104 protein-coding genes and 1 tRNA gene (2 of these 105 running past the window's edge) are annotated in these 115,343 nt (G+C 49.2%); 69 read left to right on the top strand and 36 right to left on the bottom strand.

The features are described 5' to 3' along the window. The 5 genes from OIK42_RS03595 to OIK42_RS03615 form a co-directional block, all read left to right on the top strand. On the top strand, nucleotides 1-680 hold the 3' portion of the coding sequence (locus tag OIK42_RS03595; RefSeq protein ID WP_273638416.1) for a DUF4097 family beta strand repeat-containing protein. 298 nt of this gene lie to the left of the window's left edge; the window shows 680 of its 978 coding nt (coding positions 299-978); its start codon lies off the left edge, out of view; its stop codon occupies nucleotides 678-680. Nucleotides 681-1,076: 396 nt separating this feature from the next. Next, on the top strand, nucleotides 1,077-1,556 hold the full coding sequence (locus tag OIK42_RS03600; protein WP_273638417.1) for a hypothetical protein: 480 nt from the start codon (nucleotides 1,077-1,079) through the stop codon (nucleotides 1,554-1,556). 276 nt (nucleotides 1,557-1,832) lie between these two features. Beyond that, nucleotides 1,833-2,051, top strand: a complete 219-nt coding sequence (locus OIK42_RS03605) for a hypothetical protein (protein ID WP_273638418.1) — start codon at nucleotides 1,833-1,835, stop codon at nucleotides 2,049-2,051. Nucleotides 2,052-2,134: 83 nt separating this feature from the next. Further along, nucleotides 2,135-2,386, top strand: coding sequence for a hypothetical protein (locus tag OIK42_RS03610; protein WP_273638419.1), 252 nt, complete (start codon nucleotides 2,135-2,137; stop codon nucleotides 2,384-2,386). 210 nt (nucleotides 2,387-2,596) lie between these two features. Further along, on the top strand, nucleotides 2,597-3,631 hold the full coding sequence (locus tag OIK42_RS03615) for a trypsin-like serine protease (protein WP_273638420.1): 1,035 nt from the start codon (nucleotides 2,597-2,599) through the stop codon (nucleotides 3,629-3,631). 41 nt (nucleotides 3,632-3,672) lie between these two features. On the opposite strand, the gene OIK42_RS03620 is transcribed toward OIK42_RS03615, so the two are convergent. The 5 genes from OIK42_RS03620 to OIK42_RS03640 all read right to left on the bottom strand — a co-directional run bounded on the left by OIK42_RS03620 (nucleotide 3,673) and on the right by OIK42_RS03640 (nucleotide 7,887). Beyond that, nucleotides 3,673-4,110: a hypothetical protein gene (locus OIK42_RS03620; RefSeq protein WP_273638421.1), complete on the bottom strand. Its 438-nt coding sequence runs from the start codon at nucleotides 4,108-4,110 to the stop codon at nucleotides 3,673-3,675. Nucleotides 4,111-4,196: 86 nt separating this feature from the next. Beyond that, the gene (locus OIK42_RS03625; protein ID WP_273638422.1) at nucleotides 4,197-4,601 is read right to left on the bottom strand and encodes a hypothetical protein; all 405 of its coding nucleotides are present in this window, start codon (nucleotides 4,599-4,601) and stop codon (nucleotides 4,197-4,199) included. Between the two features lie 94 nt (nucleotides 4,602-4,695). Next, on the bottom strand, nucleotides 4,696-5,136 hold the full coding sequence (locus OIK42_RS03630; protein ID WP_273638423.1) for a hypothetical protein: 441 nt from the start codon (nucleotides 5,134-5,136) through the stop codon (nucleotides 4,696-4,698). A gap of 67 nt (nucleotides 5,137-5,203) precedes the next feature. Continuing rightward, on the bottom strand, nucleotides 5,204-6,250 hold the full coding sequence (locus tag OIK42_RS03635) for a hypothetical protein (RefSeq protein ID WP_273638424.1): 1,047 nt from the start codon (nucleotides 6,248-6,250) through the stop codon (nucleotides 5,204-5,206). Between the two features lie 404 nt (nucleotides 6,251-6,654). Then, nucleotides 6,655-7,887 (bottom strand): NHL repeat-containing protein, encoded by a 1,233-nt coding sequence (locus OIK42_RS03640; RefSeq protein ID WP_273638425.1) that lies wholly within the window; start codon nucleotides 7,885-7,887, stop codon nucleotides 6,655-6,657. A 247-nt stretch (nucleotides 7,888-8,134) separates the two neighbouring features. Here OIK42_RS03640 and dnaB point away from each other — a divergent pair, with 247 nt between their 5' ends. The 3 genes from dnaB (at nucleotide 8,135) to kynU (ending at nucleotide 12,006) form a co-directional block, all read left to right on the top strand. Beyond that, nucleotides 8,135-9,523, top strand: coding sequence for a replicative DNA helicase (dnaB, locus tag OIK42_RS03645; protein WP_273638426.1), 1,389 nt, complete (start codon nucleotides 8,135-8,137; stop codon nucleotides 9,521-9,523). Nucleotides 9,524-9,918: 395 nt separating this feature from the next. Continuing rightward, nucleotides 9,919-10,773, top strand: coding sequence for an alpha/beta hydrolase family protein (locus tag OIK42_RS03650; RefSeq protein WP_273638427.1), 855 nt, complete (start codon nucleotides 9,919-9,921; stop codon nucleotides 10,771-10,773). Continuing rightward, nucleotides 10,774-12,006 carry a kynureninase gene (gene kynU, locus OIK42_RS03655; RefSeq protein ID WP_273638428.1) on the top strand — a complete coding sequence of 411 codons (1,233 nt, stop codon included), beginning with the start codon at nucleotides 10,774-10,776 and terminating at the stop codon, nucleotides 12,004-12,006. Nucleotides 12,007-12,099: 93 nt separating this feature from the next. On the opposite strand, the gene OIK42_RS03660 is transcribed toward kynU, so the two are convergent. The 5 genes from OIK42_RS03660 to rsd form a co-directional block, all read right to left on the bottom strand. Further along, a complete protein-coding gene (locus tag OIK42_RS03660) occupies nucleotides 12,100-13,206 on the bottom strand; it encodes an OmpA family protein (RefSeq protein ID WP_273638429.1) in 1,107 nt (368 codons plus the stop codon). Nucleotides 13,207-13,287: 81 nt separating this feature from the next. Then, nucleotides 13,288-13,734, bottom strand: coding sequence for a secondary thiamine-phosphate synthase enzyme YjbQ (locus OIK42_RS03665; protein ID WP_273638430.1), 447 nt, complete (start codon nucleotides 13,732-13,734; stop codon nucleotides 13,288-13,290). After that, nucleotides 13,724-14,188 (bottom strand): chemotaxis protein CheX, encoded by a 465-nt coding sequence (locus OIK42_RS03670; protein ID WP_273638431.1) that lies wholly within the window; start codon nucleotides 14,186-14,188, stop codon nucleotides 13,724-13,726. The genes OIK42_RS03665 and OIK42_RS03670 overlap by 11 nt, the downstream gene beginning before the upstream one ends. Then, a complete protein-coding gene (locus tag OIK42_RS03675) occupies nucleotides 14,178-14,651 on the bottom strand; it encodes a transcriptional repressor (RefSeq protein ID WP_273638432.1) in 474 nt (157 codons plus the stop codon). The genes OIK42_RS03670 and OIK42_RS03675 overlap by 11 nt, the downstream gene beginning before the upstream one ends. Nucleotides 14,652-14,714: 63 nt before the next feature. Further along, nucleotides 14,715-15,179 (bottom strand): sigma D regulator, encoded by a 465-nt coding sequence (gene rsd / locus OIK42_RS03680; RefSeq protein WP_273638433.1) that lies wholly within the window; start codon nucleotides 15,177-15,179, stop codon nucleotides 14,715-14,717. Nucleotides 15,180-15,384: 205 nt separating this feature from the next. Here rsd and nudC point away from each other — a divergent pair, with 205 nt between their 5' ends. Further along, nucleotides 15,385-16,209, top strand: coding sequence for an NAD(+) diphosphatase (nudC, locus tag OIK42_RS03685; protein WP_273638434.1), 825 nt, complete (start codon nucleotides 15,385-15,387; stop codon nucleotides 16,207-16,209). 374 nt (nucleotides 16,210-16,583) lie between these two features. Continuing rightward, nucleotides 16,584-17,675 carry a uroporphyrinogen decarboxylase gene (gene hemE, locus OIK42_RS03690; RefSeq protein ID WP_273638435.1) on the top strand — a complete coding sequence of 364 codons (1,092 nt, stop codon included), beginning with the start codon at nucleotides 16,584-16,586 and terminating at the stop codon, nucleotides 17,673-17,675. 15 nt (nucleotides 17,676-17,690) lie between these two features. Here hemE and queG read toward each other — a convergent pair whose 3' ends face one another. Further along, complete coding sequence (gene queG, locus OIK42_RS03695; RefSeq protein WP_273638436.1) at nucleotides 17,691-18,833, bottom strand: tRNA epoxyqueuosine(34) reductase QueG; 1,143 nt, start codon at nucleotides 18,831-18,833, stop codon at nucleotides 17,691-17,693. A gap of 6 nt (nucleotides 18,834-18,839) precedes the next feature. On the opposite strand from queG, the gene OIK42_RS03700 reads away from it, so the two are divergent. The 14 genes from OIK42_RS03700 to ubiG all read left to right on the top strand — a co-directional run bounded on the left by OIK42_RS03700 (nucleotide 18,840) and on the right by ubiG (nucleotide 34,920). Continuing rightward, complete coding sequence (locus tag OIK42_RS03700; protein ID WP_273638437.1) at nucleotides 18,840-20,339, top strand: NAD(P)H-hydrate dehydratase; 1,500 nt, start codon at nucleotides 18,840-18,842, stop codon at nucleotides 20,337-20,339. 43 nt (nucleotides 20,340-20,382) lie between these two features. Next, a complete protein-coding gene (gene tsaE, locus OIK42_RS03705) occupies nucleotides 20,383-20,865 on the top strand; it encodes a tRNA (adenosine(37)-N6)-threonylcarbamoyltransferase complex ATPase subunit type 1 TsaE (RefSeq protein WP_273638438.1) in 483 nt (160 codons plus the stop codon). 90 nt (nucleotides 20,866-20,955) lie between these two features. Beyond that, on the top strand, nucleotides 20,956-22,275 hold the full coding sequence (locus tag OIK42_RS03710) for an N-acetylmuramoyl-L-alanine amidase (RefSeq protein WP_374211838.1): 1,320 nt from the start codon (nucleotides 20,956-20,958) through the stop codon (nucleotides 22,273-22,275). A gap of 30 nt (nucleotides 22,276-22,305) precedes the next feature. Further along, nucleotides 22,306-24,090, top strand: coding sequence for a DNA mismatch repair endonuclease MutL (gene mutL / locus OIK42_RS03715; RefSeq protein ID WP_273638440.1), 1,785 nt, complete (start codon nucleotides 22,306-22,308; stop codon nucleotides 24,088-24,090). Beyond that, on the top strand, nucleotides 24,083-25,009 hold the full coding sequence (miaA, locus tag OIK42_RS03720) for a tRNA (adenosine(37)-N6)-dimethylallyltransferase MiaA (RefSeq protein WP_273638441.1): 927 nt from the start codon (nucleotides 24,083-24,085) through the stop codon (nucleotides 25,007-25,009). The genes mutL and miaA overlap by 8 nt, the downstream gene beginning before the upstream one ends. Nucleotides 25,010-25,088: 79 nt before the next feature. Next, entirely contained in the window at nucleotides 25,089-25,337 is a 249-nt protein-coding gene (gene hfq, locus OIK42_RS03725) for an RNA chaperone Hfq (protein ID WP_273638442.1), read from the top strand. A 17-nt stretch (nucleotides 25,338-25,354) separates the two neighbouring features. Then, nucleotides 25,355-26,644, top strand: a complete 1,290-nt coding sequence (gene hflX, locus OIK42_RS03730; RefSeq protein ID WP_273638443.1) for a ribosome rescue GTPase HflX — start codon at nucleotides 25,355-25,357, stop codon at nucleotides 26,642-26,644. Between the two features lie 102 nt (nucleotides 26,645-26,746). Beyond that, complete coding sequence (gene hflK, locus OIK42_RS03735; protein ID WP_273638444.1) at nucleotides 26,747-27,922, top strand: FtsH protease activity modulator HflK; 1,176 nt, start codon at nucleotides 26,747-26,749, stop codon at nucleotides 27,920-27,922. A gap of 6 nt (nucleotides 27,923-27,928) precedes the next feature. Then, complete coding sequence (gene hflC, locus OIK42_RS03740) at nucleotides 27,929-28,819, top strand: protease modulator HflC (RefSeq protein ID WP_273638445.1); 891 nt, start codon at nucleotides 27,929-27,931, stop codon at nucleotides 28,817-28,819. A gap of 354 nt (nucleotides 28,820-29,173) precedes the next feature. Next, a complete protein-coding gene (locus OIK42_RS03745) occupies nucleotides 29,174-30,718 on the top strand; it encodes an AbgT family transporter (RefSeq protein ID WP_273641397.1) in 1,545 nt (514 codons plus the stop codon). 64 nt (nucleotides 30,719-30,782) lie between these two features. Then, on the top strand, nucleotides 30,783-31,862 hold the full coding sequence (gene hemH, locus OIK42_RS03750; RefSeq protein WP_273638446.1) for a ferrochelatase: 1,080 nt from the start codon (nucleotides 30,783-30,785) through the stop codon (nucleotides 31,860-31,862). After that, nucleotides 31,859-32,278, top strand: coding sequence for a DUF4112 domain-containing protein (locus tag OIK42_RS03755; RefSeq protein WP_273638447.1), 420 nt, complete (start codon nucleotides 31,859-31,861; stop codon nucleotides 32,276-32,278). Before hemH ends, OIK42_RS03755 begins: the two co-directional genes overlap by 4 nt. Before the next feature lie 114 nt (nucleotides 32,279-32,392). Next, complete coding sequence (locus OIK42_RS03760; RefSeq protein ID WP_273638448.1) at nucleotides 32,393-34,033, top strand: acetolactate synthase large subunit; 1,641 nt, start codon at nucleotides 32,393-32,395, stop codon at nucleotides 34,031-34,033. Between the two features lie 113 nt (nucleotides 34,034-34,146). Then, the gene (ubiG, locus tag OIK42_RS03765; RefSeq protein ID WP_273638449.1) at nucleotides 34,147-34,920 is read left to right on the top strand and encodes a bifunctional 2-polyprenyl-6-hydroxyphenol methylase/3-demethylubiquinol 3-O-methyltransferase UbiG; all 774 of its coding nucleotides are present in this window, start codon (nucleotides 34,147-34,149) and stop codon (nucleotides 34,918-34,920) included. A gap of 195 nt (nucleotides 34,921-35,115) precedes the next feature. Here the strand turns inward: ubiG and OIK42_RS03770 are convergent, their stop codons facing one another. Further along, the gene (locus OIK42_RS03770; RefSeq protein ID WP_273638450.1) at nucleotides 35,116-35,853 is read right to left on the bottom strand and encodes a PEP-CTERM sorting domain-containing protein; all 738 of its coding nucleotides are present in this window, start codon (nucleotides 35,851-35,853) and stop codon (nucleotides 35,116-35,118) included. 463 nt (nucleotides 35,854-36,316) lie between these two features. Between OIK42_RS03770 and OIK42_RS03775 the strand changes: the two genes are divergently transcribed. From OIK42_RS03775 to OIK42_RS03805, 7 genes are all read left to right on the top strand, one after another. Next, nucleotides 36,317-37,537: a permease gene (locus OIK42_RS03775; protein ID WP_273638451.1), complete on the top strand. Its 1,221-nt coding sequence runs from the start codon at nucleotides 36,317-36,319 to the stop codon at nucleotides 37,535-37,537. A gap of 433 nt (nucleotides 37,538-37,970) precedes the next feature. Beyond that, nucleotides 37,971-40,961 carry a diguanylate cyclase gene (locus OIK42_RS03780; protein WP_273638452.1) on the top strand — a complete coding sequence of 997 codons (2,991 nt, stop codon included), beginning with the start codon at nucleotides 37,971-37,973 and terminating at the stop codon, nucleotides 40,959-40,961. Nucleotides 40,962-41,260: 299 nt separating this feature from the next. Then, nucleotides 41,261-41,659: a type IV pilin protein gene (locus OIK42_RS03785; protein ID WP_273638453.1), complete on the top strand. Its 399-nt coding sequence runs from the start codon at nucleotides 41,261-41,263 to the stop codon at nucleotides 41,657-41,659. 7 nt (nucleotides 41,660-41,666) lie between these two features. Continuing rightward, complete coding sequence (locus tag OIK42_RS03790) at nucleotides 41,667-42,128, top strand: GspH/FimT family pseudopilin (RefSeq protein WP_273638454.1); 462 nt, start codon at nucleotides 41,667-41,669, stop codon at nucleotides 42,126-42,128. 17 nt (nucleotides 42,129-42,145) lie between these two features. After that, nucleotides 42,146-42,556: a type IV pilus modification PilV family protein gene (locus OIK42_RS03795; RefSeq protein WP_273638455.1), complete on the top strand. Its 411-nt coding sequence runs from the start codon at nucleotides 42,146-42,148 to the stop codon at nucleotides 42,554-42,556. Continuing rightward, nucleotides 42,550-43,113, top strand: coding sequence for a PilW family protein (locus OIK42_RS03800; RefSeq protein ID WP_273638456.1), 564 nt, complete (start codon nucleotides 42,550-42,552; stop codon nucleotides 43,111-43,113). The genes OIK42_RS03795 and OIK42_RS03800 overlap by 7 nt, the downstream gene beginning before the upstream one ends. Before the next feature lies 1 nt (nucleotide 43,114). Beyond that, nucleotides 43,115-44,797 carry a DUF7305 domain-containing protein gene (locus OIK42_RS03805; protein ID WP_273638457.1) on the top strand — a complete coding sequence of 561 codons (1,683 nt, stop codon included), beginning with the start codon at nucleotides 43,115-43,117 and terminating at the stop codon, nucleotides 44,795-44,797. Between the two features lie 4 nt (nucleotides 44,798-44,801). Here the strand turns inward: OIK42_RS03805 and OIK42_RS03810 are convergent, their stop codons facing one another. The 3 genes from OIK42_RS03810 to OIK42_RS03820 all read right to left on the bottom strand — a co-directional run bounded on the left by OIK42_RS03810 (nucleotide 44,802) and on the right by OIK42_RS03820 (nucleotide 47,813). Beyond that, nucleotides 44,802-46,385: a cisplatin damage response ATP-dependent DNA ligase gene (locus OIK42_RS03810; protein ID WP_273638458.1), complete on the bottom strand. Its 1,584-nt coding sequence runs from the start codon at nucleotides 46,383-46,385 to the stop codon at nucleotides 44,802-44,804. Beyond that, a complete protein-coding gene (locus tag OIK42_RS03815) occupies nucleotides 46,385-47,419 on the bottom strand; it encodes a ligase-associated DNA damage response exonuclease (protein ID WP_273638459.1) in 1,035 nt (344 codons plus the stop codon). The genes OIK42_RS03810 and OIK42_RS03815 overlap by 1 nt, the downstream gene beginning before the upstream one ends. A gap of 70 nt (nucleotides 47,420-47,489) precedes the next feature. Continuing rightward, nucleotides 47,490-47,813, bottom strand: coding sequence for a hypothetical protein (locus OIK42_RS03820; protein ID WP_273638460.1), 324 nt, complete (start codon nucleotides 47,811-47,813; stop codon nucleotides 47,490-47,492). A gap of 166 nt (nucleotides 47,814-47,979) precedes the next feature. On the opposite strand from OIK42_RS03820, the gene OIK42_RS03825 reads away from it, so the two are divergent. Both OIK42_RS03825 and pdeM read left to right on the top strand, forming a co-directional pair. Further along, on the top strand, nucleotides 47,980-50,427 hold the full coding sequence (locus tag OIK42_RS03825; protein ID WP_273638461.1) for a ligase-associated DNA damage response DEXH box helicase: 2,448 nt from the start codon (nucleotides 47,980-47,982) through the stop codon (nucleotides 50,425-50,427). Between the two features lie 39 nt (nucleotides 50,428-50,466). Next, entirely contained in the window at nucleotides 50,467-51,192 is a 726-nt protein-coding gene (gene pdeM / locus OIK42_RS03830) for a ligase-associated DNA damage response endonuclease PdeM (RefSeq protein WP_273638462.1), read from the top strand. A 28-nt stretch (nucleotides 51,193-51,220) separates the two neighbouring features. On the opposite strand, the gene OIK42_RS03835 is transcribed toward pdeM, so the two are convergent. From OIK42_RS03835 to folM, 3 genes are all read right to left on the bottom strand, one after another. Further along, complete coding sequence (locus OIK42_RS03835) at nucleotides 51,221-52,114, bottom strand: carbon-nitrogen hydrolase (protein ID WP_273638463.1); 894 nt, start codon at nucleotides 52,112-52,114, stop codon at nucleotides 51,221-51,223. Next, nucleotides 52,107-53,156 (bottom strand): agmatine deiminase family protein, encoded by a 1,050-nt coding sequence (locus OIK42_RS03840; protein ID WP_273638464.1) that lies wholly within the window; start codon nucleotides 53,154-53,156, stop codon nucleotides 52,107-52,109. Before OIK42_RS03840 ends, OIK42_RS03835 begins: the two co-directional genes overlap by 8 nt. A 73-nt stretch (nucleotides 53,157-53,229) precedes the next feature. Next, a complete protein-coding gene (gene folM, locus OIK42_RS03845) occupies nucleotides 53,230-53,934 on the bottom strand; it encodes a dihydromonapterin reductase (RefSeq protein ID WP_273638465.1) in 705 nt (234 codons plus the stop codon). 144 nt (nucleotides 53,935-54,078) lie between these two features. Here folM and folE point away from each other — a divergent pair, with 144 nt between their 5' ends. Continuing rightward, complete coding sequence (gene folE / locus OIK42_RS03850) at nucleotides 54,079-54,765, top strand: GTP cyclohydrolase I FolE (protein WP_273638466.1); 687 nt, start codon at nucleotides 54,079-54,081, stop codon at nucleotides 54,763-54,765. A 61-nt stretch (nucleotides 54,766-54,826) separates the two neighbouring features. Here folE and OIK42_RS03855 read toward each other — a convergent pair whose 3' ends face one another. After that, entirely contained in the window at nucleotides 54,827-55,030 is a 204-nt protein-coding gene (locus OIK42_RS03855; RefSeq protein WP_273638467.1) for a hypothetical protein, read from the bottom strand. Nucleotides 55,031-55,352: 322 nt separating this feature from the next. Continuing rightward, nucleotides 55,353-57,305 (bottom strand): alpha-amylase family glycosyl hydrolase, encoded by a 1,953-nt coding sequence (locus OIK42_RS03860; protein ID WP_273638468.1) that lies wholly within the window; start codon nucleotides 57,303-57,305, stop codon nucleotides 55,353-55,355. 385 nt (nucleotides 57,306-57,690) lie between these two features. Between OIK42_RS03860 and OIK42_RS03865 the strand changes: the two genes are divergently transcribed. Beyond that, entirely contained in the window at nucleotides 57,691-58,911 is a 1,221-nt protein-coding gene (locus tag OIK42_RS03865; protein ID WP_273641399.1) for an MFS transporter, read from the top strand. 14 nt (nucleotides 58,912-58,925) lie between these two features. Here OIK42_RS03865 and gloA2 read toward each other — a convergent pair whose 3' ends face one another. After that, entirely contained in the window at nucleotides 58,926-59,309 is a 384-nt protein-coding gene (gloA2, locus tag OIK42_RS03870) for an SMU1112c/YaeR family gloxylase I-like metalloprotein (protein ID WP_273638469.1), read from the bottom strand. Beyond that, nucleotides 59,309-60,253 carry an aldo/keto reductase gene (locus tag OIK42_RS03875; protein WP_273638470.1) on the bottom strand — a complete coding sequence of 315 codons (945 nt, stop codon included), beginning with the start codon at nucleotides 60,251-60,253 and terminating at the stop codon, nucleotides 59,309-59,311. The genes gloA2 and OIK42_RS03875 overlap by 1 nt, the downstream gene beginning before the upstream one ends. Nucleotides 60,254-60,449: 196 nt before the next feature. Between OIK42_RS03875 and OIK42_RS03880 the strand changes: the two genes are divergently transcribed. The 3 genes from OIK42_RS03880 to OIK42_RS03890 all read left to right on the top strand — a co-directional run bounded on the left by OIK42_RS03880 (nucleotide 60,450) and on the right by OIK42_RS03890 (nucleotide 62,629). After that, entirely contained in the window at nucleotides 60,450-60,974 is a 525-nt protein-coding gene (locus tag OIK42_RS03880; protein ID WP_273638471.1) for a lipocalin family protein, read from the top strand. Between the two features lie 85 nt (nucleotides 60,975-61,059). After that, nucleotides 61,060-61,617: a PhnA domain-containing protein gene (locus OIK42_RS03885; protein ID WP_273638472.1), complete on the top strand. Its 558-nt coding sequence runs from the start codon at nucleotides 61,060-61,062 to the stop codon at nucleotides 61,615-61,617. Between the two features lie 295 nt (nucleotides 61,618-61,912). Continuing rightward, complete coding sequence (locus OIK42_RS03890) at nucleotides 61,913-62,629, top strand: tetratricopeptide repeat protein (RefSeq protein WP_273638473.1); 717 nt, start codon at nucleotides 61,913-61,915, stop codon at nucleotides 62,627-62,629. Between the two features lie 9 nt (nucleotides 62,630-62,638). On the opposite strand, the gene OIK42_RS03895 is transcribed toward OIK42_RS03890, so the two are convergent. Both OIK42_RS03895 and OIK42_RS03900 read right to left on the bottom strand, forming a co-directional pair. Continuing rightward, entirely contained in the window at nucleotides 62,639-64,162 is a 1,524-nt protein-coding gene (locus tag OIK42_RS03895) for a response regulator (protein ID WP_273638474.1), read from the bottom strand. Nucleotides 64,163-64,388: 226 nt separating this feature from the next. Then, on the bottom strand, nucleotides 64,389-65,555 hold the full coding sequence (locus OIK42_RS03900) for a sialidase family protein (RefSeq protein ID WP_273638475.1): 1,167 nt from the start codon (nucleotides 65,553-65,555) through the stop codon (nucleotides 64,389-64,391). A 193-nt stretch (nucleotides 65,556-65,748) separates the two neighbouring features. On the opposite strand from OIK42_RS03900, the gene OIK42_RS03905 reads away from it, so the two are divergent. From OIK42_RS03905 to OIK42_RS03925, 5 genes are all read left to right on the top strand, one after another. After that, a complete protein-coding gene (locus OIK42_RS03905) occupies nucleotides 65,749-66,303 on the top strand; it encodes a DUF7010 family protein (RefSeq protein WP_273638476.1) in 555 nt (184 codons plus the stop codon). 212 nt (nucleotides 66,304-66,515) lie between these two features. Next, complete coding sequence (gene pyrC / locus OIK42_RS03910) at nucleotides 66,516-67,547, top strand: dihydroorotase (RefSeq protein ID WP_273638477.1); 1,032 nt, start codon at nucleotides 66,516-66,518, stop codon at nucleotides 67,545-67,547. Between the two features lie 7 nt (nucleotides 67,548-67,554). Beyond that, nucleotides 67,555-68,928, top strand: a complete 1,374-nt coding sequence (gene dbpA / locus OIK42_RS03915; RefSeq protein ID WP_273638478.1) for an ATP-dependent RNA helicase DbpA — start codon at nucleotides 67,555-67,557, stop codon at nucleotides 68,926-68,928. 10 nt (nucleotides 68,929-68,938) lie between these two features. Next, nucleotides 68,939-69,346, top strand: coding sequence for an ACT domain-containing protein (locus OIK42_RS03920; RefSeq protein ID WP_273638479.1), 408 nt, complete (start codon nucleotides 68,939-68,941; stop codon nucleotides 69,344-69,346). A gap of 273 nt (nucleotides 69,347-69,619) precedes the next feature. Then, nucleotides 69,620-70,156, top strand: a complete 537-nt coding sequence (locus OIK42_RS03925) for a RidA family protein (protein ID WP_273638480.1) — start codon at nucleotides 69,620-69,622, stop codon at nucleotides 70,154-70,156. A 12-nt stretch (nucleotides 70,157-70,168) separates the two neighbouring features. Here OIK42_RS03925 and OIK42_RS03930 read toward each other — a convergent pair whose 3' ends face one another. Next, nucleotides 70,169-71,041 (bottom strand): CPBP family intramembrane glutamic endopeptidase, encoded by an 873-nt coding sequence (locus OIK42_RS03930; protein ID WP_273638481.1) that lies wholly within the window; start codon nucleotides 71,039-71,041, stop codon nucleotides 70,169-70,171. A gap of 164 nt (nucleotides 71,042-71,205) precedes the next feature. Between OIK42_RS03930 and OIK42_RS03935 the strand changes: the two genes are divergently transcribed. The 20 genes from OIK42_RS03935 (at nucleotide 71,206) to OIK42_RS04030 (ending at nucleotide 97,261) form a co-directional block, all read left to right on the top strand. After that, on the top strand, nucleotides 71,206-71,823 hold the full coding sequence (locus tag OIK42_RS03935; RefSeq protein WP_273638482.1) for an RraA family protein: 618 nt from the start codon (nucleotides 71,206-71,208) through the stop codon (nucleotides 71,821-71,823). A 19-nt stretch (nucleotides 71,824-71,842) separates the two neighbouring features. Further along, entirely contained in the window at nucleotides 71,843-73,684 is a 1,842-nt protein-coding gene (locus tag OIK42_RS03940) for an ABC transporter ATP-binding protein (RefSeq protein WP_273638483.1), read from the top strand. A gap of 123 nt (nucleotides 73,685-73,807) precedes the next feature. Next, the gene (locus OIK42_RS03945; protein ID WP_273638484.1) at nucleotides 73,808-74,818 is read left to right on the top strand and encodes an acyl-CoA dehydrogenase family protein; all 1,011 of its coding nucleotides are present in this window, start codon (nucleotides 73,808-73,810) and stop codon (nucleotides 74,816-74,818) included. Nucleotides 74,819-75,136: 318 nt separating this feature from the next. Further along, nucleotides 75,137-75,213 (top strand) — tRNA-Trp (locus OIK42_RS03950). Between the two features lie 64 nt (nucleotides 75,214-75,277). Beyond that, nucleotides 75,278-75,655 (top strand): preprotein translocase subunit SecE, encoded by a 378-nt coding sequence (gene secE / locus OIK42_RS03955; RefSeq protein WP_273638485.1) that lies wholly within the window; start codon nucleotides 75,278-75,280, stop codon nucleotides 75,653-75,655. Between the two features lie 3 nt (nucleotides 75,656-75,658). Beyond that, complete coding sequence (gene nusG, locus OIK42_RS03960; RefSeq protein ID WP_273638486.1) at nucleotides 75,659-76,210, top strand: transcription termination/antitermination protein NusG; 552 nt, start codon at nucleotides 75,659-75,661, stop codon at nucleotides 76,208-76,210. Nucleotides 76,211-76,416: 206 nt separating this feature from the next. Then, entirely contained in the window at nucleotides 76,417-76,845 is a 429-nt protein-coding gene (gene rplK, locus OIK42_RS03965; RefSeq protein ID WP_273638487.1) for a 50S ribosomal protein L11, read from the top strand. Between the two features lie 4 nt (nucleotides 76,846-76,849). Next, entirely contained in the window at nucleotides 76,850-77,545 is a 696-nt protein-coding gene (gene rplA / locus OIK42_RS03970; protein WP_273638489.1) for a 50S ribosomal protein L1, read from the top strand. A 297-nt stretch (nucleotides 77,546-77,842) separates the two neighbouring features. Then, nucleotides 77,843-78,361: a 50S ribosomal protein L10 gene (gene rplJ / locus OIK42_RS03975; RefSeq protein WP_273638490.1), complete on the top strand. Its 519-nt coding sequence runs from the start codon at nucleotides 77,843-77,845 to the stop codon at nucleotides 78,359-78,361. A gap of 57 nt (nucleotides 78,362-78,418) precedes the next feature. Next, complete coding sequence (gene rplL, locus OIK42_RS03980) at nucleotides 78,419-78,793, top strand: 50S ribosomal protein L7/L12 (protein ID WP_273638491.1); 375 nt, start codon at nucleotides 78,419-78,421, stop codon at nucleotides 78,791-78,793. 282 nt (nucleotides 78,794-79,075) lie between these two features. Beyond that, a complete protein-coding gene (gene rpoB / locus OIK42_RS03985) occupies nucleotides 79,076-83,104 on the top strand; it encodes a DNA-directed RNA polymerase subunit beta (protein WP_273638492.1) in 4,029 nt (1,342 codons plus the stop codon). Between the two features lie 75 nt (nucleotides 83,105-83,179). Continuing rightward, nucleotides 83,180-87,358, top strand: a complete 4,179-nt coding sequence (gene rpoC / locus OIK42_RS03990) for a DNA-directed RNA polymerase subunit beta' (protein WP_273638493.1) — start codon at nucleotides 83,180-83,182, stop codon at nucleotides 87,356-87,358. A 302-nt stretch (nucleotides 87,359-87,660) separates the two neighbouring features. Continuing rightward, nucleotides 87,661-88,035, top strand: coding sequence for a 30S ribosomal protein S12 (rpsL, locus tag OIK42_RS03995; RefSeq protein ID WP_071980814.1), 375 nt, complete (start codon nucleotides 87,661-87,663; stop codon nucleotides 88,033-88,035). Between the two features lie 74 nt (nucleotides 88,036-88,109). After that, complete coding sequence (rpsG, locus tag OIK42_RS04000) at nucleotides 88,110-88,580, top strand: 30S ribosomal protein S7 (protein WP_273638495.1); 471 nt, start codon at nucleotides 88,110-88,112, stop codon at nucleotides 88,578-88,580. Between the two features lie 24 nt (nucleotides 88,581-88,604). Next, nucleotides 88,605-90,701 (top strand): elongation factor G, encoded by a 2,097-nt coding sequence (gene fusA / locus OIK42_RS04005; RefSeq protein ID WP_273638496.1) that lies wholly within the window; start codon nucleotides 88,605-88,607, stop codon nucleotides 90,699-90,701. Nucleotides 90,702-90,762: 61 nt separating this feature from the next. Beyond that, nucleotides 90,763-91,947: an elongation factor Tu gene (gene tuf, locus OIK42_RS04010; RefSeq protein ID WP_273638497.1), complete on the top strand. Its 1,185-nt coding sequence runs from the start codon at nucleotides 90,763-90,765 to the stop codon at nucleotides 91,945-91,947. Nucleotides 91,948-92,276: 329 nt separating this feature from the next. Next, on the top strand, nucleotides 92,277-92,717 hold the full coding sequence (locus OIK42_RS04015; RefSeq protein WP_273638498.1) for a hypothetical protein: 441 nt from the start codon (nucleotides 92,277-92,279) through the stop codon (nucleotides 92,715-92,717). Further along, a complete protein-coding gene (locus OIK42_RS04020; RefSeq protein WP_273638499.1) occupies nucleotides 92,698-93,972 on the top strand; it encodes a hypothetical protein in 1,275 nt (424 codons plus the stop codon). Before OIK42_RS04015 ends, OIK42_RS04020 begins: the two co-directional genes overlap by 20 nt. A gap of 7 nt (nucleotides 93,973-93,979) precedes the next feature. Beyond that, a complete protein-coding gene (locus tag OIK42_RS04025) occupies nucleotides 93,980-95,566 on the top strand; it encodes a sensor domain-containing diguanylate cyclase (protein ID WP_273638500.1) in 1,587 nt (528 codons plus the stop codon). A gap of 90 nt (nucleotides 95,567-95,656) precedes the next feature. Beyond that, the gene (locus tag OIK42_RS04030; RefSeq protein ID WP_273638501.1) at nucleotides 95,657-97,261 is read left to right on the top strand and encodes an L-lactate permease; all 1,605 of its coding nucleotides are present in this window, start codon (nucleotides 95,657-95,659) and stop codon (nucleotides 97,259-97,261) included. Between the two features lie 364 nt (nucleotides 97,262-97,625). Here OIK42_RS04030 and OIK42_RS04035 read toward each other — a convergent pair whose 3' ends face one another. Then, on the bottom strand, nucleotides 97,626-98,792 hold the full coding sequence (locus OIK42_RS04035) for an alpha/beta hydrolase (RefSeq protein WP_273638502.1): 1,167 nt from the start codon (nucleotides 98,790-98,792) through the stop codon (nucleotides 97,626-97,628). Nucleotides 98,793-99,218: 426 nt separating this feature from the next. Between OIK42_RS04035 and OIK42_RS04040 the strand changes: the two genes are divergently transcribed. After that, nucleotides 99,219-100,301, top strand: a complete 1,083-nt coding sequence (locus OIK42_RS04040) for a CNNM domain-containing protein (RefSeq protein WP_273638503.1) — start codon at nucleotides 99,219-99,221, stop codon at nucleotides 100,299-100,301. A gap of 4 nt (nucleotides 100,302-100,305) precedes the next feature. On the opposite strand, the gene OIK42_RS04045 is transcribed toward OIK42_RS04040, so the two are convergent. From OIK42_RS04045 to pdsR, 3 genes are all read right to left on the bottom strand, one after another. After that, complete coding sequence (locus OIK42_RS04045; RefSeq protein WP_273638504.1) at nucleotides 100,306-100,737, bottom strand: hypothetical protein; 432 nt, start codon at nucleotides 100,735-100,737, stop codon at nucleotides 100,306-100,308. 65 nt (nucleotides 100,738-100,802) lie between these two features. Beyond that, nucleotides 100,803-102,971, bottom strand: a complete 2,169-nt coding sequence (gene pdsS, locus OIK42_RS04050; protein WP_273638505.1) for a proteobacterial dedicated sortase system histidine kinase — start codon at nucleotides 102,969-102,971, stop codon at nucleotides 100,803-100,805. A gap of 23 nt (nucleotides 102,972-102,994) precedes the next feature. After that, complete coding sequence (pdsR, locus tag OIK42_RS04055) at nucleotides 102,995-103,684, bottom strand: proteobacterial dedicated sortase system response regulator (RefSeq protein ID WP_273638506.1); 690 nt, start codon at nucleotides 103,682-103,684, stop codon at nucleotides 102,995-102,997. Nucleotides 103,685-103,978: 294 nt separating this feature from the next. Here pdsR and pdsO point away from each other — a divergent pair, with 294 nt between their 5' ends. Then, on the top strand, nucleotides 103,979-104,704 hold the full coding sequence (gene pdsO, locus OIK42_RS04060) for a sortase-associated OmpA-like protein PdsO (RefSeq protein ID WP_273638507.1): 726 nt from the start codon (nucleotides 103,979-103,981) through the stop codon (nucleotides 104,702-104,704). Nucleotides 104,705-104,725: 21 nt separating this feature from the next. On the opposite strand, the gene OIK42_RS04065 is transcribed toward pdsO, so the two are convergent. Then, nucleotides 104,726-105,643 (bottom strand): GGDEF domain-containing response regulator, encoded by a 918-nt coding sequence (locus OIK42_RS04065; RefSeq protein WP_273638508.1) that lies wholly within the window; start codon nucleotides 105,641-105,643, stop codon nucleotides 104,726-104,728. 480 nt (nucleotides 105,644-106,123) lie between these two features. Here OIK42_RS04065 and OIK42_RS04070 point away from each other — a divergent pair, with 480 nt between their 5' ends. The 4 genes from OIK42_RS04070 to panP all read left to right on the top strand — a co-directional run bounded on the left by OIK42_RS04070 (nucleotide 106,124) and on the right by panP (nucleotide 110,460). Beyond that, entirely contained in the window at nucleotides 106,124-107,047 is a 924-nt protein-coding gene (locus OIK42_RS04070) for an ABC transporter ATP-binding protein (RefSeq protein WP_273638509.1), read from the top strand. After that, complete coding sequence (locus OIK42_RS04075; protein ID WP_273638510.1) at nucleotides 107,047-107,820, top strand: ABC transporter permease; 774 nt, start codon at nucleotides 107,047-107,049, stop codon at nucleotides 107,818-107,820. The genes OIK42_RS04070 and OIK42_RS04075 overlap by 1 nt, the downstream gene beginning before the upstream one ends. 3 nt (nucleotides 107,821-107,823) lie before the next feature. Next, nucleotides 107,824-108,492, top strand: a complete 669-nt coding sequence (trmB, locus tag OIK42_RS04080; protein WP_273638511.1) for a tRNA (guanine(46)-N(7))-methyltransferase TrmB — start codon at nucleotides 107,824-107,826, stop codon at nucleotides 108,490-108,492. Nucleotides 108,493-108,825: 333 nt separating this feature from the next. Continuing rightward, entirely contained in the window at nucleotides 108,826-110,460 is a 1,635-nt protein-coding gene (gene panP / locus OIK42_RS04085; protein WP_273638512.1) for a pyridoxal-dependent aspartate 1-decarboxylase PanP, read from the top strand. Here panP and panC read toward each other — a convergent pair. From panC to sfsA, 6 genes are all read right to left on the bottom strand, one after another. Next, nucleotides 110,451-111,308, bottom strand: a complete 858-nt coding sequence (gene panC, locus OIK42_RS04090) for a pantoate--beta-alanine ligase (protein WP_273641401.1) — start codon at nucleotides 111,306-111,308, stop codon at nucleotides 110,451-110,453. The two genes, panP and panC, sit on opposite strands and share 10 nt — an antisense overlap. Continuing rightward, nucleotides 111,308-112,105 (bottom strand): 3-methyl-2-oxobutanoate hydroxymethyltransferase, encoded by a 798-nt coding sequence (panB, locus tag OIK42_RS04095; RefSeq protein ID WP_273638513.1) that lies wholly within the window; start codon nucleotides 112,103-112,105, stop codon nucleotides 111,308-111,310. The genes panC and panB overlap by 1 nt, the downstream gene beginning before the upstream one ends. A 41-nt stretch (nucleotides 112,106-112,146) precedes the next feature. Then, nucleotides 112,147-112,656: a 2-amino-4-hydroxy-6-hydroxymethyldihydropteridine diphosphokinase gene (gene folK / locus OIK42_RS04100; protein ID WP_273638514.1), complete on the bottom strand. Its 510-nt coding sequence runs from the start codon at nucleotides 112,654-112,656 to the stop codon at nucleotides 112,147-112,149. After that, entirely contained in the window at nucleotides 112,649-113,935 is a 1,287-nt protein-coding gene (gene pcnB / locus OIK42_RS04105; protein WP_273641403.1) for a polynucleotide adenylyltransferase PcnB, read from the bottom strand. The genes folK and pcnB overlap by 8 nt, the downstream gene beginning before the upstream one ends. 585 nt (nucleotides 113,936-114,520) lie before the next feature. Next, entirely contained in the window at nucleotides 114,521-114,970 is a 450-nt protein-coding gene (dksA, locus tag OIK42_RS04110) for an RNA polymerase-binding protein DksA (RefSeq protein ID WP_073320848.1), read from the bottom strand. 210 nt (nucleotides 114,971-115,180) lie between these two features. Further along, nucleotides 115,181-115,343: the 3' end of a DNA/RNA nuclease SfsA gene (gene sfsA / locus OIK42_RS04115; protein ID WP_273638515.1), read on the bottom strand. It continues 542 nt past the right edge of the window; only the last 163 of its 705 coding nucleotides appear in the window; the start codon falls outside the window, past its right edge; the stop codon is at nucleotides 115,181-115,183.

The raw sequence follows: 115,343 nt of genomic DNA on the forward strand, positions 1-115,343 counted from the left end.
GGGAAGATAAAGAAGAAGCCAAAGATGATTTGACCGTTTATGTGCCGGCAGGCAGTAAACTGGCTTACGAAACGCTTAACTCCGACGTCAAAGTCGATGGTCTGCAAGGCGGAACCTCCATTGAGGTGGTCAATGGTGATATTGAAGGGGTAAATCTGGCGGGCCGCGTTAATGTGGAGTCGGTTAATGGTAATGTCGAGCTAAGGAACATCACTGGCGCGTTAACTGTCGAATCCGTTAATGGCGATATTGATGCAGAGCATAACAGTGACGCTGCGCTGGCCATTGAAAGTGTCAACGGCAAAATTACGCTGCAAAGTAACAGTAGCGATGTCAGTATTGAGACCGTGAACGGTAACACCAATGTGGTCCTCGGCACTGTTAACAGACTGGCCATGGCATCGGTTAACGGCGATGCGAATGTTTCTCTAGCCCTCAACAGCGGCGCCGATGTGGGCGTTGAAACCGTGGGCGGCAGTATCACGCTGTCATTTACCAATGATGTGTCAGCACGCTTTGATATTGAGGCACATGCTGGTGGTAAAATCGTTAACAAGCTGAACGGCACTGACGTTAATAAGGCTAAGTATGGCCCGGGGCAATGGCTTGAATTTACCGAAGGCAGCGGTGACGCCAGAGTACGCATCTCTACGGTAAATGGCCGGATAACGGTTGAATAGCCTTTTATTAACTGACTGAATTTAACAAGTCAATTTTTACCTCGCCCCTGTAGCACTATGAGTTATGAGGGGCTTCGCCTTATGAAATGGTAAATAAGTAAAGTAATTACGTACCCAAAAATTCAGTGACCAGGTTTCGACCGGCTCAACAGTCTTTAGGGTTCTACCCCGTTTTCACGGACGGTTTAATAAAGACGTAAACTTGATGTCTTGATTAGCAAGTCTCCGTATACCACGATAGACGCATCGCATATGGTGCCTGGAGAGGTGGTTAGTGCTTAGGGCGAGTTTTCGGTTCAAACTAAGGATTTTTTTAGCTAGCCATTTGAAAGCCCTTTGAATGGGTATGATGTTCTCGCAAGCCCGCAACTTCAGAATCAGGTCAGTTGTGAGATTATGAGCACTTGGTTTTCACTCGTTAATGCTGTAATACGCCCGTTGGACGTTGTGGGTGCCGTGTCGAAAATAATTGACTTTAGTACTACTAGTTCTATTAATGTGACTTTTGCCGATAATGTAGTAATGACTTTCAGGCTGAAAAGTTTTGATAAAGTTGCGCTTAATGGTGTCTTTGATCTAGCGATGGAATATGTTCCAGATAGTGCATTTCTTATTTGGGAAGACGGTACACTTTTAAAAATCCCGGATGATTCGTCAGAAAATTTGGTGCCTTTAACGGTTATACTTACTGAGGACGAAGCTTTACCTTTGTATGGTTATCTCGATTTATATATGGGGTATACAAGTGGCAGTGGCGGTGCCCTTGGAGGATTTGGAAATTCAGGCATTAGGTGTAATCCTACACATGTTGAAGAGACAGTAGAACCAGATGGAACGATAAAACGGCCAGTTACCTATCGCTGTTCGGTTCCATAGGAGAACAATATGTACTCTAATGATATTTATTTGGTACTGGTCTTTTTGGTATTAAAATTATCACTCCCGAGAGATGAAAACCGTAGATAAATAATATGAACACAGTAAAGCGTAATTTTTTGTCCTCACTTTGCGTTTTACTGTATTAATGCCTTAAGTGGCATCCATGCCTAATCTCTCCTCTTGAAAATGGATAAGCCAAAGGAGGAGGCAGCACGGTGTCACTAACAAACAGTGACCTATTGCTGATAGCTAAAAAAGGAAATTACTATGTATATGAATGATACATTTATGGTGCTGGCAGGTTTTGTATTTGTAATCGCTGTGTGTAGTGTGCTACCGGTGTACCTGTTCAGAAACAAGTTTTACTCAAAGGCCGAAATGGTTGTATGGGGAATTATTTTTTTGTTCTTCCCATTTTTTTCGGTGCTGCTCTTTTTGGTGATAAAGCTGTCTTTCCCCCGTTGTGAATGCCAGAAAGAAAACTCACAGTAACGCGCAATGAGTTGTCCTCACTTTGCGTTTTACTGTACCAATGCCTATCATGGCGGCAAATGTTTAATATCTTTTTGTTGTAAATGGCTAAGCCAAATAAAAAAGGGCCGGTACGTACGGTTCAAATTTCCTGCTCGCAGTGCAAAGCGCGCATTTTTAAGTACCGAAAAGGGGGAAAGGGCGCGCTGGTAAAATGTTTTATCGAGCGTATCGTCGAAGATTACACCGAACAAGCCTGCTGCTGCCCGGGATGCGGCCAGGAATTTGCCAGAGAAACCCTTATTCGCGGTACCCCTGCATATAAAATGATTGGCGGCAAAGTACACATGAAGTAAGCCGCAGTTTCAACTCCTGTGCAACACGTCGCCTGAATTTAGTGTCCGCTTTTTTTACATCTTTCTTTACTGCAGCGTTTGGCTGATGGTTAAGCATATGAAACGTATATGTAAAAATTTTGGGTGTAGTTATTGCTAGGATGTTCGATGGACGTTTATAACTATAAAAAATCAATCAATAATTGATTAGATATTAACTGAGTAAACAGGATGAAGAAGTTATTAACTGCTGTTTGTTGTGCAGTGTTGCTGATCCCGGTGATGACGCAAGCAGGTGTTATTAGACATGATGTTGCCAATCAAGCCTACCTTAATTTAGCTGCGCAAGATCAGTTTAAACCCGTCGGAGATCTGGTTTACGGAAAGAGCGGTCTGAATAGTTTTCGGCGTCGCTGCTCCGGCACCTTAATTAGTGCCAATTTCGTATTAACTGCCGCCCACTGCGTTGATAACTCAGAAACTAACTACATGGAATTTAATGTAGGTGGCAGCATCTATCAGGGCCAGAGTTGGGTGGCGCACGACAGTTGGACGGGCGGTGATACCTTAGCCAGTTTGTTGGAAGGGTGGGACATTGGTTTGGTTTTACTAGCCGAAGCGGTGCAAAACGTCACGGCGGCGTTGCTCTACGGTGGCAACAACGAAGTGGGTAATGTAGGAACGCATGTCGGCTTTGGTCGCGGTGGTAACGGGCTGTCTGGCGACGTGCAACTATCCGGCACCAAGCGGGCCGGCACCAATGAAATCGACGAGATTAATTTTTTTGGTGAAACCCACGGCCGGTTACTCTGGAACGATTTTGATGCGCCCGCTGGCACAGACCCAGCACAAGGCACCGGTATCAACAGTAACCCCAGCTATTTAGAGAATCCAATGGCGTGGTACGGTGCATCGTCTGGCACTGCGCTTGATTTAGAAATGGGCATTGCTCCTGGTGACAGCGGCGGCGGTTATTTTTTAGAGGATAACGGTGAGTGGTTTTTGGCCGGGGTTCACTCCTTTGGCGTTGCGGTGTCTGGCGATAACGATTTAAATTCGGGTTATGGTGAGTTTTCGGCATCAACCCGGGTCAGCTCGTTTACCTCGTGGATTAGCCAAACACAGGCATTGTTGGCGCCTGAAGTTGTGGTTTCGGCCCCGGGTTCATTGCTGACAATGTGTAGCGCTGGCATGGTAATGTTGGTTATGCGGCGACGCAAACGTGTGCGAGCTAGTAGTGGTTTGTGTATAGCCGCTTGCAAATAGCGGCTAGTTGTATGCCGAGACAATAGCCCGCAGGCGCCGGGCTAACTGAGCTGGTTATAACTCTGCCTGTATTGTGCTTCGGCCGTTGCTGACACAGCCTTTCTGGTTGGGCGTGAATTGCCGTCGGGGTATTCACCGCTTAAGTTCGAACCAAATAGGCTCGCTAATTGTTGCTCAAGTGCTTGAGCATTCACTGGTTTTCCAATGGTATTGCGATAAAGCGTCTGGGCTTGCTCGCGACTCACACCTAAGTTATCCATCATCGTCAGCAGGTTATTGGTATGCAGATTAACCGTATCCTCTGCAGAGCTGGCGATAATGGTGTCATTGACTCTGAATATGGCGTTCACCGGGGCGTTGTCCCAGGCAAGCTGTCGCTGTTGTCGCACCATTCTTTGTTGTTCCTGTGTCGCCTGTGCAGACAGTGTATTGCCAACCTGCTCAGCAACATAGCCATCAAATGATTTGCCGTTAAACAACTCAAAAGCTTCGGCATTAGTGGGCCCTTGTGGTTGGCTAAAGTATTCAACGCTGAGGCGATTGCCGTATTCGGATTTGAGCGCATTCAGGGTTTGCTCGGTATTGTTATTGGCATTGGCGCCGGTATTGGCAAAACGCGAGAATTGATTACGGCTGGTTGTGTGTGTTTACCAAACATCATTGCAGGCTCACCATCAATATAAGCAATGGCTGTAACATCCCGGCTCTGCCCATAGTTTTGCCAGTAGTTGCGCATCTCATCTGCCGACATCAATTGTGTTTTTAACGGGGGGTTATCCCGGTAGCGTTCTTCGATGTTGAATTTGGTGGCGGCTGACATTGTGCTAAGTACCGGGCGCCCGTCGCCTAATGCTATGCCCTGAAAAGGCGTTTGGGCGTTGCCGGGCTGTTTTTCGTTTCTCGATGCGCGTTGTGCAGGGGCGTCATTTTGCAAGAAAATGCGGGTAGCGAATGTAGAGTCAATTTGCATTGTCGGTTCCATATGTGGGGGGGGGGTATAGCAGAGCGCGCTTTGCTCCAACGTAACGGCAACTCAGGCCTTACCATTGTTATCTGAATGAGTGTTATCCAATCCGTTTTAGTATTTCGATGGCTTTTTCAAAGCTTTTTATATATTCGAGTGAGTTCTTCGGGTAGTTTTTGACCATTTCATAGCTTCTCTCCATTTGCGCTAAATGGTTGCGCTTTTCATGAACGGTATCTGCATGGTTCAATCCCGTGGGCCTGTACAAATCAAGCATTTCGCTACCCGAAATCAATCCGTTGTTATAAAGCTCTTTGGCCATATCCGCAATTTCAGGCCCGGTAATATTGGTGACATCATATTTGTCAGCAATGCGTTGCCACGTTACATTGGCATTCTTTGCTGTATCGCTAATAGAGACAGTATCCGTGGTTCGGCTCTGAGCGGATGATTCATTCGACTGAGTGTCCTCAACCTGTTTTTGGGAGACGTGTGTATAAGTTTGCACAAGGCTTGCCTGGGTATTGCTGGTGATAAGCATTTCAATTCCTTATGGTGTTTACTAACAGGCTCTGGGACACTAGCGGCTACTTAAGCTCTTAATGCAGTCAGGTGATTTTTAAACGCTCTTTTTGCATCACGGTTGTCGCTTCCTGCGTTGCTTTGCGCTTTTCTTCTTCCACCGCTCGCTCCCGGGCTTTTTCAATTAGCTGTTCAATTTCTTGTTGCAATGCCTGGAGTTTTTCTGCCTTTTGCTCAGCGCTGAGAGTCGTATCGTTGCGAACCGCCTCCATTTCTTTTTCGAGTTCTTTTATTTTTTGGCGGTCAATACCGAGTCTGGCGGCTAAAATTAACTGGTGTACTTCATTGAGCAGTGAATTGGGGTGGGGCGCCTCTTCATCAGCTTCATTAGCTGTGTTGTCACCTTCGGCGTCAGTGATGTCTGAAGGTATCACTGTCGGTGCATTGTTTACCGCTGGCTGCTCTGTGGTAAAACCGGGTTGTGGAGCACTACTGCCGCCGCCAATGGTGGCAAAAAAACTGTCGTAAACTGTTTTTAACTGCTGGTTGTATGGCGTCCAGCCATCGTAGTTAACTCTGAACTCAAGGTTGGAACGGGCATAGTTTTCCAGCCTCTTAATATTTGTGCCGTTCCACTGTTGTTCAGGCGGTAGAGGCGTTTTTTGCACAGCCCCGGGTATATCAAGGTTAACGCCATAAACCATATGATGCATGGTAAGCTCAAGCGTGACCTTATCGAAGGGCGCTAAGTCTGCAGTGGCTTCTTCCCAGGCAGCTTTTACCGATGCGGGCGCATTGACCGGCGGAAAATGAATCGTTCTGGCCGCGCCTACTTCAACAATTCCGTCGTTATTTAAGTCAACGAGATCAGAGCCATCAGGTTGACTGAGCAGGTTCTGTGCGCCTTCTTTACTCAAGGCGTTAACTTCAATGGGATTGGCTAAACTATTGGCTTTTTGTACCAGTCGCAGCTCCTCTGGTGACAGCGATTGCAGAAAATCTTTCGCCGAGCCATTTTGCTGTGCAGCGTTTGCTAAGATATCAGCGAATCCGGAAATATCCTGTTCGTTGAGCTTACGAACCCGCAAGAGGTCGACCGAAGCGTCACTGAACCGGATTGTCGTGTTGATCATAGTAAGTCCTTTAGGCTGCATATTCGCGTCAGCATGGTAATTCCATTGAGCGATTTTTATGCCAGATACCTCGCGAAGCATCAGCTTTGTACGCTTGGGTAAACAGCCATGCCTGAATATTAGAAGGTTAAGCCAAATACTGGTTACGCAAATAAAAGACATTGCCGCTTAACAGGCGAATGTTCGTGGGGAGGTAAGAGAATGTGTAACTCAGGACGAATGGTGTCAGTTCAGCGGCAAGGCTGACGCTGTGAACGGTATCTGTGTATTTTGCAGGTGCGGCGATGAGGCAAAAGGTTGCCGTAAAAAGCGGAAAAAACGGGCAGTATTTTATGTATGGTACTTGGTATGAGCTTAGCTGAGCCAGTTATTACTGGCTCAGCGTAAACTGTGTGTGTACGCTTTTAGTTGGCTGTTTGTAGCACCAGTTTTTGTGCGCGGCGCCCGGTTGCAACCTCGGACGTGTACAGGTTGCCCTGACTGTCGCTGACCAGGCTATGCAGCCAGGTAAACTGACCCGGGTAACGTCCGGGGCGGCCAAAACTGCCAAGCACTTCATAGGTGTCGTGCCACAGTACCCATATGCGGCCATTCATCATGTCTGCGACATAGAGGTATTTGTTATCCGGCGAAAAGGCGACATCGGTAGCGGTACCAAGCCCCATGGTTTCGCCGGCAATAACCAGATCGCGTACAAACTGTACTTTCCCTTCGCTATCGTGCTTAAACACCTGCAGGCGGTTATTTCGGCGATCGCATACGTAAATGCGGCCATCACTGGCTTTTGTCACGCAGTGTATAATGTCACCAAAGTTTTGCGCATTGGTATTGATATTCTCAGCCCCAGCGGTGGCCTGGGAAACATCAAACGCACCTTCACGCGTGCCGCCACCGGGCTGGTTAGCGTAGGCCCCCCAGTACTGAGAAAAATCATTGGTGTTAGCATTAAAGCCAATAATGCGCTTGTTGATGTAGCCGTCGGCAATAATCACTTCGCCGCTGTCGGTATCATGATGAATATCGGCCGGGTTACCCAGAGTGGTCTTACTGGCATTGCCATCGGTGCTGTTGCGCTCGCCAAACTGGCGAATAAACTTGCCGTCAGCGGTAAAGTTAAGCACCACGTGATCGCCTTCGCCGTTGCCGCCCAGCCAAACGGTATCGTTATCGTCAACGTACAGGCCGTGTACAACTTCGGGCCATTGATTAACGCCCTGTATGCTGGGCGCAATGGCATCACCACCCCAGCTATTGAGCACTTTACCGGCCGGTGATATTTGCAATACATGAGGGGCCGCTTCACAGCAAACGCCGGTGACCGGCGTTTGCTCCAGTGCCAAATCGAGTTGACCAAGAGAATTAGGACGGTGCAGCACCCAAACATTATCGTGTTTATCAACCGCCAGGCCGGGCACCTGACCAATTAACCAGGTGTCAGGCAGGCGTGGCCAGCTGGCGTCTACTTTGAAGGTTGGCATTGGCTTTGACGCCCCCGGCTCCGGATAGCTTTCAAGGTCTACCAACGCTGGCTCGGCGTGCGCTGCTTGCATTCCTGCAACAGTAAGTAACAAGAATGCAGCGAGGCCACGAGCGTGTTGTTGTGGCGACCACAATGCAGTTAACGAAAGTCTCGGCACGGTATAGCTCCTTGCAGTTTAAATAAAGTGGGTAAAGGGACTGGCTAACAAACTATATACTGTATAAACGGTCGTTGGATCATTTCTACAGTCTGGTTGACAGTATCGGCACTAAGTTATTGGCAAAGCGGCAGAAAGTATAAAGTGTTCTAAACAAATACGATAATGAATTAGCGTTGTTCTTAACAGGGCGTTACAAATAAAGCATAATACTCCTTTGATTTTACCCGCTAGGTTTTTAACGTTTGTGAAAGCTGTTCCCACTAATCCCGATCAGAGTGTCGAAAAACTCAAAGTCCCCCCGCACAGTATCGAAGCTGAGCAGGCTGTACTTGGAAGCATGCTCATCGATCCTGAGTCATGGGACAAAGTGTCGGAGCTGGTAACCGACTCTGAATTTTACAACCGCTCCCATCAAATCGTTTTTAAAGCTATTTTAAAACTGCTTGCGAATAGCCAACCGGTTGATTTGATCACGGTTTCTGAGCTTCTCGAGAATAACGACCAGCTCGATGATGCCGGTGGTTTTGCTTATTTAGGGGAACTCGCCCGCAATACCCCCAGTTCTGCCAACGTTACCGCTTATGCCAAAATTATTCGGGAGCGGGCAATAACTCGTGAACTCATTGGGGTTGCCAATGAGATTGCTGAGGTAGGCTATAACCCGGAAGGGCGCAATAGCGCTGATATCCTCGATATGGCCGAGAGCAAGGTATTTGAGATTGCCGAGCGTCGTACCGGTGAGTCCGAGGGGCCGCAGAGTATCGAGTCGGTGCTGGGCAAAACCATTGATCGCCTTGAAGCGCTGATAAAAGATAACCGTGAGGTAACCGGCGTTACCACCGGATTTTCTGATCTCGATAAGAAAACCAGTGGTTTGCAGCCGTCTGATCTGATTATTGTTGCGGCGCGTCCATCCATGGGTAAAACCACCTTTGCTATGAACCTGGCCGAAAATGCCATGCTCGCCGAAGACAAGCCGGTGCTGGTATTTAGTTTAGAGATGCCCTCTGAACAAATCATGATGCGGATGCTGGCCTCACTCAGCCGGGTTGATCAAACCAAAATACGGACCGCCCAACTTGACGATGAAGACTGGGCGCGGATCTCCAACACCATGGCTATGCTCAAGGAAAAAGACAACATCTATGTGGATGACTCATCAGGTCTTACGCCTATGGATGTGCGCAGCCGGGCGCGTAAGCTGGCCCGTGAACGCGGTGGCTTAAGTATGATCATGGTGGATTACCTGCAATTAATGCGGGTACCCTCATTAAGCGAAAACCGGACCCTGGAAATTGCCGAAATTTCCCGCTCACTGAAAGCCCTCGCTAAAGAGCTGAATATTCCGGTTGTGGCACTGTCGCAGCTAAACCGAAGCCTGGAGCAACGTGCCGATAAGCGTCCGGTCAATTCAGATCTGCGTGAATCTGGCTCTATCGAGCAGGATGCCGACCTTATTATGTTTATTTACCGTGATGAGGTGTATCACGAAAACAGTGAAGACAAAGGCGTCGCTGAAATTATCATCGGTAAACAACGTAACGGCCCGATAGGCACCAGTCGCCTGACCTTCCAGGGCCAGTTTTCGCGGTTCGACAATTATGCCGGCCCGGCAGTGCAGGATGAGTACTAAGTACCTTTAGACTCAGCCCATAGCACGCCAGTACGTCGATATTCTTGGTATCAGCAACAGCATAGCCGTTGTCGTTGTGCGCAAGGCTGGCGCAGGTGCTGCGTCGGGTTTTCGCTTATCCCAACGACCTCCCCAAGATAAAGCTGACCCCGCCGCACGGCAATATTCATGTGGGCGGCTGGCAAATAAAATCAGACGCTGTTGAATGAGTTTAGCGCCGGCATTATTGCCCAGGGCTAATTATCCCGGAGTGGTATACAGGGATGACTTACTGCCTTTGGCTCATGTAGACTAACTGGCGAATGCCGCGTGCCAGTGATGTGTTGAGCAGTTATCAGTAACCACCACAAAGTCAATCCTGCCGCAGTCCAATGCTTTAACAATAAGAAGAATCTATGCGAACACTTTATTTGATGACAGTGCTAACGTTGCTGGCCGGATGCCAGACAGCAACCCAGTCTCCTACTCCGGTGACGGAGTCAACGCGCAGCAACGTGCCCTACAGCGATATCATTGCGCAGCCCTTCGAGCCCGCGACATCTTCGCAGTCTTATGGCAGCAGTCCACTGCAAACTATTTACCGCTGGGATGCGAGTTCTGCACCTAAAGCAGTGATGGTGTTTGTGCACGGTGGATGTTGGCTGAACGCTTATGATTACACCCATGCGCAAGGCCTTTTGTCAGCGTTGGCTTCCCAGGGAGTTACCGCCCTGGCAATTGAGTATCGCCGAACCGGCGATGAGGGCGGCGGCTGGCCAGGAACACTGGATGACATTCAAAAGGCTTTAGCCGTTACCCGGCAGTGGCTGGAGCAAGCCGGTCCTGATGGGGTGCCGGTGAGTTTGGTTGGCCATTCTGCGGGAGGGCATTTAGCATTGCTGGCTGCCCAGCACACGACTCAACAACCGAATACAGCATTTTTTCAGCGGGTGATCGGTTTGGCAGCGATTACCGATCCGGTTCGTTATGCGGCGGGTACTAATAGCTGTCAAACGGCGACACCTGGCTTTTTCAACGGCTTTCCGGCTGATGTGCCTCAGGCTTATGAAAAGGCTACGCCGTCGGTGGCCAACATTGCCATGCCAGTGACGTTACTACAAGGGACGGCCGACAGCATTGTTCCGGTTGCCCAGAGTCACTTGCCGGGGGCAAATACCATCATGGTCGAGAACGCCGGGCACTTCGATTATTTACATGCCAATTCACATGCCTTTGGGCGCTTGGTTGAATTGCTTACGCAGGAAAAATAAATGCTAGCTGATGCGCAACACTTAGATACTCAGGATCCCCTCAAATCGATTGGTAGCGCATTTGCGTTACCGCAGGGAGTTATTTATCTCGATGGTAATTCTCTTGGGCCATTACCCATTGCTGCCAGAGAGCGAGCGGTCGAGGTGACGGCCGGGCAGTGGGGCACCGATCTGATCACCAGTTGGAATAAGCATCGCTGGATTGACCTGCCTACCATTTGTGGTGAGCAAATTGCGCCAATAATTGGTGCCGGGTCAGAGCAGGTGGTGTGCTGCGACTCCATATCTGTGAACTTGTTTAAAGTGCTAAGCGCCGCGTTGGCAATGCAGAGCGACAGGCATAAAGTGATTACCACGGAAGATAATTTCCCGACTGATATCTATACGGTCGAAGGCTTACAGGAGCAGTTAGGAACGCAGCGATGCGAGCTGATTAAAGTGGCAGAAACTGACATCGAGCGCAGTCTTGATGAGCACACTGCGGTGTTACTGCTGACGCAGGTTAACTTTCGTTCCGGCAGGCTGCTGGATATGCAGGCACTCACCTCAGCAGCGCACAAGAAAGGCATTCTGGTAGTGTGGGATTTGGCGCACTCGGCGGGTGCGGTGCCGGTAGCTCTGGATGAACATGGCGCTGACTTTGCGGTTGGCTGTACCTATAAGTACCTCAATGGTGGGCCGGGTGCGCCGGCATTTATTTATGTTGCCAAGCGCCATCAACGGCGCTTTCGACAGCCCATCAGTGGCTGGATGGGGCACGCGACGCCTTTTGCATTTGATAACAGTTATGCACCTTCACAGTCAATTAAGCAAAGCCTTTCAGGCACTCCGCCCGTGCTGTCGATGAGCGTACTGAATGCGGCGCTGGCGCTTTGGGCCGACATTGATATGACACACGTCAGGGCAAAGTCAATCGCGCTCAGTGAGTTCTTTCTGGAAGCCCTTAACACGCTTGGGCTGACAAAGGAATTAACCTGCATTTCGCCGCTCATTGCGGAGGAGCGTGGCAGTCAGTTAGCCTTCAGACACGAGCATAGTTATGCGATTTGTCAGGCCTGGATTGATGCTGGTGTTATTGCCGATTTCAGAGCGCCCGATATTTTGCGCATCGGTTTTGCGCCGTTGTACCTGAGCTTTGCCGATCTGTGGCATGCATGTGAAAAGCTAAAAGAGGTGGTTGAAAGCAGAGCCTACCTTGACGAAAAGTACCAAAGAAAGTTAGCGGTGACTTAAGGCAGTATTCATGTGGTTTTAAATACTTAGCCGTAACAATAAAAACGCCTGCAAATGCAGGCGTTTTTTAATTTGGAAACTAACACATTTGTGTTACTTAGGTACTTCAACCGTTTCAGAAATTTTAACTTCAATACGGCGGTTAATTCTGTGTGCGGCAGCGGTATTAGACTTATCCAACAGACGCTCTTCACCGTAACCAACGGTATCTAAACGAGACGATCTGATGTCGTAACGATTCATCAGCAAGTCTTTTAACGCATTGGCGCGACGCAGTGACAAATCTTTGTTATACGCGGCTGTACCTGGCGCTGATGCATGACCTTCGATAAGGGCATCGGTTTGACCATAGCGCTTTAAGAACTCAACCAGATCAAGAATTTCTGATGAGTCCGGATCTTCAATAACGGCGCTATTGTGAGCAAACAGGATGCGGATTTCGATCGATACATCCTTTTCCGTTAGCACAGTACATCCGTTGGCGTTTACTTCATCACCAGCAGGCGTGTTCATACACGCGTCTTTGCTGTTCACTACACCGTCATTGTCAGAATCAAGCTCACAACCATAACTGTCAACTTTTGCACCAGCAGGTGTGTTTGGACATCTGTCGTTTGCGTTTGACACGCCGTCATTGTCTGAATCACTTGAGACTGTTGCGGTTGCCGGTGCTGGTGTTGGTGCAGAAGAACCAGAGCTTCCACCATAGGTGTAAGATACACCTAACTTGAGACCGTAATCGTATAAACTTTCGTCGATGTCGCGATAGGCGGCGAATTCACTGACGAAAGATAAATTTTCGCTGAGAGTCCAGTGTCTACCCAGACCGTAACCCAGCATTTCATAACCTTCACCGATATCCTGGTCGTATACACCACCGAATACGTAAAAGTCATTAAAGAAATACATCAGGTCAACGCCAAGCATCAGGCCGTCATCGCTAACGCCATTGGTGCTTCCGCTGATATCCAGATGAGATGCTGAAATCCGACCTGCCCAGTTTTGGTCAAAACGAAATCCAGCTTCGACACCAAGCCCAAAACCATCATCTAAATGTGCGGTAGGGATTGGTTTGCTTTTATCTGTGCCGTAGTATAGACCGTAAACACCAACCCAATTCTCTTCATTGCTCTGAGCAAATGAGGGGCTAGATACTAATCCGGCAGTGATTAAAGCTAATGTGAGAGTTGATTTTTTCATTATTCACTTCCTGTTGTAAACGATAAAGTGTGCGCATATTTTTTTACAGCAACGTATGTGCCAGTATGCAAATTGTGTAACTTAAGTACAGACAGACTGCCCGTGTAAGGTAGCAATAATACTGCGCGAACCGCCGCTATCCCGGTGTTCCCCAAGGATTATACCTTGCCATGTGCCAAGAGCCAACCTTCCCTTTTGAATAGGAATCGTTAACTGGCAACCGAACAGACTACTCTTGATGTGTGCTGGCATGTCGTCCGGGCCTTCATAGGTATGTATAAAGTACGGAGTGTCTTCAGCAACTGTATGATTTAAATAGGATTCTATATCTCTTCGTACCGATGGATCGGCATTTTCATTGATCGTCAAACTGGCGCTTGTATGCTGTAACATCAGGTGCAATAAGCCCATCTCAACCTCCTCAATTTGCGGTAAGGCCGCAATGAGTTTATCGGTGATAATATGAAAGCCACGCGCATAGGGAGACAGGGTAATTTTTTCACAGTGCCAGTAATTATTATTTGTCAAAACATATTTCCATGTAGGCTTTTCCGAGGTCGTGATTAAATGGCAGTATGATCTTTGGCCCGTCAACCTGGTGACTGATACTGTGATTTTTTCCCGACACAACAACGGGCGTTGCCATGCCAAATTCGTAACCTTTCTCAGCTAAATCCCGCTTTGCATTACCACAAATCATATTGGTGATTTCACCCACCATGTCGGCAACTTCTGCATCTATCTCGTTGGAGGATTCGCCAAGCATATTTTGCATGATATTCAATATCAATGCTTCATCAAAAGTGATCGATAGTGAACCTTTAATACTTGGACCCACCATACCGATTAAACCCGACACGTCACCTCGCGCAACATCATCTTGCTTACGCTTTGGTTTTCCTGGCGACAGTGTCGTTTGCGCCATGGTTTCAAGTACATTCATCAAGCCGGCGATGAATGGGTTTACAAACTCAGCATTCATGTTGTTGTTCTCCCATAGTAGCTGACTCACTTTCCTGGCAGTCTGCACATAATCCGTGTGCTTCGATGGTTTGCTTGGAGACTTTAAAACCGTACTGTTTAGCCTGATTGTCGAGGGTTTCTTTTAACCCTTCCGACTGTATCTCTGAGACGTCGCCACAACTGTCGCAGATAAGAAACTGTACCGGATGGTGACAACCAAAATGATAACAAGCCACAAACGCGTTGGTAGACTCAAGGCGATGAATTAAACCGAAATCCAGTAAAAAGTCGAGGGCACGGTAAACGGTAGCAGGTTTGGCACCGGATTCAGTTTCCTTGAGGTTATCGAGAAGATCGTACGCTCCCATTGGACCATGTCTTTCCAGCATGAGTTGATACACTTTCTCTCGTAAAGGAGTAAAACGGGCGCCACGCTGTTCGCAGTATGCCCTGGCTTTATTAATAATAGTGGTGTTTTTCATGCTGCGGTTATTTTGATCGAGTACGGGTTAATTGCATAACTATTAAATTTACCGGTTGGTTGATTAGCTGGGCACGGCGTCGTTGACAGTGACATGTATATGCTTAATAAGTTGATCTTCAAGTTCAAAACGATCAACTAACGCCTCGCCGAGACGAGTTATATCGGCGTCAAAACTGTGGGCACTGTCAACATCAAACTTTTCGCTAAACTTGTCATTAAAATCGAGCGCAATATTGGTAGTGTCGCTGATTCTCGGGAAAATATGCTGCTTTAATTTGAGTCCTTTGGGGTCATCGGAGACAAGCATTTCGTACACTTCAAAATGCCCGACGGAGAGGTAATCCATCAGAATTGAGCAAAATTCGTCTACTTCAGCCATATCGGGGAGTGCTCCCTGAGTGCGACCGTTTACGCCGGCTAACTGGCAATACTTTATCAGTAGCTCGCGGCGTTCATCCAGCCAGGCATCAATGGTTTTATTGGCACCGCCCCAACGTTGCTTTGCTATTTCGACCTGATTTAACACTCTGTATATCCTCAAGAGTCTGCTACCGAGTTGCTATGAGTATAACACCGCCTTACCGTCTCACAAATGACAGTGCAAAATAAAAAGCACATAACAGTTTACACAGTGGTAGCAAAATTAACACAAACAGCCGTAAGCTACCTCGCAATAAGCGTTTTCAAAGGGCTATGATATGATTAGCAGGTAATTAATCAGGTTGAATTGTATGTTGAAGTTAAGTGGAAATAATATTTGCCAACCAGGGTACTGGCTTATTTTTAGTAATGACGAGGTTATCGTGCCGGCTGACAGTGAGTTGTTGCCGCTATTAAACTGGACTGACGTATCCTTTATTCATCACTATCAGGATCAGGTTAAATCATTACAGGCAGAAGATTTATTGCTTCGGCATCCTTTGTATGTTGTTGATTTAGGGGCCGAAAGCATTACGCCTGATGGCTGGCAATGCATCAGCTTGCGAGAGCTCATGACCAGTGAGCCTCCCTTAACTTTCGAAACACTCGCCCGTGCCTGGCAATTTGTCCATTTTGTCAGAACGCATCGCTTTTGCGGTCGCTGTGGATACCACACCCAACCCGTTGACTGGGAAATGGCAGTACAATGTCATCAATGCGGACATCGCTGCTATCCCCGGGTTTCGCCGTGTACTATTGTTGCTATTCACCGGGGCCAGGAGTTGCTCCTGGCCAGGGGAGTGCGGCACCGCAATCCGCAGATGTATTCCATTCTTGCCGGGTTTGTTGAAAGTGGCGAAAGTCTTGAGCAGGCCACACATCGGGAAGTCTTTGAAGAAGTCGGTATCAAAATTAAAAATTTAGAATATTTTGGCAGTCAGGCGTGGCCCTTTCCCCATTCGCTGATGGTGGGTTATTTTGCCGAGTACGAAAGCGGTGACATTGTGATCGATGAACGGGAAATTGTTGATGCTAACTGGTACCACGTGAATGACTTACCCTTAACAGCACCCAAAATTTCCATTGCGGGTAAAATGATTGCCGCAATTAGCGAGCGACTCAGAGCAACTGGCTAGCCTTTTTACTGACAGGCTTCAGGGGCAATGTTGTTTTAGCATGGCACGCCGTTCAGTTAACGCGTGTTTGCACCCATCAATTTAAGTCTGAAAGTTGAGTATGAAAGTTGAGTATGAAAGGACTTCGTTTCGGCACAAAAATGTGAGTGCTTACCAGCAATAAAAAACCCCGCAAAAGCGGGGTTCGAATTTTTTAGCGTATGGGCCCGTCGACGAGCTCTGTATGTTATGAGTACTAGTATTAGCAGTCCCTATTTGATTAGTCAAGCAAATAAGGCAAATTAATTCAATCGAGTCATAACTACGCACTATCCTATAAATCTTGATATACTCGCCGCCAATTTTTGACAGTAAGCATTTTACCGGGGATTAGCATGGTAGAAACAAGTGGTAGCGTTGAGCGTCCGGCGCTTAAGAATGACCGATACTTAAGAGCGTTGCTCAGGCAGCCGGTCGATGTGACGCCGGTGTGGATGATGCGTCAGGCCGGCCGCTACTTACCTGAATATAAAGCCACCCGGGCAGTTGCTGGTGATTTTATGTCGCTGTGTAAAGATGCTGATCTGGCATGTGAAGTGACGCTGCAACCGTTGCGTCGTTTTCCCTTAGACGCCGCTATTTTGTTTTCTGACATTTTAACGATTCCCGATGCCATGGGCCTGGGGCTGTATTTTGAGACTGGCGAAGGCCCGCGTTTTAAAAACCCCATCACCTGCAAGGCAGACGTAGACCGCATTGGCGTACCTGATCCTGAAGGTGAATTACAGTATGTAATGAATGCGGTCAGAACCATTCGTCGCGAACTTAAAGGCGAAGTGCCGCTTATTGGCTTTTCGGGTAGTCCTTGGACGCTGGCAACCTATATGGTCGAAGGCGGCGGTAGCAAAGCATTTACCAAAATTAAAAAAATGGCCTTTGCAGAGCCTCAGATATTGCACGCACTGTTGGCTAAGCTGGCTGACTCGGTTACCAGCTACCTGAATGCACAAATTGCCGCAGGTGCCCAGTCAGTGATGATTTTTGATACCTGGGGAGGCGTTTTGTCGCCGCGTGATTACAAGGAATTCTCGCTCCAGTACATGCATCGCATCGTTGACGGCTTAACCCGTGAAAACGAGGGGCGTAAAGTACCGGTTACCCTGTTTACAAAGAACGGCGGAATGTGGCTGGAAGCTATCGCTGCAACCGGTTGCGATGGCGTAGGACTGGACTGGACTATCGACATTGCTGAGGCAAAGGCCCGGATAGGCGACAAAGTAGCACTACAGGGCAACATGGACCCCTCTATGCTCTATGCGCAACCTGCCCGCATTGAGCAGGAAGTGGCCCATATACTGGCCGGCTTTGGCGAAGGTTCAGGGCATGTCTTCAATTTAGGTCACGGTATACATCTTGATGTGCCACCAGAGCATGCGGGTGTGTTTGTCGAGGCGGTACATCGCCTGAGTGCTCAGTATCACAAGTAATGCCTGTCGGCAGCGCTAAGCGTCGCGTGGCAGGCCCTTTTCTACGATACGGGTAAGCCGCGCGATTTGCCGGTCAGGGTTATTCTGTTGCTGACTTTTGCTGTGCTGCTGCTCAAGCGCCCAGTCTAAATGGGGCATGACTAACTCGCACGCCGTTTTTCGACTGCTGGTAAGTGCTTCAACATAAGCCTCTGAATAGGGGGCGTTGCCGATTGCCACACAGAGATTTCGACGCCATTTGGCAAAGCCAATGCGACGAATAGGCGAGCCTTCGGTGTTATCTAAAAAGGTCTTTTCATCCCATTCAAATAACGTCAGTAAAGACTGACCATGCAATACCTCGCGTGGGTGAAAGTCGGTTTCTTCGGTGAGGGGCGCATAGCGATTCCAGGGGCATACTAACTGACAATCATCACAGCCGTAGATGCGGTTGCCCATGGCTGGTCTGAGCGCTTCCGGGATGACGCCATCGTACTCTATAGTGAGGTAAGAAATACAGCGCCTTGCGTCAACCTGATAAGGCGCAACGATTGCCTGGGTTGGACAAATCGTTAAACAGGCCGTGCACTGACCGCAGGACTCCTCCGCCGGTTTATCGACGGGCAGCGGTAAATTAATAAACAGCTCGCCAAGGAAAAACCAGGAGCCCGCTTGTTTGTTTAATGTCAGGCTATGTTTGCCGGTCCAGCCAATGCCTGCCTTTTGTGCGATGGCGTGTTCTAACACGGGGGCAGAATCTACAAATGGCCGAAACTCGGTGGTCGCCAGCTGCGATTTAATTTTTTCGCCCAGTTGTTTGAGCCGTTTACGCAGAACTTTATGATAGTCACGGCCTAGCGCATAGCGGGATATATAGCCCGTATCAGCATTTTTCAGGTTCTTAGCAAATGAGGCGTCCGGCGGCAGGTAGTCCATACGCACGGATATTACGCGCACGGTTCCGGGTACCAATTCAGCCGGCCGGGCACGTTTTAAGCCATGGCTGGCCATGTAGTGCATATCACCGTGATACTGGTTGTCTAACCACTTTTGCAGGTGAGCTTCGTGCTGACTCAGATCAATATCGCTGATACCAACTTGCTGAAAGCCTAGCGCAAACGCCCAAGCCTTGATATCGTCTACCAATTTAAACAGATCTATCGAATGTAAAGTGGACATGTGCCTATGCTAGATACTCAACTCCTGGATAGCTTACCATACAAACTGTACCGCGCCGACCAGGTCCGTGAACATGAACGTACAGCCGCTGAGCAAGCGGGCGTTGAGATGTTTACGCTGATGCAGCGCGCCGGTAAAGCGGTGTTCCAACAGTGTCAGTTATTGATGCCCAATACGGATGTGTTTTTAGTCATGGTAGGGCAAGGCAACAATGCCGGCGACGGCTATATCGCCGCGCTACATGCCAGGGAAGCGGGTAAACAGGTGATCCTGTGCGCCGTTGAACCGCACCGGATTCTTGAGGGGGACGCTGGCATTGCTCAACAGCAGTGGCTGGATGCGGGCGGGAAAATAGAAGCCTTTAGTCAAGCCCTGTTGGATAAGAGTGAACTGGTTGTCGATGCGTTACTGGGTACTGGCATTAACAGTTACATTCGCAATGAATTTGCCGACATCATCGATATCGTTAACGCGTCAGATAAGCCGGTAGTGAGTATTGACGTGCCCTCGGGATTAGACGCCAATACCGGCCAGTCGTTGGGCCGCTGCATCGAAGCCGATGTCACGGTGACATTTGTCGGTATTAAGCCGGGTCTTACTACCGGGGCTGGTAAACAATCATGCGGTCGCCTGATCTTCGACGACTTAGGGATCGGTAAAACGTTTGTCGAACTGGCACGCTCGTCGGCTACCTTGTTAACGATTGAGCAGTTTAAAGGTATGGCGCCCCGGGATATTCACAGCCATAAGGGCACCTATGGCCGACTGCTTTGCATTGGTGGTAATCGTGGCACCGCCGGTGCAATCCGACTTGCCAGCGAAGCGGCACTGCGCTGTGGTACGGGCTTAGTGAAAGTGTTCTGCCATGAAGCGTCGATAGTGCAGGTCAGCGCTGGCCGACCCGAATTAATGGTGTCTGATGAAAATTTACAGGACGCGCTTAACTGGGCCTCCTGTGTGGTCATCGGGCCCGGTCTGGGCCTTGATGAATGGGCCCGGCAGGCCTTTGAAATGGCTATGAAACATTGTCAGACTCATCCTAAACCTATGGTCATCGATGCGGATGCGTTAAACTTATTAAGTAAGCATGCGTTATCCTATTCCATCACCGATTGCGTGATCACGCCCCATGCTGGTGAGGCGTCGCGCTTGCTTAACATGAGTGTCGATGAGGTCGAAGCCGATCGGTTTAACAGCACAAAGCAATGTGCTCAGCGGTTCCACGCCACCTGTGTGTTAAAGGGGGCCGGTTCAATTATCGATAATGAAACCCAAACCTGGGTATGTCAGCATGGCAATCCGGGCATGGCGACCGCCGGTATGGGAGATGTGCTGAGTGGCATTCTGGGCTCCTTACTGGCACAGGGCCTGAGCAAGGATATTGCAACGAAATACGGCGTAGCGATTCACGCCAAAGCCGGTGATGAAGTCGCCAGCAAGTTTGGTCAGCGAGGCATGCTCGCCAGTGATATATTTGAGTCTTTGCGTGCCCTGGTGAATCAGTAAGTGGCAGCGGCGCAACCTAGCTAGCGGAGAAATTGTTGTAATTATGAGTATGGCAAAAAGTGCGTTTTATGCCGCCACTGAGCAGGATACGGCAAAGCTGGCCAGTGATTTGGCCGGCGCTGTAAAACAGCAGCTCGCGGCGGGCATAGTGGTGTATTTACAGGGCGATTTAGGCGCGGGTAAAACAACCTTCAGTCGCCACTTTATCCAGGCGCTGGGTCATTCAGGTAATGTTAAGAGTCCAACTTATACGCTGGTTGAGCCTTATTCACTAAATGGCCTGGATATTTACCATTTCGACCTTTATCGTTTGAGCGATCCGGAAGAACTTGAGTTTATGGGGATTCGAGACTACTTTGGCAAAAACCGGATCTGTCTGATCGAATGGCCGCAAAATGGCGGTGAACGCTTGGCAGCAGCTGATTTAGTGATTAGTATAGAACCAGATAAGTCGGGGCGGCGCTTCAATGTGGCTGCACTATCGGTGACAGGGCAGACTGTTTTACAGCAATGTAAACGAATTTGACTGCAACAACCTGGGCAACGGTAGGCATAACCTTGCGCACTCCGGGTAAGTCTACGGCCTGATAAATATAATTTAAGACCAGGGCTAGTTATGTTGCGCGGCAAATTATTATTCTTCATAAGTTTATGCTTACTCACGTTAAGAGTGAGTGCTGACAACGATATCAATAACATGCGTGTATGGCCAACAAGCGCCAGTACGCGGTTGGTTTTTGATCTCAAAAGTGCGCCTGAGTTTACCTATTTCACCCTGAAAAACCCGGATCGACTGGTTATTGATTTAGCCAATACGAACAGTGATACGTCCCTGGGGTCAGATGAAACCGGCGCCTTGGTGAAACGGGTTCGTTACTCCACGCCCAAAAATAAAGACTCAACCCGTATCGTGGTTGAGTTAAACCGTAAGGCTTCACCATCGTTATTTGCCGTTGCTCCGGCTGAAGGCAAGGGACATCGACTGGTTGTTGATCTGGAAGATTCAGCGCCGTCAGCAGACAACAGTGTTGTGATGGATATGAATCAGTCCAGTCGTGACCGTGACATTATTGTTGCCATAGATGCTGGCCATGGTGGTAAAGATCCCGGCTCGATAGGGCCGGCAGGCTCTTTCGAAAAAAACATTACCCTGAGCATTGCTAAAATGCTCGAAGATAAGGTTAACGCCGAAAAAGGCATGCGTGCAGTAATGACCCGCAGCGGTGATTATTACATATCACCGAATGCCCGGCCCGAAGTGGCCCGCAAACACAAAGCCGATTTGCTGATATCAATTCATGCTGATGCGTTTACGCAGCCTGAGCCACGCGGTGGTTCGGTATGGGTGTTATCGATGCGCCGGGCAGACAGTGAACTGGGTCGCTGGCTGGAGAAAAGCGAGCGTCATTCTGAGTTATTAGGCGGCGCTGCAGAAGTGATCTCGGATAATGCATCAGAGCGTTATCTGGCCGAAACGATCCTGGGATTGTCGATGGATCACTCAATGACCACCAGTTACGATTTGAGTAACAAGGTCATTGGCGAGTTAAAACAAATCACCCGAATGCATAAACGCTCACCTCAGGCGGCGAGCCTTGCCGTGCTGACGGCCCCTGATATTCCCTCTATTTTGGTGGAAGTAGGATTTATTTCTAACCCTCAGGAAGAGAAGAACCTCAACTGGGCACAGTATCGGCAACAACTGGCAACCGCGCTATTTAGTGCGACCAAGCGTTACTTTCACCAAATGCCGCCAGACGGTACACTGTGGGCGGCGATGAAAGCCGATAATCGCACCCATAAGGTCCGCAGCGGAGAATCACTGTCGTTACTGGCCCAGCGCTATAATGTCAAAGTAAGTAGCATCAAAGCCGCCAATAATTTAAATGGTGATGTGGTTAGGATTGGTCAGGTGCTGACGATCCCCAGTACCTGAACATCCCGGTATTTATAACAGGATTTATTTTTGTCCATTAAACTTTTGCCGCCTCGTTTGGCTAACCAGATTGCCGCTGGCGAAGTGGTTGAGCGACCCGCTTCTGTGGTTAAGGAGCTGGTGGAGAACAGTCTCGATGCCGGCGCCACCCGGATTGAACTGGACGTTGAGCGAGGCGGCCATAAGCGCATCAGGCTGCGCGACAATGGCAGTGGTATCGTGAAAGACGAACTTGAACTGGCATTATCCCGTCATGCCACCAGTAAAATAGCCACGCTGGATGATCTCGAACAAATACTGTCGCTGGGGTTTCGTGGTGAAGCGTTGGCCAGTATCTCTGCGGTAAGTCGCTTAACACTGACCTCCAAGCCCGCGACGCAGGAGCAAGCCTGGCAGGCAAGTTGTGAGGGGCGGGATATGGCGGTGACCTTACAACCTGCCGCCCACCCTGATGGCACGACGATTGATGTTGCGGATATCTTTTACAATACGCCGGCGCGACGCAAATTTTTACGCACTGAAAAAACCGAATATCAACATATTGAAGATGTAATAAAACGCATAGCGCTAAGCCGTCCCGATGTGACCTTTATTCTGCGCCACAACGACAAAGTCACCAAGCGTTACGCTGCAACCGGGACTGATCAGCTTGCAGTGCGGGTAGGACAGGTATGCGGAAAGGCGTTTATCGAGCAGGCTATTCATACCCGCTGTGACTATGAGTCGATTCAGTTAGAAGCGTGGCTGGGGAATGCCGAACAGTTACGCAGCAGCAATGACTGTCAGTACAGCTTTGTGAATGGCCGCGGCATGCGCGATAAACTTATTTTGCATGCGTTGCGCCAGGCCTATGAGTCGGTGCTGGCGGTAGCCGAACAACCCGCGTTTGTCGTGTATCTGACTATTAATCCTAAAGAGGTTGATGTGAATGTACATCCGGCCAAACATGAAGTGCGTTTTCAGCAAAGCCGGTTAGTGCATGATTTTATTTGTAAAACAGTATGTGACGCCTTGTCATCCTGGGCCGACCCAGAGGGCCAGGACGACAACGGCGCTGCCTGGCAGCCAGACCATGACTATATCAGGCCGTTAGAGCGCCGCGAGTCACACCAGCACGAACAGGCGCCGCATTATCATAGTCCTGGTGAGCATCGAGCGTCGGCGTCGCAGTATGCTGGCGGCGGAACACCTCGCAATACCGGTTTGCAGGGGCGTTCACCCCGGTCTTCAGGGTCACGGGTGAGTGGTCAGTACCAGCAGCATTACCAGGCGTTGATGACGCCCGCCAGTAATGAGTCGGATGAAAGTGCAGAGAGTTTTAATTACCTGATGCTGGGGGAAACGCGGCTTTACAGTCTTGACGAAGCCTGCGTGTTGTTAACACCGGCTGTGCTGATGCCTTTATGGGTGGCGGCAATGCTGAGTGCCGAAACGGTAGCACAGCCGCTGTTGATGCCGGTTACCGTGCATGCGTCGGTAGCCGAAAGCACACTTTCGACGCTGACTGCAGCCGGTTTTGAAGTGAGTATGGTGGCCGGCAAAGCAAGGCTGATGAAGGTGCCGGCCAATTTAAGGTCATTACCCTGGGCGGGGCTGTTTCCTTTGATGCTTGATAATGCGCCAGCGAGTAACGAGCAACTGACGGAAACCCTCACGGAAGGGCTGCTGGCCCAGCAAAGTAAGCCAGTATTTTTATGGCAATGGTTCGAACAACTGGCACTTTCGCAGCAAACTGACATAATTAAACGTAATGGTGACGGAGTTGCCCGGCACAAGCTTATTCAATGGATACAAAAAGAAGTACAACATGACTAGTCACACGGGACCAGTGGTATCCATAATGGGGCCTACCGCGTCGGGTAAAACAGGCCTGGCGCTGGCACTGGCTGAACAAGTACCGGCAGAAATAATCAGTGTCGATTCGGCGTTGGTTTACAGGGATATGGACATAGGCACGGCAAAACCTACCCGACAGGAAATGGCCGTTGCGCCCCATTGGCTGGTGGACATACTCGATCCGGCTGAAGCCTATTCTGTTGCCGATTTTGTGACAGATGCAACACGCCTTATCGGAGAGATCCACGCCCGTGGGCGCTTACCCATTTTGGTTGGCGGCACAATAATGTATTTTAATGCCTTGATAAATGGCATTTCGTCCTTACCTAAGACAGACCCGCTGATAAGGGAAGCGATATTGGCTGAGGCTGCAGCAGATGGCTGGCAGGGGTTGCACGCAGAATTGCAGAATATTGACCCGGTCAGCGCACAGCGCATTCATCCTAATGATCCGCAGCGTATCACGCGTGCGTTGGAGGTCTATCGCAGTTCGGGTAAATCGCTAACATACTGGCAGAAACAAACCAGTTTTAAATGCCCGTACAAGATAGACCAGTTTGCCATTGCGCCAACTGAGCGGGCCGTGTTACACAGTCGTATAGAGCAGCGATTTGATCTGATGCTGGAGCAAGGGCTTATAAGCGAGGTTGAAGCGCTGTTTGAGCGTGGTGATCTTAATGAGGACATGCCAGCAATCCGTGCAGTGGGATATCGCCAGGTATGGCAGTATCTTAAAGGCGAGTTAAGCTATGCACAGATGCGGGATAAAGGTATTATTGCCACAAGGCAATTAGCAAAAAGGCAAATGACCTGGCTGAGAGGCTGGTCTGATCTAACCTGGCTAGACACATTTGCTAAAGATAATTTGACTAAAATTACTGCAAAAGTCACACTTTAATTCTGGTGTGATATATATTTAGAGCGCTGGGACAATTTTTCATAGTTGTCAGTTTTATAATAAAAATTAAGGATCTGAAATGGCTAAAGGGCAATCATTACAAGACCCGTTTTTAAACGCATTACGGAAGGAGCGGATTCCGGTTTCTATTTACTTAGTAAACGGTATTAAACTCCAGGGGCAGGTAGAGTCATTCGACCAGTTTGTTATACTGCTGAAAAACACTGTGAGTCAGATGGTATATAAACATGCTATCTCAACGGTCGTGCCTGCACGAGCGATTACAATGCCAAGTACGCAAGGGGATTCTGAGAATAAAAGTGAGTAATAACAAAGGTAACACGCTTGTTTGACCGTTATGAAGCCGGAGAACAGGCTATACTTGTTCATGTAAATTTTGCCGATGAAGATAGTCGTGAAGACTTAGCTGAGCTGGAATTACTAGTTTCATCGGCAGGTGTGAATGCGGTTGACGTATTAACAACATCCCGCAGCGCACCCAATTCCAAATTTTTCGTTGGTTCAGGTAAAGCAGAAGAGATTGCTGCCGCGGTGAAGGCGCACGAAGCGAATGTGGTTATATTTAATCACTCGCTTTCACCTTCTCAGGAGCGTAATCTCGAGGCTGTCTTTAAATGCCGGGTTATTGACCGCACTGGTCTTATTCTTGATATTTTTGCCCAGCGCGCACGTACTCACGAAGGTAAATTGCAAGTTGAGCTTGCCCAGCTACGCCATCTTTCTACTCGCCTTATCCGGGGTTGGACACACCTTGAGCGACAAAAAGGCGGGATAGGTTTGCGTGGTCCCGGTGAAACGCAGCTTGAAACCGACCGTCGCTTATTGCGAGGACGTATCAAAACCATTTTACGGCGTCTCGAAAAAGTGGCCAAGCAGCGCGAGCAGGGACGTCGTTCCCGCAAACGCGCTGAAATTCCAACATTATCTCTGGTTGGTTACACCAATGCGGGTAAATCAACGCTGTTTAATCATATTACTAATGCCAACGTGTATGCCGCCGATCAGCTGTTTGCGACGCTCGACCCAACCTTGCGTAAGGTGGATTTGAAAGAAGTCGGCCCGGTCATTTTGGCCGATACGGTTGGTTTTATCCGGCATTTACCCCATGATCTTGTTGCGGCCTTTAAGGCAACGTTACAAGAAACGCAGGAAGCCGATGTCTTACTGCACGTGGTAGATTACTCAGAAAACAACTATCTGGAGACCATGGATGAGGTTAATACCGTACTGGATGAAATCGGTGCCGGAGAGATTCAGCAATTAATTGTTTGTAACAAGATAGATCAGCTTGAGGAAGTTGAACCCAAGATAGATCGCGACGAGCAAGGCACGCCTATTCGTGTATGGTTATCGGCCAAAACCGGACAAGGTGTTGAATTATTACTTGAGGCTATCAATGACTGCGTAGCCCAGAGCATGGTAAGTTACACGCTTAAAATCCCGCCAGCGGAGAGTCGTTTACGGGGTGTGCTTTACGAACTGGACTGTATAGCCGAACAGAAGTACGATGCCCAGGGTGATTGGGTGGTCGATGTGCGTATGCCGGCAGCAGACTGGAACCGACTGGAAAAACGGTTGGAGCACGGATTGTCAGAATTTGTATTGAAGCATTAATACGCTTCTTAAGTGAATTTTTTGTCAGAGAAGATTTAGCGAGTTTTAAATCTAAAAACAATAGAATTCAGTATTAAATAATTATTTTTTCGGAGTATTAACATGGCTTGGAATGAGCCGGGTGGTGACAAAAACGACCCGTGGAAAAATCGCGGCGGACGTGACCAAGGTCCCCCTGATCTGGATGATGTATTTAAAAACCTGTTTGGCAAACTCGGTAAAATGGGTGGCGGCAGCGGTGGTGGCTCAGGTAAAAAACTGGGTGGTATCGGTGCAGCCATTATTGCTGGCCTGGCAATTGTTGTTTATGTTGTCAGCGGGTTTTACACAATCCGGGAAGCTGAACTCGGGGTTGTGTTGCGCTTTGGCGAATATAACTCGCAGGTTGAACCTGGCTTGCGCTGGAAACCGACGTTCGTTGACTCGGTTATTCCGGTCGACGTGCAATCCATTCGCTACCAGACATCCTCTGGCTCTATGCTGACCGAGGACGAAAACCTGGTGAATGTACAAATGGAAGTCCAGTACCGGGTGGTGGATCCATTCCGCTGGACGTTCGCGGTAACCAGTCCGGAAAGTACGCTGAGCCAGGCTTTCGACAGTGCCATCCGTTATGTTGTGGGACACTCTACAATGGATGACGTGCTCACCGATGGGCGTGAAGTCACCCGTCAGCGGGTTTGGGAAGAGTTAGAAGGTATTCTGTCACCGTACAATATTGGCGTGTCGATTGTGGATATGAACTTCAAGGATGCCCGCCCACCAGAACAGGTTAAAGACGCCTTTGATGACGCGATTGCCGCTCAGGAAGACGAACAGCGCTTTATCCGCGAAGCCGAAGCCTATGCCCGGGAAATTGAACCCCGTGCCCGTGGTCAGGTGAATCGTATGAACGAAGAAGCACAAGCCTACAAAGAGCGCGTTACTCTGGAAGCCCAGGGTGAAGTGGCCCGCTTCGAAGAGCTTTTACCGCAGTACGAAAAGGCCCCGCAGGTCACACGTCAGCGGATTTATATCGAAACCATGGAGCAGGTATTCTCCAGCACCAGCAAGATCATGATCGACAGTGGTGAAGGTGGTGGTAATAACATCATGTACTTACCGCTGGATAAGATCACTCAAAATCAAGGTGCCGCCGACAAGACTTCCTTAGAGCGTATGCGCAATACCTTAGAAGGGTTGCAAAACAACGTTGCGAACTCGACCGGCAACAACTCCGGTAATTCGTCACCGTCGTCATCAGGATTGCGCAGCGGTAGCAACCGGGATGGGAGATAAGACACAATGAAAAATTTTATAATCGCAATTTTAATTACCCTGGTGGTACTGGCGTCTGGCTCGCTGTTTGTTGTTCGCGAAGGACAACGCGCCATTGTTATCCAGTTTGGTAAAGTGCAGCGAAATGATGCCGGCGATACCAAAGTGTTTGAACCCGGCCTTCATTATAAACTGCCGTTCATTGATTCTGTTCGTCATTTGGATGCGCGTATTCAAACACTGGATGATGCGCCGGACCGGTTTGTTACCTCCGAGAAAAAAGACTTAATTGTTGACTCGTATGTAAAGTGGCGCATTGATGACTTTGCCCGTTATTATCTGTCTACCAATGGCGGTAATAAGCTTCAGGCAGAAGCACTGCTCAAGCAAAAAGTGAACAATGGCCTGCGTACCGAGTTTGGTAGTCGCACCATCGCTCAGATTGTATCGGGCGAGCGGACCGAGTTAATGGAACAAGCCATGATTCAAACCGCGAGTTCATCAGATGAGCTGGGTATTGAGATCGTTGACGTGCGTGTAAAGCAAATTAATCTGCCTACCGAAGTCAGTAATTCAATCTTCCAGCGGATGCGCGCTGAGCGTGCGGCCGTGGCTCGTGAACACCGTTCGCAGGGCCAGGAGCAAGCCGAGGTGATTAAAGCCAATATCGAAGCTAAGGTCACAGTAATGCTGGCAGATGCCGAGCGTAATGCACGTCAGCTGCGTGGTCAGGGTGACGCAACAGCGGCGCAGATTTATGCCGAAACGTACTCAAAAAATCCGGAGTTTTACGGATTCTTACGCAGTATGGATGCTTATAGCGCGAGCTTTAACAGTAAGAATGACATTCTGGTTGTAGAGCCGAGTAGTGACTTCTTTCGTTATATGAATTCGCGGGATGGTCGGGATGACCAGTAGGCCAAAGGCTTAAATAACTAAAACCGGCTCCTGAGCCGGTTTTTTTATGTCTCAAAATGGGCAAAACCCGGCGTACACTGCCAAAAAGTAATGAAATAAGATAAACTGCATAACCAGATACTGCCGCTGTAGCGCAATCTTAGGCATGGCAGTTTTTAACGACAGAAAAAAATAAAAATGGTTACTGGTTACGGCAAACCAGAATGTGATCAGTAAGGTTGCTCAACGGATTAAATTGAAACCTCAATATGTCAGACAATCTCTGATTGCAAAAATGATAATAATAACGACTGAGGATAAGTTTTGACTCAACAGAATGCCAATACACATACTCAGGAACAGCCGCCCCAGGGCATGTTCTCACGATTTCTTGCCACGGTAGAATGGCTGGGTAATCTGCTTCCCCATCCGGTTACCCTGTTTGCTTTGCTTGCGGTTGCCATTGTTATATTAAGCGGCATATTAGGTTACTTCGAGGTGTCGGTCATCGACCCGCGTCCCGAAGGCGCCAAAGGCCGTGCAGTGGACGGCACTATCAAAGTGATTTCATTGATGAGCGCCGAAGGGTTGCAGCGTATAGTCACAGGATTAGTGACTAATTTTACCGGCTTTGCCCCGCTGGGAACGGTATTGGTTGCACTGCTGGGCGTGTCGGTTGCCGAGCACTCAGGTTTGCTCTCAACGGCAATGCGCGCGCTGGTAATGAATGCGTCAAAACGCATGGTGACCTTTGCTATTGTATTTGCCGGTATTATTTCCAATACCGCGTCAGAGTTGGGTTATGTTGTATTGATCCCTCTCGCAGCAATGATTTTTCATGCCCTGGGGCGCCATCCTCTGGCTGGATTAGCCGCCGCCTTTGCCGGTGTTTCAGCCGGTTACAGCGCAAATTTACTGCTCGGGACAGTGGATCCATTGCTATCAGGTATTACTCAGGCGGCATCGCATATGATTGATCCGGATTACGTGGTGGGGCCTGAGGTCAATTGGTACTTCATGTTTATCAGCACCTTTTTGGTGGCTACCATGGGGACACTGGTAACAGAAAAAATTGTTGAGCCGCGATTAGGGAAATACGATGCCAGCGATGCCTCAGAACGGCTTGATGGGCAGAAAATAGAATCACCTTCAAAACACGAAATTCGTGCTATGAAATGGGCCGGTGTGTCCTTTGTTGCGGTGTGTGCCGTACTGGCCCTTACCATCGTGCCTGATAATGGTATTTTGCGGCACCCGGAAACCGGTGAAGTAGCCGGTTCACCATTTTTAAAAGGGATTGTGGCCTTTATATTTGTGACCTTTGCCGTGCCGGGTTTTGTGTATGGCAAGCTTGCAGGCACCATGAAAAATGACCGCGACATTATTGATGCAATGGCGAAGAGTATGAGTTCACTGGGCTTGTATATCACCCTGGTATTTTTCGCCGCTCAGTTCGTAGCGTTTTTTAAGTGGACCAACCTAGGGACTGTGATGGCGGTAGAAGGCGCTGCGCTATTGCAGGCGCTGGGGCTGGATGGTCCGGAAGTGTTCTTTTTATTCATATTAATGTGCGGCGTGGTGAACCTGTCATTAGGCAGTGCGTCGGCGCAGTGGGCGGTCACGGCACCAATTTTTGTGCCGATGCTGATGTTAGTGGGCTTTGCCCCTGAAGTGATTCAGGCGGCCTACCGGATTGGTGACTCGGTAACGAATGTTATATCCCCCATGATGAGCTACTTTGGTTTGATCATGGCAATGGCGGCCAAGTATAAAAAAGATGTGGGCATGGGCACCCTGATTGCGATGATGCTTCCATACAGTCTGGTCTTTATTGTTGGATGGACATTGCTGTTTTATATTTGGGTATTTGCATTAGGTATGCCTGTCGGGCCAGGTGCGGCAACCTATTATCAACCATAGCAGTCCATTATTACGTTTGTAGCGTATTAAGGGCGGTTTTAATTATTTACAGAAGTGAATGTATATGAAGTACGCCGGTAACCCGGGTTTCAGCCATCAGCAAGCCGACAAGATTGGGGTTTTAGTGACCAACCTTGGTACGCCTAACGCACCCACTAAAGGTGCGTTACAGCCGTATCTCAAAGAGTTTTTGTCGGATCCGCGCGTGGTTGAAGTGCCACGTTTGCTGTGGTGGTTTATTCTGAACGGCGTGATTTTGCGGTTTCGACCTAAGCGCTCAGCGCAAGCCTATGCCACGGTATGGTCTGAACAAGGCTCGCCCTTAATGGTGCATACCAAAGCGCAGGCTGAGGCGTTGTCAACACGCTGTGAGGAGACCTTTGGTGACAAGGTGATTGTCGACTATGCCATGCGCTATGGTCAGCCTGCGATAAGCGATGTTATCGAAAACATGCTGTCCAAAGGGGTCCGCAAGCTGCTGGTATTGCCGCTCTATCCACAGTACAGCGGCTCAACCGTTGGCTCTACCTTTGATGCGGTGGCCCAGGATTTTAAGCAACGTCGCTGGTTACCTGACCTGCGCTTTGTCAGTCACTATCACGATCGCCCCGGCTACATTCAGGCCATGGCCGACTCAATTCAACGTTATTGGGATACCAATGGCCGGGCTGATAAGCTGATTATGTCGTACCATGGTATACCGAAGCGATATTTAATGAATGGCGATCCTTATCACTGTGAGTGTTTAAAAACCTCGCGACTGATAGCCGAGGCCCTCGACCTTGGCCCTGATGAATACATGACCACCTTTCAGTCGAGGTTTGGTCGGGAAGAGTGGCTAAAGCCGTACACCGATGAAACACTCAAAGCTCTGCCAGCAAAGGGCGTTAAGTCTGTGCAGGTGGTATGCCCCGGATTTTCGGCTGATTGTCTGGAGACCATCGAAGAAATTGGTGAAGAAAACCGCGAATACTTTATGCATGCCGGGGGGGAGCGCTATGAGTACATTCCGGCACTCAACAGTGAACCCGGACATATCAGTATGCTGTTTGATATGGTGCAGGAAAACCTGCACGGCTGGCAGGTTGATAGTGATGTTGAGTTGCGCGCTAAACTTGCCAAACAACACGGATGTCCGCGATGAGCAAAAGTAATGACAACGCTACAGCGCCGAAAGCGCTTCGCAAAGCGCAACGGCTCGCCAATCTCCTCGATACCTCAATAAAGTTGCCGCTGGTTAACTTTCGGATTGGTCTCGACGGCCTGTTGGGCTTAATACCCGGGGTGGGTGACGCAGTTATGTTGTTGTTATCACTGCGAATCGTTATGCTCGGCAAACAATTAGGGCTGCCCAACGGGCAGCTCAAAGTCATGCTGCGCAACTGCCTGTTAGATTTTGGCCTCGGCTTTGTGCCACTCGCCGGCGATTTGCTCGACTTTTTCTACAAGGCAAACCAGGCCAACGTGCGCATCATGGAAAAGCACTGGGTTAGCCAGAATAAATCAGCGATTGATACTAATACGCAGCAAAAACTCCGCGATTGGGAATCGAAACTTTAATCTGCCACGTCGTTCAGATGGCCGGCATTTTTGTTTTACCCACCACACAAACTAAACTATTTAGCCGTTGCGCCGTAGCAATGAGTAGCATTCACTCATAACAACGGACGGCATATGAAAGCATCAGACCTCTTTGTACGAGCGTTAGAAGCTGAAGGCGTAGAATACATATTTGGCATTCCTGGCGAGGAGAACCTGGACCTCCTTGAATCATTAAGGGACTCATCGATTAAGCTGGTACTGACCCGGCATGAGCAGGGCGCCGGTTTCATGGCAGCGACCTACGGCCGGCTAACTGGCAAGGTAGGTGTATGCCTTGCCACACTAGGCCCTGGCGCGACGAACCTTGTGACGCCTGCCGCCTATGCCCAGTTAGGTGCTATGCCGATGCTGATGATCACGGGTCAAAAACCCATTAAAACCAGTAAGCAGGGGCGCTTCCAGGTGGTGGATGTGGTCGATATGATGCGACCGATCACCAAGTACACCACCCAAATTGTGAGCGGTGAACGGATCCCTTCGGTTATTCGCGAGTCGTTTCGTATTGCCGCCGAAGAGCGGCCCGGTGCCACACATATCGAGATACCAGAGGACATTGCCCGCGAAACCACCACAGTACCGCTGCTGAAACCAAGTCAGACGCGCCGCCCGGTGGCCGAAGAAAAAGCGGTCGAGGGTGCTAAAACAATGATAGAGCAAGCAACCTCGCCGTTGTTGCTTATCGGCGCCGGGGCAAATCGCAAGCTCACCGCCAAAATGCTCAGACGCCTGGTTGATCACACCGGTATTCCGTTTGTAACAACGCAGATGGGCAAAGGCGTATTAAATGAGTCAGATCCGTTATTCGTGGGTAATACTGCGCTCTCCGATGGCGACTTCGTGCACAAGGCCATTGAGCGGGCTGATCTGATCATAAACGTCGGTCATGACGTGGTAGAAAAACCGCCGTTTTTTATGCATCACGACAACCAAAAAGTCATTCATATTAATTTTGAATCAGCGGCAGTGGATCCGGTGTATTTTCCACAGCTCGAAGTGGTTGGCGATATTGCCAACAGCGTCTGGCAAATTAACGAACGGCTGACACCGCAGGATCACTGGAAACGGGACTTTTATAAAGATGTACACGACGCTTATGTTAAGCACCGTAACGAGTCTGACAATGACGACCGTTTTCCGGTTTTACCCGAACGACTGGTCAATGAGGTGCGGGCGGTAATGCCGGACGATGGCGTTGTCACGCTCGACAACGGCGTGTATAAAATTTGGTTCGCGCGAAATTATCCGGCCTACGGACCCAACACCTTGTTACTGGATAATGCTCTGGCGTCCATGGGCGCAGGACTGCCGTCGGCCATGGCGGCTAAACTGGTATACCCTGACAAACCCGTGATGGCGGTATGCGGTGATGGCGGTTTTATGATGAATAGTCAGGAAATCGAAACCGCAGTGAGACTCAACTTACATGTAGTGGTATTGATCTTAAGGGATGACGCTTACGGTATGATTAAGTGGAAACAGGCGCACATGGAGTTTGATAACTTCGGCCTGGATTATGGTAATCCGGACTTTGTTGAATATGCCAACAGTTATGGTGCCAGCGGTCACCGTGTCACGGCAATCGACGAGCTCGGTCCGCTTATGCGAGAGTGCCTGCAAACACCCGGTGTACATGTCATCGATTGCCCGGTAGATTACAGCCAGAACGATAAAACGCTTAATCAGGATATACGCAAGTTGAGCGAACGCTTGTGATAGCGCAGTGAGCCTGACAGTCTGCTAATGTGGACAACGGGTGATATCCCGGCATGTTCCCGCGGCGTTAAACCAACGCCGCCCAACCGGTTTCAATAAAAGAGTAAATGGCTATGCTTGATAAAAGTGAGTTAAGTGAGCCGGTGACAACAGAAAATGTGTCAGCCGAAGAAGTGGCACGCTTTAATGCACTGGCAAGTGAATGGTGGGATCCGCAAGGCAAATACAAAACCGCGCTGGCCTTTAATGCCACCCGAACTGAGTACATTGTTACGCAGCTAGCCAGTCACCATGGGCGCAGTCCACAAGCAGCCGACTGCCTGTCAGGGTTACGAATTCTTGATGTAGGCTGCGGCGGTGGGCTGATAAGCGAGGCGCTGGCACGTCGCGGTGCACTGGTAACAGGTATTGACGCCAGTGCCACCAGCATTGAAGTTGCGAAACGCCATGCCGGGCAGTCACAGCTGGAGATTGACTACCGGCATTGCCTGGCGGATGAATTACTCAGTGCGAATCAGACCTTTGACGCGGTGATTAATGCCGAAGTCGTTGAACATGTGCCTGATCAGCCTGCGCTGATTGAACAGTGTGCCAGGCTGGTGAATGAGCAGGGCATGCTGGTGTTAGCGACGCTGAATCGTACGATTAAATCATGGGTAATTGCCATAGTGGGTGCCGAGTATGTCATGCGCTATCTTCCTGTCGGCACTCACGACTGGAAAATGTTTGTTAAACCGGGTGAGCTTGCGGCCTGGGTCGCGGCAGAGGATTTTACACTGGTCTGTGAAACCGGCATGAAACTGAATCCCTTTTCTGGTCAGTGGCGGCTATGTGATTCTTTACAGGTAAACTATCTTCAATGTTATCAACGTGCGTCCAACAAGTAGGCCTGGTCACCAAGGCCGCAAAACTTAGTTTCCTTGCGTATGCCATGAGCATAAATACCGTCTCTGGCCGACCAAAATGAATCGCGATTGTGTGCAGGCCTGCGCGTAAGGATAAAAAAACGCACTACCATTAAGGTAAGTGCGTTTTTTGTGTGCTTTGCATCATGAAAGCTTTATGGCCATTATCGGCCAGGCTTATGCGGTGCGGCGTTTTCCGCGCACTGCGCGAAGCCCTAAAATACCCAGGGCAAACAGTAATATACCCGCAGGCTCCGGAACGTTTGCTGCTCTCACTAAGGCCACGCCGGTTTGGTTGCCGATGTCTTCAGCCAAAATTGAGTCGTTAGCCAGGCGAGTCAGACCGCGGTTGGCAACGGTTTGGCCGGTCCGCAAGTATTCATCCGACACACGTGCAACGTTATGGAAGCCATCGCCGTCCTGATCAATACCAAACCATGCAGCTGAATATTCGTAAGGGTTCGACGCCTGCGTCGCGGTCGGAAAGTTCAAATAGGTCTGACCAAATAAGGCTACAAACTGTTTCTCAGGATCCGTCGCGATAGTTGCGCCGTCTCTGTTATAGGTATACTGCGTGGTATTTTCATCCGTATCCCAGACGCCATTAGTGACCGGTACATTCGCAGGATTAATGGAGCCGTTGTACAGGGCCGTATTAGCGCCAAATACAAAAGTATTAAACAGCGCTGCCATTTGCACGTTAGTGGCTATTGTCCAGCCTTGTGATGCATAAATTGCCAGGGCATCGTCAACGCTTTGGCCAATGGTTAAATCCCATTGCAGCCATTGTAAACCGCCGCCAGTAACAATATTTGTACTCTCGTTTAAGGTATATCCATTGTAACTAACCAAAGCCGCCGATGCATTGTGACAGAAAGCCAATGCACACACACTAACCAGCAGTTTCTTTAACATTTAAGTTCAGCTCCTTCGCGAACCAGGGTATCCGGATGAGTCTGCAGGGAGTCCATGCAGACTTGTCTAATTTATTGCAGTTAAATCAGCAATTAACAGGCCATAATTATTTATTGATAAAAAGCAATAGCTTGCATTTCAGGTGTGATGCGCGCATATAAGAGTGTAAAAAAAGTCGACAATTTGAGGTGTCGCTACCTGACAAAGTTGTCCCGCTTAACACCTCAAGGGCTTGTCATTTTTCTAAGGTTAAATCAGACGGCAATCGTGGTTGGCATCCTAACGAAATACCACAGCAACATGATTGCCGCCGCTAATTAATGAAGTCTCGGTGTAAGGTAAAACGGTTGAGGTAGCCGGTTTGTGTTTAGCAGCTATAAGCGAGCACGCCTTAGCGACTGACTTTGCATGTTACTGCTCACTGCCTTAAGCTTAAACCAGAAGCCATCAACCAAAGGATGATATGACACAGTTCTTACAAGATTGGCACGAGGCCGCCACGACCTCGCTGGGTTTTTTTTGGATGGCATTGTGGGCCTTTATGCTAGGTTACTTTGTTAGCAGCTTAATCCAGGTGCTGGTGACTCGTGAACGAATGCAAAAAACCATGGGCAAGGACGGTCCTAAAAGTATTGCGCTGGGCACTTTTTTTGGGTTCATCTCCAGTTCCTGTAGTTTTGCCGCGCTGGCTACCACCCGAACGTTATTTAAGAAGGGGGCCGGACTGGCGCCTTCTATGGCTTTTTTGCTGGCGTCGACCAATCTGGTGATCGAACTGGGCATGGTGATAGCGGTGTTTTTAGGTTGGCAGTTTGTCAGTGGCGAGTATGTCGGCGGTGTATTACTGATCCTGTTTAGTTGGGCGCTGATCCGGATAACCCGGCCCAAGCGGCTGGTAGAACAGACCCGTCAGCGACTCGCTGATGATGACACGAGTAGTGACGAGGGCGGCGCTGACTGGAAGCAGACATTAACCAGTCAGAAAGGCTGGCAAAAAATCGGTATGAAGTATGTCATGGAATGGCAAATGGTATGGAAAGACGTGCTGATTGGGTTTACGGTGGCCGGCATCATATCGGCGTTTGTACCGACCGTTTTTTTTGAAACACTGTTTATCGGTTCAGGTGGTGACAACGCGGCTAATCCCGGCTTTCTGGCCGTGCTGGTACAAACCATTGTAGCGCCGTTTGCCGCTTTTTTTACCTTCATTGGTTCGATGGGGAATATACCGCTGGCTGCTGTGTTATTTGGTCAGGGGGTTGCGTTTGCCGGCGTGATGGCATTTATTTTTTCTGATTTGGTGGTGTTGCCGGTGCTGCGTATCAATGCACAGTACTACGGATGGAAAATGGCATTGTACATGTTGATAGTGATGTTGGTTGCCATCGTGGCAAGCGCGTTACTGATGCATTATGTACTGGTCTTTTTCGATGCGCTGCCAAACACCGCCGACGCTATCGATCCGGGTAACCGCGACTTTTTCGCCATTAATTATCAATTCTATCTGAATCTGGGGTTCATGGTGGTATCAGCGGTGATGCTGTACTTTTTTTATCAGATGAAGAAAATGCAGCAATCGGACTCAGACTCAACCCGCTCGGTTGCTGATGTGATCATGCTGTCATTATCTGCTGCGGCCGTGCTGTGGCTGGTGGGAGGTGCTGTTGTAGTACCCGCCTTTTAAAGCATATGAAATCCCCCGGGGAGTGGCGGTTTAAGCGGTTAACCAGCCCATGGGCTAAAGGCATAAAAAGTGGTTTTAGCACCGCAGATATCAATGCATTTAACTTTGCGTTTTGGCTGATTTGAAGTATTCTTAATCGATTATATTTTAATGGGTTCGGTTGGTCTTCAGTGTATAGATTTTGGTCTGTCTGGCAGTGTTTTAATCGCGAAACGGTACTGTCACCGCAATGCTCTGTGCCGCGGTGCAGAGCCTTACTCCGGACGCTTCGGGCAGATCCTGTTTAGCATTTATACCGTGGTGAATGTCGCGGATTTATAATCAGTAATCCTGCCAACATCCGCCTTGCTCAAATGGTAGATAAAAGATCTAAAAATACACCAAAAAGGTCAACCGGCCACAGCTATCATTTGCGGATCTGGGATAAGTAGTAATGTCCATTAAAGCAAAGAGCCTGTCCCGACGGTCAGTGCGAATTAGGGCGGAAATCCTTTGTCTGGTGCTCACCGGACTATTCCTGCCGTTTTGTTTGTCATCAAATGCCGCCCCTGCGCCGTTAACCGATTATTTCCAGGAAACCTGGACGACCCGTGATGGCCTGCCTCATAACACCATTAATAGTTTGCAGCAAAGTGAAGACGGGTATTTGTGGATAGGTACCTGGGAGGGTGCCGCCCGTTTTAATGGTCGCGAGTTTCGGGTCTTCGGTCGTGGTGAGTTGACTGGTTTACCTGACTCTGGCATCCGCGCAATCAGCCGGGATCGGCAGCACAACCTAATCATGGTTGGCGCAAGGGGAGGAATAAGCAAGCGTGCTGCTATGGGGTGGCAAAGCTTGCCTGAGCTCAACGTACTGATTAATGCAGTGGCAGAAGATAGTCAGGGCAACCTTTGGCTGGCAACCGAGGGCAAAGGGCTGTTTCGGCATGCACCTGACGGCGAAAGGCGACAGTTCGCAATCACTGAAGGGGTTGGTAACGATGTAGTACACAGCATACTGGCTGAGTATGATGGTAGCGTTTGGGCTGGCACCGGTAGCGGATTAGTGCGCCTGACTAATCGGGACAAGACGGTACTGGTTACGCCAGTAGCCGGTTTACCTGAGGCTCCTGTATTTGCCCTCAAACGATACGGTGATAGTTTGCTGATTGGTACAGAGCGTGGCCTTTATCGCTACGAGTCTGGCAGAGTGCAAGTATTCGCACCAGGAATATCAGATCTGCCGGTATCCACGTTGTTAGTCAGCGGCAAGCAAGTCTGGATTGGTACTACGGACCATGGTTTGCTGCGCTACAGCGAGCGCGGTCTGGAAACCCTGAGTATGGCAAAAGGTTTACCTAATAATCGTATCCTCTCGTTGTTTGAGGATCGTGAGGGCAGCATCTGGGTGGGAACCAACGGCGGGCTATTCCGACTACGGGATGCGCCGTTTGTAACGCTCACTTCGGAGCATGGGTTAAGTGGCGATTATATCCGCACCGTACTGGCTCATAGCGATGGTAGTGTCTGGATCGGTAGCAGTCAGGGTGTAAGTCGTCTTCGCAACAATAAGGTTGAGGCGATTGATCTTTCAGCGGTGAGCGCGGGCCAGTCTATTTTGAGCTTGCGCGAGGCGCCGGATGGTTCTGTGTGGATTGGCACTTATTCTGACGGCATCGTGCAGTGGCGCGACGGACGTATCGTTAGTCAGTATGACAGACGGAATGGCTTGTTAGCTAATGAAATCCGCGCTATTGCTTTTGGGCCAGGCGGAGGTCTGTGGGTCGGTACCGGACAGGGGTTAAATTATGTGGATGAAACTGGCGTGCACAGTTTTACGCGTGAGCATGGGCTGCCAACGCCTTTCATAATGGCCTTATACCTGCATCACGACGGTCGTCTTTTTATCGGCACTGGCGGCGGTGTTGCGGTGCGTTATCCTGATGGACAAATTAAAGCATTGGATTTTAGCAGCCTTGATGGCGCTAAATATGCGTTTGGTTTTACCCCTGATCCAGAAGCTGGCATCCTGTGGATGGCAACTGATCGCGGATTAGTGGCATTTGACCTGAACAGTGCACATATGACAATGCTGGGCCGCAAGGCCGGTCTGCCTTTTGATAAAGTGTTACAGGCGATTATTGATCAGGGTCACAATATCTGGCTCAGTAGTAACCGCGGTATCATGCGTTTTGACCGTCACCAAATTGATCAGTATTTGGCCGGTCAGACAACCGCACTGAAGTACGAACTTTTTGGTGAAAGCGATGGGCTGCAAAGTGCCCAGGCTAATGGTGGGTCAATGCAGGCTGCCGCGCTGGACCACAATGGCAGTATCTGGTTTGCCACCTCTAAAGGCGCTAGTCGCGTTGACCCAGGTGAACTGGAACGTTTCGCAGCTACGCGTCTGCCGGTTGTCATAGAGGGGGTTAAAGTAAATGGTAAAGCCATACCACGGGCGCAAGCTGGTCGGCTTTCCGCTGGGACCAACCGGGTTGAGTTGCAGTTCGCCGGGTTAGGCTTCGTTATGCCCCAGCGAATACAGTATCGCACCCAATTGATGGGGTTTGATAATGAATGGATTGAGCGCGGGACGAATAATACCGCTGAATATACTAGCCTGCCACCCGGCGATTACCGTTTTCTGGTCACCGCCGCCTATCCTCAGGGAAGCTGGAATGAGCAGTATGCCAGCTACAGTTTCAGCGTTGCGCCACACTTTTGGCAGCGTCCGATATTCTGGTTGGCAATGCTACTTACCAGCGCTGCTCTCGTCTTTGTGGTCCATCGCTGGCGGTTGCGAAGTCTTAAACGCAGCGCTGAGCTGCTGTCGGCGCAGGTCGCTGCTAAAACTCTCGAATTAAAACAACAGGCAGATCATCTGCGGGCTGTTGATCGGGAGCGTTCGGCATTGTTGGCAGAGATCAAGCGGCAAGCACATGAGTTTGAACAACAGGCCAGGCTTGATAGCCTTACCGGGCTTGCTAACCGGCGAGCTTTTGACGAAGCACTTGAGCGGGAATGTGCACTCGCGCGTCGCAATCAATTGCCATTGTGTCTGGCCTTACTGGATATTGACCACTTCAAACAGGTTAACGATTTTTATACCCACGCTGTCGGCGATGAAATACTTAAACTTGTGGCGCACGAAATCGATCGACATTGCCGACAGGCAGATACTTTGGCGCGCTGGGGCGGTGAAGAGTTTGCACTGTTGCTGCCTGATAGCGGCATACCTGACGTTAAAGACATTAGTGAGCGGATCCGCGCCGCGGTGGCCGGTATAGACTGCTCGGCGCTCGGCCCAAACTTACAGGTAACTATCAGTATTGGTGCTGCTCAGTACATTGGCGGTGAGCCGCTTGAGCGACTGCTGTCGCGTACGGACGCCTTGCTCTACAAGGCCAAACAAAATGGCCGTAACCGCATCGAAGTCGCGCAATAGTCGCGGCGCTCAGGCGGTTACTTATTCAATTGACCAACCTTAACATTCCTCCTGGGCACTCAGGTTTGAACCTCTTCTAACGACCGTAAGCTCAACAATGCTAGTAAGCGATTGCTATCTGAGTTGGGCTGTTGCGACCTTAACCGTGAGATTGACAATGAATCTGAAAGGTATTAATAAAAATACCTAACCGTCGCACTACATCACCTTAACCAACTGATGTTCTTTGCTAAGTTACACTGATTTGATTAGTGTGATATGCATACTTTGCCGTTGTCCAACAAGTTAAGAATTATCACATGCGTTCACCGGGATTTACGTTAGTAGAGCTGATGATTGTTGTCGCTATTATAGGCATTCTTATGGCGCTGGCGGTACCAGTCTATCAGTCACATATTGCCAAAAGTAAGCGAGTGAGTGTTCAGGCTGAGTTAATGCAACATGCACAGGTGCTGGAACGGGTCTACTCGCGCCAGGGAAGCTATCCAACAACTTATACAACAAGTGGGGTGGATGGCTATACGATCAGTTATCAGCCAGGTCCCGCTAATTCGCCTGCTCCGTCAGGCTATACAATTACCGCAACCGCTGTGAGCGGCTCTACACAAAGCAATGACAGGCAGGACGGTACGCTGTGCACGCCGCTCTCTCTCAACAGCACCGGGCTGCGTACTCCTGCAGTTTGCTGGGGGAGTTAACCTGCTAATGAAAAACGCTGCTCGCAATGGTTTTACCCTTTTGGAACTGATGACGGTAGTTGCCATCATTGCCCTGTTGGCGACGCTGGTTGTCCCGTCCTTTGCCGCGATGCTTAACAAAGAACGCCTGGTGAGTATGACCAACAATCTCGCTGCAACATATCAGGCGGCCCGCTCAGAGGCGATTAAACGCAATACAGACGTGAGTATGCAACTGGTTAATAGACGCTGGCAGGCGCAGGACGCCGACACTGCGGAGGTATTTGTATACTCCGGCAATTTTGACGGTGGCGTGTCGGTCAGTCAGGTGCCTGAGTTGAATATTGCCGCAACGGGCAGCGTATCCGTTGTGCCGCCCGCTACGATGCCGGTGCAAATTACGCTGGCTAATCTGCATAACGAAGGTTGCTCCGTGCTAACAATTTTGCCGAGCGGCCAGATGACGACCAACGTGGGCAGTTGCCCTTAGCCTGGAAACGGAAGCCAATGAAAGCTAAACAGCAAGGTTTAACCCTGATAGAAGCATTGATCACCATGCTGGTTGCCAGTGTGGGCTTATTGTCGTTGGCAGCAGCACAATTAAAATCCCTGCAATACGCGCACAATAGCTTTAATTACACCATAGCGCTGGTTGAAGGGAACAATGCAGTTGAGACGATTTGGCCAGACATCAACAATTTCTTTGATGGCAGCAAACCTTTTAACAGTGCCTATACAGACAGCTTATCAACCTACCCGAGCCACCAACTACAACTCAATACGGGGACACCGGGAACGCTGTGTACAAATTTTCCGGTCACGGTTTCCTGGGCAGACGAACGGCTGCAGGACGGTAATGTCAATGCCGCGGTCATCGAAGCCAGCTTCCCTAATTTAACCGGAGTGCCCTCATGCTAAACGTCACAGCGACCCGCAGTGCCCGTACGGCAGGCTTTTCACTGGTTGAATTATTAGTTGCATTACTCATCAGTTCATTTTTGCTTACCGGGATTATTACCGCCTATGTGGGCATTAAGGGGCTGGTGGAAGATAGCGAAAATCTGCAGGAATCCCAGGAAGTGGTTCGTTTCGCCATGCAGGTATTTTCCCGCAGCATTAAAAATGCCAGTACTCAGCCTACACTGAACGCCGGGCAACTGACGATATCCCATACCTATGCGGCCTCTCAGGCGCCAATCGTGACATGTCAGGGCAATCGCGTTACCGCTAACGTAACAGAAGTTTACTCTTTCAGCGCACCAGACATATTGTGCGACGACGGCCAGGGCAGCGGCGCCATACCGGTGATAACCAATGTCACCGAGTTGGGCTTTACGTTAATGGACATCAATGGTAATGGCGTCAATGACATGGTCGCTGTGCGCGTCAATACCGCCGGCATGCCGGGTAATTTTCCCAATGGTGTGGAGTTGCGCTATGCCATGCATTCCCTGGTTTTAAGCGGAGGTGCCTGAGATGATGTCCAGATCAAGAATGGGGTTCGCTGCACGAACGCAGGGTTTTACGCTGGTGTTTGTCCTGCTATTGCTGCTGATGGCCAGTGTTATCGTATTTAAAACCATACAGGCTAACATACAGCAAGAGAGAACGAGCGGTAACATGCGCAAGCAGCTCAACGCACAGTTAGCCGCTGAACAGGGGATTTACAGTGTATTTAGCGCATTGAAAAACCTGTTGGCAACATCTTCGACGCCGATAAACAGCGCAGAAGAATTGCTCAATCAGCTGAATAATCAAAATCTTGCTTTGCAGGGCACGGGCAGCGTCGACGGCTCAGTCTTTGAGGTCGCGGTTGCCCGCGACACCAATACGATTGAGTTGATCAGCACTGGCAACAGCTTTGAAAGTGAAAAAGTCATTGGCGGCCTGATCAATTTTGCGCCCGCCGGTCCGGTTTCGCCGTCACCGTTTATCAGCGCCGTAACCGGGTGTAACGGGGTAAGTTTGCAGGGGTCGGGGCTGGTCGATAGTTTTGATTCGACGCGCGGCAATTACACCAGCAGCATTGCGTCGGGGAATGCCACGGTATCCACTATTATCCCTGGCGCTGATATCGAATTACAGGGTAATTCTCCGGTGCAAGGCAATGTGCTTGGCACTGGTAACGTCACCCTGCTGGGTTCATCACCGGTTATGGGTGACATTCGCGCTAACGGTGATATTGCTATTCTGGGCGGCAATGGCGCGTACGGTTACCGGGTCAGTGGTTCAGTTCGCGCCAGAGGAAACTATACCCAGGCATCAGTTGGCGTTTATGGGGATGTGGAAACTGACGGTGATGCCACACTCACCTGGAACTCTGTTATCGAGACCGGCGTGCTCCGCTATGCCGGCAGCCTGATTGTACCTGCCAACTGGAATGGCGATACCAGTGGCTTTATTCACACCGATCCGGATATTCCTTTGGTCCCCAACTCTGGTAGTGCCGACAGCGAGACATACGCACAATGCGATCCACTGGGCATTGAAGCCACAATGGCTGACTTACGCAGTGCTACGGTACTGCCCGATCTGACTATTGGTCCCTGGATGCAACGCAACTATAGCCTGACGCCCAGCGAAGGGGTGTTTACCGACAACAGCAATAGCGCAATCCTGACTCCTGAAACCCTCATGGTCGAAGGCAATACGGTGTCAGCATACCGGGTTAACAGTCTGAGTGTCAGCCAAAATGGCACGCTGGATATTAGCGGCGGTGATGTCATCGTCTATATCAGCCAGGATTTTACCATGCACGGCGGTGTCGATTTAACTATCGCGGTCGGCAGCAGCCTCACCCTCTATATTGAGGGGCGGTTCAGCTTTACCGGCGGCGCAATATCTATTCAACAGCATGGGATGACAAGCACCGGCTTGCCGGCACTGTCGATATTCTCAAACTATGTGTCTGCTAACGACGAAGATATAGGCATTGAGATTAGCGGCTCGTCGGATATTTACTCGGCTGTCTACGCGCCCTTTGCTAACGTTGATATTCGCGGTGCCGGTGAGTTATACGGGGCGGTTATCGGTAATATCGTGCAGGTAACCGGTGCCGGCGGGATCCACTTCGATGAAGCACTTGGTTCGAGCACCATTCCCACCCAAACCCAGGGCGGACAAGGGACAATCAACCTTGACGGGCTCTACACGTATTGAATAACTATTGGTGGTCAGTTAACAGCGCTTTAGCCGAATCCAGCGTATCAGCTTCATTGGCGGGCTTATCCCAGCGAATGCGGTGAAAGCGCGGAAAGCGCAGCGCCACGCCTGACTTGTGGCGTTTAGACGGATGAATAGCATCGAAGGCCACCTCAACCACCAGGTTCTTTTTGACTTCTCTGACCGGGCCAAAGCGGCCAATGCCATTGCGACGTACCCAGTTATCCAGCTTTTTAAGTTCTTCGTCGGTAAAGCCGGAATAAGCCTTACCTATGGGTAAAAGTTTATCATCGTGCCATACCCCAAAGGTAAAGTCGGAGTAATAGCTCGACCGCTTACCGTGGCCGCGTTGGGCGTACATGATAACCGCATCAAGGTGTTTGGGCTCGCGCTTCCATTTATACCACTGGCCGCTGGGCCGGCCAGCCTGATACACACTGTTTTTGCGTTTAAGCATTAGCCCTTCAACGCCGGGATCCGCCGATGCGCTGGCATAGCTGTCCCGTAACTTTGCCAGGCTGGTGACATTAATATCTGGCGATAACAGCATGCGATGACTATTTTGTTTGACCAGCCATTGCTCAAGTTGTTTACGGCGTTGGGCTAAGGGCAGGTCGGTAACGGCGGTGTCACCGTTAATCAGTATATCGTAAACCATGAGTCCGGCCGGTGATTCTGTCATCAGTTTTTTGCCGGGCTTTTTGCGGTTAAGGCGTTGCTGGAGGGCGTTGAAGGTATCTACCTTACCCTCTTTTATTATCAATAATTCACCATCGATGACACCGGGCTCGTCGACATGCCCGAGTAAATCGGGAAAGGCCGCACTAATGTCATCGCCGGTGCGGCTGAACAACGCTTTGCCCTGCTCAGTGATAACCAACTGCACGCGAATGCCATCGTATTTATATTCTATTTGCCAGTCGCTGATGGTTAGTGATGCCGGATTATTATCAGGCAAAGGATGGGCAAGCATCACCGGGTGGTAGGTGACAGCCCCGCGAATATCGGGTTTTGCACCATTGCCCTCCAACCAGCTAAACAGCTCCGTATAGGGCGGTTTTACCGCGTGCCAAATTGACTCTACGTCGCTGAGCTGCACCTGTGCGCCACCGTATTCCGTTAGTATGCGCTTTACACTGCGGGCTGAGAGCCCCACGCGTAAACCTCTGGTGCCCAGTTTTAGCAGCGACCAGCGCTGTGCCGGGGTCATGGCGGATAAATACTTGATCAGTAGCGCTTTAACTTCTTCGCGGTTAGCCTGTTGGAATTGCTCAATGAGTTCACTTAAGGTGGGTAAGATGATTGGCGCTGTGCTGTCGGGCCACAGGTGGGCGACGGTTTCACTCATCTCGCCGACGTAGTCGTAGCTCATAGCAAAGAGTGCCGGATCAAGGCGTTCAAGCATGAGTGATTTGATTGTCTGACGTTTAAAAAACTCAAAGTTCAGGGTGCCGGCCAGGGCTGCGATAGCCCAGCCGCGATCAGGATCTGGGGTTCGCGCCAGATAGTCCCGTAACAAGCGGCTCTTCTCATTATTGCTGCTGGTGAAATAAAGCTGCTGGAGGAGTTCGCTGAAGGCTTCCATTAATCGCCGCCCTCTTCATTACTTTCATCACTGTAGCCCACCAGTGACAGCGCCCGGGCCTTTATGCCACTGAGATTTAGCTGGTGGAGCAGGGCATCTTCGCGACCATGGGTTACCCACACTTCCTGGGGATTAACCTCACCAATAGTGTCCAGCAGGGCCTGCCAATCACAGTGATCGGAGACCACCAGCGGCAGTTCGACCTGGCGCTGGTGAGCCCGGGCACGAATTTGCATCCAGCCAGAGGCCATGGCTTTGCGGGCATGAGGCAATGAACGTGACCAGCGACTGCTGAGCGCCGATGGCGGCGCGAGCACGATCTCTCCTGCCAGCGATGCTTTATTCGTTACCGTGGCGACATCGATTAGCTCACCGAGATCAATGCCAAACTGCTGGTAAAGGTCGCATAATTTACGCTGAGCGCCATGCAGATAAACTGGCTTGTGGTAACCCAGCGCCCGCAGGGCCAGAATCATGCGCTGGCATTTACCCAATGCGTATACCCCTACCAGATGACAGCGGTCAGGAAACAGTGCCACCGAGTCCAGCAGTTTCTGGCATTCATTTTCGATGGGCGGGTGGCTGAATACCGGCAGGGCAAAAGTCGCTTCGGTAATAAACACATCGCAGGGAACAGCCGTGAAAGGCAGGCAGGTAGGATCATCCTGGCGTTTATAGTCACCGGACACCACAGCCCGGCTGCCACGGTATTCAAGCAGGATTTGGGCTGAACCAAGAATATGACCGGCCGGATAAAAAGTACAGCGGACCGGATCTTTGTGTGCGCCAATGGCAATGGATTGCTCATAATCGACTGATTGGGTACTGCCGGCCATATCAATGCCGTAGCGGGTATGCATAATCGCCAGTGTTGCGGCAGTCGCAATGACGTCCTCATGGCCGGCGATGGCGTGGTCAGCATGACCGTGGGTAATCAGTGCCTGTCTGACCGGCACTGTCGGGTCGATATAGCAATCGGCGGGCAGGCAATACAACCCGTGTTCGCGGGGTTGTAACCAGTTCTCTACTTGCAATGGGCTTGGTCCACATGAGCGGTGAATTTGCTTCTTATACGCGGCGTTTGCCCAAAGGTATCAGTGCAACTTAATAACCACTTTTGACAATATAGTATTCACCGTCTGAGGTAAGCGAGACGTGCAGTGCAGCAACTTCTGCGGCTGTTTTACGGCCGATTTTTTTATCTTTATGCAAACAAGTAGATTGCTTATATGCCATACCATCAGCAAAGGGCGCTTCAAACAAAACGTCGTGCAGAAAACGATAGCATTGCTGGTCACCATCAAATTTGATCAACCGGAGCATTGGCACGTCGCCCTGGGTACGGCCGATAGTCGGCAGTTGTGCATCGCTGCAGCCAACGCCCAGTGTGCTCAATGTTAAAGCGGCTACTACCACAGACTGTTTCATTGTGTTTATCATCAAAGACCTGAATTAGATGAGTGCAGGTTAGCAGCATCGCAACAATAAACCAATCACCGGCTTTAGGCGTAGTATTATTATCTTACTGACTGCCCTACAGGATAATTTTTGCTGTTAATCTCCACTGTCTTCAATGCATGTCCAGGATCGGTGCATGTCGACATTACCTGAGCAGTTTAATCAATGGTTTAATGCCCGGGGCTGGTCGCTGCGCGATTATCAGGCTGAGATGCTTCAACGAGCGCAAACCGGACAGGCCACCTTGCTGATCGCACCAACCGGCGCGGGTAAAACGTTGTCAGGTTTTTTACCTTCGCTGATTGATTTACAAAATGTTGATAGTGAGTATTTACATACTCTTTATATTTCGCCGCTTAAGGCGCTAACCCAGGATATTTACCGTAATCTGATGGCGCCTATCGAGCAAATGTCGCTGCCGGTGCGCGTTGAAACGCGTACCGGTGATACGCCGTCGCACAAACGCCAGCGACAACGCAAGCGCCCACCGCACATTCTGTTAACCACGCCAGAGTCGCTGATGCTAATGCTCTCTTATGCCGATGCCCCGCAAATATTTGGTAAACTCAAAACGGTGATCATTGATGAGGTGCACAGTTTAATTGGCAACAAACGTGGCGATTTTACAACCCTGGCACTGGCTCGATTACGCTACCTGTCGCCCCACTACCTGCGGGTGGGGTTGTCGGCGACGGTAGCTGAGCCCGAACTTGTGGCCAACTGGCTGGGGCCAACCGGTGAGCCGGTTAGTCTGTTGCAGGTTGAAGATACCGCTAAACCGAATATCAGTATTCTCACCTCGGCGCAGCGCATGCCTTTTGGCGGCTTCATGGCCAAATATGCAATTGGTGATATCTATCAGGCGATTGTCAACGCCGGTACTACCCTGGTATTTGTTAATACCCGGGCACAGGCTGAATTGTTGTTTCAGTTATTGTGGAGTGAAAACAGCCAGGTGCTACCCATTGCGCTCTATCATGGCTCGTTAAGTAAAGAGCAGCGCCGCAAAACCGAAGCGATGATGGCCAGCGGCCAGCTGCGCGCTATTGTCACTACGTCAGCGCTGGAGTTAGGTATCGACTGGGGCGACGTGGATTTGGTTATTCAGGTTGGCGCACCTAAAGGTGTTAGTCGATTATTGCAGCGCATCGGACGCGCGAATCACCGTTTGGATGAAGCCAGTGAAGCGCTGTTGGTGCCTGCTAACCGTTTTGAAGCGTTGGAATGTGAGGCCGCGATTAGTGCCATAGGTGCGGGCGAGCGTGACGGAGCCACTGTGCAGTCCGGGGCACTGGATATTATTCCGCAGTTTATCATTAATTGCTTATGTTCCAGGGCGGCGGCGCCGGAGGAGATATACCGGCAGATCCTTGATGCGTTTCCCTATCAGGGGCTCCGCGACGCAGAGTTTACACACCTGTGGCAATTTAGTGTGGATGGCGGCTATGCGCTTAAAGCTTACGAGCGCTATCAGCGCTTACAGCCTCTGGACGATGGTACCTTTAAACCTGCCAGTCAGCGGGTGGTGCAGCGTCACCGGCAGAATATCGGCACCATTGTTGAGGCCGGGAAGCTCAAGGTTAAACGCATTCGCCGTGGTAATCAGGGCAAAATTATTGGCGAAGTGGAAGAGTATTTTGCCCAGCAGCTTACGCCGGGCGACACCTTTTTGTTTGCCGGGGAGATGCTGCGTTTTGAAGCTATTCGGGATATGCAGTTACATGCCAGGCCCGACAAAGGCAAAGAACCTAAAATTCCCAGCTACGTAGGCGGGCAACTGCCGCTTTCGACCTACCTGGCCGATGGCGTACGTGCCTTGCTGAATACCCCCCAACAATGGCAAAACCTGCCGGCGCAAGTACAGGAGTGGCTGTCGCTACAACAGGCGTTTTCGGTGATCCCCAGCGCTGATAACATCCTCATTGAACAGTTTCCTTACCGGCAGGCGTTTTATTCGTTGTACTATACCTTTGAAGGCCGTAAGGCCAACCAAACTCTGGGCATGCTCATTACCCGGCGGATGGAAAAGCTTGGTCTGAAACCCTTAAGTTTTAGTGTCACCGATTACGGCTTGTCCATCTGTGCCTTAAAGCCGTTAGACGAGGCTCATATCGATAGCTTGTTTCAGCCCGATATACTCGGCGATGAACTCGAAGACTGGATGTTAAATGCGCCTATGCTCAAGCGCTCATTTCGTCAGGTTGCGATAGTGAGCGGCCTTACTGAACAGCGCTATCACAGTACCCGCAAAACCATGAAGCAGGTGACCTTTTCGACCGATCTGATCTACGATACGCTTCGCCAGTACGAGCCTGATCACATCTTGCTGAAAGTCGCCCGCGACGATGCCGAGCGCGAACTGCTTGATTTGCGCCGGCTGGCCGATATGCTGATCCGCTTTGTCGGTAAAACTCAGTTTAAGGATTTACCTAAAGTGTCACCGATGGCCATTCCGATTGTGCTGGATGTGCGCAGTGAGCAAGTGAAAGGGGCCGGGGAGCAGGCCTTATTGGATCAGGCCACTCTTTATGCCGAGGCAGAAGCGATGCTGGATGACATCAGGGCGTTGTTGTCTGATGACTAGGTCCGTTTGTTTGTTGCTAACCAGCGGGTATAACACACAATGATAGCTGAATCTGTATTGCGTGAGTTAATGAGCCGTCAGCAACTGTTGCCCTTGCGCTTTTGTCAGTCGTTGTGGCTGATTGACAGCCGGGCTGCGCTGTACTGGCCTGAGCAGGATTGCCTGTTAGTGGGCGATCTGCATTTTGAAAAGGGCAGCTATTTGTCTCAATATGCGTCGCCGGTGCCACGCTATGACTCCCGCGCTACGCTGGAAGTGCTTAAGACATTGCTCGCCACCTATCAACCTAAAAGGGTGATTTGCCTTGGCGACAGCTTTCATGACCAAGGCGCTTTTGAGCGTTTGATTGAGGATGATGTTAAGCAGTTGCAGTCACTGATTGACTCAGTCTCTGAATGGCTGTGGGTGGAAGGTAATCACGATCCGGATATTCCCGCGGCGATTGGCGGTAAGGTAGTGCCGCACCTGATGCTGACGACCCAAACGGGAGTTGGTATTACCTGTCAGCATATACCGGATAACCGCGACGAGCCAAAAATTGTCGGTCATTATCACCCCAAGGGGAGATTTATTGCGCCGCCGCGTCGCTTTAACGGGAAGTGTCTGGTTACCACCGACAAACTGATGTTGATGCCGGCTCTGGGGCAGTACACCGGTGGCCTGCGGATTGACGATGAGGTGCTGACAGCACTGGCGCCCAAAACACAACGCCAGTGCTACTTATTGTGTGAGGGGCGGGTTGTTTTGTTGCCGCCACGCAGTTAGCACTGCGACTAATTAAACCCGTTAGCCCTTAATCGCGCCAGCGCTTAACCAGCTCGCCGTAGGCATCAATTCTGCGGTCGCGAAAATACGGCCAGATGCGTTTGATTTGCTCGGTGCGGGTCATGTCCAGTTCAACCAGCAAGGTTTCTTCTTGGTCGGCACTGGCTTGCGCCAATACTTCACCCTGGGGCCCGGCGATAAAGCTTTGTCCCCAGAATTGAATGCCTGAGTCGCCGGCAACCGGTGACGCCTCAAACCCGGTACGATTGGCCACGATTACCGGCAGCGAGTTTGCCACGGCGTGGGCGCGCTGAATGGTGTGCCAGGCGTCATGCTGGCGTTTGCGCTCGCCTTCGCTATCGTTTAAGTCCCAACCAATGGCGGTGGGGTAAAAGAGAATTTCAGCACCGGCCATGGCCATCAGGCGGGCGGCCTCCGGATACCACTGATCCCAGCACACCAGTACGCCGAGTTTCCCTACGCTGGTCTGAATAGGCTCAAAGCCCATGTCGCCCGGCGTAAAGTAAAACTTTTCGTAGAACCCCGGATCGTCCGGGATATGCATTTTGCGGTATTTACCGGCAATTTCACGGCTACGGTCAAACACCACGGCGGTATTGTGATAAAGCCCCGAGCCGCGTTTTTCAAACAGGGAAGTCACCAACACAATATTGTGTTTCTCGGCCACTGCGCCAAAGAATTCGGTTGCCGGGCCTGGGATAGGTTCTGCCAGATCAAAGGCATCGGTATCTTCTTGCTGGCAGAAATATAAGGTGCTGTGCAACTCCTGCAACATGATAAGTTCGGCACCTTGTTCAGCCAGCTCGGCGATTTTCTCGGCGCTTTTGTTCCAGTTGGTGGTTTTGTTGTTATCTGCAACAGACTGTTGCACCAGTCCAACGGTTAACTTGCGCTCAGACATAGCGGGTCACTCCTGAATGTAATTGTTGGATGACGTCAGTGGTTAATGTGTTTGTCGGCACTTGCATGGTAATGCAGTGCAGGCTGCCATATTGCTGTACCAGTGTGGCGCAGTTTACCGGTACAATCTGGTGCTCGGGAAAAGCGCTTTGCATTACCTGTACGGCTTCGGCATCTTCCGGCTGGTCATAAACCGGCAGCAATACAGACCGATTACAAACTAAATAGTTCGCATAGGACGCCGGTAAGCGTTCGCCGTCACCGTTATACATGGCCGGCAGTGGCAGCAAGTGCAGCGTATGTTCCGGGAACTGTTGGCGACACTCACTCACCAGGGCCGACAGTCCCTCGTAATGACTGTCCTGAGGCCGGTTTTCGGCCGCCTGAATGACTAACCCCCCGGCGGGCGTAAAACGCACCAGTGTATCGATGTGGCCATCGGTATCATCACCTTCAAGATGGCCATTGGCCAGTATAGTCATATCTGAACACCCCAGACGCTCAGCGAACACCGCGCGATACTCTTCTTCGCTCATGGTGCCGTTACGTTCAGGGTTAAACAGACAGGAGGCGGTTGATAAAAGGTGTCCACTGTCATCAATCTCCAGCGCGCCGCCTTCGGCAACAATACTGACACTGCGCAGCGGTTGTTGGCATAGCGGTGCCAGGTAGCGTTGATTAATCTGATTGTCCAGGCTGGCATCAAACTTATTACCCCAGCCGTTAAAGATAAATTCAACCGGGTAGGGGGCGTTTGGCTCGCCGCAACTTAAAAAGGTAAAGTCGCGGGCCCAGGTATCGTTGTAGTCTGCGCCGACTAATAACACTCTGGCATCAGCGACGAGTCGCTGTGTAATGTCTGCCATATCGCTTTCGCGACAGAGTAAAATCACGCCAGCCTGACTGTCATTAATATGCTGTATTAATGACAGATAGGTTTGCCTGGCCGATTCTAACCAGGGCGCCCAATCAGTTGCTTCGTGGGGCCATGCCAGAATAACGGCCTCACTGGACTGCCATTCCGGAATAAGTGCAAGATTCACATCATATCCTGTTTAAATTGGATGAGTGACAATTATACGCCCCTTGATTTGTCAGGCCAATTAATTCCAGTGGCTATTTGAGGTTTCTGCCCCCATTTAAATGTAATGTCTGACCGGTAACGTATTCTGATTCAAGCAGGTAGTTGACCGCTTTAACCGCTTCCTGGGGGCCGGGGACCAGACCCAGTAAGTTTTTTTCCAACGCTCTCTGGCGGTATTCCTGACTGTCATCGTCGTTAAACATGACCAGCGACGGGGCGATACTGTTCACCTTTACATGGGGTGAAAAGACCCGCGCAAACGACAGAGTAAGATTGTGTAATGCGGCCTTGCTGGCGGCATAGGCAATATGGTGCTCACTGCCGGTTTCCTGAACATAATCAGTCATGTGGATAATATCGGCTGCGTCACTGGCAAACAGTGCGTCTTTAAGGGCTAAATTTAGCTGATAAGGAGCGCTGGTGTGCACCATCATCATATCCTGCATGAGTTCACCGGCACTTTGGTCCGAATTTTCCGGCACCCAGTCTGATGCGTTGTGAATAATGCCCCGTAACGCTGGCGTGATCTGTTTAATTTTGTCAATTGCTCGCGAAATGCCCGCCTGAGTGTTAAAATCCGCCTCCATCACGATTGCGCCTGCAGCCTCCAGCCTCGTAACGGAGGGCTTGTGGCGGCGGTAGGTGATGATGACCGGTTGATCCTGAGCAAGTAAGCTCTCTGCTACAGCAAGGCCAAGTCGCTGGCTGCCCCCGGTAATGAGAATAGGTAAAGACAAAAATATACCTCCGATAATTTTGGTACTGATTACGACTTTACACGGATTGAAGATCGTTTTAACAATAAATTAGTCGTTTATTTTAAACCTTATTTATTGTTCAGAGAGTATAAGATGCGTTGGTCGTTATTACGGAATAATTGAATGTTAGCAAATGAAGCGGTAGTGGTACGCGATGCGGTTAAGCTCGGTATTTCCAAAGAAGCGTTATTGGTGCATGAAGCCTTGGTCGCGAGGGGCCTGGAAACACCTATGGTGGAAAATGGTCTGACCGATGACGCAAAACGTCAGCGTATTGAGCGCGCCATGCGGGACGTGATGGAAACGCTCGGGCTGGATTTGGCAGATGACAGTCTGGCCGAAACACCAGAACGTATTGCGAAGATGTACGTTGATGAAATTTTTTCTGGTCTTGATTACCGGAAGTTTCCAAAAATGACCCAGATAGAAAACAAAATGCAGGTCGCGCAACCAGTGCAGGTCAGCGATATTAGCCTGACCAGTACCTGTGAGCACCACTTTGTCACTATCGATGGTACTGCCAGTGTGGCGTATATCCCGAAAGATACCGTGATTGGTTTATCTAAAATTAATCGATTGGTGGGTTTCTTTGCACAACGGCCTCAGGTTCAGGAACGTTTAACCCAGCAGGTTTTGGTGGCATTGCAGGCTCTGACCGGCACGGAAGACGTTGCGGTAGTCATTAATGCAACGCATTATTGTGTTAAGGCCAGAGGTATTCGCGATAGTCTCTCTTACACCAAAACTTCCGCGCTTGGCGGCCAGTTTTTGGCTGACCAACAATTACGCCGCGAATTTTTTGGGAGTTAGGTGGCAGAGCAACCGCTAAGCTAAAAGCAGCGGCTGCGTATCTGTCGCTAATAGTCAGTCGTTAATAGATCGTGTCGGACAGTTCAGACACGATAAGGTTGATCTGGTCGTTTATGCCAGTCGCCGCAATGATTTCGAGTCTTTTGTGACATTGTTTGCAGGACTCGAGTTGTTCTTTGTACATATCGATAACACTCTCTTTGGCTAGAGTGTTAATGCTGCCACAACAGGGGCATCGATATTCCAGTAATGACTGACTTTGCACGCTTAATTTACTCCTTTATCACGCAACAGGACGTCCTTTATGCGGTTCAGCTAGCTGTACCGCCCTGCCAGTAAAATATAACGGTTAATTATCTGTCCGTTCGCCACAGTGAACGTTTTACTGTGTCCGCCTCTTTGTAATCCTGGCCAATCGTAAATCCCCACGATCATCTACTGCTAATTATAGCAGTTGTAGCGAATGTGTATAAAAAATAATCCAATAAATATTGATTGATATACTGTGTAATGATCAATGAACGATGACAGTACAACGCGCTGGTATCAGCGCGCTTTTTTTACCGCGGCATTCAGGCTCAGGGCCGCTAATGGCCAATTAACCAGTACTGCTGGTAGGCACTTAATGCGAGCGGTTCATTATTATTAACGGTAGCACCCGATAGCAGGTCTTCACTGCAGGGTTCAGCAAATACCCTCAACGTACTTGCATCAATCGTTTGAGGTTGTTCGCTGAAGTTACATACCACCAGCATCTTGTGGTCATTTTCGGCCGTCCGACAATAAACAAAGCAATGCTGATTTTCGGTGCTCAGTATGTGCGTGCGAGCGGCGCCAAATAAGGGTTGGGATTTGCGAATGCTGAGCATACTTTTAAGCGTTTGAAATACGCGCTTTTGTGCCTGGCGATGCAACGACTCTTCGGCCTGAACAGGCGCCTCTATATTGTCGATATGTGCAGTGGTAACCGCGATTCTGTTGACCCAACGATCATCGTGGCGCTTGGCCGGATCATCGCGATAACTGTAGTCATTAAGTAAACCGAGTTCATCACCGGAATAAAGCAAGGGAATACCACCAATACTAAAAATAATGCTATGGACTAACAAAATACGTTTTATTGCCAGGTCTGTTTCATCACGGTCATTGTTGGCCAGCGCGCCTTCCAGCCCGCATAGCGATGCCAGCGAACCGCATACCCGGCAGTCGCCATTTGAGGGATTTTCGGCAAACGGCACGCCATTGGCAAAAGAGCCGCTAAAACGGCCGGTAAAAAACTGATTTAAGAAATACCGGTGATCATAGGGGTTAATCCCCAGTTGGCGGGCAACCGAATCGTCAAAAGTCCAGCCAATATCATCGTGGCAGCGGACATAGTTTACCCAGGAGCAGTCTTGTGGAATGGTAAAACTCTTTTGCATTGACGTTGTTAGTAAGCGAGTTTTGCGTGTTGCCAGGCTATTCCAGACCAATGCCATCAGTAGCGGGTTGTAAGACAGCTGACACTCATTATTGCGGATGTATCTGAGCACTTCATCGGGGTGGACAATCGCTTCAGACTTAAAAATTACCGCTGGCGCCGCGATTTGCAGGCAACATTTAAAGGCCTGGATAAGCGTATGAGCCTTGGGCTGATTCTCGCAGTCGGTACCCATCTGTTTCCAAATAAAGGCCAGAGCATCCAGGCGCAATGCCGCGCAGCCAATATTCGCTAAAAACAGCATTTCCTCTGTGATGGCATTAAATACGGCAGGATTACTGTAATTAAGATCCCATTGGAAGCTGTTAAAGGTAGTCCAGACCCATTTTTGTAGTGTTTCGTTCCAGGTAAAGCTACCGCGGCGAACCTGAGGAAATATCTCACGCAGGTTTTGTTCGTACTGATCGGGGATTTCACGGTCGTCAAACAGGTAATAATAATCCTGAAAGTGGCTATCGCCTGCCAGCGCTGCCTGAGCCCAGCGGTGTTCATCAGCTGTATGGTTGAACACAAAATCGAGAACCAGATTGATGCCTTCATCCTGGAACGCGCTGGCCAGACTGGCTAAATCTTTCATATTGCCCAGACAAGGGTTTACCTTGCGATAATCCGACACCGCATAGCCACCGTCGCTGTCTCCCTGTGGTGAATCATACAGCGGCATCAGATGTAAATAGGTAACGCCAAGTGCTTTAAAGTAGTGAATTTTGTTTTGAAGATCCTTGAGTGTTGGGCCCATTAGATCAACATAACAGGCCATACCTACCTGGTTTTCTTGCTGATACCATAGCGCGTTGTTATGAGAGCGGGTTTTGTCGAGCTGTTTTAGCTTGCTACTGCGTTTTTTGAGGCCATGGGCCAGCGTCATTACTAACTGAGAAAGGTGGAAATAGCAGTCATACTGGTGCCCGTAGACATCAATGTAGTGGTTAAACAGTTCATCAAAGTGGCATCTAAGCCGATCGCCAAAGAGCTTTTTGTCGCGCTGAGACAGGAAGGATAGATCCAACCCTTGTAAAATCCTGTCAAGGCATTGCTTACTAGATGCCGCGTAATTCATTTCTACTCTCCACCCGCTACTCTTAAAAAAGAATTTTACAAAAGTTTCACAAAAAAGTTTACAGCAATAATGAGTTTTGCTAGTTTTATCTTAAACGATTAAGATAAATTATCAATATTTTAACAAGGCAAAGTCAATAATTTTCAATAGTTGTAGCTAAGCGTCTTGTTTTTTAGTTGTTTTCTTAATTAAAGTTAATTTATTAAGCTTTTGCTTTTGTTGTTTTATTGTTAATTCTTTCCTGGTTTAACTTACAGCAACTCTATGCATACGGGTTTACACTGAACAGGCGGCTAACGAGCGTTAGTCTTAACCGGCACCAAGAGAAGCAATTATGACCGAAATGACATCGAACACTCGCTATATACGATGGCTCACCTACTTAATGTTTATGATGTTTGCGATGACATCTGACTCAGTGGGTGAAATTATTAAAGAAGTTAAAGTGGCGTTCTCGGTAACTAACGCTCAGGCCAGTTTGATGCACTCTTTACCGATGTTAGGTATTGCCATGTCAGGCTTACTGTTGGGTTTTCTGGCCGATAAGTTTGGTCGTAAAAACACCATTATTCTGGGCCTGGCGGTGTTCGGTGTGGCCTGTTACAGCTTTATGATTGCTAATGACTTTGTACTGATTGTGAGCCTGATGACGCTGTCGGGGATCGCTGTCGGGGTGTTTAAGACCGGTGCCCTGGCGTTAATTGGCGATATTTCATCGTCGACCAGGCAGCATACCTCTACCATGAATGGCGCGGAGGCGTTTTTCGGCGTAGGCGCCATCATTGGACCGCTTATCGTGGCATATCTTATCCACATGGGGGTTGCCTGGCAGTGGTTGTACGTCATTGCCGGAGGGGTTTGCACATTATTAATTACAATCGCGTTGTTTGTGCAGTATCCCTCATATAAAAAATCTCACTCCAGTGAAGTCGAAAAAGTGTCTGTAAAGCAGAGTTTCGCGTTGCTGAAAAACCCTTACGCACTGGGGTTTTCCATCGGTGCGTTTTTGTATGTGGCGGCGGAAAGCGCTATCTATGTTTGGATGCCAAGTTACCTGGTGTGTGACGCTACCAGTGTTAAAGCCACGTACGATTGTTACACCTCATCGACAGCGCAAACGCTGGCTATATATTCGGTTACCGCGTTTTTTATACTGCGGGCTGGCGGACGTTTTGTGGGCATCTGGATGATGAGCCACTTCAACTGGGCGCTCGTTCTGGCTGTCTTTAGTGGCGCTATTGTGGTGTGTTTTGTTGGCGGGTTGTTGGGTGGCAAGCAGGTGGCGCTGTTTTTATTTCCGCTTAGCGGCATATTTATGTCGGTGATTTATCCTACTTTTAACTCAAAAGGGATCAGTTGCTTTGCCAAGCATCAGCATGGCACTGTCGCTGGCGTAATCTTATTTTTTACCGCCGCAGGTGCCGCTGCCGGGCCGTTTATAATGGGCATGGTCAGCGATGTCATGGGCGGAGATGCTAAATACGGATTTATGGTGGCAACTGTGTTCGCTGCTATCTTGTTTGCGGGGCTGCTTTACAACTATTTGTTTAACCCCACCGAGCAACGCTTAAAAGAGATAGAGTCTCAGGAGTATGGTAGTCACTAAAGCGATAACCTTTGTTACCGCTCATAAAGTTCCAGTGGCAATCCATCGGGATCGGTAAAAAAGGTGAATCGTCGGCCGGTGTAAGGGTCGGTGCGCACCGGTTCACAGGCAACGCCATGATTATTTAAATGCGCAATCGCGTGGTCGATATCGACCACGTTAAAGGCTAAATGCCGCAACCCCTGGGCTTCGGGTCGGGTTGGCCTTGGCGGCGCGCCCGGAAACGAAAAAAGCTCTATTTGTGTGCCGTCCGCCAGGGCTAGGTCGCATTTATAGGAGTCGCGCTCAGCGCGATAATTCTCGGCAACTACTGTTAAGCCAAGCACGTTCTCGTAAAAATGTTTGGCGACCTTATAGTCGCTACAAATAACGGCAACGTGATGAACACTGGCAAACATTATGGTACTTCCTGACCCCGGGCAGATTCGAATAGCTGGTACCAATGCTCGCGTGACAGAGCCAGGTTAGCAACCTCAGCACAGGCGGCAATTCGTTGTGGGTTAGTTGTGCCGATAACCGGCTGAATTCCCGCTGGATGGCGCATTAGCCACCCCAGTACAATCGCCTCAGGGCTGACGCCATGTTCGCTGGCCAGGGTATTCACTAACTGACTGGTCGGGCAGTTTGCTGGTCCATTACCTGAATATTTACCTTGTGCTAATGGTGCCCATGCCTGCAACTGAATTGCATGTTGCTGGCAATATTCCAGGGTACCGGAAGTATACCCGTTGTCTGCATTGAGCGGGCTGTTGGTGCACAGACCGTCCTCTACCCAATCGCGAAAACCAAGGCTCATTTCCAGTTGATTAGCAATAACTGGCATAGTCAGGTGTTGCTTTAATGCATCGATTTGATAGCGGTGCATATTCGACACGCCCAGGTAACGAAACTTGCCCGCCTCATGTAAGCGCGATAAGCACGCTGCAAGCTCATTCAGATCGGCCAATGGATCAGGGCGATGCAGTAACAATACATCTAATTGCTCTATGTGCAGACGTTGCAGAATTCCTTCCACTGACGCGGCAATCCATTCTTTGGAAAAGTCGTAGCGTTTGGGACCGGTATTGTCTTCAAAACGGATGCCACATTTAGACTGGATTATCATATTGTTGCGCCAGTCCGGTTGCGCGCTCAAAACTTCCGCAAAGACTTTTTCGGCATTGCCGTTGGTATAAATATCGGCATGGTCGAACACCGTAATGCCGCAGTCGAGGGCTTTTTCAACAGCTACAGTGGCGAGTCGTAAATCATCTTTAGTGTAGGGCTGGTGTTGCCAGTTACCACCTAAACCCATACAACCAAAAATGAGTTTTGAAGCATGACTAAATTGAGTCGTTAACATAGTTACTATTCTTGTTATAAAGTGATTACTTCCGGTACTGATACCTTAACTGCTCAGCACCAGACAGGCCAATGAATACGTATGCTAACAGTCCCAGCCAATAAGCCAAATAAAAACCGGTGATACAATCTGCCTCACATTGCGTAATTATCATCTGTTAACAGTGTACATATGATAATAATTTAAAGGATTCCAAATGCGAAAAGTAATTTGTTGGGTATTCACATTGTTGTTGCTTGGCGGTTGCACGTCAGTCCCGCAGGGGGTGACACCTGTCTCGGGGTTTGACGCTAAACGTTACCTTGGCCAGTGGTACGAAATTGCCCGCTTTGATCACAGCTTTGAGCGCGGCCTGTCACAGGTGACTGCTAACTATTCGATGCGCGATGATGGTGGCATAAAAGTCATTAATCGCGGGTACAACGCCGAAACTAACCAGTGGGAGGAAGCCGAGGGCAAGGCTTATTTTGTTGAAGATGACAGCACCGGGCATTTGAAAGTGTCTTTTTTTGGGCCATTTTATGCCAGCTATGTCATCGCTGAATTAGATCAGGAGGGCTACACCTATTCGTTAGTTACTGGCCCTGATAAGTCCTATCTGTGGATTTTAGCGCGCACCCCTCATCCCTCGGAACAAACGATTGAGATGTTAGTGCAAAAGGCCCGGTCATTAGGTTATGACACAGAACAATTTATCTGGGTAGATCATAGCAATACATAAATGAAAGCATTGTTAATCGTAAAGGTTTTACCTTGTGCTATACTCGCCGTTTTATTTATTTAGTAATTAAGAGCGGACGATTAAAATGGCAAATGAGCAGGCTGTTTTTAAGCGGGCAAATCAGGCCTGCGAACTGTGTGGTAGTAGCGATGGGCTGGGCATGTATGTAGTGCCAGAGTCTCCCGATGAGTCAGATAACAGCGCCATTGCCGTGTGTGCAACATGCCTTGCGCAACTGACAGACGCGAGTTCAATAGATGCGACGCACTGGCGCTGCCTGAACGATGCCATGTGGTCGTCTGTGCCAGCTGTGCAAGTTGTCTCATGGCGCATGCTGAAGCAGTTGGAAGGTGAACCCTGGGCGCTTGATTTGCTCGACATGCTGTATCTGGACGACGACACACTCGCCTGGGCTAAAGCCGGTGTTGATGACCGCGAACCAACGCTTGATAGCAATGGTGAAGCATTACAGGCCGGAGATACGGTACATCTGATTAAAGATTTAACTGTAAAAGGCGCAAACTTCACCGCCAAACGCGGTACGCCGGTGCGCAACATACGCCTAACGCAAAACCCTTTGCACATTGAGGGCAAGGTCAACGGACAAACTATCGTTATCATTGCTGCCTACACCAAAAAGTAACATTACGGCCGGGTCGGAACGCGAAAAAGTCGACGTGTTCACCCGGCATCGTGTTAATTACGAATATCTCTGGGTTTTAATCCTGTCCTGCACCCTACCTAATACATCCTGGTCGTGATATCCGCAATACCGCTGAATATACCTCTGTAAACGCCTCTGTTTGAATTGCAATTTATTGGTTAAAATTTGAGCTCAACAGATAGCCGTAATACACTGAATACCGTTTCAAGGGGGAGGCGTGGCCCTGCCCTTACAGAACGACCCTCCACGGTCTGCATGAAATAAGGAGATGACCATGCTATTAAGATGCCTCTTTTACGCGTTGCTTTTTGCTTGTTTTAGCGTTTTTGCTAACCCCAATGACTTGTTTGAGCGTCTTGCTGAAAAAGCCCGAATGGGAAATGCTGAGGCGAAGTACCATTTAGCGATGATGCACAACAACGGTATCGGAACTGAAAAATCTGCACAAAGAGCGTTTGCGTTATTTACTGAGGCTGCCAGAGAAGGTAGCGCCCTGGCCCATTACAAGGTCGGCTGCTACTTAAACGGACAGTTTGGACAGCTGGATGGCATGACGCTTGACGCTAATAAAGCCCTGGAACACAAGCTGGTAGCTGCACAAGCGGGCTATAGTCTTGCACAAAATGATGTTGCAGGTTTGTACTATCAACGTGGCGATATTGATAGCGCAATAAAATGGATCCAGCGTGCCGCTGAACAGGGCATGCCGCGCGCACTGGCGAGCCTGATTGGTGTGTACATGAAACCCGGCAGTGAGCTTGAAAATCGCTCTCTTGCTTACACAAATATATTAAAGCTACAGAAAATAATGCCTGGTATTGCTCAGCTGGAGGCACAGCTTGAAAAGCTTGCCGCAGGTTTAACCGCGGCAGAAATTGCCCAAATTGAAGATGAGGTTGCCGGGTGGCAGCCACAGCCGACTGCGTTGACGCAAAAAGCACAACTGGGGATTAGCAGGGCCCGGCAAGTGGCGGAGTCAGACGCTGGTTAAGTAAATTGTTTACTGAGCTTGCGTTACTGTGCTCAGCAGCGTCGCTGGCGAAAATTGCCAGTAAGCGCTGAGACGGCACAGCGACAAATGCTCAGCAAATGACCGGGTCAGCTCCGGCGCTTTTGGCGTGAGCTTGAATGCGCGATAAAACAACCATGAGCTGAGTGTTACCTGGCGCTCTTGCTGTGCTCTTTGGGCTAATTTGGTCAGCAGTACGCTCAGTTTTTCGGGCGATAAAAAGCGCATATTGACTAAGTCAGTAAACAGAAATATTTGAATCGCTTCTACCGATACTTCGGAGCGTGAAATCGCCCCTAGCAGTGCATAATAAAAACGTTCTGCCTGGGCATGCTCGTTGAGTTCCCGGTAACACAAAGCGATCGCTAACAACTGCACCGGTTCAAGCTGGCTACTGCGGGTGCTCATTTGGGTTAACTGTTCGAGCAGCTCATCGGTGGTTCTGACTTGGGCCAAGGTATCCCGGACCATCTCTATATAAGGAATAAAACTGGCAAAATTATGTTTGTCGTCCTGCCACTGTTCACTTTCTATCAGACTGTTTAACTGACTTAACGAATACTCAAATGAGGCGTGTTCCCGCGGGTAATGGGTCATGGCCATAATGGCGCAGCACATCATGCCGACTATTACCGTTGAACGATAAAACGGGTCCCTCTCATGGGCGGTCAGTTTTGCAGACAGGTACGCAATCCCTTTTTGTACGGTTCCCTCCAGTGCTATCAATTGACCTTTTAAGCTGACTTCAGACGCCTCCAGCGCGGCGTAGGGCAATTGATCGAAAAGTGCTAGTGCTCCGGCCAGCTCACCATTCATCAGTTTAAGTAACATGCGATAAAAAACGACTTTCTTGAGCAACAGTCGCTGGTTTATTGCCTCTTTCAGTGTGTCGTTAAACTGCATTTCAGCGCCAAACAAAAAACTCAGATGTAAGCCGTGCAATAAGCGTAGTTCGGTGTTTTTAAGTCTACTGACTAATTTTAGCGCCATAGCCGGACGCCACAGGCGCAGTGCCAGTTCGATTTTAAGCAGTGTCGCGTCATCGCCATACTGCTGAGGCACTTTTTTCAAGAGTGAAATAAGCCCGGCCGGGTGATAGAGCTTCGCCTCATGCAGTGCCTGCCAAATCGGAGTTAAACGCGCCCTGAAGGAAAATACTTCCGCTAAGGCATAGTTGAGTTTTTCTGCCTCAATAGGCGTGGTTAACACATGCGCCGACGACGCCAGTAGCGGCATATTGGCGCGCACACCGACCACCGATGAAGTCACAAAAATAACCTTGGTCCAGGGGCAAAGCAGACCGACTCGTTTTAGCAGTCTAACGAGTTCCAGCCCTGAGTAAGTGGTTGCTAAATTAACCCCCACAATTAACGCATCGCACTTTTGCAGGTGAGGCGAGTTTAAAACTTCAGCCCCGTGTTGGTACGCGACAACCCGATGTGACCCGGACAGTCGCAACAATCGCAGCAGGGTTTGGCGTGATTGCTGATTGTCTTCAACAACAATGATATTCATTTTTTTAGGTTCGTACTTTAAGCGCTGAATGTCAGTGTAAGCATAGCAGTCAGATTATTGGTCAGGCTCAGTTTGTTAAAAATATTGTTCACCACAGGCTTTTAAGCTGTGAGGCTTAAGCATTAACAACATCACTACGCGACAACAGCAAAAAAGCCCCGGCTTAGCGGCAGTGGTAATTTCTTGTAGTCGGGGCTCACAATACACGTGTTAGCGCCGTTTAACCCTAGCGTTGGGCGCTACTGATAAATTGAGCCAGATCCAGTCGTGTTACAGCAATATCTTCTTTATTGACTGCATAGCTGACCCACAGGGCGTTTTTCCACACATAGCTTTTGGGATAGCTGTAGCCGGCGCGTTTGTATTTACCCGCATATTGCATAGCAGGCAGGGTATCTTTATCGCGCAGAATATAGGCTGAAGTAAAGTACTCACCGGTTGGGCTCACGGCGATGACTAACGGCATTCTTGTTTTATTACCGGTCGGGTTATTGACTATGTAAGCACTGCCATCCGGCAGATTGCCAGCACTTTGTTTGGCCCTGGAGTCGGGAAAGTTGGTGGTAGTAACCGGCGACCACGTCTGGCCATTATCATTGCTCCTGGCGGCGAGTATCCGGTAGCTGCTACCCTGATCCCGGAACGTCATTACCACTTCATTATTACGGGTTAGAAACCACGAGGGTTCGAGCTCGCGGCTGATACTACCGTCAAAGGGCAGGTTATTGAAGTCTGCTGCCTGCCAACCCGAAATGGCGAGCGGATCATCGGTATAAAAAGGCGTTGCAACCAGGCCCGGCTGGTGATGAATGGCAGTAAGCACTCTGCCAGAGGGCAATGACTTTAAATCTTGCTCAATAATGCCTTTAACGGGTTTCTCCTGGTTGTTAAGGACCGGCTTAAATTCACTCCAGTTCTCACCATCCTGGCTCAGGGCATATTCAACATGTCCGGCTTTGGGAGTGAGATTTTCAGGCCATACATTAATAAAAGCAACCAGCGTTTTGCTGTCTGACCACCACCCGCCACTGGTAACAATGGCGCCGTCACGTTGGGGCGCCAGTATCGAAGGCGCGCGCCATGCCATGCCATCCTGACTGGTGCTATAAGTGACATGGGTATCCGGTCCGTCCTCGTCTTTAGCAGAGGTTTGCCACTGACAGTAAAGTTTGCCTTTAAAGGCAAATAATACCGCGCCATGATTGTATTGGGCGACCTTTTCTGCGGCGCTAAATACCCTGTAGTGCGCGACGCCTCTGGCATGGGGCAACCCCAGCGAGTCAGGTCTGGTGGTATCAATAAGACCGTCGGCAACCGTTAGCACCGGCGGTGTTGCCGCTACCACAACAGCACATTGTAGTAATCCGATTATGGCCAGAAATATCTTCAGCATGGTTATCTCAGTATCAGGTTAAAGGTTGATTATAAACAGCGTATGGCAATGCGTCATAACGTGTATCCGGCGTTTGAGCAAAGAAGACAAGACAATCAGTTTCTTATTACAACCATCTATGGTTTAACATTACCAGCCCGAAGAGTGTGAACGGCTATTTTTAAGGTTGTATGAGCCAAATAAGGAACAAAGTATGAGTCTTAACAGGACGCTTGAGGAACAGCGTAAAGATTTTGCCGCGAGACGTTTAATCGCCACACCTATTGCCGGATTAATCGCCTGGACGGTGGTTGCGGTTGGTGCATTGTTTTTAGGGCCAGTGGGCAAATCGTTACTGCTCTTTGTGGCCACCGGTTCCATTGTTTATCTGGGTATTCTGGTCTCCAAGTTAACCGGCGAAGATTTTCTGGACAAGTCCCGCCCCAAAAATACCTTTGATACGTTATTCATGTATTCGGTAGGCATGGCAGTACTGGTTTATGCGATTGCTATTCCATTTTTTATGCTTGACCACACTTCACTTCCCCTGTCTGTAGGAGTACTTACCGGTTTAATGTGGCTACCCATTTCGTGGATTATTCAGCATTGGATTGGCATTGTGCATGGCGTATTGCGAACCGTGCTGGTCGTCGGTGCCTGGTACCTTTTCCCTGAACAGCGCTTTTTAGCTATCCCGGTGGTAATTATTGTTTTGTATCTGTTCGCGATAGTTGTGTTGGAGAAACGCTGGCGCGCCTTATCAAAATAAAGTTAGCCATGTTCAGTGCCTGTCCTGTTTGGCCGGCCCTGTTTGAGCATGCTGAGGCTGCTGTTCCCGCTGCCTGTTGAATTGCGGCGCCTGTCAGGAAGCCCGTCGGCCATGCTTGCGATAAACGTTGGGCAAAGTTCAACACGCCTGCGGGTAAAGTTGCTATAATCCCCGACTGATTTTAACCACGCGCTTAGTATTTGGGGCTTTTTATGCAGTCTATTACCATCCGTCAGCCAGATGACTGGCATCTTCATTTTCGCGACAATGAAATGTTAGCCGAAACCGTACCTGCTACTGCGCGCTGTTTTGCGCGGGCAATCGTTATGCCCAACCTGGTACCACCGGTCACCACCGCAGCGCTGGCAATGGAATACAAAGAACGCATTTTAGCGGCGCGTCCACAGGGGAGTCAGTTTGAACCGCTGATGACCTTGTATCTCACTAATGAAACAACGCCTGAGGCAATTACCGCCGCCAAAACTGCCGGTGTGGTTGCTTGCAAACTTTATCCCGCCGGGGCCACGACCAACTCCGATGCCGCGGTAAAGGGCATTGATGCCTTGTATCCGGTTTTTGAGCAAATGCAAAAAGAAGGCATGTTGCTGTTAATCCATGGTGAGGTAACCGAATCGCATATCGATATATTCGATCGTGAAAAAGTGTTTATCGACCAATACATGATTAAGATCGTTAATGATTTTCCAGCGCTTAAAGTTGTGTTTGAGCACATTACTACCGCCGATGCGGCAAATTTTGTGCTGGCCCAGAAAGACAACGTCGCAGCGACCATAACGCCGCAACATTTATTGCTTAATCGCAACGATCTGCTGGTGGGAGGCGTCCGTCCGCACAATTACTGCTTGCCGGTATTAAAGCGCAACACACATCAGGCCCGTCTGCGCGAAGTGGTGGCCAGCGGTGCGACCCAATTCTTTTTGGGTACAGACTCGGCACCACATGCTAAGCACCGCAAGGAAAACGCCTGTGGTTGCGCGGGTTGCTACAGTGCCTGGAGTGCCATCGAGCTTTATGCGGAAGTATTTGAGCAATTAGGCGCGTTAGATAAATTTGAAGCTTTCGCCAGCGAAAATGGCCCGGATTTTTATGGGCTGCCGCGCAATGAAAGCACTATTACACTGGTCAAAGAATCCTGGCAGGTACCTGAACTGGTTACCCTGGCCGATGGTACCGATATGGTACCTTTCTTTGCTGGTCAAACACTTAGCTGGAAACTGGCATAATCTATTTATGAGCACACAATTTAGCGATTTTGGACTACGTCCTGAACTGATCACTGCAATTTCACGGGCCGGATTCGCCGAGCCTCGCCCGGTGCAGGCCGCAACTCTACCCGCAGTACTGGCGGGTAAAGATGTACTCGGACAGGCGCAAACCGGGTCCGGAAAAACCCTCGCTTTTGCTGCAGGCTGTTTGCAACAGCTTGATGCCAATAAGAATGCGGTTCAGGCTATAGTGCTATGCCCCACCAGAGAGCTGGCTGAACAGGTCGCTGAGCAATGCCGGTTGTTGGCCAAAGAGATGCCCAACCTGAAAGTGCTGACACTTTGCGGCGGCCAGCCAATGGGCCCGCAGATTGCCTCATTGCGACATGGTTGTCACATTATTGTGGGAACGCCTGGCCGGGTGATGGATCATGTCTTAAAGCGTCGTATTTCAATGAAGCATTTAAAAGTGCGCGTGTTTGATGAAGCTGACCGTATGCTGGATATGGGCTTTACCGATGATCTGGCAGTGATTTTCAGCGGCTTGCGAAAGCCGGTGCAAACGTTGTTCTTTTCGGCCACGTTTAGCGAGGCAACGACTGAGTTGGCGCAACAGTATTTGCGCGAGCCGGAAAACATTAAAGTTGACTCTGCACAGCGGGCTAATGTGAGCGAACTCGTTTACGAAGTGGATGATCAGCATCGCTTTACAGCATTAAAAGCATTGCTGACGACCGAGCAACCCAATAGCGCCATGGTTTTCTGCCGGATGAAAAAAACCGCCCAGGAAGTGGCTGATCTGCTCGCCGCCGAGGGCTTTGTTGCCGCGGCGATACAAGGCGATATGGAACAGGTCGAGCGGAACCGTGTGCTGATGCGTTTTGCCAGTGATTGTCTGAACGTACTGGTGGCAACCGATGTTGCAGCAAGAGGACTGGATATAGCCGGTGTTGACTGCGTTATAAATTATGAAGTCAGTGAGCAACCCGAAGCGCATATTCACCGTATTGGTCGCGCCGGACGCGCTCAGCAACCCGGCACGGCGTATACCCTTAAGAGCGAAAGCGAAAATGGTTTGCTGGCCGCCATTGAGATCCACACCAAACAGGATTTTAAAAAGAAAAGCGCCCAGGGATTGCGTTTTCATGCCAGTCGAATTGTGGCGCCCGAGTTTGTTTGTATTAACTTAAACGAAGGTAAAAAGGCCAAACTGCGCCCCGGCGATATTTTAGGTGCGCTCACCAAAGATGCCGATGTGCCGGGTGAGGATATCGGTAAAATTAAAGTGCAGGCGAACGAAAGTTTCGTTGCGGTAAAAGTACGCAGCGTTAAACGCGCGTTGAAACTATTCCGGGAAGGTAAGATTAAAGGTAAGCGGGTTAGAGCATTTAAACTATAAGGAGGATTGTATGGTCGGTGAAACAGATTTAACCACGCTATTGGTTGGCTTAAAGCCGATATTGCAGCCTGAGCCTTATGTTTTTGTCAGCGTATTAGTGCTCGACACCGAGGTGTTTGAGCGCTTAAATCCGAAGGTGCTGTTCCGCGAAAAAGAAGGGGTTACCCTGGTGCTGCTGCAATCGGTGGCCGATGCCGAGGGTTTTACCTATGAGACTGTTTTTAACTGTATTACCTGTGAAATTCATTCAAGCTTAGAGGCCGTTGGCCTTACCGCAGCGATGTCGCAGGCCCTCACTAAAGTCGGGATTAGTGCCAACGTCATCGCGGCGTTTTACCATGATCATATCTTTGTGCCACAGCGTGATGCGCATAATGCAATGGCGGCATTAAATAGCTTAGTCGCCGAGTATAACTGACCGACTCACTGAGCGGGCTTATCGCCATTTGGTGAGTCCGGCTGTGTCTGATGCCCCTTCAGTCACTATTGGTTACCCGTCACTCCCAGGACCGCCAATCAATTTCCTGCCAATCAATTGCCAGGCAAACCGTCAGCAGTTGAGCTAATCCTGTGCAACAATAATGACCTGCCCAAAAACCTCGCCGTTTAAGTGCTTTGGTCAGATCAGGCGGCGCGACTGGACGGGCGCATGTTCACCGTGCATGATAGGTGTAATCAGGAGGATGATACGATGAAAACATTTAGCCCGACGAAGTTTGCTCTGCTGCCGTTATTAGTAGCGGTGTTATTTGGCGCTGCTGGTTGCGACCAGGCAACAGCGATCTCTGCCAACAAGGACGCGGCGACCCGCCATGGCCTCATCGGCTCAGATTTTCCGATTTTAAGAGCGGTTGAAGTACCGGCTACCAGCACGCTGGTTTTTTTAAGCGGTGCGGTGCCCGGAGTGAGTCACCCTGAGGCGCCGCAAGGCACGTTAGCCGCTTATGGTGACACTGAAACACAAACCATCAATGTGCTGCATAAAATCGATGACAACCTTAAAAGTCTCGGCTTAACCATGGGGGATGTCATTAAAATGCAGGTGTTTTTAGTGGGCGATCCCGGCCAGGATGGCAACATGGATTTTGCCGGTTTTATGCGCGGTTACCGCCAGTTTTTTGGTACACCGGAGCAGCCAAATTTACCCTCGCGCTCGGCGTTTCAGGTCGCCGGTCTGGCGAATCCTAATTTTTTGGTAGAAATCGAAGTTACCGCGGTAAGACCCTGAATGGTTCAGACATTATGCAGACGCTGATGGCAACATTGGCCAGCTAAATAGCAGCATATGGGTAACGTTGAGCCCCCAATGACAGATAATAGCCCAGAGCAAACGGCCGGTTAGCCAATAAATCGTGCCGTATAACAACCCTGCCAGCGTTGCCAGCAGCATATACCATTCGCCGCCGCTAAAATGCGCCGCGCCAAATACCGCGCTGGCAACTATTAATCCGGCCAGTGGTGTCATTTTTCGCTGCAGCAAACGTTGTAACCCACCCCGAAACAGCAATTCCTCAGTGACACAGGTATTGAGCAGGTTGGATACCATTAAGGTTGCTATCAGCGGTGTCAGTAAGGGTTGCCAGTTAACCAGCCCGAGAAGTACCGCGCCCCACAGGATGCCGCTAATGCCGGCAACGGCTGCAAGCCCGGTTTGCCAGTAAGATAGCTGCAGCGCTCGCGGAACCGGTTGCTTCGATGTTTTGCCCCATACAGACAGCCATTGCATTACCGACCAGGCGACTAACACTTTATCGGTATTCACGTAGAGCGTTACGGCAACACTGTCTGGTTTCACCATGCCGTTGGCGGCCAGTATGAATCCCTGATAACCGGGCAGCGTATGGGTAAGCAGTCCCAACGTCAGTACGCCCCAGCATAGCCATAAAAACCTACTGGCAAGACGCGCCGGGGCAATTGTCCTTAGCAGGTAAGTCAGGCCAATATAAACACTGCCCACCAGGGCGAAAACAAAGGAGCTTGTTATGCTATGAACTAACCAGATAGCAATAACAGGCGCAACGTAGCGCAGCCATTGCCGGGGTGCCCCCGCACTTAGCAGGATCACCAATGAATAACACAGGAAGGCGCTTACAAGAGGGGTTTGTGCTGACATAGAACGGGCTTTCCAAAAATGTTGAACATGCAAAAAAGGGCTGTTAGCCGGCACTGTAACACAGCTGTTTATAGTCACCATACAGCGGAACAACTGCCGCTCATACGGCAGATTGATATAGTGTGGGGGTTCTTACCTAACCGCATTTAACCAGGAGTAATAGTATGAGCACTGACTATTCATCCGTATCGGTCTGTGAATATGCCGATGCGTTACCCCGCGAACAATTTATGGATTATGCTATTCACGCTTTGTGGCAACCGGCCGCCAGCATCTGTGGGCCTGCCTTTACGGTAAAGTGTCGGCCTGGCGATCATCTTATGTTACACGCCGCGATATACCGGGCTAAACGGGGCGATATTATTGTGGTTGAAGCCGATGATCAATTTGCCCTGGCAGGAGGCAATGTGTGCGCCATTGCTCAGCGCAGAGGAATAGCCGGTTTTGTGATTGATGGCGTTATCCGCGACCTTGGTGAAGTGCGCGAAATGGGGTTTCCGGTTTATGCGCGCGGAGTTGTGCCCAAGCCCGGGGCAAAAAAATGCGTTGATCCGTTAAATCAGCCGGTTAACTGTGGTGGTGTGACAGTGCATCCCGGTGATATCATTGTCGCTGACGAAGAAGGTATTGCTGTGATTCCTAAGGCCAGTGCCGCTGAAGCCTTTGAAATAGCGCAACAACGCGCCCACAAAGACAGCGCCATGACACTGGATGAGTGGCAGACCAAACACCACGATAATATTGAATCAATCCTCCGCCAACTGGGGTTTGACGACACCTGACCAACTAAAATAGGCCCTGATGTTTTCATTTTTTGAGCGACTCACTAATCCTTTCCCCAGCGAACCGCCAGGCCAGCCGCCAGCCGGTATGGTGGCATTCTGTAAACACTACACCAGTGGAATGTGGGGCGTTTTACTCACCGTTTCGCTGCTCAGCGCTATTGTTGCCGTACTGGAAGTGGCGTTGTTTGGTTTTATGGGGACGCTGGTAGACTGGTTTACCGAAAAAGACCGGTCCACCTTTATTGAGCAGGAAAGTACCACCTTAATCGGTATGGGTCTGGTGATCGTCGTGCTCATTCCTGGCTTTATTTTGTTACGTTCACTATTTTCGCGCCAGTCGCTGCTGGGCAATTATCCCATGCGTATTCGCTGGCAGGCTCATCGTTACTTACTGGGCCAAAGCCTGACTTTTTTCCATAACGAATTTGCCGGCAGAGTGGCTACCAAAGTGATGCAGACGGCGCTATCGGTGCGTGAGACTGTGATGAAGCTGCTTGATTTGATGGTCTATATCGGGGTGTATTTCATTTCGATGGTGGCGCTGATCTTTAGCGCCGACTGGCGGTTGAGTGTCCCCCTGATCATCTGGCTTGGTGTTTACGTGGTGATTTTGCGCATACTGGTACCAAAACTCAAGGAAGTGTCTCAGTATCAGGCCGACGCCCGCTCAATGATGACCGGCCGCATTGTTGACAGCTACACCAACATCTCCACAGTAAAACTGTTTTCGCACAGTCAGCGTGAGGCGAATTACGCACGCGAAAGCATGGACAAGTTTCTGCATACTGTTTATCCGCAAATGCGACTTGTCACTATTTTAGAATTTTGTGTTGAACTCAGTAACGCGATTCTCATTTTTAGTATCGGTGCATTATCGGTGTATTTATGGTTGCAGCAGGTTGTCTCCCCTGGAGAGATTGCGCTAGCCGTAAGCCTTTGTCTGCGTCTCAATGGCATGTCTCACTGGGTCATGTGGGAAGTAGCTTCATTGTTTGAGAATTTAGGCACAGTGCAGGATGGTATCAATACCCTCGCCCAGCCGGTAGAAGTAAAAAATGCTAAACAAGCTGGCCCGCTAACGGTCACCGGCGGCGAAATCCAGTTCAGCAACATGAGCTTTAGCTACCCGGGCAACAATCACGACCCGGTGCCGGTTTTTGAAAACCTCGATTTACATATTAAACCGGGCGAGAAAGTGGGCCTGGTGGGGCGCTCCGGCGCGGGTAAGTCGACTTTGGTTAACCTGTTGCTGCGTTTTTACGACACCACAGAGGGGAAAATTCTGATTGATGGCCAGGATATCAGTCAGGTGGATCAGGAGTCGTTGCGTGCGCAAATCAGTATGGTGACGCAGGATACCTCGCTAATGCACCGCTCCGTACGCGACAATATTATTTATGGTCGCAATGATGCCGATGAAGCAGACATGGTAAACGCCGCTGAGCAGGCTGAGGCCTTTGAATTTATTCAGCAGCTTTCGGATAAGGATGGACGCACCGGCTTTGATGCTCAGGTTGGCGAGCGGGGCGTTAAGCTCTCCGGTGGCCAGCGCCAGCGCATTGCCATCGCCAGAGTGCTGTTAAAAGATGCACCGCTGCTCATTTTGGATGAAGCGACCTCGGCGCTGGACTCAGAAGTTGAAGCGGCGATTCAGGAGTGCCTCAACAAAGTCATGGAGAATAAAACCGTGCTGGCCATTGCCCACCGCTTATCGACCATTGCGCAAATGGATCGGCTGCTGGTATTGGATAACGGCAAAATAGTGGAGCAGGGCACACATCAGGAGTTACTCGATAAAGGCGGTATTTACGCCAAGTTATGGGCGCATCAAACAGGCGGATTTATTGGTCTTGAATAATATCAGGCAATCCGGCCTCCCGGCGCACATAAAACTATCGCCGGAAGCTGCCCGTGAAAATGACAACAAAAGCCGCTACGAGCGATTAACCGGTCTTACGTATAAGGAGTCAATAACCCCGACGTGAAACAGCCTATTATGAACCTGAATAAAGTGCCGGCTATCCCTGAACATCAGGCATTTTCAGATGCAACCCTGACCTGGATAGCACGGCAGAATCTCTGGAACTTATGGGTGCCAGAGGCTTTTGGCGGTGTAGAAAGCGCGCTACAGGAGGGGTTAAGTATATTGCAGTCGCTGGCCCGTACAGATGGCAGTTTAGGCTGGACGGTTACGTTGTGTGCCGGTGCGAATTTTTTTGTGGGTAATTTACAGCCCGATTTTGCCCGGCAATTATTTAATGGTCAGCCGGTGATAATGGGCGGTAGTGGCGGCGTGTTTGGCACTGCAAATCGGCTAACACAGGGTTATAACCTGAACGGGCACTGGCGCTATGCGACCGGCGCGCCCTACTTAACCCACTTTACACTCAATGCCGCGTTAACTGAAAACGGCGAGCCGCTCACCAACCCGGATGGTACGGAGGTAGTTAAATCCTTTGTGTTACCTGCTAACCAGGTGACGGTAACAGAGGACTGGCAAACTATGGGCTTAAAAGCTACCGCAACCCATAGTTTTGACGTAAGCGATGTACAGGTCGATGACGGGCAGAGCTTTACCTATGATAAGGTGTACTTGCCGCAGCCCTTGTATAAACTGGATTTTGCAGTCTTTGCCGACCTCACGCTGTGGGTAAACTATATCGGCATGGCCGAGCATTTGTACTCGGAGACGCAAGGGTGTCAGCAATCCGATGTCAGAACGCAATTGCATGCTGCCATTACATCTGCCAATAAGGAAGTGAGCCGACTGGCCAGTGAGTGCGAACAGCTGGCGGGCAACCACGCCACCTTTGACGACATTGTGGTAAAGGCCGTGCATAACAGCGCCTGTGCATCAGTTGCTGAGCTTACCCGGGCGGTGGTGGGGGTGTACCCATATCTGGGTATCAGTGCGGCATCACAGGGTAATGTGGTTAACCAGATTTTCAGGGATTACTTTACTGCCACACAACATCATATCTTTCACCGATGAAGCGCGCAGAGCAGCGACAACAAGCGATAAGCAGTATTGTTGTAAAGACTCACCGGCCAGGCTTTACAACGGCCCCGTAATGCAATGACTGTGCTCACGGATACCTGGTGTTTCTGTGTTAATAAAGCGCTTGTATCTCGGGGCTCTTTAAGTATAATACGCGTCCCTCCCTTGCGAAGCCGCACTTTTTCACTAAAAAACGAAAAAACTTCACAAGGTGAGTGTAATTAAAATCAGTCTGTAGGTTGATGAATACTAACCCGATTAGTTAAGAATGTGGCGAGGTTAAACGCCGGCACTTTTAATTATGAGGGAAATAGGGGTGTAGTTCGAATTGGTAGAACAGCGGTCTCCAAAACCGATGGTTGGGGGTTCGAGTCCCTCCACCCCTGCCAAATTAAATAATGCTGTGTGCGTGCGCGGGCAGTTTGAAGAAAGCCGTATTGCTAGGGTCGTGAAATGAGCGAAAAAACGGAAAATCCATCCAATTCAATGGACATGCTAAAGTGGTTAATCGTGTTTGCATTACTGGCAGGCGTTATTACCGCAAACTATATGTACGGTGAAGTGTCTGTACTTTATCGTGCCTTAGGCGCGGTTGTGGCTGTTGCGATTGCAGGATTTATCGCTGCTACTACCACCAAAGGTTCGACTTTCCTTACGTTTGCCAAAGATTCGCGGATGGAAGTTCGTAAGGTTGTATGGCCTTCACGACAAGAACTTAACCAGACAACGCTTATCGTCATTGTTGCCACCATCATCGCGGCGTTGCTGCTATGGGGTATTGACGGTATTCTGGTTTGGGTTGTTGGTTTGATTACGGGTATAGGAGCGTAAAACATGACTGAAGAGACGCAAAAGAAAAAGCGCTGGTATGTGGTACAAGCCTATTCTCAGTACGAGTCACGTGTAAAGAAAACACTGCTTGAATACATCAAAATGCACGAAATGGAAGACTACTTTGGTCAGGTATTAGTACCGACCGAAGAAGTGGTCGAAATGCGTGCTGGCCAAAAACGCAAGTCAGAAAGAAAGTTCTACCCGGGTTACGTGCTGGTAGAAATGGAAATGAACGAAGACTCGTGGCACTTAGTAAAAAGTGTACCGCGCGTGCTGGGTTTCATTGGCGGCACCTCAGATCGCCCAATGCCGATTTCGCAGCGCGAAGCCGATGCAATCTTGAACCGTCTTGAAGAGTCGGTTGATAAGCCAAAACCAAAAACCTTGTTCGAGCCGGGCGAAGTGGTACGGGTTACCGATGGTCCGTTTGCCGACTTCAACGGTGTGGTCGAAGAAGTGGATTACGAAAAGAGCCGCGTCAAAGTGTCGGTACTCATCTTTGGTCGTTCTACGCCTGTAGACCTGGAATTCAGCCAGGTAGAAAAAGGCTAAAACCAAGGCAATACATTGAAAAGCCTTATTATTTTGTAATAAGGCTTTTTTGCTATTAATAATCAATAAACTATTTTGTACAAGAGGTTGCATCAGGCTATTTGTTAGCCTATAATTCGCGCCCCTTTTATTGGAACCGGGGAGCCGATTGAGCGGATAATCTCGATATCTGCAAGGCGTCTGACCCACAAACGAGAGCATTTAAAATGGCTAAAAAAGTATCAGGCTTAATTAAGCTTCAGGTTGCAGCCGGTGCTGCAAACCCGTCTCCACCAGTTGGTCCTGCATTAGGTCAACATGGTGTGAACATCATGGAATTCTGTAAGGCTTTCAACGCAAAAACTGAGAGTCTTGAGAAAGGTGCGCCAGTACCAGTAGAAATTACTGTATACGAAGATCGCTCTTTCACATTCGAAACTAAAACGCCTCCTGCTTCTTACCTGCTGAAAAAAGCGGCTGGTATCAAGAGCGGTTCTGGCCGTCCTAACACTGAAAAAGTGGGTACTGTTACCCGTGCTCAATTGGAAGAAATCGCCAAAACTAAAGAGCCGGATCTGACAGCTGCTGACCTGGACGCGGCGGTACGTACAATTGCGGGTTCTGCTCGCTCCATGGGCTTGAAGGTAGAGGGTTAATCGAATGGCTAAATTAACTAAACGTGCACGTATTATTCGTGAAAAAGTTGATGCGACTAAAGAGTATGACATCAACGAAGCCGTTGCTCTGCTTAAAGAGTTGGCTACTGCCAACTTCGCTGAAAGCGTAGACGTAGCTGTAAATCTGGGTATCGACGCCAAGAAATCTGACCAGAACGTTCGTGGTGCAACAGTACTGCCAAACGGTACGGGTAAAGAAGTACGCGTTGCCGTATTTACGCAAGGTGCAAACGCTGAAGCCGCTAAAGCTGCCGGTGCCGACATCGTTGGTATGGACGACTTAGCAGAACTGGTTAAGAAAGGCGAAATGAACTTTGACGTGGTTGTTGCCAGCCCTGACGCGATGCGTGTTGTTGGTCAACTGGGTCAAATCTTAGGTCCACGCGGTCTGATGCCTAACCCTAAAACTGGCACTGTAACACCAGACGTAGCAACAGCAGTTAAGAATGCTAAAGCGGGTCAGGTGCGCTACCGTAACGATAAGAACGGTATTATCCACGCCAGCATTGGTAAGATTGCTTTTGAAGCAAATCAAATCCAGGAAAATTTAGAAGCATTACTGGAAGCCCTGAAGAAAGCTAAGCCTTCGTCAGCTAAAGGTACTTACATCAGAAAAGTTAGCCTAAGCACTACAATGGGTGCCGGCGTTGTTCTTGATAAAGGTACTGTGGGCCTGTAATGCCCCTTACCGGTATGTAGTACCGGTATTCTCTCCGGTTTTGGGTTGGAGCCATTATATCGCACAGCGAATATTGGCTCCCGTCCTAGACCGCAGGCGTGACACAGTAAAAGAGGTAAGAGAACTTTTACGCTAATGTGTCACTTAATCAAGCAAGCCTGCGCAGACGGTGGTTTGGACTCAGACTCTCTGGGATAAAAACACCGTAGAGCGGTGTCTTCAATTGGTGAAGACATCAATCTGTGAACCCTGATTAGGTTGATAACTGGCTTAATCAGATTTTAAGAGGTGAACTCAGTGGCACTAGGTTTAGCAGCAAAAAAAGAGATCGTAGCAGAGGTTTCCGATGTTGCATCTCGCGCTCTATCCGTAGCCGTTGCTGAATACCGTGGGATGGAAGTTGCCGATCTGACTGATCTGCGCGTAAAAGCCCGTGAGCAAGGCGTATACCTTAAGGTTGTACGTAATACTCTGGCCAAGCGTGCGTTAGCAGATAGCAAATTTTCAGATTTAGATAGCGCCTTAACTGGTCCGCTTATTTATGGTTTCTCTATCGATGCACCAGGCGGTGCAGCTCGTCTTTTTAAAGACTTCGGTAAGACTAACGATAAGCTTAAAGTTACTGCTTTATCGATTGGTAGTGGTCTGCTTGGTCCAGAAAAACTGGATGCAGTGGCGTCTCTGCCTACCCGCGACGAAGCGCTTGCGAAACTACTTGCAACCTTCAAAGCACCTGCCGAGAAATTCGTTCGTACCATCAACGAAGTACCTGGCAAGTTTGTGCGTGTATTGGCGGCGGTCAAAGACACCAAGTAATTGGCGTTTTTGGCATATTGATTTTTTTAACATTTTAATCCCAGGAGTTTAGAGAAAATGGCTCTAACTAAAGAAGATATTTTAAACGCGATCGCTGAAATGCCAGTAATGGAACTGGTTGAACTGATCGAAGCAGCCGAAGAAAAATTCAACGTATCTGCTGCTGCTGTTGCAGTTGCTGGTCCTGCTGTAGCTGGTGAAGCAGCTGCTGCTGAAGAGAAAACTGAATTTGACGTTGTTATGACTTCATTCGGTGCAAACAAGGTTGCAGTAATCAAAGCAGTTCGCGGCGCGACTGGCCTTGGCCTGAAAGAAGCTAAAGAAGTAGTTGAATCTGCTCCTAAAGCTATCAAAGAAGGCGTAAGCAAAGAAGAAGCAGAAGAACTGAAAGCAGCGCTTACTGAAGCCGGTGCAGAAGTTGAAATCAAGTAATTTGCTTTAGCAGATTGCTTGCCAGAAATGGCACAGGCTGGTGGTTTTTTTGACCACCAGCCTTTTTGCGCTGTAGGGTGTACAGGTTTTTACCCTTGACTGTATACACCATGCGCCACCACTTGGAATAATAAATAAAGTAATAAACCAACAAGTTAACTAAAAATTGGTTAAATTTTGGTGTATGCTAATTGATTGTTCCCTGTGAAAGGGTACTGGAAGTTTGTTGCCGTTAAGTTATTGGCAACAGGTTGGGTCTAAAATCAGCAGGCTGAGGAACCCATGGTTTACTCTTATAGCGAAAAGAAACGTATCCGTAAGGATTTTGGCAAACGCCCACAGGTATTGGAAATTCCATACCTTCTTTCAATCCAGCTAGATTCTTTCAAAAAGTTTATTGATATCGATCCGGACGGTCAATACGGCTTGGAAGCAGCATTCCGTTCAGTGTTTCCGATAAAAAGTTACTCTGGCAATTCAGAATTACAATATGTGAGTTATCGCCTCGGCGAACCGGTTTTTGATGTTAAAGAATGTCAAATCCGCGGCGTTACCTACTCTGCGCCGTTAAGAGTGAAACTGCGTCTGGTATTATTCGACAAGGAAGCAGCACCCGGTACTGTAAAAGATATTAAAGAACAAGAAGTGTACATGGGTGAGATTCCTTTAATGACAGAGAACGGTACGTTCGTCATTAATGGTACTGAGCGTGTTATCGTTTCTCAGCTGCACCGTTCCCCGGGTGTGTTCTTTGATCATGACAAAGGTAAAACGCACTCGTCGGGTAAAGTGCTTTATAATGCACGCGTAATCCCCTACCGTGGCTCTTGGTTAGACTTTGAGTTTGACCCGAAAGACAACCTGTTTGTGCGCATTGACCGTCGCCGTAAATTGCCTGCAACGATTATTTTACGCGCGTTGGAAATGGGTACAGAAGAAATTCTTGATACCTTCTTCGACAAGATCCAGGTCCGCATTGCCGACAACAAGATGATGATGGAAGTGGTGCCTGATCGCCTGCGTGGTGAAACTGCCCAATTCGATATTCTTGATGGCGAAGATAACGTACTGGTTGAATCTGGTCGTCGTATCTCGGCCCGTCACACCCGTGCGTTGGAAAAAGCCGGTATCAGCGAATTAGAAGTACCCGTTGAATATCTGGTCGGCCGTGTGTACGCCGAGGGTTTCATTAACGAAGAAACCGGTGAAGTACTGGTAAACGCTAATGAAGAAGTGACTCTGGAAAGTCTGGCCGCATTGAGCCAGGCAGGCATTAAAGAGTTCACTACCCTTTACATCAACGAACTGGATCATGGTTCGTATATCTCTGACACGCTGCGTATTGACAGCTCAACGAACCGTTTGGAAGCACTGGTAGAAATCTACCGTATGATGCGTCCTGGTGAGCCGCCAACGAAAGATGCAGCAGAAACCCTGTTCGACAACCTGTTCTTCTCTGATGAACGCTATGACCTGTCGTCAGTAGGCCGTATGAAGTTCAACCGCCGTTTAGGCCGTGATGAACTGACCGGCAGCGGTACCCTGGATAAAGAAGATATCATTGCGGTAATGAAGCAATTGATTCTTATCCGTGACGGTAAAGACGAAGTTGACGATATCGACCACTTGGGTAACCGTCGTATCCGTTCTGTTGGCGAGATGGCTGAAAACCAGTTCCGTGTTGGCCTGGTTCGTGTTGAACGTGCCGTGAAAGAGCGCTTAAGTTTAGGCGATCTTGATAATATCATGCCGCAGGATCTGATTAACGCTAAGCCTATTTCGGCAGCAGTGAAAGAATTCTTTGGCTCGTCACAGCTTTCACAGTTTATGGATCAGAACAACCCGCTGTCAGAAGTAACGCACAAGCGTCGTATTTCTGCCTTAGGTCCGGGCGGTTTGACCCGTGAACGTGCTGGCTTTGAGGTTCGAGACGTACACCCGACCCACTATGGTCGTCTATGTCCTATCGAAACTCCTGAAGGTCCAAACATCGGTTTGATCAACTCATTGGCGAGCTTTGCCCGTACCAATGACTTTGGTTTCCTGGAAACGCCATTCCGACGCATCGTCGACGGCGTAGTAACCGATGAAATCGATTATTTATCTGCGATTGAGGAAGGTCAGTTCGCGATTGCCCAGGCTAACGTAGCACTGACGGATAATCTTGAACTGATGGACGACCTGATCCCATGTCGTCACCGTGGTGAAACCACCTTAATGCCTAAAGAAGACATTAAGTACATGGACGTTTCGCCTCAGCAAATCGTTTCAATTGCAGCGAGTATCATTCCGTTCCTGGAACACGATGATGCTAACCGTGCTCTGATGGGTGCAAACATGCAACGTCAGGCAGTACCAACTCTGCGCGCTGATAAGCCGCTGGTAGGTACCGGTATGGAAAAAACCATTGCTGTTGACTCCGGTGTAACCGTGGTCGCTAAGCGTGGTGGTGTTATCGACTATGTTGATGCCAGCCGTATCGTAGTAAAAGTTGACGAAGATGAAATGTTTGCCGGTGAAGCCGGTATCGATATTTACAATCTGAATAAATACACCCGTTCTAACCAGAACACCTGTATTAACCAACGCCCAACCTGTAATGTTGGCGACCCAATCGTAGCCGGAGACGTACTGGCGGATGGTCCTTCAACTGATTTAGGTGATCTGGCGTTAGGGCAGAACATGCGTATCGCGTTCATGCCCTGGAACGGTTACAACTTCGAAGACTCGATTCTGATTTCAGAACGCGTTGCCGAAGAAGACCGTTTCACCACGATTCATATTCAGGAACTAAGCTGTATTGCGCGTGATACCAAGTTAGGTCCGGAAGAAATTTCTTCTGATATTCCTAACGTCGGTGAGTCTGCACTTAGCAAGTTGGATGAGTCTGGCGTTGTGTACATTGGTGCAGAAGTGAAAGGCGGCGATATTCTGGTTGGTAAGGTAACACCTAAAGGTGAAACTCAGCTTACCCCGGAAGAGAAACTGTTACGTGCTATTTTCGGTGAAAAAGCCTCTGACGTAAAAGATACGTCACTGCGTGTACCTAACTCGGTACATGGTACGGTTATCGATGTACAGGTATTTACCCGTGATGGCGTTGAGAAAGACAAGCGTGCACTGGAAATTGAAGACATGCAGTTACGTCAGGTTAAGAAAGACCTGTCTGATGAATTCAATATTCTGGCTGACGGTATCTTTGCCCGTGCGCAGAACCTGTTGCTCAAAGCTGGTACCGATCAGGCGAAGCTGGATAGCTTGCCACGCGAGAAGTGGTTTGATATCCCGCTGAGCGATGCCGATCTGCAAAGCGATCTTGACCAGATTGGTCAGCAGCACGACGAAATTAAAGCCGATTTCGATAAGAAATTTGAAGTTAAGCGTCGCAAGATCACTCAGGGCGATGACCTGGCACCTGGCGTACTTAAGATTGTGAAGGTTTACCTTGCAGTTAAACGTCACATCCAGCCTGGTGATAAGATGGCCGGACGTCACGGTAACAAAGGTGTTATCTCAACGGTTATTCCGGTTGAAGATATGCCTTACGATGAAAACGGCACGCCGGTTGATATCGTATTGAACCCACTGGGTGTACCGTCGCGGATGAACATCGGTCAGATCCTGGAGACCCATTTAGGTATGGCGGCTCACGGTCTTGGCGTGAAGATTGACAAGATGCTCAAAGAGCAAGAAGAAATGCAGAAACTGCGTGACTTCCTGCAGGAAATCTACTCACTGGGGGATAACCCGCAGCAGGTTGATATCAGCACCTTTACCGATCACGAAGTATTGCGTCTTGCCGATAACCTGCGTAAAGGGGTTCCAGTTGCGACACCAGTATTTGATGGTGCTCGTGAATCTGAAATCAAAGAGATGCTAAAACTGGCGGATATACCGGAGAGCGGACAGATTACGTTGTTCGACGGTCGTACGGGTCGTACATTCGAACGTCCGGTAACCGTGGGTTACATGTACATGCTGAAACTGAACCACTTGGTAGACGATAAGATGCACGCTCGTTCTACTGGTTCATACAGTCTGGTTACACAGCAACCGCTGGGTGGTAAAGCACAGTTCGGTGGTCAGCGCTTCGGTGAGATGGAAGTGTGGGCCCTGGAAGCATACGGTGCTGCATATACTCTGCAGGAAATGCTTACTGTTAAGTCGGATGACGTTAACGGCCGTACCAAAATGTACAAGAACATCGTTGATGGTGATCACAGAATGGAGCCAGGCATGCCTGAATCCTTCAATGTACTGCTTAAAGAAATTCGCTCACTCGGTATTAATATCGAGTTGGAAGAACACTAAGCAGGCGTGCGCCATTATTGATTGAGTTGGCCCGGGTAACCGGGCCATAGAGACTGACTCCGCCGGGAGAGTATTGTGAAAGACTTATTAAAGTTTCTAAAACAACAAAACAAGACCGAAGAGTTCGATAATATTCGAATCGGTCTGTCATCACCTGACATGATTCGTTCATGGTCATTTGGTGAAGTTAAGAAACCAGAGACGATTAACTATCGTACCTTTAAACCAGAACGCGATGGCTTGTTCTGTGCGCGCATTTTTGGTCCGGTTAAAGACTATGAGTGCTTGTGTGGTAAATACAAGCGTCTTAAGCACCGTGGTGTAATCTGCGAAAAATGTGGTGTTGAAGTGACCCTGACAAAAGTACGCCGTGAGCGTATGGGTCACATCGAGCTGGCAAGCCCGGTTGCACACATCTGGTTCTTAAAATCATTACCGTCTCGCATCGGCCTGATGCTGGATATGACACTGCGTGATATTGAGCGCGTATTGTACTTTGAATCATTTGTTGTCACTGAGCCGGGTATGACTACTCTGGAACGCAGTCAGCTATTGAGCGAAGAAGAATACCTTGACGCCCTCGAAGAGCACGGCGATGAGTTTGAAGCCAAAATGGGTGCCGAAGCGGTATACGATTTGCTCAAAGTGCTCGACGTTGATGCCGATGTTGCTGCGATGCGCGAAGAGCTGCCGTCAATCAATTCAGAAACCAAGCGTAAGAAGATCACCAAGCGTCTTAAGCTGCTTGAGTCATTCCAACAGTCTGGTAACAAGCCAGAGTGGATGATCATGACAGTGCTACCGGTATTACCGCCTGACTTACGTCCGTTGGTACCACTGGATGGTGGCCGCTTTGCGACCTCTGATCTGAACGATTTGTATCGCCGTGTTATTAACCGTAACAACCGTCTTAAGCGTCTGTTAGACCTGGCGGCACCTGACATCATCGTGCGTAACGAAAAACGTATGTTGCAGGAAGCGGTAGATGCACTGTTAGATAACGGTCGTCGTGGTCGTGCCATTACCGGTTCTAACAAGCGTCCGCTGAAATCACTTGCCGATATGATCAAAGGTAAGCAGGGTCGTTTCCGTCAGAACCTGCTTGGTAAGCGTGTTGACTACTCAGGCCGTTCTGTAATTACCGTTGGTCCGACACTGCGTTTACACCAGTGTGGTCTGCCTAAGAAAATGGCCCTTGAGCTGTTTAAGCCGTTTATCTACGGTAAATTAGAAGGCCGTGGCCTGGCGACAACTATTAAAGCTGCCAAGAAGCTGGTAGAGCGCGAAGCGCCGGAAGTATGGGACGTACTGGATGAAGTTATCCGTGAACACCCGGTATTGCTGAACCGTGCACCTACACTTCACCGTTTGGGTATCCAGGCATTTGAACCGACCCTCATTGAAGGTAAAGCGATTCAATTGCACCCGTTAGTCTGTGCGGCTTATAACGCCGACTTCGACGGTGACCAAATGGCGGTACACGTACCACTGACCATTGAAGCGCAGCTTGAAGCCCGTGCGCTGATGATGTCGACCAATAACATTCTGTCACCAGCCAATGGTGAGCCAATCATCGTACCTTCACAGGACGTTGTATTAGGCCTGTATTACCTGACTCGTGACAAAGTTAACGGTTTGGGCGAAGGCATGATGTTTACCAGTCCGCACGAAGCTGAAAAAGCCTACCGCACTGGCCATGCCGAATTACACGCACGCGTTAAAGTGCGTATTACGGAATACGATGTGGCGGAAGATGGCAGCAAGACTGAAAAAGTCACGCTGACCGATACGACTGTTGGCCGTGCTATATTCTCGTTGATTCTGCCTAAAGGTTTGCCGTTTGAAATCATCAACCAGGCAATGGGTAAAAAGCAAATTTCAGCCTTGCTGAATGCTTGTTACCGGACTCTGGGTCTGAAAGATACGGTAATCGCTGCTGACCAAATCATGTATACCGGTTTCCACTACGCGATGATCGCTGGTGCGTCAGTTGGTATCGACGATATGGTTATCCCGGATGCCAAGAAAGACATCATCGATGCAGCCGAAGCTGAAGTGATCGAAATTCAGGAGCAGTTCCAGAGTGGTCTTGTTACCGCTGGTGAGCGCTACAACAAAGTTATCGATATCTGGTCTAACGCCAACGAAAAAGTCGCCAAGGCGATGATGGATAACTTAAAGACCGACATCGTTATCAATGCCAAGGGCGAAGAAGAAGAGCAAGCATCATTTAACTCGGTTTATATGATGGCTGACTCCGGTGCTCGTGGTAGTGCCGCACAGATTCGTCAGTTGGCGGGTATGCGTGGTCTGATGGCCAAGCCGGATGGTTCAATCATCGAAACGCCGATTACCGCTAACTTCCGTGAAGGTCTGAACGTACTCCAGTACTTCATCTCTACTCACGGTGCGCGTAAAGGTCTTGCCGATACCGCCCTTAAAACAGCTAACTCAGGTTATCTGACGCGTCGTCTGGTAGACGTAGCACAGGATTTGGTTATTACCAATGATGACTGCGGTACTTACGAAGGTGTTCTGATGACACCGCTGATTGAAGGTGGTGACGTAGTAGAGCCACTGCGTGAGCGTGTATTGGGCCGTGTAGTTGCTGAAGATGTTTATGCACCGGGTACCGACGAACTGTTGGTTGAGCGTAATACGCTGCTCGATGAGCATCTGGTAGATATGCTGGAGCAAAACTCCGTTGACCAGATGATGGTACGCTCGGTTATCACCTGTGATAACGACTACGGTGTGTGTGCTAACTGTTACGGACGTGACCTGGCACGCGGTCACATGGTTGGTCGCGGCGAGTCTGTGGGTGTTATTGCCGCACAGTCTATCGGTGAGCCAGGTACTCAGCTTACCATGCGTACCTTCCACATTGGTGGTGCCGCATCGCGGGCGTCTGCAGAAAACAGTGTACAGGTAAAAACTGCCGGTAACCTGAAACTGCACAATGCCAAATTTGTTAAGAATAGCGACGGTAAACTGGTTATCGTATCGCGTTCAACAGAACTGACGATGACCGACGAGCAGGGTCGTGAGAAAGAGCGCTATAAAGTGCCTTACGGTGCGATTCTGACAGTAGACGACGGTGCAGCGGTGCAAGCCGGTGATGTTGTCGCTAACTGGGATCCGCATAGTCACCCGATCGTGCTTGAGCGTTCATCGAAAATATCATTTGCTGATATTGACGACTCGAATACCGAGATGCAGCAGGATGAACTGACCGGTCTGACCCGTGTAGTAGTTAAAGATTTATCTAAGGTTAATGCCAAAGAACCGAAGCTGATCCTCGAAAGTGAAGAGTATGGTTTGCAGGAAATTCGTCTGCCAAGCTTTACCACAATCGAAGCTGCTGACGGTAAAGTGGCTAACGAAGGTGACGTGCTGGCACGTATACCTCAGGAAAGCTCGAAGACACGGGATATTACCGGTGGTCTGCCGCGCGTTGCTGACTTGTTCGAAGCGCGTAAGCCTAAAGAGCCGGCTATCCTGGCAGAAATCTCAGGTATGATTGGTTTTGGTAAAGAAACCAAAGGCAAGAAACGTTTGGTAATAACACCGAAAGACGGCGACCCGTACGAAGAGATGATTCCGAAATGGCGTCAGCTTAACGTATTCGAAGGTGAGAACGTTGAAAAAGGTGAAGTTATTGCCGATGGTCCTGAGTCACCACATGACATTCTGCGTCTGCGCGGCGTGAGTGCGGTATCTAACTACATCGTCAACGAAGTTCAGGAAGTTTATCGTCTGCAGGGCGTAAAAATTAACGATAAGCACATCGAAGTGGTAATCCGCCAGATGCTGCGTAAGTGTATGATTACTGCGCCTGGCGATACACAATTCCTCGAAGGCGAGCAAGTGGAAGTGGCTGCGGTTAAGATTGCTAACCGCGAAATGGAAAAAGCCGGTAAATTACCTGCACTGTATGAAATACAGTTACTGGGTATTACTAAGGCCTCGTTGTCGACAGAGTCATTTATTTCTGCGGCATCGTTCCAGGAAACCACTCGCGTACTCACCGAAGCGGCGGTACAGGGCAAAGAAGACGACTTACGTGGTCTGAAAGAAAACGTTATCGTTGGTCGCCTGATCCCGGCGGGTACCGGTTTTGCGTATCACGAAAAACGTGCACAACGTCGTCACGAAGAAATAGCTGAAATGTCAGTATCTGCTGCTGAAGCAGAACAGGCATTAACGGAAGCGTTGAACGCCGAAGTATCTTCAGACAGTTCGTCAGAAGATTAAGCGAAGTAATGCAGGTGGGGCATCATCGTAAGATGGTGCCCCATTTTTCATCTGTAGCAGGGGAAATACACGCTAATTCCGTGGTTAACCTTTGTACAGCTTGACAGCAAAGGCATTGATCTTTAATATTCCGCGACCCGAAAAAAGGTAACCGGCAACGAGCCAGCCCAATTCGGCGCGGTTTTTACTATCAACGCCGCACAGATCGTAACGAGCATATGGTCTGGCGATGAACAAAAGTCGCATTTAATCGACCCGGACAAATGCCCGGGTTTTTGTAGTTTTTAATCAGGAGCTAGTTAATGGCAACAGTTAACCAGTTAGTGCGCAAGCCACGCAGAAAGCCCGTTGAAAAAAGCAACGTAGCTGCACTGCAGGCGTGTCCACAAAGACGTGGTGTATGTACTCGTGTATATACCACTACGCCTAAGAAACCAAACTCAGCATTACGTAAAGTATGTCGTGTTCGTTTAACCAACGGTTTTGAAGTGTCTTCATACATCGGTGGTGAAGGCCATAACCTTCAGGAACACAGCGTTGTGCTTATCCGTGGCGGTCGTGTAAAAGACTTGCCAGGTGTTCGTTATCACACAGTTCGCGGTACACTTGACTGCGCCGGTGTAAACGATCGTAAACAGGCCCGTTCTAAGTACGGCGCCAAGCGGCCCAAGTCTTAACGGTTCTCCGTTAGTAAGGCCAAACTGTATTAATTGAGTTTTGGGTTATCCCTGAATTCCACGGAGAATAGAAGATGCCAAGAAGAAGAGTCGTAGGTCAACGTAAAATCCTACCAGAACCAAAATTTGGTTCACAATTACTTGCTAAATTCATGAATGTCGTAATGCTCGACGGCAAGAAATCGAAAGCTGAAAAGATCGTTTACGGTGCGCTTGATATTGTTGCTGAAAAAACCGGCAAGGCACACTTAGATGTATTCGAAGAAGCACTGGACAACATTCGTCCTACTGTTGAGGTTAAATCACGTCGTGTAGGTGGTTCAACTTATCAGGTACCAGTAGAAGTTCGTCCTGTTCGTCGTAATGCACTGGGTATGCGTTGGATGGTAGAAGCGGCACGTAAACGTGGCGAAAAGTCAATGGCTCAGCGCCTGGCTGCCGAAATGCTTGATGCAAGTGACAACAAAGGTTCAGCGGTTAAGAAACGTGAAGACGTACACCGTATGGCCGATGCGAACAAAGCGTTCGCACACTATCGTTGGTAATCAACGTTTAACTGAGAGAGATGTATGCCACGTAAGACTCCAATAGATCGCTATCGGAATATAGGAATTGTTGCGCACGTTGATGCGGGTAAAACTACCACAACGGAACGCGTACTTTTTTATACCGGGCTATCGCATAAAATTGGTGAAGTGCATGATGGCGCTGCAACCATGGACTGGATGGAACAAGAGCAGGAGCGGGGAATTACGATTACCTCTGCGGCTACCACTTGTTTCTGGTCCGGGATGCAGCAACAGTTTGATCAGCACCGCATTAATATTATCGATACCCCAGGACACGTTGACTTTACCATTGAGGTAGAGCGTTCATTGCGTGTGCTGGACGGTGCGGTAGTGGTATTTTGCGGGTCTTCTGGTGTTGAACCTCAATCAGAAACTGTCTGGCGACAGGCAGATAAATATCACGTTCCGCGCATGGTCTTTGTGAATAAGATGGACCGTGCCGGGGCGGATTTTGAACGGGTTATTGGTCAAATCCGTAAGCGCTTAGGTGCCAACTGTGTACCCATTCAGCTTAATATCGGCGCCGAGGAAGAGTTCAGCGGTGTGATTGACCTGATTAAAATGAAATCCATTAACTGGAATGCCGAAGATAAGGGTATGACCTTTACTTACGAAGAGATTCCGGCTGAATTGTTAGACAAAGCAGAAAAATACCGCTCAGAAATGATTGAGGCGGCCGCAGAAGCTAACGATGAACTGATGGACAAGTATTTAGAAGGCGGAGAACTGACTGAAGAAGAAATTCATGAAGGTCTTCGTGTTCGCACATTAAGAAATGAAATCGTGCTGGCCGCATGCGGTAGTGCGTTTAAAAATAAAGGTGTACAAGCGGTTCTCGACGCCGTTGTGCGCTATTTGCCCGCACCGGATGACGTGCCGGCAATCAAAGGCATATTACCAGACGACAGCGAAGGCGAGCGTCACGCCGATGATAGCGAACCGTTTTCAGCCCTGGCGTTTAAGATCGCCACCGACCCGTTTGTTGGCACGCTGACGTTTTTCCGCTGTTACTCTGGCGTGGTAAATACCGGTGATACCGTATTTAACCCTGTCAAAGGAAAGCGCGAGCGCTTTGGCCGTATTGTGCAAATGCACGCTAAAGACCGCGCCGAATTAAAAGAAGTGCGTGCCGGTGATATCGCCGCTGCGATCGGTATGAAAGACGTCACCACAGGTGACACCCTGTGTGATCCGAACAACGTGATCACACTGGAGCGGATGGAATTCCCGGATCCGGTTATTTCGATAGCCGTTGAGCCAAAATCTACCGCAGACCAGGAAAAAATGGGTATCGCGCTGAGCAAATTAGCCGCTGAAGACCCTTCGTTCCGGGTAAAAACGGATGATGAAACCGGCCAGACGATTATATCTGGCATGGGTGAATTACACCTCGATATCATCGTTGACCGCATGAAACGCGAGTTTAATGTGGAATGTAACGTTGGTAATCCGCAGGTCGCTTATCGCGAGACTATCCGTAAGACAGTAGAAGTTGAAGGCAAGTTTGTTCGTCAGTCAGGCGGTCGCGGTCAGTTTGGCCACGTTTGGCTGCGTATTGAACCGCAGGAAGAAGGCAAGGGCTATGAGTTCGTTAACGAAATTGTTGGCGGCGTGATCCCTAAAGAGTTTATTCCTTCGGTTGACAAAGGTATTCAGGAGCAAACGCAAAATGGTGTGCTGGCAGGTTATCCTGTTCTCGATGTAAAGGTAACTTTATTTGACGGCTCTTACCATGATGTTGACTCTTCTGAAATGGCGTTTAAGATCGCCGGTTCAATGGGCTTTAAAAAAGGTGCAGCAGAAGCGAATCCTGTTTTATTGGAGCCCACGATGAATGTTGAAGTAACCACTCCGGAAGATTGGATGGGTGACGTTGTTGGCGACCTTAACCGTCGCCGTGGTATGATTGAAGGAATGGAAGAAGGCGTAGCCGGAATAAAAATTGTTCGGGCAAAGGTGCCACTTTCGGAAATGTTCGGTTATGCTACTGACCTGCGTTCAGCCACGCAGGGGCGCGCCTCCTACTCAATGGAGTTCTTCAACTATGCAGAAGCGCCCAGCAACGTGGCGAAAGCAATCATTGAGGCACGAAGCTAATATTTGAAGGTTCGGTCCGGTCTGCTATTGGGGCGGACTTTTAACTTAGGAAACGAGAAAAATGGCAAAAGCAAAGTTTGAACGGTCGAAACCCCACGTAAACGTGGGTACTATCGGCCACGTTGACCACGGTAAAACCACTCTGACAGCAGCAATCACTACTGTTCTTGCAAAGACTTACGGTGGTTCTGCGCAAGCATTCGATCAAATCGATAATGCGCCAGAAGAAAAAGCACGTGGTATCACCATCTCTACTTCACACGTAGAGTATGACACTCCAACTCGTCACTACGCACACGTAGACTGTCCTGGACACGCCGATTATGTTAAAAACATGATCACCGGTGCTGCTCAGATGGACGGCGCGATCCTGGTAGTTGCTGCGACTGACGGCCCTATGCCTCAGACTCGTGAGCACATCCTGTTAGGTCGTCAGGTTGGCGTACCTTACATCATCGTATTCATGAACAAATGTGACATGGTTGATGATGAAGAGCTGCTTGAGCTGGTAGAAATGGAAGTTCGTGAACTGTTATCAGAGTACGATTTCCCAGGTGATGACCTGCCGGTTATCCAGGGTTCTGCACTGAAAGCGCTTGAAGGCGATGCAGCCTGGGAAGCGAAGATTGTTGAGTTAGGTGAAGCCCTGGATTCATACATCCCAGAGCCAGAGCGTGACATCGATAAGCCGTTCATCCTGCCAATCGAAGACGTATTCTCAATCTCAGGTCGTGGTACTGTTGTAACAGGCCGTGTTGAGCAAGGTATCGTTAAAGTAGGTGAAGAAGTTGAAATCGTAGGTATCAAAGATACTACCAAGACAACTTGTACCGGTGTTGAAATGTTCCGTAAGCTGCTTGACGAAGGTCGCGCAGGTGAGAACGTAGGTGTTCTGTTACGTGGTACTAAGCGTGACGACGTAGAGCGTGGTCAAGTACTGGCGAAGCCTGGTTCAATCACGCCACACACTAAGTTTGAAGCGGAAGTTTACGTACTGTCTAAAGACGAAGGTGGCCGTCATACGCCATTCTTTAAAGGTTACCGTCCACAGTTCTACTTCCGTACAACTGACGTAACTGGTGCTGTTGAGCTGCCAGAAGGCGTAGAAATGGTAATGCCAGGCGACAACCTGAAGTTTGTAGTTGACCTGATTGCACCAATCGCGATGGACGAAGGTCTGCGCTTCGCAATCCGTGAAGGTGGTCGTACTGTAGGTGCTGGTGTTGTTTCTAAAATTATCGCTTAATCGATAGTTTTAAACACCAACCCAAAAAAAGGTCGCGTAAGCGGCCTTTTTTATGTCTGCCTCCCTTTGGGTGCCGCCACCAGGGAGCGCCTATGCAGCAATGTTGACTGTCTTGGATGAAGACACTGCAGAGCCGTAAACATTCGCCCTGTCGTAATGATATACAGATGCTGGCTCAAGGTAGGTGGAAGTGGTGGTTATTTTGACCGGCAGCAATTATTTGGCGTGTTTAAAAAGTGCCCAGATACCTTTAAGAATTTCGGTTACCGACTATCTTTAGGATTGGACTAACAAATTGTTTAAGCAAGCTTTTTAAGTTTTTAATATTGATGACATTAAAACAGATATGCCTTTTTGCACTGATGATGCCAATAACACTTTTGGATATGCATGCTATGGCCAGTGAAGGTGATATTGTGGTGGCAGTCTCTGGCGCGAGCCGCATTGAGTCCATCAGCAAACGGGAATTGATTGACGTTTTTATGGGTCGGTTTGATGTATTGCAAAATGGCGAACGAGTTCAACCTGTCGATTACAGCGGTAACCCAGCGCTTCGAGGTACCTTTTACCAACGTTTAGTCGGCAAAAATCAAAAGCAAATTAACGCTTATTGGTCCCGGTTGGTCTTCTCCGGACGGGCAAAGCCACCGGTACAAGTTGATAGCGTGCAGCAAAGTATACGGTTTATACTGGACAACCCAACAGGCCTGGCATACCTTCCCGCCAGCCGCGTTTCAGAGGAGATGAAAATTGTTCTTGTTCTGGAATAATGCCCGGCGAGTAATCATGCTGGTTTATCTCACTGGCCTGAGTATGATAACGCCCATAGCGACAGCGGACATAGAAGTAAGTGGTTTCGCTACGGCTGGTTTTACCACCAGTAATGACGATGAACTGATTTTTCAGTCGTCGCTTGACCGCATTCCCGAGGCGGGCATAAACTGGCAAACTAATTCGTTATTAGGGGTGCAGATTAACTACCAGGTATCCGATGAGCTGGATATTGTTGTGCAGGCATTGCTTGAGCATAAGCATAATAATTCGATAGCAGATTTTCTTGAGATGGCCTTTGTGCGTTATCGCTTTAATCGCAACTGGTCTGCGCGGTTAGGTCGATTAAACTACAATGCTTACCTGACTTCCGAATATTTGAATGTAGGTTACAGTACCCTGTGGGCCAGTCCGCCAACGGAGTTTTATACCCCCTCGTCGAATATCTCCTACATTGATGGTGCTGAACTGGAGTACCGTAAATCCGTTAGCACCGGCATAATGCAGGCGACGTTTGCCTACGGAGATAGTCAGGCGAACATAGCCAGTACTGGCGATGACTACTGGTTGAAATACAAACGGGTGGTAAATGGTTCGTTGAGTTTTGAAACCAGTAGCTGGGGGATCAAAGCGACGCTGAGTCATTTTCATGGCGAAGATTCCTATTTTGGCAGCCTGAATGACTTTCAACGGCGATTACCGTCGATCCCTGAATCATGGTGGCCGACTGCAGGTAACTTTGCCAGGGCAATAGATTTTAAAGGGAAGCAAATCACCTACGCTGCGCTGGGTTATCACTACAATAATGGTACCTGGTTGCTTATGTCAGAAGTTGCCATGTTAGATATTGATTGGGCGCTACTGAATAACCTTGCCTATGGCTATACCACATTTGGCTATATTTATGGCGATGTTACCCCTTACATCACCCTGGCTAAATTGAATACGACAGATAAACGCACTGTCTTAGCAGAGCCTGACTACGAGGGTGTGCCTACGCGGGATGGACGTCAGGCACTCTCGCGAATGCACCGCGGCTCGCAGAACTTGTTGGATATATCAAGAATGCAGCAGCAGTCTGTTACTGCTGGAGCTCGCTGGGATATTGATGAGCGCTGGGCCCTTAAAGGACAAGTGGCTCGCTATCAAATAAGCGGCCCGGGCTATGGCATTTGGGGCAGTGACCTGGAAGTAAGTGTTGGTAACAAGCGCTACATCACTGTGGCAAGTATCAATCTAAGCACTATTTTTTAAGGTTGCCATGACTACTTTTCAGCCTTTTACGCAAAAACTAAACGTCAGGATGGCTCTGGTTGTTGCCCTGATTGGTATCTTTCTATCCGTAGCCGGCAGTATCGTGGTGTTTAGTCTGGCACTAAAAAAACAAGAGGCGTTAAGTTATCGCTTAGTCAATCAACTCGCCGCCAGCGCGGCCAGAACCGCAGCTATCGCAGTTTATGTAGAAGATGAGGAATTGGCCAGTGAAATCACCAGTGGCTTAGTGCTCAATGATTTAGTCGGTAATGTGCGCATTAATACGACCTATAGCGTGCTGGCGACAAGCCTTAGCAGCGAACCATCAACCACGCCAATTGTCCGTATGCTTTACCACCCTTTTATCAGCAATGAGAAGATGGGGGAGTTGGAGTTGTACCCCGATGCTGCTTTTATCAGAGAGTTAGCACTGCAAGAAGCAAAAGGCAGCGCGCTGCAGATTTTACTGGTGTCGTTTTTTATAACGCTTGCCATCGCGGGCACACTTCAGTACACCTTATCCGGCCCTCTAGTTAAGCTGAAAAATGCCTTTGAAAATGTCGATCCGTCGAGTCCGGACAAGCTGGAGAAAATCAACATTGATTACGCGCGCCAGGATGAGTTGGGTTTTCTCATTGAGCAAATCAATGGCCTGATCCGGGCTGTGCGCAGTAACTTTTTGGCGGAGCGAAAATTACGAGTGCATACCGAGAAGCTCGAACAGCAATTGCGCTTGTTGTTCGACAAAGCATCAGTCGGAATTGCGCTCATTTCCACCAAAAAAGGCATACTGATTGAAAACCCCAAGTTTAATAGCATCGTCGGTAGTAATTTCTCGATTAAAGATTTCATTGAAATGTTTGATGATGCAGAAACGGTTGCCAGTGTCATCACTTCACTGAAATCGTCCACCGATATAAAGCCCGTATCATTAGATTTGTCTTATCAAAGTGCCGGAGAACGGCGTTGGGTTCATTGTTTATTCGCGGCAGTGTCAGATCAGCGCGTGGTGTTAAGAGATGAGGATGATGTACTCTTTGAGGTGATTGTGAATGATATTACTGAGCGTAAAGAGCGCGAGGCCGAAGTCCGTTACCAGGCTCAGCATGATGCGCTTACCGGACTCTATAACCGCTTAGGCGGTGAAGTGCGTTTTCAGTATTTACTCGATGACACTGAAACTAACAACGTTAAAGTGTTTATGATGATTGACCTGGACCGCTTTAAGCCTATTAATGACACCTATGGCCATGATGCCGGGGATTTAGTCCTGACTGAAGTGAGTCAACGAATAAAATTGCTATTTAATGACCCGTCGGATGTGTGTTGTCGGTGGGGGGGAGACGAGTTTGTGGTGGGATTTAAGCGCCCCTACTTACCTCATTCATCGCTGAGTACACTCTGCAATACTCTTCTGCACAGTATAGAGGAGCCGATTATGATTGCCCATGATACCAGCGTGACGTTATCAGCCAGTATCGGAGTGGTCGTTGCAGAAGACGCCAGCAAATCCCTGGATTACTGGCTGGCTAAGGCCGACGAAAGTATGTATCAGGTTAAAAGTCACGGCCGGGCGAATTACGATATTGTTTAGGGTTAATTGACCTGATACTGGTTTAAAGCGCTGATTGAAACTGACATACTGAGCATACGCTGAGTTCCAGACATAGCCGGGCCAGGCTTTATGCTTCATTTAACATTTGCTTATTTGCCCATTGTGCTACTCATTTATTTAATGAGTAAAAAACATAGTATGGCATCCAGTCGTGCTCTGCCGCTTTGCGCGCTGGTTGTTTATGTTGTTGTGCTGTTGGTATATCGTTTTGATGGCACTTTGGTGCATGCCACGGTGGTTAGCGGTTTACTCATGGCCTTAACGCCGGTGTCGATTATTGCCGGTGCTATATTCCTGTTCAGAACGATGGAAGTCAGTGGCGCCCTGGCTATCATACGCCTGTGGCTCAATGGAATTAGCCGAAACCCCATTGCCCAGCTCATGATCATTGGCTGGGCGTTTGCTTTTCTTATTGAGGGCGCCAGTGGCTTTGGTACGCCTGCGGCTATTGCTGCGCCGGTGCTTGTTAGTCTGGGGTTGCCTGCTCTGCGGGTCGCTATGTTTTGTCTGGTACTCAATACCATACCGGTTACCTTTGGTGCAGTGGGTACACCCATTTGGTTCGGCTTCTCAGTCATTGAGCTAACCGCTTTGCAACTTACCGATATCGCGTGGCAGGCCGCGTTGATCAATGCTATTGCAGCCCCCTTTGTGGTGTTCGCCGGCCTTGCCCTGGTAATCAAAAACAAGCAAGAGCTACTCAGTAACGCCGTATTTATTCTGTTATCGGTGTGTTCATGCACGTTTCCGTACTTGATCATCAGCCAGTACAGCAACGAGTTTCCGTCGTTAATTGGTGGTATGGTGGGGTTGATTATCACCATTATACTGGCGAAACAAAACATTGGCCTGCAGACACTCGATAATGCCAATGTGTCTGTTCAAAAAGAACGACCTGTGCGCCCGGCCGCATTAGTGAAAGCTACCTTTCCGTTGTGGGCAACCGTGCTAGTATTAATCGTTACCCGAATCCAGCAATTGGGTCTCAAGACAGTGTTGCAAAGTGCTGACCCTGCAGTCCTGATTGATCTCGGCTATATGGGGCAATTTGGTATCAGCGCTTCGTTAGTGCTGACCCTCAAAGATATTTTTGACACGACTCAGAGCTGGCAGCACAGTCTGCTTTATGTGCCATCAATATTGCCGTTTATGATTGTTGGCGTTCTCACCCTCTACTTGCATCGGTGTCAGGCTTTAGCCTCCGTTAGCCGGTATACGATAAGCAAAATAGCGGGCCCTTTTTGGGCACTTTTGGGGGCGCTGGTATTTGTAAACCTGATGATGCTGCAGGACAGTGATACGTCTGAACCAATGAGCCCGGTGACTATTCTGGGTAATCATCTGGCCAGTCTCACAGGATCCCACTGGGACTTTTTTGCACCATTTCTTGGCGCGCTGGGATCGTTTTTTTCTGGCTCTGCAACCATCTCGAACCTAACATTTGCAGGCATCCAACTGTCTATTGCTGAGCAGTTGGGCCTCTCTGTCACCTCTGTTCTGGCCATGCAATCGGTGGGCGCGGCCATGGGAAACATGGTATGCATTAATAATATTGTGGCAGTGACCTCTATTTTGGGATTAACCAATCAAGATGGCGTAATACTCAAACGCACAGCGGGTATTATGCTGTTATATGGCTGTTTGGCCGGATTAGTCGGTGTCTATATGCTCTGATAACGTGGTATCAATCGCCGGGGCTGATGTTCGCAGAGCGAGGTTATGGCAATTGTTGCTACAAAAAACCAAGCCTGGGGATTACCTTGGGCTTGGTTTGAGTTGGAATGGGAAAACGTGTTAACGATTAAAAATATGCTTTGAAAATACCTGCGGTAATAACCAACAAAGAGAGGGTATATAACGCCAGGGCCACTTGGTCTGAAAGTCTTGGTTTAAGCATGATTCGAACCTCTGTATTTATCGAATGTGATTAAATTGTAACAAGAAAGTGGCGTTTTGTTAATTAATCTTTGGTAGTAGAGGGCATCAGGCGCAGAACCTGACTGGCACCTCTACCGGAATACAAAGCAGAAGTAACTGCTTAGTCTGTATTGTTTCGTTCTGATATCAGCGTATTTTTGTGTTCTACCAGACGGGACTGCTCTGGTGATTGGGTGCGTTTAGCGGCACGAATAGCCTGCTCTATCGCGTGGATACCCGCATCGACATTACCTTGCATCACATTGGCTTCAGACAGCCCTTCCCAGGCTCCAATAGAATCTGGATGTAAAGAAGTACAATACTCAAAGACGTCAACGGAAGAGGCAGGATCGGCAAAAAGCGTATGAAACCCTAATGCTAACAGTGCGTCCTCCGGAAGCTTATCGCTCGCCCCGATGCGGTTCTTTATGCCATCGAAATATGTTTTTATTGCTTCCAGCCCGCTAAATATAATGGATTCAGGAATGCGGTACCCTTCGTACAGTGCTCTGAGCCCCTGTATGCTACCAACTAAAGGAATTGTTGCATGACTTTCCCTGGATAAATTCTCATGTACCCAACGAAGCTGCTCTCCGGCATTGTTTTTTAACAGTGTTTTCAACGGCTCAATAAATTTAAACTCTTGTGGAACGTCGTCTATCAGGAAGCTGTTGTTAAAGTATAGAAACTGTTTTGGACGGTGTGCACCCGCCAGATATTCCTGTAAGTGCTCAGCAACGATTTGCCCATCCCAATCGAGGGCTCCGTCATTCACCATATAAGCGTCAAAAGTTGTCGGTGCAGTATACAAATGGTACATCACATACAATCCGGCCAGTGACTGTCCCCATAGGATTTTGTGAGCGCCAACACGATGTTTCTTAACGAGTTTGGGCATTAATTCCTGTTCTATAAAAGCTAAGAATTTGTTGGCGCCGCCATCACCTACCCAAGCAGATGAATCTGTAGGAGTAAAATCGCGTAACCTGTTGACTGAGTCCAGCGCCACAATGACATGCTGTGGAATATCCCCGGTTTGGGATAAAAATCGTGCGTTGTTGGCAACAACGTCACCGTAGCGCTGCCCATCCAAAATCAATAATAGTGGATACTGCGCAGAGGGGGTTTTATTGTAGTTATCGGGCAGTGATACGCGGAATGAACGGCTTTCATTAAGAAATGATGATTCAATTTTCTGAGCCGGTTGCCACGTGACCTGCGCAATCGAGGGTGAAACTTTACCGGCGAGTGTCAGAACCAGAAAGAAGAGTAATAAAAATTTGTTCACGAGAAATCCTTTTTTCATTGTAGTAAAACGTTTCAGACCGGACGTAGGAATATAGACGTTCAATTTAGCCAATAACTGCAACGATTGTTCGCTATTTATGAGGTTAATTGCATTAACCAGAATGTAGGGAGAGATCCGGGAAAAACAACCACGTATACCTATTGTTGGCATTTAATCTTGTTACAGAATCTGTCATGGTCTCAGTCTGGTGCGAACAAGCCAGTGCCAGTTAAATGCGGAACTCCCTCCTGATACTTTACGTTGTTTGGTTTCTCTTCAGGCAACAGCGCTGTTCGAAGCAACACAGGCATAGCGAGAAAACGTGGATTTGCGTAAAACTGCTCAGCCAATGTTTATTAAGGTTGTAACTGTTGTTTTTGGCCTCATAATAGTGGCTTCCATATTTAGAACAATGGATTGCTGTTAATGATTTTACTATTGGTATACGTGGTCATCGCGCTGGGGTTTTCGTTTCTTTGCTCCATTGCTGAAGCGGTGGTTTTAAGCGTATCCTCGGCTTATATTTCGGTACTTGAAAAAGACGGTAAACCCAGTGGCAAGGTGCTGCGGGGGTTAACCGACGACATAAACCGGCCGCTGTCGGCAATCCTTTCGTTAAATACCATTGCTCATACCATGGGGGCTGCAGGGGCCGGTGCACAGGCCGCTATTGTATTTGGTGATGCTTATCTGGGCGTGATTTCAGCGATTCTTACGCTGCTAATATTAATTTTTTCAGAGATTATTCCTAAAACTCTGGGGGCGACTTTTTGGCGCCAGCTAGCGCCGGTAACAGCCTACTTTTTAAAATATCTGGTGGTTATTTTATGGCCCTTTGTCCGCATGTCAGAATGGTTAACCAAAGGCTTTAAAGAGGAAAGCCCGTTACGCGGCCTGAATCGCGCCGAGTTGCATGCGATGGCAGAACTCAGTGGTGAAGAAGGCCAACTGGAGGAGCACGAGGCGTCGTTTGTAAAGAGTTTACTGGGCTTAAACGAATTGGTGGTTAAAGATGCCATAACCCACCGTACTCAGGTGTTCTCGGTACCGGAAAACCTGACAGTGACCGAGTTTTTTCATAAACATGGCAACATTGAGTATTCGCGTATACCGGTGTACGAAAGCGATGACAGTGAGCAAATAACCGGCGTTGTAATGCGTTCAGATTTGTTGGTCGCACAAGCTAAGGGAGAGGGGAATACTACGCTGAGCCGTTACCGCATGAGCATGGTGACAGTGCTGGGTTCTATGCCGCTGTCGGTGACCTTTGATCACTTCCTGAAAAGCCATATCCATATGCTGTTAGTCGTGGATGAGTACGGTGGTCTGGAAGGTGTATTGACCCTGGAAGACTTACTCGAACGCCTGCTTGGGGTCGACATTGTCGATGAAAAAGACACCAATGTCAGTATGCGCCGTCTCGCCTACATGATGCACCGCCGCAAACGGCAGATGATGTTTAAAAACGCCCCGGACAGCAGTATGACAGCGGGTGGCAAAGATAAGTAACCGTCTATGCGTTGTACAGGCGCTCCTGCCACATTCTGGTATGCTCAGCATGTTTTTGTTTTAATTCATCGGTAATGGTCGGCTCGTCACGCAGATCTTCAGGCACCATAGCGAGCATTCTGTCGCAGCACAGTGAGCTTACGGCCGCGGCCCACACCTGGGTCATATGCAAACAGGACACATCTTCGCGCTGCATTAAGGTTTTGGTTGCGCCAATATGTTGGGGCAAACTTCCCATCCCCTGGTAGACCGTGGTCGTAACTTGAAAGTCCCGTTTTAGCTGCTGGTAGTCTTCGTTGTCTGACGTAATGTCCTGGCCGGTCTGAACCGCTGTCATGACCGCTGACTGCGCATGGCTGAAGGTATCAAACAATTGTACATGTAGTTGTTTAAACTGATTTTCCAGCGCTATCATGCGTGGATCGACTGCGTTCATAATTCTACCTTACCTCTTATCTGATTGCGGCGGCGTGATCTGCCCTGAAACAGGCGGTGCCGGGCTTAATGTTTATGTAATGGTAACCCAATTACGACACATACACCGGTATTATCCGGCAAATCCTGCAGGGCAATAGTGCCGCGGTGAAAACTGACAATAATGCTAACGATATAGAGCCCTAATCCCAAGTGTGGTGGCCCGTCAGCAGTGTTTGTGTCGTTTCTTACTGATACCATCGATTGGGTTAATTCTTCATGCATGCCTCGCGGTAGCAAGGGCCCGGTGTTGGTAACGCTTAATTTAAACTGGCGGTTTTCCTGCCACAGGTGCAGGGCAATTGTACTGTCAGGCTGGCTAAACTCCACAGCATTGGCAATCACCTTATCCAGCATTTGGGCAATCAGGTCGGGTGAACCGCATAATTCTGCCGTGTCACAGCTTAATTTTATTGAAAACTTCCGCCGTGGATAGGCATGCTTATACCCCTCAACACAGCCGCTAATGACACTGACCGCGTCGAAACGCTCGCGGTCTTCCTGACTGATCGCCTGCTCTAACCGTGTTGCCTCACTCATACTGTTTAAAATACTGCTCAAGCGGCTGATCCCCGACTGAGCGCGGCTTAAAAACACCTGCTGCTGACTAGCGTCTTGTACCTGAGTCAGTGTATCTAATGATGAGCGCACCACTGCAATGGGCGTTCTCAGCTCGTGAGACAGTCGCGACGCCATGTTCTCCAGATAAGAATTATATTGCTGTAATCGACTCAACACAGCGCTGAATGAGCGCGATAAGTCGCCAATTTCATCGCCTTGTTTTACTTGCGGCAGTGTGCCGACGATTTTGCCATTGGCGTCGATAACAGCTTCAGTATTGTCTCTGAGGGTGCGAATACGGCTCGAAATACGGTGGGCAAACATAAGCAGACCAAAGGTACCCAATAGCATCACGGCGAGTATGACATGAAAAAGCTGCTCAAGGGCGCGGTTGCGCAGGGTACGAATGCCATTGGTTGTCTGTTCGACAACGACCGCCCCCATCACTGAATCACCAATAAAAATAGGGTAGGCGGCAGACAAAATAACGGCTTTGTTGTCGGGCGTTAAGCGCCATAACGAGTCTGACTGCCCGCTGAGGGCCTGATTAATATCTTTGCCTGCCAGTGCATAGGCATCGGCCAGTTCGTCAACAAAGTCGCCGGGGGGCCGGGTAAGAATCTGATAGTACAAAGGCAGCAACCATTGTTGTTCGATATAGTTCCACCAGTCTTTACTTGCCTGTTCGCTATTCTCGGCTTTTAAACCAGGCGATGACTGAATTGACCCTGCCCTTGCCAGAACCCGTTTATGCTTGTCGATGACCCATACCCGTGAATCGGCATAGCGTAGACCCGATAATATCCGTTCTATTTCTGGTGAAGGGGTTACCACCGTGCCTAAATCATCACTCTGATTGGGGTTAGCGGTACCCACCGCATAGCGTTTTTGGCGGCTTATCTGGTCATCGACATCCACCAGTGCAAATGCCAGGGCGCCCGACGTCATATCAATGGGAAAGCGTAATTCAATGTTATAACCTTTTTCGGTGAGCTCCCAGCGTCCCTGAATATCCAGCGCGTTTTCAACCGCTCTGAAGCGACTGGGGTTGTCATCCAACTGATAGGCGTTTACCCAGCCTGGCTGATAGGGAGAAATAATATAGCGATGCAGCGTGTCCTGGGTGTCGAGCATGCCAATCAGCAAGTGATCGGAGCGATCCACGCTTAAGCTGTTGGGGGCGCGAAATACCACCTGATCGTCGGTGACTTCAAACATGGCATAAAAATACTGTTCATAGCGGCCGACCATGTGTTGCGCTTTCAGTGTTACGTCAAGCGGCTGCTCGGTAAACCAGGTGACTACGTTGCGGTCATCGTAGGATTGGATAAGGGGTGAAACGGCCCGCCACTCCTGCAGCCGGCCGTCTAACTGAATGGGTACCTCGATAGGCGGGGCATAGAGATCGGTGCCGGGACGCACGTCCTGCAAATAGGCCGACTGACTGTCAAACAATGCCGGACGCTCATGCAAGGCAGTCGCCACGGCGCGCGCTGTGCCAATCATGGTTTGTTCCTGACCGATACGTAAGTATTGCTCCAGTTCCCATACGTACTTATAACCCAGCCAGGGAATAGCAAACAAAAACAGAGACAGCACCAACAACTGTAAACGAATTGAAAATCGTACCTGCACGCTATGTAATTCCTCGTTACGACTTACTGCTGCCAGCGATAACCCATGCCGTACACGGTATCAATATGATCAAAACTGTCATCAAGCTGAATAAACTTTTTACGCATGCGCTTAATATGCGAAGTGATGGTGGAGTCGTCGACCACCATCTGCGACTCGTCCATAAGCTGCTGGCGGCTTTTAACGTGTCCCGGGCGTTTAATCAGCGCATGCAACATCCAGAATTCGGTGACGGTGAGTGCAACAGGAATGTCTTTCCAGCTCACGGTCATGCGGTTAACATCCACCGTTAAGTGACTCAGTCGGATAGTTTCCGAGTCAAGTTTGGGCGTTGCCAGCAAGTCATTGCGGCGAAACAATGCAGCAATACGCGCCGTTAAGTGCGCCATACTAATATCTTTGGTGAGGTAATCGTCGGCGCCCATCCGCAAGCCGCTAATGGTATCAACGTCATTGTCACGCGCGGTAAAAAAAATAATTGGCAGGGTTTGCGACAGTTGCCTGAGCTGTTGGCAAAGTAAGAAACCGCCTTCCATTTCCTCTTTGAGACCAATATCGATAATTGCTAAATCCGGTAAATTCTGGCTGAAAGCATGGCTGGCAGTGGGACGATCGGCATACGCCTGAACCTTGTAACCCTGTCCGCTGAGCACGGCGGTGTAATTGTCCCGAATAGCAATATCATCTTCCACAATGGCAATGGTTCTTGGCATTATTATTTGTTCCTGTGTGTTTCTTGCCGACAACTATATCTTAGTTATTGTATTGCGGTGTAAGTTCGACACAATTTCCATCACCTTGCCATTTTTTTGCCATGATTGCCCTGCGGAATAAGTCGCAACGCCGCCGTGTTGGCGCATCGCGTTAATGTGCATGTCCTCATCGAGGGCCTGATCGTGCTTTATTATCCATTACATTGCCCCGATTTAGATAGCGCATTGCCAGAACCCGTTGGTGTAATACGCCTCAGTCAACCACACAATGTTTAACTCCAAAAGGAAATCACCATGCGTAAAACACTTCTTTCTACGGTATTCGCGATGTCATATGTTGCCCACGTTGCTGCAGTATCGGCGGCTGAGCAAAAAACCGGTTATGAACATGCGCCAGAAATAGGCTTAGGCTCCGGTATTGTCATTGGAGCTATTGTGGCTGGTCCGGCAGGCGCTGCGGTGGCCGGGATGATGGGGGCAATGCTCGGCAACGACGTACGCCAGGACAAAGCTCTGGCGGCCAGGGAGCAACGCTTGTCAGCGCAATCACAACTGTTGTCTGAACGCGATCAATCGCTGCTGGCTATGCGCAGTCAATTGCAACAGATGCAGCAAGCCAGACTCACACCGGCATCTGCTAAAGAGGAAACCGTTACACCAGCCATCACGTTACAAAGTAGCGTTCAGTTTCAAACCGGTGCCCATCAAATTGCGCCCGACTACCAGCAGCAACTGGATTTAATCGCCAGGGCACTAAAAGGGTATCCTTCGCTACAGGCACGCTTAACCGGGTATGCTGATCAGCGCGGTGATGCCGCGTATAATCAGGCGCTGTCGATGCAAAGAGCGATCAGTGTAAAACAGTACCTGCTTAATCAGGGAGTAGATAAAAAGCAAGTGCTTACTTTGGCTGTAGGTGAGGAAAAAAGCCGGTATAAGGAATACGAAGGGACATTTTTTGATCGCAAGGTCGTGATTGAGTTAGGCGAGGCCGATGCAACGTTAACAGCCCGTCGTTAAGTCAGGAGGGGCTGCAAAAGTTTAGCTGGCAACGACCTGATTTTTACCTTCCAGTTTTGCATCGTACAGGTTGATATCAGCCTGTTCGATGACTTCATCCAATACATACTGATCAAAATTTTGCACGCTTACCGCCCCGGCACTCAGGGTTACCCGGCCTAGTGACGAGGTTGTATGCGGGATGTTTAAATTAAATACCGCCTGGATAATCTGATTAGCCAACCTGGTTGTATCGGTGAGTGAGGTATTGGGCAGTAAGGCAATAAATTCTTCCCCACCAAAGCGAACCAAAGCATCTCTTGCGCGCCGGCCGAATTTCCTCATTGCATCTGCGACGCGGGCCAGACAGATATCACCTTGCAGGTGGCCATAGGTATCGTTGTACTGCTTAAAGTTGTCCACATCAAATATGATCAGCCCGAGTGGCTGCTGATCACGGTTGAGTTGGCGCGCCAGGATAGGATACTCCTGGGTAATGTAATTGCGGTTATAGAGACCGGTCAGAGAGTCGTGAAAGGTCATTTTCATTATTGCATCTAAACGTAATTTGCTTAGTAGCTGATTTTTTACGCGGTGTATCAAGGTTTGTGCGATAACCGGCTTGGGAACGAAATCACTGCAGCCTGCTTGCCAGCAGTCATTTTGTGAGTTTTCGCCGGTATTCGAGGTAATAAAAATAACCGGAACATCTTCAGTTGCTTTGCTTTGTTTTATTTTTTTGCACAAAGTGAGGCCATCCATGCCTGGCATGTTGACATCTACCACCATCAAATCCGGCAGGTTATTCTCGCAAAAATCCAATGCATCCAGCGCATTAGAAACGGTAAAGCACTGACATACTTCACTTAAAATTGCCGCAATCAATGTGCTGCTTATCTCATCGTCGTCAACAATCAAAATATTGCTGGACGCCAGGTTTTTGGAGGCCAGTTGAAACATCTGTGCTCTTTAACTTCTGTATTCTTGTGGATACTTAACCGTAACCATACCACTAGTAGGTTCTTTCACAATACGTTTATGAACATTAACGTTGAGGTGAGCAGCCTTGTTGGCTCTAAATGCTGGGCATAACACCCGCCCGGAGTTCGCTGAGGATGTGTCAGTCAATCACCGCGTTGTGGTAGTCTGGTAGTAATGAAGGCGTTTCCACTTGGTTGCAACCACGTTATGGCTACATTATCTGATGATTCACCATTACCAGTTGGATCCGGTAACGAACTTAGCCTTAGCCCCTTGATATTAAAAAAAGTGTTACTATATCAATGGCTGCAAATCATTCGCCGTGGGCGGCCGGCAAAACGTCTTACGGTGAGCAATTTAACTGCACCGCCGAATTTTGTTTCCACGTGGTAGACGTGTTCAGGCGTTATCGCAGTTTCCTGCCTTAATGGCATCATTACAATAAGCTCGGAATAAAGCATGCAAGCGTTAACAATAACAGGCTTAACTAAAACATACCGTGGCGGAGTCCACGCCTTAAAAGGGGTGGAGTTAACTGTCAATGAAGGCGACTTTTTCGCTCTGCTGGGTCCCAATGGCGCCGGTAAATCCACCACTATTGGTATTATTAGCTCACTGGTGAATCAAACATCTGGTCAGGTCGAAGTGTTTGGCTATGATCTGGATACACAGAAAGAACAGGCCAAAGCGTGCATAGGCCTGGTGCCACAAGAGTTCAACTTTAATCAGTTTGAGACCGTGCTGCAGATTGTGTTAAATCAGGCCGGGTATTATGGTGTGCCGCGCAAGATAGCCCATGAACGGGCCGAAAAATACCTGACCCAGCTCGACCTTTGGGAAAAACGCAATGCCCGGGCGCGGGAATTATCAGGGGGCATGAAGCGCCGGTTAATGATTGCCCGTGCCTTAATGCATGAACCCAAAATGCTGATCCTCGACGAGCCGACCGCGGGGGTTGATATCGAAATCCGCCGTTCTATGTGGCAATTCTTGCAAGAGATTAACGCGCGGGGTATTACCATTATTCTGACGACCCATTATCTCGAAGAAGCCGAAATGTTGTGTCGTAATATCGCGATTATCGATAAGGGAAAAATTGTTGAGAACACGTCCATGAAGGCGCTGTTGTCCAAGCTCAATATCGAAACCTTTGTGTTGGATCTGCAAGGCGACATTCAGCGCGTCACGCTGGAAGGGTTTGAACACCGCCTGCTCGATGGTTCAACGCTGGAGGTCGACGTGGCGAAGACCGACGGGTTAAATGCCGTATTCAGTCAACTGTCGGAGCAGGGTATACAGGTAATGAGTTTGCGTAACAAGGCCAACCGTCTGGAAGAATTATTTGTCAGTCTGGTTGAAGCCGGGCGTAAGGAGTCTGCTTAATGTCTGCTGGAAATAACTGGATTGCGCTGACCACAATTTGGATAAAAGAATGCACCCGATTTTTGCGCATCTGGATACAAACCCTGGTGCCACCCGCCATTACGATGAGCTTGTATTTTATTATATTCGGGAACCTGATTGGTGAGCGGATTGGCCAGATGGGCGGCTTTAGTTACATGGAATTTATTGTTCCCGGCCTTATCATGATGTCGGTGATTACCAATGCTTACTCCAATGTTGCATCATCATTTTTTAGTGCTAAATTTCAACGAAATCTCGAAGAAATGCTGGTCGCACCGGTGCCTACGTCGGTGATTATTCTCGGTTATGTCGGTGGCGGGGTGGCCAGGGCAATGCTGATTGGATTAATTGTCACCTTAGTGTCGATGTTTTTTGTTGATGTGCAAATTCATAATTTTATTGTCATTGTGCTGACGTTGCTCCTCACCGCGACGCTGTTTGCCACTGCCGGTCTGGTCAACGGTATTTTTGCCAAAACCTTTGATGACATCAGTCTCATCCCGACCTTTGTGTTAACGCCTCTGACCTATTTAGGTGGTGTGTTTTATTCATTAACACTGTTGCCTGACTTTTGGCAGATGGTCAGTAAAGTCAATCCGATTGTATACATGGTAAATGGTTTCAGATACGGATTTTTAGGGGTGTCAGACGTCGATATTACTGCCGCAATGGGGTTGCTGGTATTGTTTAATGTTGCTTTGTTTTTGATTGCTTATACATTACTTAAACGCGGCACCGGAATAAGAACATAAACAATGCAAGGAAATTCCCGACGGGTAGAAAGTCAGCAACCGGGTGTTCATGAAAAGCTCGATGCGATTGTTGCCAAATACCAGCAAACTGAAAATCGCCGGCCCGTGCACAAGCATACCCGGGATGCCTTTGATGAAACAATGGCCTGGCTGGGTGACTGGCAAGGCGATATCATTCTTGATTCGTGTTGTGGGGTCGGGCAGAGCACTGCCGGACTTGCCGAGCAGTTCAGTGATGCCAGGGTCATTGGCTTAGATAAATCTGATCTGCGGGTTGCAAAGCATTCGCACTACCAAAGCGCAGCAACGAATTACCGCGTGGTACGGGCTGATGTCATCGACTTTTGGCGATTGCTGCGCGGCGCGGCAGATAGCAGCGCCTGGCAACTCAAAGCCCATTATTTATGTTATCCGAATCCCTATCCTAAGCCTTCTCAGGTGCAAAAACGCTGGCATGCCAGCCCTGCCATGCCGGATCTGATGGCATTGGCACCACAACTGGAGGTAAGAAGTAACTGGCTTATCTACTTACAGGAGTTTGCCCAGGCGGCGGCGGCCTATGGCGTGCAGTGTGAAATCACCGAGGTTCCCAAGCACAGCCGCGCGATAACGCCCTTCGAACTCAAGTATCGCAACAGTGGCCAGGTCTGTTGGCGGTTAAGACGCGTATAATTAACGATATTGCTGCTAAGATTGCCGAATAAGCCCAGAGTGTGACGATTTTCATGGGTTTTCTGCCGTAAAATCTTTATAATCAACATTTGTTAGGTTCGTGTAACCCGCGGTTTCACAGAGCGTCATTTGATACAGAATGTAACGCTGCTATTGGCGTGAAGGCTTATCTGCGCTAAAGTCCGCAGATTCTGAAAGGCCTGCGCTAAGCTTACAGTTCTGGTTTCAGGCGATACCGTATAAGGGTACTGTGACCGGAGCGGTCTGGCTTATTTGTAGCAGACGGTCGTAACCAAGGCGCAGTTATCATTTTCAAGTTGAGAGGTGTACAGTGTGGGTGAAGCACAAGTAAGCTTGAAACACCTGTTTCGGGTATTTACCAAGCCAGAGCACAAAGACTCCAAGCTGGCACAAATTGAAGAACACCTTTCCGACAATATTCTTGATTTCTTGTCGCAGCATGTGGTGACTAAGAAGACCTCGCTGGAAGAGGTTGAGCAGGACTTTGCCGATGCGGTGGTTCCGGAGTCTCCGGAGTTTGTTTCGACCCATGCTGAAAACCTGCTGGAAAAGCTGGTCGCACATTCAGTTAACACCTACTCTCCAACGTTTATCGGGCACATGACGTCGGCCTTGCCGTATTTCCATTTATCGTTGGCCAAACTGCTGGTGGGCCTGAACCAAAACCTGGTAAAAATTGAAACGTCAAAAGCGTTTACCCCACTCGAACGCCAGGTGTTAGGGATGATGCACAATCTGGTCTATGAGCAGGACGAGCCCTTTTATACACAATACTTACACAGCGCACGGCATGCTCTGGGGGCGTTTTGTTCCGGCGGCACAGTTGCCAATATTACCGCGCTGTGGGTAGCCCGCAATAAATGCCTGGGGCCTGATGGTCAGTTTGCCGGTGTAGCTCGCGCAGGATTGGCGAGTGCGTATCGGCATTATGGCATTAATAACCTCGGTGTGCTGTGTTCAAAGCGTGGTCACTACAGCTTATCAAAGGCGGTCGATGTGCTTGGCATTGGCCGGGATAATCTGGTGACCTTACCGTGTCCTGAGCAAGTACTGGATCCCGAACTTGCGCTGAAAAAAGGTCGCGAGTATCAGGAACAGGGCAATCGGTTGTTGTCGATTATTGGTATTGGTGGCACCACCGAAACGGGGCACGTTGATCCGCTCGACGAACTGGCCGATGTGGCAAAAGAACTGGGTTGTTGGTTTCATGTTGATGCAGCCTGGGGCGGCGCAACGCTGTTTTCAAAGTCTTACCGCGGGATCTTAAAAGGTATTGAGCGTGCCGACTCGGTCACCATTGACGCGCATAAGCAGATGTACGTGCCCATGGGCGCGGGCATGGCACTGTTTAAGAACCCTGAAGACGCCAATGCGGTCCGCCACCACGCCCAGTACATACTACGGGAAGGTTCAAAGGATCTCGGCGCCACGACCCTGGAAGGCTCGCGTAATGGCATGGCAATGATGGTGTATTCTTCATTGCACATTATTGGGCGCAGAGGTTATGAATTACTGATTAATCAAAGCATCGAAAAGGCCAAAAAGTATGCCGCGATGATTGATGCGTTACCGGATTTTGAGCTGGTAACAGCACCGACGTTGTCGATTCTGACCTATCGGGTTTGCCCGGCTAAAATTCAACAGTGCTTGTCAGCGTTACCCCAAAAAGACGCCAAAAAGCTTAACAGCCAGGTCGATCGTTTAGTGGTTAACGTGCAAAAGTTACAGCGTGAGGCCGGGAAATCGTTCGTATCCCGTACCCGTTTAGAAAGCCCGGAATATGGCGCATATCCGATTACGGTGTTTCGGGTGGTGCTGGCGAATCCGCTGACTAACACCCGCGATCTTAAGGCCATACTGGAAGAGCAGCATGCCATAGCAGCCCGCAACCTGGTGTGGCAGCAGCTTATGGCGAACAGTCAGTGTGAAGCGCTACATCAGGCCTGATGTAGCGTTATTTGCATATTATCAATAAGCCGGGTTTTACCCATATATGCGGCAACTAATATAACCAGTTTAACGTCATCGGATTGAGCTGGTTTTAAGGTTCGGCCGTTCGCGATTGTAACGTAGTCAGGGGTTAAGCCCGCGCCAATCAACTGCGCCTGGCCGGTTTTTTCAATGTCTCTTAAGCTTTGCTGGCCGGCAACAATGGCATCACGCATCGTCTGCATGGTGGCATAAATGGTGGTGGCAGTGGTGCGCTGCTCGTTACTTAAATAGCCATTTCGCGAGCTCATCGCCAGGCCGTCTTGCTGGCGCTTCGTGGCGATGCCGACAATCTCTATTGGCATGGATAAATCAGCCACCATGGTACGAATTACCTGAAGTTGCTGATAATCCTTCTCGCCAAAACAGGCCACATCGGGCTGTACCATGTTAAACAGTTTGCAAACAATAGTGGCGACACCGCGAAAATGACCGGGTCGACTTGCTCCGCACAGCAGGTCAGAGATGCCCGGCACTTCCACAAAGGTTTGCTCACCAAGTCCATGTGGATAGATATCGCTGACCGCCGGAAAAAACAATGCGTCAACGCCTTCCGCCTCAAGCCTGGCGCGGTCAGCATCGAGCGTGCGTGGGTAAGCGTCGAGATCTTCGTTGGCGCCAAACTGCATAGGGTTGACAAAAATTGACACTACCACTTTATCGGCGCGTGCTTTGGCCTGCTTTACCAGTTCAATATGGCCGTCATGTAAATTGCCCATCGTCGGTACAAAGGCGACTCGCAGATTGCCCTGTCGCCATTGCTGACGAAGCTGGCGTAATATGTCGAGAGATTCTATAAATTGCATCATTGTTCAAAACTGTGTTCTGGGCCGGGGAATTCGCCGTTTTTAACCTGCTCTAAATACAGTGTAACGGCTTTGCGCAGATCACCGGTTTCACTTAAATAGTTTTTGGAAAATTTGGGCATATAGTTGGCGCTGACACCAAGCATATCGTGCATCACCAGGATTTGGCCGTCGGTATCAACGCCTGCACCAATACCAATAACCGGTATTGATAATTTTTCGCTAACCTCCCTGCCCAGCGAGGTCGGCACACATTCCAGAACGAGCATCTGTGCTCCGGCGGCTTCAAGTGCTAAGGCATCGGTGATGAGTTGCTGCGCTTTGTCGGCATCGCGTCCCTGAACTTTAAAACCGCCAAACACATTTACCGACTGAGGCGTCAGGCCTAAATGGCCGCATACCGGCACGCCGCGTTGTTTTAAGCCAGTAATGGTGTCGCACAACCAACTGCCGCCTTCCAGTTTAACCATGCTGGCGCCGGCCGCCATGAGCGTGCCGGCATTTTCATATGCTTGGTCTGCTGAGGCGTAAGACATAAATGGCATATCGGCTACAATGAATGATGTTTTTGCGCCGGCGGCCACCGCTCGGGTGTGATAGGCAATATCGGACGTTGTGACAGGTAAGGTACTGTCCTGACCTTGTAGAACCATACCGAGAGAATCGCCAATCAGCAGTACTTCTGTGCCCTGCTCATCAAACAGTTTGGCAAAACTGGCATCATAAGCAGTCAGGGCGGTGATCTTTTCGCCAGCTTGCTTACGCGCTAACAGCGTTGAAATGGTGATTTTTTTCATGGGCATTCTCCCCGTTCAATAAAGTGGGCACTATACCTAAATTACGGCTTTTTAAAAGAAGTGAGGCGCTTTAGGCCATCCAAAGAGCAGCGCGAGACCCATACCGATAGTGGCAAACCGTCGGGCATCACCATTTCCGGGCTAATCTCAAACAGTGGTACCAATACAAACTCACGTTCTGACATACCGACATGGGGAACGGTTAATGTGTCGGTCTTAATCGTCTCGTTACCGAATAGCAGTATATCCAGGTCGAGTGTTCTTGGCCCCCAGCGTTCTCCCTGACGAACACGACCATGTTGGGACTCGATTTTTTGAAGTTCGTTCAGTAACTCATGGGGCGCCAGCGCCGTGGTTAGTTGCGCTACCGCGTTAACGTAAACAGGCTGATCAGGCGGCCCCATTGGTTTACTTTGGTAAAATGACGAGGTGTTAACAATTTGCGTATCGGACAACGCGTCAATGGCAGACAACGCCGATCCTAACTGTCCTGCTGAGTCACCCAGATTGCTACCCAGACCAATGTAAACGATACTTGTATGGCTAAGCATGGTTATTCGATTTTGCTTTGCTTGGCCGCTTGCGTTTACGGGGGGCTTTACCTTCTTGTTGGCGCAGGCTGGTGAGCATCTTTTTCTGTGCACCAGGTGCTGCCTGTTGAAACTGCGTCCACCACTCGGCTAATTCGAGTATTTTACCACCTTCTGTTTCGCCTCGTGCTAGCAAAAAGTCATAACCAGCGCGAAACTTAGGGTGTGACAACAGTTGATACGCACGGCGACCAAAACGCCGTGGCAAGCGCTGCTGTAAGTGCCAGATATCCCGAACCACTGTGCTAAAACGTTTGGGTATCATTATGCGTTGAGATTGTCTGTGCAGTACATCTCCCATCGCAATATTAAAGGCATCATGGCTATTCAGGCCGGCCTCAGCTTGCAATTTTGTGGCGTGCTCTTCTACCGGGTACCAGAGCAAGGTTGCAATTAAAAACGCAGGCGTAACACGTTGGCCGGTGTTCACCCTTTCATCGGTATTTTCAAGGACCCGCTCAATCAACGCCATTTCACGGCTGTCGGGGGCATTGATAACCTTGGCCAGTATAGGAAACAATGGCTCAAGTAACTTGTACTGTTTGAGCAAACGAAATGTCTTCAGGCCACTGCCAGATAAAAACAATTTGAGAATTTCTTCAAACAGTCGTGCCGGTGGAATATTCGATAGTAAGTGAGCCAGTTCATTGATCGGTTTCGCGGTGCGCGGATTAATCGTCATATCCAGTTTGGCGGCGAAACGCACGGCCCGCAGCATGCGTACCGGATCTTCCCGATACCGAAGATCGGGATCGCCAATCAGATCAACTTCACGGCGTTTTATCGCTTTTACGCCCTGGGCAAAATCGGTGACAGTGAAGTTTGCAACTTCGTAATACATGGCGTTGAAAGTGAAATCGCGTCGCTCGGCGTCTTCTTCTATGCTGCCAAATACGTTGTCGCGAACCAGCTGCCCCTGCTCATCTTGTTTGGCAAGCGCGGTATCGTCACTATGATGGCCCCGAAAGGTGGCCACTTCGATAATTTCGCGGCCAAACACGATATGGGCAAGGCGAAAACGACGGCCAATTAAGCGGCAATTTCTGAACAAACCTTTGATTTGTTCGGGCGTTGCATTCGTTACCACGTCAAAATCTTTAGGCTTATGTCCCAGCATCAGGTCGCGCACGCAACCACCAACCAGATACGCCTCGAAACCTGCATTATTCAGCCGGTACATCACTTTGAGTGCATTGTCGCTGATGTCGGCGCGTGAAATATTATGTTCAGCACGCGGGATCACCACGCCTGTCAGTGGCGGTTGTTCGGTGTCTCTGCTTAATGCTCGTTTTACCTTGTCCAGAACACGGGTGATGATGGTAACTACTCCTTATCTATCAGAGCCGTTATGATAGGTAGATTCTGCCCTGTCGACAATAATTTCATGCCATTTAAGTACAATTTTATGCGTAAATGACCACTATTTAGGTATCAGACAGCGTATGAACGGGTTTGTCGGGGGGCGAAAGCCGCACATTAAAACTTTACAGGGCATAAACATTTTAACGCGTTAGTAATAATTTTCACTGCTTCGATTGCCTGATAGCTTGCACTTTAGTACCCGGATCAAATCAGGCTGTCATCGTCAGATTAAATAAAATAAGTACCTTTGCACACCTGCCAATGCTATTACGGTGATAAAAAACGGCAAAGGGGTGTATTGATTGCTTACTGTTGGTTGAGTTCAGGCGGGCCGGAGTAATGTAGAGCATGGATTTTATTGCGAGTAGCTCAGTTGCCACACCGCCTACCGCAATGTTCCGGGTATGAGGGCGTAAGTGACGACGCCGGTTAGTTGCTTAGCACTAACCGGCACTGCAAGGGGTTAACCCTGGAGCTGTTTTTCTTTGATCTCTGCCATGGTCTTACAGTCAATACAAAGATCGGCTGTGGGGCGTGCCTCAAGGCGACGAATGCCGATTTCTATACCGCAAGAGTCACAGAAGCCAAAATCGTCTTCTTCAATACGCTTTAGTGTTTTTTCAATCTTCTTAATGAGCTTGCGTTCGCGGTCACGGGTACGCAACTCCAAACTAAACTCTTCTTCCTGGGCGGCGCGATCAACCGGATCCGGGAAATTGGCAGCCTCATCCTTCATGTGAGTAACCGTGCGGTCAACTTCTTCTCGCAATTGGTTACGCCAGGCTTTTAATATCAGACGAAAATGCTCCATCTGAGCATCGTTCATATATTCTTCGTCGTCTTTTGGCTGGTACGGGGTGAGCCCGGCTAGTGCCAATAGACCAAGGGACTTGGTTTCTTTTTCAGCTGGCATGTGTCACTTCTCCTACACTTCGACACCCTAAATGTCCTGCAATAAACGATAATCTATAGCAGAATAGTGTTGTACAGGCAACGTAAAGTGTCTTTGACTGATCGAGGCAAACATTAGCTAATTTGTTTGCCCAAGGCTGTACCAACAGGTACATGCATATTTCAGCAAGGCGCAAATATGACGTCCATTTTTTAAAAATCAACTCTTTTTTTACAAAATAATAGGTAGCTGTTGATTTAAAACAATTTTTTCTTGGCTTATTTGGCACCCCATGGCCACGATATCCACGCCGGCTTGGGCTGCGTGGCGCACGGCGTCGGCGTAAACCGGGTCGATATGCTCAGCCAGGTGAACGCTGTCGATACCGGTATGT

This window comes from Alteromonas gilva (assembly GCF_028595265.1).
Taxonomy (GTDB): Bacteria; Pseudomonadota; Gammaproteobacteria; order Enterobacterales; family Alteromonadaceae; genus Alteromonas; species Alteromonas gilva.

What these genes read in the sequence shown, in the direction of transcription:
- OIK42_RS03600 (WP_273638417.1), top strand. Translation starts at nt 1,077, where the DNA reads ATGAGCACTTGGTTTTCACTCGTTAATGCTGTAATACGCCCGTTGGAC.
- OIK42_RS03605 (WP_273638418.1), top strand. Translation starts at nt 1,833, where the DNA reads ATGAATGATACATTTATGGTGCTGGCAGGTTTTGTATTTGTAATCGCT.
- OIK42_RS03610 (WP_273638419.1), top strand. Translation starts at nt 2,135, where the DNA reads ATGGCTAAGCCAAATAAAAAAGGGCCGGTACGTACGGTTCAAATTTCC.
- OIK42_RS03615 (WP_273638420.1), top strand. Translation starts at nt 2,597, where the DNA reads ATGAAGAAGTTATTAACTGCTGTTTGTTGTGCAGTGTTGCTGATCCCG.
- OIK42_RS03625 (WP_273638422.1), bottom strand. Translation starts at nt 4,601, where the DNA reads ATGCAAATTGACTCTACATTCGCTACCCGCATTTTCTTGCAAAATGAC.
- OIK42_RS03630 (WP_273638423.1), bottom strand. Translation starts at nt 5,136, where the DNA reads ATGCTTATCACCAGCAATACCCAGGCAAGCCTTGTGCAAACTTATACA.
- OIK42_RS03635 (WP_273638424.1), bottom strand. Translation starts at nt 6,250, where the DNA reads ATGATCAACACGACAATCCGGTTCAGTGACGCTTCGGTCGACCTCTTG.
- OIK42_RS03650 (WP_273638427.1), top strand. Translation starts at nt 9,919, where the DNA reads ATGCGAACACTTTATTTGATGACAGTGCTAACGTTGCTGGCCGGATGC.
- kynU (WP_273638428.1), top strand. Translation starts at nt 10,774, where the DNA reads ATGCTAGCTGATGCGCAACACTTAGATACTCAGGATCCCCTCAAATCG.
- OIK42_RS03660 (WP_273638429.1), bottom strand. Translation starts at nt 13,206, where the DNA reads ATGAAAAAATCAACTCTCACATTAGCTTTAATCACTGCCGGATTAGTA.
- OIK42_RS03670 (WP_273638431.1), bottom strand. Translation starts at nt 14,188, where the DNA reads ATGAATGCTGAGTTTGTAAACCCATTCATCGCCGGCTTGATGAATGTA.
- OIK42_RS03675 (WP_273638432.1), bottom strand. Translation starts at nt 14,651, where the DNA reads ATGAAAAACACCACTATTATTAATAAAGCCAGGGCATACTGCGAACAG.
- nudC (WP_273638434.1), top strand. Translation starts at nt 15,385, where the DNA reads ATGTTGAAGTTAAGTGGAAATAATATTTGCCAACCAGGGTACTGGCTT.
- hemE (WP_273638435.1), top strand. Translation starts at nt 16,584, where the DNA reads ATGGTAGAAACAAGTGGTAGCGTTGAGCGTCCGGCGCTTAAGAATGAC.
- queG (WP_273638436.1), bottom strand. Translation starts at nt 18,833, where the DNA reads ATGTCCACTTTACATTCGATAGATCTGTTTAAATTGGTAGACGATATC.
- OIK42_RS03700 (WP_273638437.1), top strand. Translation starts at nt 18,840, where the DNA reads ATGCTAGATACTCAACTCCTGGATAGCTTACCATACAAACTGTACCGC.
- tsaE (WP_273638438.1), top strand. Translation starts at nt 20,383, where the DNA reads ATGAGTATGGCAAAAAGTGCGTTTTATGCCGCCACTGAGCAGGATACG.
- OIK42_RS03710 (WP_374211838.1), top strand. Translation starts at nt 20,956, where the DNA reads ATGTTGCGCGGCAAATTATTATTCTTCATAAGTTTATGCTTACTCACG.
- miaA (WP_273638441.1), top strand. Translation starts at nt 24,083, where the DNA reads ATGACTAGTCACACGGGACCAGTGGTATCCATAATGGGGCCTACCGCG.
- hfq (WP_273638442.1), top strand. Translation starts at nt 25,089, where the DNA reads ATGGCTAAAGGGCAATCATTACAAGACCCGTTTTTAAACGCATTACGG.
- hflK (WP_273638444.1), top strand. Translation starts at nt 26,747, where the DNA reads ATGGCTTGGAATGAGCCGGGTGGTGACAAAAACGACCCGTGGAAAAAT.
- hflC (WP_273638445.1), top strand. Translation starts at nt 27,929, where the DNA reads ATGAAAAATTTTATAATCGCAATTTTAATTACCCTGGTGGTACTGGCG.
- OIK42_RS03745 (WP_273641397.1), top strand. Translation starts at nt 29,174, where the DNA reads ATGTTCTCACGATTTCTTGCCACGGTAGAATGGCTGGGTAATCTGCTT.
- hemH (WP_273638446.1), top strand. Translation starts at nt 30,783, where the DNA reads ATGAAGTACGCCGGTAACCCGGGTTTCAGCCATCAGCAAGCCGACAAG.
- OIK42_RS03755 (WP_273638447.1), top strand. Translation starts at nt 31,859, where the DNA reads ATGAGCAAAAGTAATGACAACGCTACAGCGCCGAAAGCGCTTCGCAAA.
- OIK42_RS03760 (WP_273638448.1), top strand. Translation starts at nt 32,393, where the DNA reads ATGAAAGCATCAGACCTCTTTGTACGAGCGTTAGAAGCTGAAGGCGTA.
- ubiG (WP_273638449.1), top strand. Translation starts at nt 34,147, where the DNA reads ATGCTTGATAAAAGTGAGTTAAGTGAGCCGGTGACAACAGAAAATGTG.
- OIK42_RS03770 (WP_273638450.1), bottom strand. Translation starts at nt 35,853, where the DNA reads ATGTTAAAGAAACTGCTGGTTAGTGTGTGTGCATTGGCTTTCTGTCAC.
- OIK42_RS03775 (WP_273638451.1), top strand. Translation starts at nt 36,317, where the DNA reads ATGACACAGTTCTTACAAGATTGGCACGAGGCCGCCACGACCTCGCTG.
- OIK42_RS03780 (WP_273638452.1), top strand. Translation starts at nt 37,971, where the DNA reads ATGTCCATTAAAGCAAAGAGCCTGTCCCGACGGTCAGTGCGAATTAGG.
- OIK42_RS03785 (WP_273638453.1), top strand. Translation starts at nt 41,261, where the DNA reads ATGCGTTCACCGGGATTTACGTTAGTAGAGCTGATGATTGTTGTCGCT.
- OIK42_RS03790 (WP_273638454.1), top strand. Translation starts at nt 41,667, where the DNA reads ATGAAAAACGCTGCTCGCAATGGTTTTACCCTTTTGGAACTGATGACG.
- OIK42_RS03795 (WP_273638455.1), top strand. Translation starts at nt 42,146, where the DNA reads ATGAAAGCTAAACAGCAAGGTTTAACCCTGATAGAAGCATTGATCACC.
- OIK42_RS03800 (WP_273638456.1), top strand. Translation starts at nt 42,550, where the DNA reads ATGCTAAACGTCACAGCGACCCGCAGTGCCCGTACGGCAGGCTTTTCA.
- OIK42_RS03805 (WP_273638457.1), top strand. Translation starts at nt 43,115, where the DNA reads ATGATGTCCAGATCAAGAATGGGGTTCGCTGCACGAACGCAGGGTTTT.
- OIK42_RS03810 (WP_273638458.1), bottom strand. Translation starts at nt 46,385, where the DNA reads ATGGAAGCCTTCAGCGAACTCCTCCAGCAGCTTTATTTCACCAGCAGC.
- OIK42_RS03820 (WP_273638460.1), bottom strand. Translation starts at nt 47,813, where the DNA reads ATGAAACAGTCTGTGGTAGTAGCCGCTTTAACATTGAGCACACTGGGC.
- OIK42_RS03825 (WP_273638461.1), top strand. Translation starts at nt 47,980, where the DNA reads ATGTCGACATTACCTGAGCAGTTTAATCAATGGTTTAATGCCCGGGGC.
- pdeM (WP_273638462.1), top strand. Translation starts at nt 50,467, where the DNA reads ATGATAGCTGAATCTGTATTGCGTGAGTTAATGAGCCGTCAGCAACTG.
- OIK42_RS03835 (WP_273638463.1), bottom strand. Translation starts at nt 52,114, where the DNA reads ATGTCTGAGCGCAAGTTAACCGTTGGACTGGTGCAACAGTCTGTTGCA.
- folE (WP_273638466.1), top strand. Translation starts at nt 54,079, where the DNA reads ATGTTAGCAAATGAAGCGGTAGTGGTACGCGATGCGGTTAAGCTCGGT.
- OIK42_RS03860 (WP_273638468.1), bottom strand. Translation starts at nt 57,305, where the DNA reads ATGAATTACGCGGCATCTAGTAAGCAATGCCTTGACAGGATTTTACAA.
- OIK42_RS03865 (WP_273641399.1), top strand. Translation starts at nt 57,691, where the DNA reads ATGTTTATGATGTTTGCGATGACATCTGACTCAGTGGGTGAAATTATT.
- gloA2 (WP_273638469.1), bottom strand. Translation starts at nt 59,309, where the DNA reads ATGTTTGCCAGTGTTCATCACGTTGCCGTTATTTGTAGCGACTATAAG.
- OIK42_RS03875 (WP_273638470.1), bottom strand. Translation starts at nt 60,253, where the DNA reads ATGTTAACGACTCAATTTAGTCATGCTTCAAAACTCATTTTTGGTTGT.
- OIK42_RS03880 (WP_273638471.1), top strand. Translation starts at nt 60,450, where the DNA reads ATGCGAAAAGTAATTTGTTGGGTATTCACATTGTTGTTGCTTGGCGGT.
- OIK42_RS03885 (WP_273638472.1), top strand. Translation starts at nt 61,060, where the DNA reads ATGGCAAATGAGCAGGCTGTTTTTAAGCGGGCAAATCAGGCCTGCGAA.
- OIK42_RS03890 (WP_273638473.1), top strand. Translation starts at nt 61,913, where the DNA reads ATGCTATTAAGATGCCTCTTTTACGCGTTGCTTTTTGCTTGTTTTAGC.
- OIK42_RS03895 (WP_273638474.1), bottom strand. Translation starts at nt 64,162, where the DNA reads ATGAATATCATTGTTGTTGAAGACAATCAGCAATCACGCCAAACCCTG.
- OIK42_RS03900 (WP_273638475.1), bottom strand. Translation starts at nt 65,555, where the DNA reads ATGCTGAAGATATTTCTGGCCATAATCGGATTACTACAATGTGCTGTT.
- OIK42_RS03905 (WP_273638476.1), top strand. Translation starts at nt 65,749, where the DNA reads ATGAGTCTTAACAGGACGCTTGAGGAACAGCGTAAAGATTTTGCCGCG.
- pyrC (WP_273638477.1), top strand. Translation starts at nt 66,516, where the DNA reads ATGCAGTCTATTACCATCCGTCAGCCAGATGACTGGCATCTTCATTTT.
- dbpA (WP_273638478.1), top strand. Translation starts at nt 67,555, where the DNA reads ATGAGCACACAATTTAGCGATTTTGGACTACGTCCTGAACTGATCACT.
- OIK42_RS03920 (WP_273638479.1), top strand. Translation starts at nt 68,939, where the DNA reads ATGGTCGGTGAAACAGATTTAACCACGCTATTGGTTGGCTTAAAGCCG.
- OIK42_RS03925 (WP_273638480.1), top strand. Translation starts at nt 69,620, where the DNA reads ATGAAAACATTTAGCCCGACGAAGTTTGCTCTGCTGCCGTTATTAGTA.
- OIK42_RS03930 (WP_273638481.1), bottom strand. Translation starts at nt 71,041, where the DNA reads ATGTCAGCACAAACCCCTCTTGTAAGCGCCTTCCTGTGTTATTCATTG.
- OIK42_RS03935 (WP_273638482.1), top strand. Translation starts at nt 71,206, where the DNA reads ATGAGCACTGACTATTCATCCGTATCGGTCTGTGAATATGCCGATGCG.
- OIK42_RS03940 (WP_273638483.1), top strand. Translation starts at nt 71,843, where the DNA reads ATGTTTTCATTTTTTGAGCGACTCACTAATCCTTTCCCCAGCGAACCG.
- secE (WP_273638485.1), top strand. Translation starts at nt 75,278, where the DNA reads ATGAGCGAAAAAACGGAAAATCCATCCAATTCAATGGACATGCTAAAG.
- nusG (WP_273638486.1), top strand. Translation starts at nt 75,659, where the DNA reads ATGACTGAAGAGACGCAAAAGAAAAAGCGCTGGTATGTGGTACAAGCC.
- rplK (WP_273638487.1), top strand. Translation starts at nt 76,417, where the DNA reads ATGGCTAAAAAAGTATCAGGCTTAATTAAGCTTCAGGTTGCAGCCGGT.
- rplA (WP_273638489.1), top strand. Translation starts at nt 76,850, where the DNA reads ATGGCTAAATTAACTAAACGTGCACGTATTATTCGTGAAAAAGTTGAT.
- rplL (WP_273638491.1), top strand. Translation starts at nt 78,419, where the DNA reads ATGGCTCTAACTAAAGAAGATATTTTAAACGCGATCGCTGAAATGCCA.
- rpoB (WP_273638492.1), top strand. Translation starts at nt 79,076, where the DNA reads ATGGTTTACTCTTATAGCGAAAAGAAACGTATCCGTAAGGATTTTGGC.
- rpsL (WP_071980814.1), top strand. Translation starts at nt 87,661, where the DNA reads ATGGCAACAGTTAACCAGTTAGTGCGCAAGCCACGCAGAAAGCCCGTT.
- rpsG (WP_273638495.1), top strand. Translation starts at nt 88,110, where the DNA reads ATGCCAAGAAGAAGAGTCGTAGGTCAACGTAAAATCCTACCAGAACCA.
- fusA (WP_273638496.1), top strand. Translation starts at nt 88,605, where the DNA reads ATGCCACGTAAGACTCCAATAGATCGCTATCGGAATATAGGAATTGTT.
- tuf (WP_273638497.1), top strand. Translation starts at nt 90,763, where the DNA reads ATGGCAAAAGCAAAGTTTGAACGGTCGAAACCCCACGTAAACGTGGGT.
- OIK42_RS04015 (WP_273638498.1), top strand. Translation starts at nt 92,277, where the DNA reads ATGACATTAAAACAGATATGCCTTTTTGCACTGATGATGCCAATAACA.
- OIK42_RS04025 (WP_273638500.1), top strand. Translation starts at nt 93,980, where the DNA reads ATGACTACTTTTCAGCCTTTTACGCAAAAACTAAACGTCAGGATGGCT.
- OIK42_RS04030 (WP_273638501.1), top strand. Translation starts at nt 95,657, where the DNA reads ATGCTTCATTTAACATTTGCTTATTTGCCCATTGTGCTACTCATTTAT.
- OIK42_RS04040 (WP_273638503.1), top strand. Translation starts at nt 99,219, where the DNA reads ATGATTTTACTATTGGTATACGTGGTCATCGCGCTGGGGTTTTCGTTT.
- OIK42_RS04045 (WP_273638504.1), bottom strand. Translation starts at nt 100,737, where the DNA reads ATGAACGCAGTCGATCCACGCATGATAGCGCTGGAAAATCAGTTTAAA.
- pdsR (WP_273638506.1), bottom strand. Translation starts at nt 103,684, where the DNA reads ATGCCAAGAACCATTGCCATTGTGGAAGATGATATTGCTATTCGGGAC.
- pdsO (WP_273638507.1), top strand. Translation starts at nt 103,979, where the DNA reads ATGCGTAAAACACTTCTTTCTACGGTATTCGCGATGTCATATGTTGCC.
- OIK42_RS04065 (WP_273638508.1), bottom strand. Translation starts at nt 105,643, where the DNA reads ATGTTTCAACTGGCCTCCAAAAACCTGGCGTCCAGCAATATTTTGATT.
- OIK42_RS04070 (WP_273638509.1), top strand. Translation starts at nt 106,124, where the DNA reads ATGCAAGCGTTAACAATAACAGGCTTAACTAAAACATACCGTGGCGGA.
- OIK42_RS04075 (WP_273638510.1), top strand. Translation starts at nt 107,047, where the DNA reads ATGTCTGCTGGAAATAACTGGATTGCGCTGACCACAATTTGGATAAAA.
- trmB (WP_273638511.1), top strand. Translation starts at nt 107,824, where the DNA reads ATGCAAGGAAATTCCCGACGGGTAGAAAGTCAGCAACCGGGTGTTCAT.
- panC (WP_273641401.1), bottom strand. Translation starts at nt 111,308, where the DNA reads ATGCAATTTATAGAATCTCTCGACATATTACGCCAGCTTCGTCAGCAA.
- panB (WP_273638513.1), bottom strand. Translation starts at nt 112,105, where the DNA reads ATGAAAAAAATCACCATTTCAACGCTGTTAGCGCGTAAGCAAGCTGGC.
- folK (WP_273638514.1), bottom strand. Translation starts at nt 112,656, where the DNA reads ATGCTTAGCCATACAAGTATCGTTTACATTGGTCTGGGTAGCAATCTG.
- dksA (WP_073320848.1), bottom strand. Translation starts at nt 114,970, where the DNA reads ATGCCAGCTGAAAAAGAAACCAAGTCCCTTGGTCTATTGGCACTAGCC.